This is a genomic window from Polaribacter haliotis (genome assembly GCF_014784055.1).
GTDB classification, from domain to species: Bacteria; Bacteroidota; Bacteroidia; order Flavobacteriales; family Flavobacteriaceae; genus Polaribacter; species Polaribacter haliotis.
In genome coordinates, this window is sequence record NZ_CP061813.1 from 3174803 (window position 1) to 3290145 (window position 115343).

General features: G+C 30.4%; 90 protein-coding genes and 1 pseudogene (2 of these 91 running past the window's edge). 47 read left to right on the plus strand and 44 right to left on the minus strand.

The features are described 5' to 3' along the window. The 5 genes from H9I45_RS13655 to H9I45_RS13675 all read right to left on the minus strand — a co-directional run. Positions 1-765: the 5' portion of a cellulose synthase family protein gene (locus tag H9I45_RS13655; protein WP_088354012.1), read on the minus strand. It extends 735 nt beyond the left edge of the window; 765 of the gene's 1500 nt are visible here — the first part of the coding sequence; it begins with the start codon at positions 763-765; its stop codon lies beyond the left edge, outside the window. Next, positions 765-1457, minus strand: coding sequence for a glycosyltransferase family 2 protein (locus H9I45_RS13660; protein WP_088354013.1), 693 nt, complete (start codon positions 1455-1457; stop codon positions 765-767). The genes H9I45_RS13655 and H9I45_RS13660 overlap by 1 nt, the downstream gene beginning before the upstream one ends. Then, entirely contained in the window at positions 1454-1996 is a 543-nt protein-coding gene (locus tag H9I45_RS13665) for a toxin-antitoxin system YwqK family antitoxin (protein ID WP_228454922.1), read from the minus strand. The genes H9I45_RS13660 and H9I45_RS13665 overlap by 4 nt, the downstream gene beginning before the upstream one ends. Before the next feature lie 80 nt (positions 1997-2076). After that, positions 2077-3699 carry a 4Fe-4S binding protein gene (locus H9I45_RS13670; protein WP_088354014.1) on the minus strand — a complete coding sequence of 541 codons (1623 nt, stop codon included), beginning with the start codon at positions 3697-3699 and terminating at the stop codon, positions 2077-2079. 56 nt (positions 3700-3755) lie between these two features. After that, on the minus strand, positions 3756-5099 hold the full coding sequence (locus tag H9I45_RS13675; RefSeq protein WP_088354015.1) for an NAD(P)/FAD-dependent oxidoreductase: 1344 nt from the start codon (positions 5097-5099) through the stop codon (positions 3756-3758). 167 nt (positions 5100-5266) lie between these two features. Between H9I45_RS13675 and H9I45_RS13680 the strand changes: the two genes are divergently transcribed. The 5 genes from H9I45_RS13680 to H9I45_RS13700 all read left to right on the plus strand — a co-directional run bounded on the left by H9I45_RS13680 (position 5267) and on the right by H9I45_RS13700 (position 10752). Then, positions 5267-6139, plus strand: coding sequence for a transporter family protein (locus H9I45_RS13680; RefSeq protein WP_088354016.1), 873 nt, complete (start codon positions 5267-5269; stop codon positions 6137-6139). 27 nt (positions 6140-6166) lie between these two features. Beyond that, positions 6167-7168, plus strand: a complete 1002-nt coding sequence (locus H9I45_RS13685; RefSeq protein WP_088354017.1) for a glycoside hydrolase family 113 — start codon at positions 6167-6169, stop codon at positions 7166-7168. 68 nt (positions 7169-7236) lie between these two features. After that, a complete protein-coding gene (locus H9I45_RS13690) occupies positions 7237-8070 on the plus strand; it encodes a universal stress protein (protein ID WP_088354018.1) in 834 nt (277 codons plus the stop codon). Positions 8071-8077: 7 nt separating this feature from the next. Beyond that, positions 8078-9475 (plus strand): hypothetical protein, encoded by a 1398-nt coding sequence (locus H9I45_RS13695; RefSeq protein ID WP_088354019.1) that lies wholly within the window; start codon positions 8078-8080, stop codon positions 9473-9475. Continuing rightward, the gene (locus H9I45_RS13700; RefSeq protein WP_088354048.1) at positions 9475-10752 is read left to right on the plus strand and encodes a POTRA domain-containing protein; all 1278 of its coding nucleotides are present in this window, start codon (positions 9475-9477) and stop codon (positions 10750-10752) included. The genes H9I45_RS13695 and H9I45_RS13700 overlap by 1 nt, the downstream gene beginning before the upstream one ends. 7 nt (positions 10753-10759) lie before the next feature. Here the strand turns inward: H9I45_RS13700 and H9I45_RS13705 are convergent, their stop codons facing one another. After that, on the minus strand, positions 10760-14212 hold the full coding sequence (locus H9I45_RS13705; RefSeq protein ID WP_088354020.1) for a pyruvate carboxylase: 3453 nt from the start codon (positions 14210-14212) through the stop codon (positions 10760-10762). Positions 14213-14359: 147 nt separating this feature from the next. Here H9I45_RS13705 and H9I45_RS13710 point away from each other — a divergent pair, with 147 nt between their 5' ends. Then, positions 14360-15085 (plus strand): metallophosphoesterase family protein, encoded by a 726-nt coding sequence (locus H9I45_RS13710; RefSeq protein ID WP_088354021.1) that lies wholly within the window; start codon positions 14360-14362, stop codon positions 15083-15085. A gap of 134 nt (positions 15086-15219) precedes the next feature. Here H9I45_RS13710 and H9I45_RS13715 read toward each other — a convergent pair whose 3' ends face one another. From H9I45_RS13715 to H9I45_RS13775, 13 genes are all read right to left on the minus strand, one after another. Further along, the gene (locus tag H9I45_RS13715) at positions 15220-16104 is read right to left on the minus strand and encodes a sterol desaturase family protein (protein WP_088354022.1); all 885 of its coding nucleotides are present in this window, start codon (positions 16102-16104) and stop codon (positions 15220-15222) included. Continuing rightward, positions 16105-16920, minus strand: a complete 816-nt coding sequence (locus H9I45_RS13720; RefSeq protein WP_088354023.1) for a purine-nucleoside phosphorylase — start codon at positions 16918-16920, stop codon at positions 16105-16107. It abuts the gene before it with no gap. Between the two features lie 42 nt (positions 16921-16962). Beyond that, a complete protein-coding gene (locus tag H9I45_RS13725; protein WP_088354024.1) occupies positions 16963-17664 on the minus strand; it encodes a DM13 domain-containing protein in 702 nt (233 codons plus the stop codon). 6 nt (positions 17665-17670) lie between these two features. Then, the gene (locus H9I45_RS13730) at positions 17671-18285 is read right to left on the minus strand and encodes a TIGR04282 family arsenosugar biosynthesis glycosyltransferase (protein WP_088354025.1); all 615 of its coding nucleotides are present in this window, start codon (positions 18283-18285) and stop codon (positions 17671-17673) included. Further along, positions 18278-18772 carry a rhodanese-like domain-containing protein gene (locus H9I45_RS13735; protein ID WP_088354026.1) on the minus strand — a complete coding sequence of 165 codons (495 nt, stop codon included), beginning with the start codon at positions 18770-18772 and terminating at the stop codon, positions 18278-18280. Before H9I45_RS13735 ends, H9I45_RS13730 begins: the two co-directional genes overlap by 8 nt. 10 nt (positions 18773-18782) lie before the next feature. Continuing rightward, positions 18783-19610 carry a metallophosphoesterase family protein gene (locus H9I45_RS13740; protein ID WP_088354027.1) on the minus strand — a complete coding sequence of 276 codons (828 nt, stop codon included), beginning with the start codon at positions 19608-19610 and terminating at the stop codon, positions 18783-18785. Then, positions 19595-20962, minus strand: a complete 1368-nt coding sequence (locus tag H9I45_RS13745; protein ID WP_088354028.1) for a sodium:solute symporter family transporter — start codon at positions 20960-20962, stop codon at positions 19595-19597. The genes H9I45_RS13740 and H9I45_RS13745 overlap by 16 nt, the downstream gene beginning before the upstream one ends. Positions 20963-21055: 93 nt before the next feature. Continuing rightward, on the minus strand, positions 21056-22495 hold the full coding sequence (locus H9I45_RS13750; RefSeq protein ID WP_088354029.1) for a SusD/RagB family nutrient-binding outer membrane lipoprotein: 1440 nt from the start codon (positions 22493-22495) through the stop codon (positions 21056-21058). Between the two features lie 89 nt (positions 22496-22584). Then, entirely contained in the window at positions 22585-25779 is a 3195-nt protein-coding gene (locus H9I45_RS13755; protein ID WP_088354030.1) for a SusC/RagA family TonB-linked outer membrane protein, read from the minus strand. 65 nt (positions 25780-25844) lie between these two features. Next, entirely contained in the window at positions 25845-26522 is a 678-nt protein-coding gene (locus H9I45_RS13760) for a DUF2064 domain-containing protein (protein ID WP_088354031.1), read from the minus strand. Between the two features lie 10 nt (positions 26523-26532). Beyond that, complete coding sequence (gene arsS / locus H9I45_RS13765) at positions 26533-27588, minus strand: arsenosugar biosynthesis radical SAM (seleno)protein ArsS (RefSeq protein ID WP_088354032.1); 1056 nt, start codon at positions 27586-27588, stop codon at positions 26533-26535. A 167-nt stretch (positions 27589-27755) separates the two neighbouring features. Further along, the gene (locus H9I45_RS13770) at positions 27756-28091 is read right to left on the minus strand and encodes an arsenosugar biosynthesis-associated peroxidase-like protein (protein ID WP_088354033.1); all 336 of its coding nucleotides are present in this window, start codon (positions 28089-28091) and stop codon (positions 27756-27758) included. A gap of 39 nt (positions 28092-28130) precedes the next feature. Beyond that, positions 28131-28841: a DUF547 domain-containing protein gene (locus H9I45_RS13775; RefSeq protein WP_088354034.1), complete on the minus strand. Its 711-nt coding sequence runs from the start codon at positions 28839-28841 to the stop codon at positions 28131-28133. A 255-nt stretch (positions 28842-29096) separates the two neighbouring features. Here H9I45_RS13775 and fabD point away from each other — a divergent pair, with 255 nt between their 5' ends. The 5 genes from fabD (at position 29097) to H9I45_RS13800 (ending at position 43351) form a co-directional block, all read left to right on the plus strand. Beyond that, positions 29097-29984 carry an ACP S-malonyltransferase gene (gene fabD / locus H9I45_RS13780; protein ID WP_088354035.1) on the plus strand — a complete coding sequence of 296 codons (888 nt, stop codon included), beginning with the start codon at positions 29097-29099 and terminating at the stop codon, positions 29982-29984. A 258-nt stretch (positions 29985-30242) separates the two neighbouring features. Then, entirely contained in the window at positions 30243-33239 is a 2997-nt protein-coding gene (locus H9I45_RS13785; protein WP_191141230.1) for a T9SS type A sorting domain-containing protein, read from the plus strand. A gap of 237 nt (positions 33240-33476) precedes the next feature. Beyond that, positions 33477-36344 carry a sensor histidine kinase gene (locus H9I45_RS13790; RefSeq protein WP_088355497.1) on the plus strand — a complete coding sequence of 956 codons (2868 nt, stop codon included), beginning with the start codon at positions 33477-33479 and terminating at the stop codon, positions 36342-36344. After that, a complete protein-coding gene (locus H9I45_RS13795; RefSeq protein WP_088355498.1) occupies positions 36335-37078 on the plus strand; it encodes a LytR/AlgR family response regulator transcription factor in 744 nt (247 codons plus the stop codon). Before H9I45_RS13790 ends, H9I45_RS13795 begins: the two co-directional genes overlap by 10 nt. 300 nt (positions 37079-37378) lie before the next feature. Then, positions 37379-43351, plus strand: coding sequence for a DUF7619 domain-containing protein (locus H9I45_RS13800; protein ID WP_191141231.1), 5973 nt, complete (start codon positions 37379-37381; stop codon positions 43349-43351). Positions 43352-43431: 80 nt separating this feature from the next. On the opposite strand, the gene H9I45_RS13805 is transcribed toward H9I45_RS13800, so the two are convergent. The 4 genes from H9I45_RS13805 to H9I45_RS13820 all read right to left on the minus strand — a co-directional run bounded on the left by H9I45_RS13805 (position 43432) and on the right by H9I45_RS13820 (position 49140). Then, positions 43432-46275 carry a M16 family metallopeptidase gene (locus H9I45_RS13805; RefSeq protein ID WP_088354542.1) on the minus strand — a complete coding sequence of 948 codons (2844 nt, stop codon included), beginning with the start codon at positions 46273-46275 and terminating at the stop codon, positions 43432-43434. A 117-nt stretch (positions 46276-46392) separates the two neighbouring features. Continuing rightward, entirely contained in the window at positions 46393-46587 is a 195-nt protein-coding gene (locus H9I45_RS13810) for a hypothetical protein (protein WP_088354541.1), read from the minus strand. Between the two features lie 380 nt (positions 46588-46967). After that, a complete protein-coding gene (gene galE / locus H9I45_RS13815) occupies positions 46968-47975 on the minus strand; it encodes a UDP-glucose 4-epimerase GalE (protein WP_088354540.1) in 1008 nt (335 codons plus the stop codon). A gap of 1 nt (position 47976) precedes the next feature. Beyond that, a complete protein-coding gene (locus H9I45_RS13820; protein ID WP_088354539.1) occupies positions 47977-49140 on the minus strand; it encodes a DegT/DnrJ/EryC1/StrS family aminotransferase in 1164 nt (387 codons plus the stop codon). Positions 49141-49239: 99 nt separating this feature from the next. On the opposite strand from H9I45_RS13820, the gene H9I45_RS13825 reads away from it, so the two are divergent. Then, positions 49240-51627 carry a penicillin acylase family protein gene (locus tag H9I45_RS13825; protein WP_088354538.1) on the plus strand — a complete coding sequence of 796 codons (2388 nt, stop codon included), beginning with the start codon at positions 49240-49242 and terminating at the stop codon, positions 51625-51627. Here H9I45_RS13825 and H9I45_RS13830 read toward each other — a convergent pair. From H9I45_RS13830 to H9I45_RS13855, 6 genes are read right to left on the minus strand one after another with little or no spacing between them, the layout of a single operon-like run. After that, on the minus strand, positions 51614-51853 hold the full coding sequence (locus tag H9I45_RS13830) for a hypothetical protein (protein WP_088354537.1): 240 nt from the start codon (positions 51851-51853) through the stop codon (positions 51614-51616). The two genes, H9I45_RS13825 and H9I45_RS13830, sit on opposite strands and share 14 nt — an antisense overlap. A gap of 2 nt (positions 51854-51855) precedes the next feature. After that, positions 51856-52593 (minus strand): nitroreductase family protein, encoded by a 738-nt coding sequence (locus H9I45_RS13835; RefSeq protein ID WP_088354536.1) that lies wholly within the window; start codon positions 52591-52593, stop codon positions 51856-51858. A 7-nt stretch (positions 52594-52600) separates the two neighbouring features. Next, the gene (locus H9I45_RS13840; RefSeq protein WP_088354535.1) at positions 52601-53635 is read right to left on the minus strand and encodes an alkane 1-monooxygenase; all 1035 of its coding nucleotides are present in this window, start codon (positions 53633-53635) and stop codon (positions 52601-52603) included. A gap of 31 nt (positions 53636-53666) precedes the next feature. Further along, a complete protein-coding gene (locus H9I45_RS13845; RefSeq protein ID WP_088354534.1) occupies positions 53667-54353 on the minus strand; it encodes an RluA family pseudouridine synthase in 687 nt (228 codons plus the stop codon). Positions 54354-54358: 5 nt separating this feature from the next. Next, positions 54359-54970, minus strand: a complete 612-nt coding sequence (gene yihA, locus H9I45_RS13850; protein WP_088354533.1) for a ribosome biogenesis GTP-binding protein YihA/YsxC — start codon at positions 54968-54970, stop codon at positions 54359-54361. Between the two features lie 43 nt (positions 54971-55013). Further along, a complete protein-coding gene (locus H9I45_RS13855; RefSeq protein WP_088354532.1) occupies positions 55014-55778 on the minus strand; it encodes an alpha/beta fold hydrolase in 765 nt (254 codons plus the stop codon). 209 nt (positions 55779-55987) lie between these two features. Here H9I45_RS13855 and H9I45_RS13860 point away from each other — a divergent pair, with 209 nt between their 5' ends. The 14 genes from H9I45_RS13860 to H9I45_RS13925 all read left to right on the plus strand — a co-directional run bounded on the left by H9I45_RS13860 (position 55988) and on the right by H9I45_RS13925 (position 72166). After that, positions 55988-56455 (plus strand): division/cell wall cluster transcriptional repressor MraZ, encoded by a 468-nt coding sequence (locus H9I45_RS13860; protein WP_088354531.1) that lies wholly within the window; start codon positions 55988-55990, stop codon positions 56453-56455. After that, on the plus strand, positions 56442-57347 hold the full coding sequence (gene rsmH / locus H9I45_RS13865) for a 16S rRNA (cytosine(1402)-N(4))-methyltransferase RsmH (protein ID WP_088354530.1): 906 nt from the start codon (positions 56442-56444) through the stop codon (positions 57345-57347). Before H9I45_RS13860 ends, rsmH begins: the two co-directional genes overlap by 14 nt. A gap of 11 nt (positions 57348-57358) precedes the next feature. Next, the gene (locus H9I45_RS13870) at positions 57359-57685 is read left to right on the plus strand and encodes an FtsL-like putative cell division protein (protein WP_088354529.1); all 327 of its coding nucleotides are present in this window, start codon (positions 57359-57361) and stop codon (positions 57683-57685) included. 59 nt (positions 57686-57744) lie between these two features. Further along, positions 57745-59706, plus strand: coding sequence for a penicillin-binding protein (locus H9I45_RS13875; RefSeq protein ID WP_088354528.1), 1962 nt, complete (start codon positions 57745-57747; stop codon positions 59704-59706). Between the two features lies 1 nt (position 59707). Beyond that, entirely contained in the window at positions 59708-61174 is a 1467-nt protein-coding gene (locus H9I45_RS13880; protein WP_088354527.1) for a UDP-N-acetylmuramoyl-L-alanyl-D-glutamate--2,6-diaminopimelate ligase, read from the plus strand. A gap of 1 nt (position 61175) precedes the next feature. Next, positions 61176-62402, plus strand: a complete 1227-nt coding sequence (gene mraY, locus H9I45_RS13885) for a phospho-N-acetylmuramoyl-pentapeptide-transferase (protein ID WP_088354526.1) — start codon at positions 61176-61178, stop codon at positions 62400-62402. Beyond that, positions 62403-63737, plus strand: coding sequence for a UDP-N-acetylmuramoyl-L-alanine--D-glutamate ligase (murD, locus tag H9I45_RS13890; protein WP_088354525.1), 1335 nt, complete (start codon positions 62403-62405; stop codon positions 63735-63737). Positions 63738-63860: 123 nt separating this feature from the next. Then, on the plus strand, positions 63861-65045 hold the full coding sequence (locus H9I45_RS13895) for an FtsW/RodA/SpoVE family cell cycle protein (protein WP_088354524.1): 1185 nt from the start codon (positions 63861-63863) through the stop codon (positions 65043-65045). Between the two features lie 72 nt (positions 65046-65117). Continuing rightward, positions 65118-66215 carry an undecaprenyldiphospho-muramoylpentapeptide beta-N-acetylglucosaminyltransferase gene (gene murG / locus H9I45_RS13900; protein WP_088354523.1) on the plus strand — a complete coding sequence of 366 codons (1098 nt, stop codon included), beginning with the start codon at positions 65118-65120 and terminating at the stop codon, positions 66213-66215. A 165-nt stretch (positions 66216-66380) separates the two neighbouring features. Next, positions 66381-67679: a UDP-N-acetylmuramate--L-alanine ligase gene (gene murC / locus H9I45_RS13905; protein ID WP_254712596.1), complete on the plus strand. Its 1299-nt coding sequence runs from the start codon at positions 66381-66383 to the stop codon at positions 67677-67679. Next, positions 67669-68394 (plus strand): cell division protein FtsQ/DivIB, encoded by a 726-nt coding sequence (locus tag H9I45_RS13910; RefSeq protein WP_088354521.1) that lies wholly within the window; start codon positions 67669-67671, stop codon positions 68392-68394. Before murC ends, H9I45_RS13910 begins: the two co-directional genes overlap by 11 nt. Before the next feature lie 6 nt (positions 68395-68400). Then, positions 68401-69747 (plus strand): cell division protein FtsA, encoded by a 1347-nt coding sequence (gene ftsA, locus H9I45_RS13915; protein WP_088354520.1) that lies wholly within the window; start codon positions 68401-68403, stop codon positions 69745-69747. 69 nt (positions 69748-69816) lie between these two features. Then, the gene (gene ftsZ / locus H9I45_RS13920; protein WP_088354519.1) at positions 69817-71727 is read left to right on the plus strand and encodes a cell division protein FtsZ; all 1911 of its coding nucleotides are present in this window, start codon (positions 69817-69819) and stop codon (positions 71725-71727) included. A 226-nt stretch (positions 71728-71953) separates the two neighbouring features. Continuing rightward, complete coding sequence (locus H9I45_RS13925; RefSeq protein WP_088354518.1) at positions 71954-72166, plus strand: hypothetical protein; 213 nt, start codon at positions 71954-71956, stop codon at positions 72164-72166. 328 nt (positions 72167-72494) lie between these two features. On the opposite strand, the gene H9I45_RS13930 is transcribed toward H9I45_RS13925, so the two are convergent. Both H9I45_RS13930 and H9I45_RS13935 read right to left on the minus strand, forming a co-directional pair. Continuing rightward, the gene (locus H9I45_RS13930) at positions 72495-73682 is read right to left on the minus strand and encodes a pyridoxal phosphate-dependent aminotransferase (protein WP_176397577.1); all 1188 of its coding nucleotides are present in this window, start codon (positions 73680-73682) and stop codon (positions 72495-72497) included. Positions 73683-73721: 39 nt separating this feature from the next. Beyond that, positions 73722-74813, minus strand: coding sequence for a fatty acid desaturase family protein (locus H9I45_RS13935; protein WP_088354517.1), 1092 nt, complete (start codon positions 74811-74813; stop codon positions 73722-73724). Positions 74814-74936: 123 nt separating this feature from the next. Between H9I45_RS13935 and rsmG the strand changes: the two genes are divergently transcribed. Together rsmG and H9I45_RS13945 are read left to right on the plus strand one after the other, a co-directional pair. Next, complete coding sequence (gene rsmG / locus H9I45_RS13940; protein ID WP_088354516.1) at positions 74937-75566, plus strand: 16S rRNA (guanine(527)-N(7))-methyltransferase RsmG; 630 nt, start codon at positions 74937-74939, stop codon at positions 75564-75566. A gap of 120 nt (positions 75567-75686) precedes the next feature. Further along, positions 75687-75872: a hypothetical protein gene (locus H9I45_RS13945; RefSeq protein ID WP_088354515.1), complete on the plus strand. Its 186-nt coding sequence runs from the start codon at positions 75687-75689 to the stop codon at positions 75870-75872. Between the two features lie 178 nt (positions 75873-76050). Here H9I45_RS13945 and H9I45_RS13950 read toward each other — a convergent pair whose 3' ends face one another. From H9I45_RS13950 to H9I45_RS13975, 6 genes are all read right to left on the minus strand, one after another. Next, positions 76051-77202 (minus strand): glycoside hydrolase family protein, encoded by a 1152-nt coding sequence (locus H9I45_RS13950; RefSeq protein ID WP_140422761.1) that lies wholly within the window; start codon positions 77200-77202, stop codon positions 76051-76053. 139 nt (positions 77203-77341) lie between these two features. Continuing rightward, positions 77342-79330, minus strand: coding sequence for a type I pullulanase (gene pulA, locus H9I45_RS13955; RefSeq protein ID WP_088354513.1), 1989 nt, complete (start codon positions 79328-79330; stop codon positions 77342-77344). A gap of 67 nt (positions 79331-79397) precedes the next feature. Next, complete coding sequence (locus H9I45_RS13960) at positions 79398-80243, minus strand: DUF3667 domain-containing protein (RefSeq protein WP_088354512.1); 846 nt, start codon at positions 80241-80243, stop codon at positions 79398-79400. 13 nt (positions 80244-80256) lie between these two features. Next, complete coding sequence (locus H9I45_RS13965) at positions 80257-81180, minus strand: glutaminase (RefSeq protein WP_176397576.1); 924 nt, start codon at positions 81178-81180, stop codon at positions 80257-80259. A gap of 95 nt (positions 81181-81275) precedes the next feature. Beyond that, entirely contained in the window at positions 81276-82970 is a 1695-nt protein-coding gene (gene lysS / locus H9I45_RS13970) for a lysine--tRNA ligase (protein WP_088354511.1), read from the minus strand. 513 nt (positions 82971-83483) lie between these two features. Then, positions 83484-83984: a DUF456 domain-containing protein gene (locus tag H9I45_RS13975; RefSeq protein WP_088354510.1), complete on the minus strand. Its 501-nt coding sequence runs from the start codon at positions 83982-83984 to the stop codon at positions 83484-83486. A gap of 123 nt (positions 83985-84107) precedes the next feature. Between H9I45_RS13975 and H9I45_RS13980 the strand changes: the two genes are divergently transcribed. The 5 genes from H9I45_RS13980 (at position 84108) to H9I45_RS14000 (ending at position 88631) form a co-directional block, all read left to right on the plus strand. After that, entirely contained in the window at positions 84108-84476 is a 369-nt protein-coding gene (locus tag H9I45_RS13980) for a BlaI/MecI/CopY family transcriptional regulator (protein ID WP_088354509.1), read from the plus strand. Further along, positions 84473-85807, plus strand: a complete 1335-nt coding sequence (locus tag H9I45_RS13985; protein ID WP_088354508.1) for a M56 family metallopeptidase — start codon at positions 84473-84475, stop codon at positions 85805-85807. Before H9I45_RS13980 ends, H9I45_RS13985 begins: the two co-directional genes overlap by 4 nt. After that, the gene (locus H9I45_RS13990; RefSeq protein WP_088354507.1) at positions 85807-87063 is read left to right on the plus strand and encodes a tetratricopeptide repeat protein; all 1257 of its coding nucleotides are present in this window, start codon (positions 85807-85809) and stop codon (positions 87061-87063) included. The genes H9I45_RS13985 and H9I45_RS13990 overlap by 1 nt, the downstream gene beginning before the upstream one ends. Before the next feature lie 69 nt (positions 87064-87132). Further along, on the plus strand, positions 87133-88113 hold the full coding sequence (locus H9I45_RS13995) for an energy transducer TonB (protein ID WP_088354506.1): 981 nt from the start codon (positions 87133-87135) through the stop codon (positions 88111-88113). 38 nt (positions 88114-88151) lie between these two features. Continuing rightward, positions 88152-88631, plus strand: coding sequence for an energy transducer TonB (locus H9I45_RS14000; protein ID WP_228454926.1), 480 nt, complete (start codon positions 88152-88154; stop codon positions 88629-88631). A 67-nt stretch (positions 88632-88698) separates the two neighbouring features. On the opposite strand, the gene obgE is transcribed toward H9I45_RS14000, so the two are convergent. From obgE to H9I45_RS14020, 4 genes are all read right to left on the minus strand, one after another. Then, entirely contained in the window at positions 88699-89691 is a 993-nt protein-coding gene (gene obgE, locus H9I45_RS14005) for a GTPase ObgE (protein ID WP_088354504.1), read from the minus strand. Between the two features lie 84 nt (positions 89692-89775). Further along, positions 89776-90894, minus strand: coding sequence for an adenylate kinase (locus H9I45_RS14010; protein WP_088354503.1), 1119 nt, complete (start codon positions 90892-90894; stop codon positions 89776-89778). Positions 90895-91000: 106 nt separating this feature from the next. Then, positions 91001-94006 (minus strand): protein translocase subunit SecDF, encoded by a 3006-nt coding sequence (gene secDF / locus H9I45_RS14015; RefSeq protein ID WP_088354502.1) that lies wholly within the window; start codon positions 94004-94006, stop codon positions 91001-91003. Between the two features lie 149 nt (positions 94007-94155). Next, positions 94156-94755 carry a hypothetical protein gene (locus H9I45_RS14020; protein ID WP_088354501.1) on the minus strand — a complete coding sequence of 200 codons (600 nt, stop codon included), beginning with the start codon at positions 94753-94755 and terminating at the stop codon, positions 94156-94158. Positions 94756-94921: 166 nt separating this feature from the next. Here H9I45_RS14020 and H9I45_RS14025 point away from each other — a divergent pair, with 166 nt between their 5' ends. Then, the gene (locus tag H9I45_RS14025; RefSeq protein ID WP_088354550.1) at positions 94922-96598 is read left to right on the plus strand and encodes a formate--tetrahydrofolate ligase; all 1677 of its coding nucleotides are present in this window, start codon (positions 94922-94924) and stop codon (positions 96596-96598) included. A gap of 77 nt (positions 96599-96675) precedes the next feature. On the opposite strand, the gene mdh is transcribed toward H9I45_RS14025, so the two are convergent. Together mdh and H9I45_RS14035 are read right to left on the minus strand one after the other, a co-directional pair. Next, positions 96676-97602: a malate dehydrogenase gene (mdh, locus tag H9I45_RS14030; RefSeq protein ID WP_088354500.1), complete on the minus strand. Its 927-nt coding sequence runs from the start codon at positions 97600-97602 to the stop codon at positions 96676-96678. 128 nt (positions 97603-97730) lie between these two features. Beyond that, positions 97731-98771, minus strand: coding sequence for a DUF6588 family protein (locus H9I45_RS14035; RefSeq protein WP_088354499.1), 1041 nt, complete (start codon positions 98769-98771; stop codon positions 97731-97733). Positions 98772-99067: 296 nt separating this feature from the next. Here H9I45_RS14035 and H9I45_RS14040 point away from each other — a divergent pair, with 296 nt between their 5' ends. After that, positions 99068-99565, plus strand: coding sequence for a hypothetical protein (locus H9I45_RS14040; RefSeq protein WP_088354498.1), 498 nt, complete (start codon positions 99068-99070; stop codon positions 99563-99565). Between the two features lie 28 nt (positions 99566-99593). Beyond that, positions 99594-100604 (plus strand): DUF6588 family protein, encoded by a 1011-nt coding sequence (locus H9I45_RS14045; protein WP_088354497.1) that lies wholly within the window; start codon positions 99594-99596, stop codon positions 100602-100604. Between the two features lie 79 nt (positions 100605-100683). Here H9I45_RS14045 and gyrB read toward each other — a convergent pair whose 3' ends face one another. After that, positions 100684-102621 (minus strand): DNA topoisomerase (ATP-hydrolyzing) subunit B, encoded by a 1938-nt coding sequence (gene gyrB, locus H9I45_RS14050; protein ID WP_088354496.1) that lies wholly within the window; start codon positions 102619-102621, stop codon positions 100684-100686. Between the two features lie 700 nt (positions 102622-103321). On the opposite strand from gyrB, the gene H9I45_RS14055 reads away from it, so the two are divergent. From H9I45_RS14055 to trpA, 11 genes and pseudogenes are all read left to right on the plus strand, one after another. Beyond that, entirely contained in the window at positions 103322-103588 is a 267-nt protein-coding gene (locus H9I45_RS14055) for a hypothetical protein (RefSeq protein WP_176397575.1), read from the plus strand. Between the two features lies 1 nt (position 103589). Next, a complete protein-coding gene (locus tag H9I45_RS14060) occupies positions 103590-104990 on the plus strand; it encodes an amidase family protein (protein ID WP_088354494.1) in 1401 nt (466 codons plus the stop codon). Beyond that, positions 104990-108343, plus strand: a complete 3354-nt coding sequence (gene gatB/aspS, locus H9I45_RS14065) for a bifunctional amidotransferase subunit GatB/aspartate--tRNA ligase AspS (RefSeq protein ID WP_088354493.1) — start codon at positions 104990-104992, stop codon at positions 108341-108343. Before H9I45_RS14060 ends, gatB/aspS begins: the two co-directional genes overlap by 1 nt. Positions 108344-108566: 223 nt before the next feature. After that, positions 108567-110021: an anthranilate synthase component I family protein gene (locus tag H9I45_RS14070; RefSeq protein WP_228454929.1), complete on the plus strand. Its 1455-nt coding sequence runs from the start codon at positions 108567-108569 to the stop codon at positions 110019-110021. Positions 110022-110153: 132 nt separating this feature from the next. Then, the gene (locus H9I45_RS14075; RefSeq protein WP_088354492.1) at positions 110154-110741 is read left to right on the plus strand and encodes an anthranilate synthase component II; all 588 of its coding nucleotides are present in this window, start codon (positions 110154-110156) and stop codon (positions 110739-110741) included. A gap of 141 nt (positions 110742-110882) precedes the next feature. Further along, complete coding sequence (gene trpD / locus H9I45_RS14080) at positions 110883-111872, plus strand: anthranilate phosphoribosyltransferase (protein ID WP_088354491.1); 990 nt, start codon at positions 110883-110885, stop codon at positions 111870-111872. Positions 111873-112070: 198 nt separating this feature from the next. Further along, positions 112071-112430 (plus strand): annotated as a pseudogene (locus H9I45_RS14085) (four helix bundle protein). A gap of 29 nt (positions 112431-112459) precedes the next feature. Next, positions 112460-113248: an indole-3-glycerol phosphate synthase TrpC gene (gene trpC, locus H9I45_RS14090; protein WP_088354490.1), complete on the plus strand. Its 789-nt coding sequence runs from the start codon at positions 112460-112462 to the stop codon at positions 113246-113248. 2 nt (positions 113249-113250) lie between these two features. Beyond that, positions 113251-113949 (plus strand): phosphoribosylanthranilate isomerase, encoded by a 699-nt coding sequence (locus tag H9I45_RS14095; protein ID WP_088354489.1) that lies wholly within the window; start codon positions 113251-113253, stop codon positions 113947-113949. Beyond that, positions 113930-115108 carry a tryptophan synthase subunit beta gene (gene trpB / locus H9I45_RS14100; RefSeq protein ID WP_088354488.1) on the plus strand — a complete coding sequence of 393 codons (1179 nt, stop codon included), beginning with the start codon at positions 113930-113932 and terminating at the stop codon, positions 115106-115108. The genes H9I45_RS14095 and trpB overlap by 20 nt, the downstream gene beginning before the upstream one ends. A gap of 3 nt (positions 115109-115111) precedes the next feature. Next, on the plus strand, positions 115112-115343 hold the beginning of the coding sequence (trpA, locus tag H9I45_RS14105; protein ID WP_088354487.1) for a tryptophan synthase subunit alpha. It continues 536 nt past the right edge of the window; 232 of the gene's 768 nt are visible here — the first part of the coding sequence; the start codon lies at positions 115112-115114; its stop codon lies off the right edge, out of view.

The following is a 115343-nucleotide window of genomic DNA, read 5'->3' on the forward strand; positions in this document are numbered from 1 at the left end:
CTTTTTTAATTGCGCTCTGTAACTTAAATCTAAATCTTCTGTAAGTGTGTCTCCTTCCCAATTTCCTGCGTCGTAAATACATTCTTTACGCCAAACACCAGCAGTTCCATTAAAATTTATAAAATGTCCTTGGCTATTTCTACCCACTTGTTCTAAAGTAAAATGTGCGTCTAAAGCAAAAGCCTGAATTTTAGTTAACGTAGAATAATTTCTATTGATATGTCCCCAACGTGTTTGAACAACACCAATTTTTTCATTTTTAAAATAAGGAACAGTTTCGTACAACCACGTTTTTTGTGGTAAAAAATCGGCATCGAAAATGGCAATAAATTCTCCTTTTGCAATTTTTAAACCTTCTTTTAATGCCCCAGCTTTAAAACCTTGTCTGTTACTTCTTCTAATATGCTGAATATCGATTCCTTTTTCTTGAATTTTTTTGATATGTTTTGCAGTCGTTTCAATAGATTCGTCTGTAGAATCGTCTAAAACCTGAATCTCCAATTTATCTAAAGGATATTCTAATTTTGCGATATTTTTTAGCAAACGTTTCATTACATACAATTCATTATAAACAGGTAATTGTATGGTTACAAAAGGAATTTCGTTAGGATTTGAAAAATCGTATTTTTCTGAGGTATCTATTTTTTTTCTTGCTTTTAAATAATTAAAAAGCAAGTTTAATTGTGCCAAAGCATACATGAAAATAAGCAATAGCGAGATTGAATAAATTACAATTATTATTACGATGATAATATCTAATATCATTATTTGAAACTATATTTAAAAATCCAACCTAAAATTTTAACACCAGCCATAATACTTCCTTTTACGGTTCCAGATACTTTAGAAACACCAATTCTGTTTCTGTATTTTACAGGAATTTCTTCGTAAGACATTTTCTGTTTTAATACTTTTAGTTGCATTTCTACAGTCCAACCATAGGTTTTGTCTTCCATTTTTAAAGCCAATAACTTATCGTATTTAATGGCTCTAAAAGGCCCTAAGTCTGTAAATTTTGCTCCAAAAAATAACTTCATTAAAAATGTTGCTAACCAATTTCCAAAAACTTGTTGTGGCGTCATAGAACCATTTTCACGTAGTCGTTTTACACGAGCGCCTATTACAAAATCGATATTTTTATTAATAATTGGATAAATAATTTCAGTCAATTGTTCTGGATAATCGGAATAATCGCCATCTAAAAAAACAACAATATCTGGTTTTATTTCTTGGTCTGCAATGTATTCCATTCCTTTTAAACAAGCATAACCATACCCTTTTCTCGTTTCAGATAAAACAGTTGCACCAGCTTTGTAAGCATTTTCTTCAGTATTATCTGTAGAATTATTGCTAATAACAATAACTTCTTGTACATTTTTAGGAATGTCTTTAATAACATTTCCAATGGAATCTTGCTCATTATAGGCAGGAATAATAACTTTTATAATTGGTGTCATTGTCTTAAATCATTTAGATTGTTTTCATCTTTAAAGGATGAAAAATCTGTCCATTCTTTTAATTTGTTTCCGTTTTTGAACTTGCTCGCTTTTATTAACTTTTTCTTGTTATACATTAAGCAATATCCATTCTTTTTGTTATTTTTAAGCTGACATTTATGGTCTACATTTCCTTCTTTGTCATAAAATAACCACCAGTTATTTTTTTTACCTTCTTTAAAATGACCTTCTTGTTTTATACTAGAATTTTGGCGGTAAAAATACCAATATTTTATTTCAAAATTGTTTTTGAAACTGCCTTCTTTTTGTAAACTACCGTTTTTGTAATAATATTTCCAATAATCTACTTTTATATCATTTAAAAGCCAACCTTCTTGTTTTAATTGTCCGTTTTTGTAATATTCTTTATAATATTTCTTTTGAGCAAAAACGTTTGTAGACCATAAAATTATTAATAAAAGAACTATGCATATTCGCAAAGATGCAAAGTTTTTTTTCTTTGAATAAGAATTACAAATAGATGTATTGTTTTTAATCATTCTATGTTAATTTCCATCGTAAGCAAACTAACTGAAAATTGCAACTGTCACTTAATACTGAGACTGCTACTGAAAACTCTTTATTTATCATTTATCAATTCCATTAAATCTACATCATTTCCAAGTAAAATTTCAGTCGGATTTATTCTACCATTTTCAGGGCCATTTTCTAATTTTAAAACGCCTCTTGGACAAACTGCAGAACAAACTCCACAACCCACACAACTAGATCTAACAATGTTTTCTCCTTTTTGTGCGTAAGCTCTTACGTCAATTCCTTGTTCGCAATATGTAGAACAATTTCCACAAGAAATACATTGGCCACCATTTGTGGTAATTCTAAATCTCGATTTAAAACGTTGTACCAAGCCTAAATAAGCAGCTAAAGGACATCCAAAACGACACCAAACTCTGTTTCCGAAAATCGGATAAAACCCAGTTCCTATTACACCAGCAAACCAAGCACCAATTAAGAAACTATAACTGTCTTTAATCCATTGAGAATTAATTCCTAAGAACGATTGTGCTCCTGTAAAATAACAGTAAAGAGTTACTAAAGTCATCACTAAAGAGAAAACTAAAACAGAGTGAATTAACCATCTTTCCAACTTCCACGCATTTAAACTTTTGTTAGAATGTTGTCTGTAAGGATCGCCCAAAGTTTCTGCCAAACCACCACAACCACAAACCCAGCTACAGTACCAACGTTTTCCAAAGAAATACACCATTACTGGTACAATAACTAAGGTTAAAACGATTCCCCAAACTAAGATGAAAATTCCAATTCCGCCAGTTTCCGCTAAACTTTTTAAGTTCCATTCAAAGAAAAAATCATAATCTAATGGAAATGCATTTTTAAAATCATATTCTGGCATTTGTAGGCTTGCCATTATTTCTGGAATTAAAAAAGCAAACACAATTTGGAAGAATAAAACAGAAATTGTTCTTACAATTTGATATTTATTATGTCTGTATTTTATAAACATTCTAACACCCATGGTTAGCATTACTGTACAATATAAAAACCCATAAACAAACCATTGGCTTGCAGGTCGTCCACCTAAAGTTTCGCTAATTGGATCTAAAATAAAAGTCCAGTTCACTACATAATCTGCAAAGAAATATAACACCAAATAAAAGGAAACTAAAAAGATAAGTACCATCCACGCAATAAAACCTCTATTTGTTGCAGAATCATGATAAATACCATCGTTTTTAATACCAGGTTTTCCTAATAATATAAGATTCGGAAGAATAAATAATAAGGCACCAATAATTCCTAAACCAAACGTTAAAAACCAAGCCAAACTAGGGTTTTCAGTTACAAAACCTTTTCCTGCTTTTTTTGCTAAATTAAAACTTAGTGTGTGTGGTTTTCCGTTTATTTTATATTGATATTGTTCTCCTTTTTTATCCCAATTTTTTTCTGCTTCGTATTTTGCAATCTGTTGATCGTAATAATCATTAGATTTTTGATATGCTTTTCGTACACGACTCGAAAACTCGAAGATATTCAAATCTTCATTTGTAACTGCAGCTTCTTGTAGTGCACTTTTAATAAGTGTATTTTTATAGTTTTGTTCCTGTAAAAAAGAATCTAATTCAGCTTGCTTTAAGTTGAATGTACCAGAAAAAATAGTTCCTATAAATATAGCCAATCCTACTAAAAAGATAATTAGACCTGAATTTTTTATTATTTTCAAAATAATTGTTTTTTGTGAAAATTAAGTGTTATTTGAAATAGAATTTCTTAGTGACTTTAACTGAAAATTCGTTTCCAACTTTTCTTTTTTAGTTGAATATTTGTGTTGTTCTCTATATTGAATTTATTTACAATTTCTTTTTCATGTAAACTGTAAAACTCAGGATCGAAATTAGCATCTGCCAAATATTCTAACACATGTTCAATAGATTTGTTTTCGGTTAACCATTGATCGAAAATTTCGTGACGCATCCGAATCCCAAAAGTATTTATCCCTAAAAATTTATTGGAATTTTTATCAAAAGAAATGGTAATACATTTATGTTGTTTTGGGTGTTTCCATTGAAAATAAGCTTCGTTTTCTTGCTTGTTTTTTTCGCTAAAAACCCAACCATATGTTTGGTACTCAATATCTAAAAATTTTGCTGAATTAAACCAATGTCCTGGTTTGTATTCAGTTTTATTTCCACAAATAGTTTGTGCGAGTGCTTCTCCCATCATTCTTCCTGTGTACCAAACAGCTTCAATATTTCTTCTTTGTCCAATTGCTTCATGTTGTTCTGCACAATCGCCAATTGCATATATGTCTTTAATGTTTGTTTCTAAAAAACGGTTCACTAAAACACCTTTTTTAGTTTCAATATTAGTATCTTTTAAAAAATCGATATTTGGGGTAACTCCAGCAGTTAAACCAACTACGTTACAAAATATTTCTTCGCCAGTTTCTTCAATAATTATAGAGCTCACTTTACCTAATTCATCAGATTTAATTTCTTTTAAATTTGTATTTAAACGTAAATCTATATGATGTTCTTTTATATGATTGTTAATCATTTTGGACTCTTGTGCTGGTAAAACTCCGTTCCAAAAACTATCTTCACGAACTAAAAAAGTAACAGGAATATCTCTACTTCTTAACATTTCTGCTAATTCAATTCCAATTAAACCACCACCAACAATTACGGCTCTTTTACAAGTCTTGTTATCTGGTGCGTGTTTTTCTAGTTTCTCTAAATCTTTTTTGTGATACATTCCCATAACACCTTCTAAATCTTGTCCAGGCCAACCAAATTTATTCGGTTTAGAACCAGTTGCAATAATTAGTTTAGAATACGTTAAAGATGTTCCGTTCGAAAATTCTAAATTTTTATTTTCAGTATCTACTTTTGCAACATATCCTTTTTTTAGTTCGATGTTGTTTTTCTCCCAAAACCAGTTTTCGTAAGGTTGTGTATGCTCAAACTTCATGTGGCCCATATAAACATACATAAGTGCAGTTCTAGAGAAAAAGTATTTGTGTTCTGCAGAGACAATGGTAATTTTTTTATCAGAATTTTTTCTGATATGTCTTGCTACAGTTACACCAGAAATTCCATTACCAATAATAACGATATGTTCCATATTTAATTGATTGTTGCTTTTATGTCGAAGCTAAAGTTAAGAACTTAAAAATTAAATATAGTTTAGAATTGTTTTAAATAACTAATTATTTTTTTTTGTAAGTTGTTCAAAGAAGTAAAGACTGATGTAGAAATTTTTAATATCCAATTAAAATAAAATCAACCAAAATGAACAAAACAATTTTTAAATTACTGTTTACAGCAGTATTAGTAGTAAGTTTTCAATCTTTTGCACAAGAAGATGATAATAATAGTAAAAGCAACATTCAGACCTACACACCTTCAAAATTACTAAATAAAGGTCAGTGGGATGTTAAGTTTTTTAATAATTTATATACCGAAACAAAAGGTACATTTAATGGAGTAAAGTCAGATAAAGTTAGAGAAAATTATTTTACTTCAACCGTAGATATTTTTACAGGAGTATCTAATAATAATAGAATTAATGTTGGTTTATTATTAGAATATCGTTCAAATACAAGAAATGGAAAAAGTGCATTGTCTGTTTTTAATCTTGGAAACGATGTGAATTCAAGGAAAGGATTGTCTTCTTTTGCGCCAGCAATTAAAATTCAACCGATAGAAAATGTAGGTAATTTCTCTATTCAAAGTGCTTTCCACATTCCGTTATTTAAAGATGAAAAAAATGCAGATGATGTTTTCTTAGATCAAACAGCTTATACATTTCAGAATAGATTTTTTTACGATTATACATTGCCAAGTGGAGATTGGCAATTATTTACAGAGTTAAACACAGAGTATAATTTCGGAGAAGAAACAAGTTTTTCAAACAATACATTTGTGTTAGCTCCTGGTGTTTTTATGAGTTATTTTCCTTCAGATAAATCTACTATTTTAGGTTTTGTACAACATTACCAACGTTTTGGAGATTTTACACAAGATTTTACTGCACTTGGTTTTGGTGGAAAATACCAATTAAACGAAAATTTAAATTTAGAAGTTTTATACAGCAAATTTGTAAGAGGAGAGGATACTGGCCTAGGACAAAGTTTTAACATTGGTTTAAGAGCATTGTTTTAGGAAAAAGAACTATTTTTAGGGAGAAATATGAAAACAAAAAACTTCCTTTTATTCCTCTTAATTCCATTATGTTTTTCTTGTGAAAGTCAAACCAAAAAAATTAACGGAGTAAGTTTTGTAGCATCTAGAGATACTATAAAACAAACACATATAGAACCTGTATTAAAGGCGCATAGTAATTATGTTGCTTTAATGCCTTTTGGTTTTATTAGAGAATTGTCTACACCAAAAATAATCCATAATACCAATAGACAATGGTTTGGAGAAACTAAGAATGGTTTGTTGCAATATGCAAAGAAATTCCAAAAAGAAGGTGTAAAAATAATGGTAAAACCACACATTTGGGTAAGTCGTGGTGAATTTACTGGGAATATAAAAATGACTTCCGAAGAAAATTGGACAATTTTAGAAAACTCTTATTTAGATTTTATTTTAACCTATGCAAAAGCTGCTGAAAAGTTAAACGCGGACATTTTATGTATTGGAACTGAATTAGAACAATTTGTAATAAATAGACCTGATTATTGGCAGAAAGTAATCAAAGAAATTAGAAAAGTTTACAAAGGAAAACTCACTTATGCAGCAAATTGGGACGAATTTAAAAGAGTTCCTTTTTGGGGAGAATTAGATTTTATTGGAGTAGATGCATATTTTCCGTTAACAGATAAAAAATCGCCAACAGTTGCAGATTTCGAGAAAGGTTGGAAATCGCATAAAGATGAAATCAAAAGAGTACAAAAGCAATTTAATAAACCTGTTTTATTTACGGAGTTTGGGTATAGAAGTGTCGATTTTTCTGGGAAAGAACCTTGGGATTCCAATAGAGTAGTGGAAAATATAAATATGCAGGCTCAAGTAAATGGTTTGCAGGCAATACACAATCAATTTTGGAAAGAAGATTGGTTTGCTGGTGGTTTTGTTTGGAAATGGTTTCATAGTCACGATCGAGTTGGAGGAGAAAAAAACAATCGTTTTACACCACAAAATAAACCAGCCGAAGAATTGTTAAGAAAATTATATTCCCAATAAAATATGATAATTATCGTTTTCTTACTAAAGAGTTGATTGTAAATTTGAGAAGTTTAAAAACAATAATTATGAAAAAAATAGTTGTACCAGTAGATTTTTCAAATTACTCAGAAAACGCTTTAAAAACTGCAGCGCAATTAGCGAAAAAAACAAATGCATCTATAATTGCATTACACATGTTAGATTTGCAGGAGATTAATTTAGCAGAAAGTCCAAATTATCAACAAGAAAAAGCAGTTTTCCTTTTAAAATTAGCAGAAAAAAGATTTAAAGAATTTTTAAGAAAAGACTATTTAGAAGAGGTAAATGTAGTTCCAATTATAAAACACTATAAAGTTTTTAGCGAGATAAGCGTTGTTGCTAAAGAGGTAAATGCCGATTTAATTATTATGGGATCTCATGGTGTTAGTGGATTAAAAGAGTTTTTTATGGGCTCAAATTCAGAAAAAGTAGTTCGTTATTCCGAAATTCCTGTTTTGGTTATTAAAAATGAATTATATGATGTAAGCTTTAAAGATATTGTATTTGCGACAGATTTTTCAGAAGAATCGATTCCTGCATTCAAAAAAATGCTAAAAACTTTAGATTTATTTAATGCAAAAAAGCATATTTTGTACGTAAATTTACCGAACGAAAATTTTAAAACAACACCAGAAATGGATGCTCTAGCTTATCATTTTTTAATGAAAGCAGAAGGGAATGTAGATCGCTTAATAAATGTTAATTTTGTTTGTGCAAGATCTATAGAAGATGGGATTTTAAATTTTTCGAATGCGATTGGTGCAGATTTAATTACGACTGTAACTCATGGTAGAAAAGGGTTGTCGCATATTTTTTCTGGAAGTATTTCCGAGGATTTAAGCAATCATGCAACCTTACCAATAATGACTTTTAAAATTTAAATTTTTAATGAATTGTAAGCGTTTTTTATTTTTTATAATTTTTATTACAACTTTTTTTTCGTGTTCGGAAGATAGCGATTTTAGTGTTCCTAGAAATTTACAACAATATATAGATGAGAATTCTAATCTAGAAATGGACGATTTAATTGCTTTTGCTTCAAACGCAAAGGCAAATACAAGCCTAAATTACATTTTTTATTATCCTGAAGAAGGTGCAACAGATATTCGTTATTACGAAACGCTTGATATTAATGTAGACGAAAAGGATTTTTCTAATTATAGAAGAGAAACTTTAACACAAGAAGATGTGTTTGGTGGAAAATTAGAAAAATTTTCTAGATCTGGAGATACAGAAGCATGGTGTTTGGTTACTTATTTAAGAGAAGGAAAATTGCATATTTCAGATCCTATTCTATTAAAGAATGCTTCGAAAGCTACAGAATATAGTTCGGATGTAGATATCGATTATACAACAACTTTAGAGCCGAGATTTACTTGGGAAGATGGAACTATCGACGAAAACGTAATTTATTTTCAAGTAATTTCAGACGAAGAAAACGATTTTATTTCTGGAACCTATACAGAAGAAAAAACCTTTAAATATTACGACACTTCTAACGTGGTTTTAAATATAAATACTGCAGAACCAGAAGAATTGGTGGAAGACGAGATTTACAATTTTACATTAATGGGTGTAAGTGAAGATAATTGGGTGAATTTAATTATCGAAAAGCAGTTTATTCCAAGAAATTTGGAAGAATATATTGCAGTAAATAATGATAAGACTACTGAAACTGCAAGAGCTTTTGCTGGAAACGCAAATGGGAATAAAGAAACTACTTATATTTATTATTATCCAGTTGCAGATGCATTCGATTTTAGATATTACGAAACTGAAGATACGACTGTAGATAAAACAGATTTTTCTAATTATAGAAGAAAAAACCTTACATCTACAGCAGCTTTAGGAAACCAGTTTAGGCGATTTTCGAACGATAGTTCAAAGGAAGTTTGGTGTATTGTTACATTTATTTCTGGGGATAAATTATATGTTTCAGATCCTATAAAAACAAAAAATCAAACAAGAACTACTGAGTGGAAAAGCGAAGTTACCATCGACGATTCCGAAACTTTAAAACCACGTTTTACTTGGACAGATGGTGTTTTTGTAGAGAATGATAGATATCTTCAAATTTTTACCAAAGAAGACGATAGTTTTTTATCTGGTACCTACACAACAGAGAAAACATTTAAATATTACGATACTTCTAATGTTGTCGAAAATTTGAATATAAGTACACCTCCAGCTTTAGTTTTAGATGACGAAAATACTTTTACTTTATTCGGAATTAGTAATGATAATTGGGTAAATTTAGTAATTCAGAAAACTTTTATTGTACAGTAATGAAGTGTAAGAAATACTTTTTTCTTACATTTTTTCTGCTTTTAGTAAGCTTTATATACTCACAAGAAAACATAATTAAAGTTCTTAATATTGAAGGAAATAATAAATTAAAAACTTCTTATATTCAGAGTATTCTTTCGACAAAAAAGAATGAATCTTTAGATTCTTTAAATATTGAAGAAGATATCGTTTTTTTGAAAAGACTACCAGCAATTAGTAATGCTTCCTATAAAGTCAATAAAATTAAAGGAAATAATTATGAAGTACAATTTAATATTGAAGAAAATTTTACAATAATTCCTGATGTTAATTTTTGGACAACCACAAACAAACAATTTGCTTTTAAATTAGGTTTATACGATTACAATTTTTTAGGTAGAAATATTGCATTTGGAGGGTTTTATCAAAATAATGGATATAATTCTTATGGTATAAATTTTAGAGCTCCAAATCTGTTTTCTAAAAATTGGGGTTTAGCCGTAAATCATCAAAATTGGAAAAGTGAAGAACCTTTATTTTTTAATAATTCTTCTGCCAATTATCTATATAATAATGTTTCTTTTGAAGTTTTGGGTTTGCATCAATTCAATTTAAAAAACCGAATAGATTTTGGAGTCAATTTATTTAAGGAAGAGTATACTTATTTGTTTGGAGCAACAGACGCCTCAGTTCCGCAAAAATTAAATTTGAATAAAGCATTGTTTAAACTCACCTATATTTTTGATGGATTGGATTATTCGTATCAATATGTTAGTGGATTTAAAAATGTTTTAAACACACAATATGTAGTAACAGAAAGCGATTTTCAAAATAAATTTTTAATATTTTGGAACGATTTATTCTATTTTAGAAGAATGTGGGCAAAAGGAAATTTGGCAAACAGACTACGTTTTGGACTTTCTACTAACGAAAATTCACCATTTGCACCATTTGCTTTAGACAATAATGTAAACATTAGAGGCGTTGGTTTTTTGGTAGATAGAGGTACAGGAGTTGCGACTTTAAATTCGGAATATAGACATACGATTTACGACAAAGGTTGGTTGGCAATACAAACAAATGTTTTCGTAGATGCTGGTTCTTGGAGAAATCCAGGTGGAGAATTAAACGACTTTATTAAAGACGAAAATTTAAGAATTTACAGTGGTTTAGGACTTCGTTTTATTAGTAAAAAAATTTATAATGCCACCTTTAGAATTGATTACGGTTTTAAAATTTACGATGGTAAAAGCAATTCTAAAGGCGGTTTAGTTTTTGGAATAGGACAGTATTTTTAAAGTTGATTTATTCAGTAATTAAAATTAAATCTTCAGAATTTACCATTACTCCAGCTTTTAAAACAATTTTATTAATAGTTGTGTTTTCTGTTGCTGTAATTGTGGTTTCCATTTTCATCGCTTCAATAATAAACAAAGGTTGATTTTTCTTGATTTCCTCTCCTTTTTTCACCAAAATTGTTGATAACAAGCCTTGTAAAGGCGCACCAATTTCTTTAGAATTTGTTTTATCTGCTTTTAAATTTTCTACTTTTTCTACTTTAATAGATTCATCTTTTATTTTTACAGACCTACTTTGTCCATTTACTCTAAAATAAACATTTACAAGACCGTCTTCATTTGTTTTAGATACCGATTCTAAAGTAATTAAAAGTGTTTTTCCTTTGTCTAATTCTACAATAATTTCTTCACCTCTTTCCATTCCGTAAAAGAAATTTTTGGTAGGCAAGTTCATTAAATTATCATATTTCGTGTGCTTATTAAAAGCATCTGTAAATACTTTTGGGTATAATTTATAAGATAGGAAATCTGTAAAATCGATGGCTCTTCCTAAATCATTCTCAAAAATCTTTCTGAATTCTTTGTACTCTTTATCAAAATCTATTGGCTCTAAATGTGCATTTGGTCTGTCTGAATAAGGTTTCTCATCTTTTAAAATCAATTTTTGAAGATCTTTTGGGAAACCACCAACAGGTTGTCCTAAATCTCCTCTAAAAAAACTAACCACAGATTGTGGAAAAGAAATGGTATCTCCTCTTTCTAAAACATCTTGCACCGTTAAATTATTACTTACTAAATATTGTGCCATATCTCCAACAACTTTGGAGCTTGGTGTTACTTTTACGATATCTCCAAAAAGTAAATTTACATCTCTGTACATTTTAGTAATTTCATAAAAACGATCTTCCAATCCTAACGCTTGTGCTTGTGGTTTTAAGTTTGAATATTGTCCACCAGGAATTTCATGTTTAAACACTTCACCAGAACCAGCTTTTAAACCAGATTCAAACGGATAATAATACTCTCTTACAGTTTCCCAATAGTTAGAATATTCGTTCAGAGAATCTGTATTCATTGGGTTTTCTCTTTCGTGAAACTTCAACATTTCTACCATCGAATTAAAGTTTGGTTGCGATGTTAAACCAGACAAACCACCCAAAGCAACATCTAAAACATCTACACCAGCTTCAATTGCTTTTAAATACGTTGCAGATTGAATTGATGAGGTGTCATGCGTATGTAAATGAATAGGAATATTAATTTCTTGTTTTAATGCGCTAATTAATTCGAAAGCGGCATAAGGTTTTAACAAACCAGCCATGTCTTTTATTGCCAAAATATGAGCACCCGCGTTTTCGATATCTTTAGCTAAAGTTGTATAATATTTTAGGTTGTATTTTGTGTTTTTTGGGTCTAATAAATCGCCTGTATAACAAATAGAACCTTCTGCCAAACCTTGGGTTTTAGTTCTTACATGTTCTATACAAGGAGCCAAAGATTTCATCCAATTTAAAGAATCGAAAATTCTAAAAATATCCACTCCATTTTCCCAAGAAGAAACCACAAATTTTTCAATTAAATTATCTGGGTAAGCTGTGTAACCAACGCCATTAGAACCTCTTATTAACATTTGTAACAAAACGTTTGGCATTGCTTTTCGTAATAATCGCAAACGTTCCCAAGGATTTTCTTGTAAAAAACGCATACATACATCAAAAGTGGCACCACCCCAAACTTCCATACTAAAAATTTCAGGATTGTTTTTTGTGTAACCTTCTGCAACCTTTAACATATCATAAGTTCGCATTCTTGTTGCTAGTAAACTTTGGTGCGCATCACGCATTGTTGTATCTGTAAAATGTACTTTTTTCTCACCTTTTAACCATTCAGAAAATTTATCTGGACCTAATTTAGTTAGTAAATCTTTTGTGCCTTCAGGATGTTGAATATTGGTAATTATTTTCGGAACTTTTGGTTTAATAAATGTTTTAGTAGCATCAATTTTTTTAACATCGCTATTTCCGTTTACAATAATATCACCCAAATAGGTAACCAATTTTGTAGCTCTATTTCTTGGCGCTTTAAAAATGAATAAATCAGGATTATTTTTAATGAAATTAACAGTTACTTCTCCTTTTCTAAAAGTTTCATGTTTCAGAATATTGTCTAAAAACAACATATTTGTCTTTACACCTCTAATTCTAAACTCTGCTAAAGCTCTTCTAATTTTTCTACAAGCTCCATCTAAAGTCCTACTATTTGCAGTAACTTTTACCAACATAGAATCGAAAAACGGAGAAATAGTAACACCTTGATACACACTTCCTGCGTCTAAACGAATTCCAAAACCAGAAGCACTTCTGTAGGTTGTAATGGTACCATAATCTGGTTTAAAATCGTTTTGTGGATCTTCTGTAGTAACTCTACACTGCAAAGCATATCCATTAATTTTTACACTTTCTTGATTCGCAATTTTTATTTGCTGATCTTCTAATTTATAACCACCTGCAATAAATAATTGTGTTTTTACTAAATCTATATTTGTAATAACCTCAGTAACTGTATGTTCTACTTGGATTCTGGGATTTACTTCAATAAAATAAATACTGTCATCATCATCTACCAAAAATTCTACAGTACCAATATTATTATAATTTACTGCTTTACAAATTTTAATTGCGTAGTTGTAAAGTGCATTTTTTGTTTCTTGCTTTAATCCAAAAGAAGGTGCAAATTCTATTACTTTTTGATAACGTCTTTGTACAGAACAATCACGTTCAAATAAATGCACAATATTGCCAAAATTATCTGCAACAATCTGAATTTCTATATGTTTAGGATTTTCTACAAACTTTTCTAAAAAAACAGTATCATCACCAAAAGCATTTAACGCTTCTCGTTTACTTTCGTTAAAAGCACTCTGCAATTCTTCTGGTCTTCTAATAACTCTCATTCCTCTTCCACCACCACCTGAAGCCGCTTTTAGCATAATAGGATAGCCAATTATTTCTGCTTCACTTAATGCTGTTTCAATAGAATCTAAAGCTTTTTTATTACTCTGAATAATAGGAATATTGTTATCTAAAGCAACTTTTTTAGCGGTAATTTTATCTCCTAAAGATTTTAAAACTGATACTTTAGGTCCCACAAAAATGATGTTATTCTCATCACATTTTCTGGCAAATTCTGCATTTTCAGAAAGAAAACCATAACCAGGATGAATTGCATCTGCACCACATTCTAAAGCGACTCTTATAATTTCATCACTATCTAAATAAGGTTTTAAGGGTTCGTTATCTTCTCCAATTTGGTAAGATTCATCTGCTTTATATCTATGTAAAGAATATCGGTCTTCAAAGGTGTAAATACCTACAGTTTTTAAACTAATTTCTGTACATGCTCTAAAAATTCTTATGGCAATTTCACCTCTGTTAGCAACAAGTACTTTTTTAATTTTCATCTGTAAAATATTTTGGTTTGAATTAATTTTCTCTAAAGATAAGTTACGAAATCGATATAGTAAAAAGAAATTTGAAAGAATTTAGAAACTTTTGAATTTTATTCGGGAATTATCAATAAGTTAGATTTTTGATTAAAGAATTTAGAGATGAGAACATTTGCAATAGGAGATATTCATGGAGGTTTAAAAGCCTTGCTTCAAGTTTTAAATAAAATTGAAGTAACAGAAAAAGACAACTTAATTTTTGTAGGAGATTATGTAGATGGTTGGAGTGAATCTGCACAAGTCATTGAGTTTTTAATTAATTTATCAGAAAAAATAAACTGTATTTTTATAAAAGGAAACCATGATATTTGGTGTGAGAATTGGTTGAAAAAAGATGAGGTAAATCCAACTTGGTATATACATGGAGGAAAAGAAACTATGGAAAGTTACGATGGTTTTTCTGCGGAAGATAAAAAGCAACATTTAACTTTTTTCGAAAATTTACCATTATATCATTTAGATGATAAAAATCGATTGTTTTTACACGCTGGTTTTACATCTATGCATGGAGTAGAAAAAGAAATTTTTAAAGAGAATTTTTATTTTGATAGAACTCTTTGGGAAATGGCTTTAGCTGTAAACCATAAAATGGATAAAGATTCTATTTTTTACCCGAAAAGAATTCAGCATTATAAAGAGATTTATATTGGGCACACACCAACAACTAATTTTGGAGAATCTGAACCAATGAATGCTTTAAATATTTGGAATATTGATACTGGAGCCGCTTTTAAAGGAAAGGTTTCTGCAATGAATATCGATACAAAGGAATTTGTGCAAAGTGATAATTTGCCAGATTTATATCCTGATGAAAAAGGTAGAAATTAATAACTTCATTGTGAGTTTAGAAGCAATTTGTTAATTAAATGTCATTTCGACCTTGTGGAGAAACCTTCAGTAAAGGTTTTAAATTATTTAAAAAGATTTCTCAACGTCACTACGTTTCACTCGAAATGACAAGTCTATTTCTTACCAAAAGGATACAATTCCTGCTGAATAAAACCCTTTGGAAAATCTTCATCACCAGAAAAACCAATTTCGATATCTTTTCCAGAATGAGGAATGTAATTCGTTTTAAATATATAATCCCAAATACTTAAAGTTAGTCCGAAATTTACACCATATTTTCTTTCTTCTGGCAACTCTTTAGAATGATGCCAAATATGCATTTTGGGGTTGTTCAAAATATATTTTAACCAACCATAATCCCAATTGATATTTGCGTGATTTAGATGCCCAATGGTTATATTAAAAAAGTGGACAAAAGCTACATCTTGTGCAGAAAATCCTCCAATAATTGCCAAAGGAATATATCTTAAAGAATTGTAAACTACAGGTTCCATCCAATGATAACGCAAATGTGCAGCAAATCCCATTTCTTTTACAGAGTGATGCACTTTGTGGAAATTCCAAAGAAATTCAGATCTGTGTAATAATCTGTGTGTCCACCATTGTACAAAATCTACCACAATAAAAAAGATAAAAATTCTTGCGAAAAAAGGTAATTTATTAATCTCTAATAATTGAAAATCAGCAATTGATAAACCAATAAAACCTAAAACATCATTAAAAAATACAGCTGCAGAATTAGACAAAGCAACCAACACAATTAAGTTCAATAAAAAGAAATTAAAGAACATGTAAAAAGTGTCTAACCAAAAGTCTTTTCGGAACAAAGATTGGTTTTTACGCCAAGGGAAAATTGCTTCTAAGCCCCAAACAATTAAAGAAATAATTATTAAACCATAAAAATAATTCTCCCAATTCAATTCCATTAAAACAGAATTTTTAAGATAATTCCAATAATCGGAATAAGAGTTTTTTATGAGATCAATGTATTTGTTCATTTATAAAACCTTAACCACTTCTTTAAAAAGCGTAATCATTTTTGGTTCTGCTTCACCAGCGATTGCAATAATTTCAGCAATATCTACAGGTTGTAAATTTTTAGGATCACATTCGTCTGTTAAAACTGAAATTGCAGCACAAGGCAAATTTAATTGTTTGGCAACAATAACTTCAGGAACTGTACTCATTCCAACAGCATCTGCCTCTAAAATTTGTAGCATTCTGTATTCTGCTCTGGTTTCCAATTGAGGGCCTAAAACACTTGCATAAACACCTTCATGCAATTGAATTTTTTGTTCTGTAGCAATTAATTTTAATTTTATATTGATTTCTTTAGAATATGGCTCTAGTAGATCTGCGAAAATATTTCCAAAATCGTTGGCGCCTTTAAAGGCCAAAGGAGAAGTTCCTTGCAAATTAATATGGTCTTCAATGAGCATTAAATCGCCTTTTTTATAATTTAGATTTATTGCACCTGCCGCATTTGAAATTAAAAGATTTTTAATACCTAAACCATGCATTGTTCTTATTCCATAAGTAACTTCCCAAGCATTATATCCTTCATATAAATGAAAACGACCAGACATTACCAGTACCTTTTTGCCTGATAATTCTCCATAAATCAACTTTCCAGAATGAAACTCTACTGTAGCTTGTGGAAAATGTGGAATATCTGCATAGGTAATTTCTAATTCAATGGAAATTTCATTAACTAATTTACCCAAACCTGTTCCTAAAACAATACCTGTTTCGGGCTTTGTAATTCCGTTTGATTTTAAAAAATCGATTGTTTCTTGTAGTTGTTGTTTTTTCATTAATACTGAATTTATGTTATGATAATTCAGTATTAAAATGAATTACTGAATCACTAATTTTTGAGTTTTAGATGCATTTTCAACAGAAATTTTAACCATGTAAACTCCTGGTTGTAAGTAAGAAACATCCAATGCTTTTCCTGTATTTTTTTGCTGATAAAATACTTTTTTCCCTAAAACATTAAAAATACGAATTTCTGCAGTATTTGCCTTCATATTTCCAATTCGAATTTCGTTTTTTGCGGGATTTGGATAAACTTTTATTTTCTGAATATCAAAATTATTTACAGACAAAATACTACAACTTGAAGAAGTAAAATTATTGAATGTTCCTAAATCCCAAAAATGATTGTATTGTAAGCAGTAAAAGAAAATTTTATCGAATTTTGTAATGTCTTTTCCATCTGGAATCGCAATAGTATAGGTTTGTGCACCATTTGGTTGTGTTAAGCCAATTTCAAAATGATTCAAATCAGCAATTAAGGTTTGTGCCAAAACTGCGTCCGATTTTCCACCAGATTCTACTAAAAAAGCTCGAACATCTGGTCCTGAGGCTGTACTAAAATTACTTGCTAAATTTAAAGTAATAGTATTATTTGTGTTTAAAGTTAGCGAAACATCACCAGTAACATTGTAGGAGTTGTCATCAGGGTTGTTACCAAAACCACTAACAATTTCTGAACATTGCCCATAACTTTGCGAGAAAATAAGTGCAAAAAATAGCGAAAGTAACGTTGTTTTCATATAAAATTATTTAGAGTTGATAAACATATTCATGATTTCTGGGATATTTTCAATATCCTCATATACATCTATGTCGTTTTTAAACTCCAATAATTTCACTTTTTTATCAATTAAATCTGTTAAAGTATCTTTTCTAACAGTTTCTGTTCCCCATTCTTTATTTTTGAAGACATTTTCTTCCAAAGAATTCATCCCTAATAAATAATAACCACCATCTTCAGCAGGACCAATAACCACATCATTAGTATCTAATTCATTAAATGCCTTTTCTATGTTTTTTGATGACAAATCATATAAATCACTTCCAATAATTAGCACTTTTTTATAACCTGCATCAAATCCGTTTTTGAAAGCATTTTTCATTCGAATGCCTAAATCTTCGCCAAATTGCTGGTGTTTTTGATAAATATCTGGATTCCAAATATCGTTTTCTCGAATTTTCACGGAATAATAAACAGCTTTATCCGCAGTTTTTACTTCCGAAGAAATATCTCTGGTTCTTTCTAATAAAAATTTATAGATTTCTAGTGCAGTTTCGTCTCCAACACTTTTTGCTAAACGTGTTTTTGCTTTCCCTAATTCCGGGTTTCTTGTGAAGATTAATAATAGGTTTTTATTCATAAACTTTCTCTCCTTTTTTTAGCCATTTACTCCAACCCTTACTAAAAGTATGTACTTTTTCAGTTTTGTTTCCTAAAGTGTCCACTACTTGAAAGTCTGCATTTTTCCATTCGAAAATACCTCCATATAAATTGTAAACATTTGTGTAACCTTCTTCAATTAATTTATGAGCAACAGTTTCCGAGCGAATTCCTAAAGAACAATACACAACTATTTTGGCGTTCTTGTCTTCTGGTAATTTTGATAAGGTTTCTTTTAGTTTAAAATGATCATATCCAACACGAATTGCATCTTTTAAGTGACTGACTTTAAACTCTTTTTCTTCTCTTGCATCTAACAAAATCGCTTTTGTTTTTGGTAAAGCCAAAGTTTCTACAGACATGTAAGGAACATTTCTTTTGTTCCATTTATTCAATAATTTATCTAATTTCTTTTGTGCAGAAACAGTTGAGGTAACTACTAATAAAAGGATGAGTATTTTTTTCATTTTATCTATATTAAAGTTGAATACCAAAACCTTGCAAACCAGTTTCTATTGCTGGTAAAATTTCTGTATTATCCCAAATTCCTGTAACAATTGTTCTTGAATATTCTTCAGGAAGCAAACCATTTTGCATTAGTTTACTGGTTAATTTGTAATTATAATCTAATGTTTTATGTGTAAAGTTAAAACTATTATCGGAATCGTCTAAAATTGCATACCAAACAGTTGGGTTTCCATCATTTGCTGGCATTCCAATAACTCCAGGATTTAACCAAAGTTTCTTTTTTTCTTGATGATGAAAAGGCAAACCACAATGTCCACCGATAATTACATCTGCATTTGTGGCTTTAAAATTCGGTTCTTTTATTGCCCAATCTGTAGATTTAAAAATAAATTCTGATACATTAAAATAAGAACCATGCACAACAGTTACGTTCTTTTTTGCATATTCAAATGAAATATGATTAGGAATCGTTTTTAAAAATTCTAACGAATTTTCAGACAATTTACTTTGTGCATAAGGATACCAAAGTTGAGAAAACCCATCACATCTAGAACCTTCTCTAAAATCGCAACCACAATCTTCCGCATTTTCTCCTAATTGAATTTCTACATTTCCAGCAATACTATTTACTCCCCATAATTTTAATAATTGGACAGTTTCTTCAGGTTGCGCACAATAACCTACAATATCGCCAGTACAAATACAATTTTCTGGTGGAATATTTTCTTTTTCAGCAATTTGTTTTAAAGCTTCTAACGCTTGTAAATTGCTGTAAACTCCTCCGAAAACAAGTGTTTTACCAGATATTTTACCTAAATGCTTTATTTCTTGATCCATTTTGGAATAAAATATAAAATGATACAACTTAAAATTCCCCAAAGATTTATCCAAAGTAAATCTGCATATTTTCCTTCTGTAAAAATAAGTGATTCAGGGAATAATTTAAACACTAACAATAGTCCAAAAATCAAACCACAAATTACACTCAAATAAAAGCTGATTCTTGGCACTTTTATATTCCAAAATATAAAAACGGGAGTTAATCCAATAACCATTGTTCCAGAAATGGTAGTTGCAGATAAAATTTCTGCGCCAAAAAATACGGGTAACGTTCCTAAAACAGCAACAATTATCATAGAAATTCTTCCGAAAGAAACTGTTTTACCTAAACCTAAATCCACAGATAATAATTTTGAAAACGAAGAAAAAGTAGAATCTAAAGTAGATGCTGCAGAGGTTATCATAATAAAATTAATAACTAATAAAATTACGACACCTAAAGCTTTACCAACTTCTACAGCTGCTTGTCCTTTCATTCCTTGTGATTGTGCATACACACCAATTACACTAAATAAAATAATACAAATGGCACCTAAAATACTTGCCCATAAAAAACTTCTACGCGTTACTTTTGGCGAACTTATAAAACCTCTGTCTGTTAAAACAGGATCGTGAAATGGATAACTAAAAGATTGAATAAGAGCCGCAAAAAAGAGATTTAAACCGAGTTCAAAACTCCATGTTCCTGAGGTAATTATTTCTTTCGTCGTAAATTCATCCGCAGAAAAAATAGTTGCTAAAATAATAATTAACAAAACAGAAAATAAAACCATTTGAATTACATCTGTAAAAATAGAACTACTTAAACCACCTTTTAAAGCGTAGCCTAAAGTTAAGATTGTAAACACCAAAATAGACCAATAATAGGAAGCACTATCTTGTTCTCCAAAATAACTTCCAATAACCATAGTGTTACTCCAAACCTCATTAAAAAGCCTAAAAGCAATCAAAATTGAGAAAACTGCCATCGCTTTTTTTCCAAATCTGGATGTTAAAAATTGATGAATACTTGTAAAACCACCTTTAACTCTTAATTGATAAATAACAATACCAGCAACCGCAAATGAAAGATAATAACCTGCATAAGCAACTCCACCAACAATTCCAAAAGACAAACCTAAATTTGCAGCATTTGTAATGCTTTTTGCAAAAATCCAAGAAATGATTAAACTCCCAGTTAACACCAAAGTATTAGGCGCTTTTTTCTTGTTCACAGCTTTAAAAAACTGATCTGTTGTTTTTGCAAGCGGAGATAAAAAGAACATAGCCAAACTGGATACTATTATTAGAGCCCACTGAACCCAAGAAGCCCACCCTAACCCTCCCAAAGGGAGGGAGCTCTCACTCATATAAATAAAGGATGTTAGCATGATATTTTTAAATTTTTATTTCACAACAATTTCCATAACAGTTTTTCCCTCCTTTGGAGGGATTAAGGGAGGCTATTCGTTCCACCAAACTTTTACGTCCAAACTATTTCCATTTGTTGCAGCTTCTGCTACTTTATAATTTTCTGCATTTAATGCACCTGCATCTGCAGGATAAGGCATTCTTACAGGAATTAAATTGTTATTTAAACTAGCAGCAACATTTTTTAAAGCAGGAAATCCTGTTCTTCTAAACTCAATCCAACTTTCGTAACCATTAATTGTATTTGCAATCCATTTTTGCGTAATAATTTGTTCTAAAGGCGTTTTTCCTGCTGCGTTTAAATTGGCATTTCCAGCCAAATAAGTGGCAGGTAAATTTGTGTTCCAATATTCAAAAGCCAAAGTAACTCCATTGTTATATAAAGTTTCCATATTTGTGGTAATCAATCCTTTTTGAGCAGCTTCTGCTAATAGAAAACTCGTTTCCCAAGCTGTCATAAAATTAGCATCTAAAGAAGACGTGTCTTCTCTAAAAATTGTACCAACTAAAGAATAATCATCTGGAGATGGAGTAGTGGTAGAGGCATTAATTCCGTTAATTAAACCATTAAATTCATTTGAAGTTGAATTTGCAAATGGCTGATAAAAATTACCAACTCTATTATCATTTAAATCAGCAAAAATCTCTTCAGCAGTTTCCGACATTATAAAGTTTGTAAAATCTCCATTTCTTAATTGTGCAAATCTAAAACTATTTGGAGCCGTATTTGTAAAATCGAAAGTGGCGTTTTCGCTATTATTTTTGATGTAATTTCCACTCGTAAAAATAGTTTGTAATTGATTCGAAACATCAACTTTATTGGAAATACGAACTAAATATTTAATTTTTAAAGAATTTGCAAAACGTACCCAAGCATCTAAATCTCCGTTAAATAAAATATCTCCTTCCAGAGAAATTGCTGCGGAATAAGCATTTATAGCAGCGATTCCTTTGTCTAAATTATCTAAAATTCCTTTTTCATTTTGATAAATGTCTTCTTGTAAATCGTATTTCGGAGTTACAGTTCCATCCACACCATTAAAAGCTTCAAAATAAGGGACATCACCAAAAATATCTGTCAATGCTGCAGCCATATATGCTTTTAAAATTAATGCAGGCCCTTCATAAACAGCGAAAGATGGCGTTTCACGAGATTGTTTTAGCAGAATTTCATTATCACGTAAATTCGTAAAAAATATCGGCCAAGGATTTCCACCCAATTGCGGACTTTTTAAATCGTGTCTGTCAAATAAATTGAAATCTAAAAGCGCATAATGCTGTGATAATAAATTTCCCGCAGCAAAACCCTCATAACTCATTTGTTCCCCATAATCGTAAATAACTTGTCTTAAAAGAAGACTTGGTTGTACAGAAACTGGTGAATTTTGGTTTGTATTAATTTCTTCAAAATCTTTGGTGCAACTTGCAAATGTAATTGCAAAAATTGCGATGGTATATATAATTTTTTTCATTTTTTATGTTTTCTGTCATTTCGACTTTATGGAGAAATCTAATCGTATATAAAAGATTTCTCCATAAAGTCGAAATAATAAATTTGTTTTTAGAAATTAAACCCTAATTTAAATCCTAAACTTCTACTGGTAGCGTAACTCATATCTTCTACACCACTTACAAAACCATTTCCTTGAACTGCTAATTGTTCTGGATCGAAATGAGGATTTTCTGTAATTACAAATAAATTATTTCCTATGAAAGAAAGGTTTAAAGTAGAGGTGTCTTTCAATCCTAAAAAGCCTTCTTTTAAGTCTAATTTATAACCTATTGAAAATTGACGTAATTTTAAAAAAGAAGCATCATACACATTGTTTTCTTCGTGATTTCTGTCGTAAAATTGTCTGTAATAACTTTCTGCACCAACTGCAACTGTATTTGGTTGGCCAGAATTTACATTTATTCCTTGTGCAACAATTCCTGCATCTGGTCTAAAAGCAGTCTCTGCTAATTGGCCACCAACATTTCCTAAAGCACTTGTTCTTGAAACAATTTCTCCACCTTGTCTCCAGTCAAATAAGAAACTTGCATTCCAATTTTTATAGCTGAAACTATTGTTCCATCCTAAAGTAAAATCAGGATTATAATTTCCAATTTTCTTCAATGTATTATCTGCAATATAAGTTCCATCATCATTAATTAAAAATTCTCCATTTTCGTTTTTTCGATAACCAGTTCCATACATGTCACCAACGCTACCACCTTCTTCTACTTGAAAATATACTGTCTGATTTGCACTGTCGTAAATTCTACTGTAAGCCAATGTTAAACGTCCATCTTCTTGTGGTAAATCTTTAATTATAGATTTGTTTGTTGCGAAATTGAAAGTAGTATTCCATCTAAAGTTTTCATTTCTAATTGGAGTTCCTCCTAAAATAACTTCCACACCTTGCGTATTTACACGACCACCATTTACAACTTGCTGATTATATCCTGATGAAATTGCAATTGGCAAAGAAATAATTTGATCTTTTGTTGTTGAATTGTAATACGTGAAATCTACATTCAAACGATCTTTAAAGAAACGTAAATCTGCTCCAAATTCATAAGAAGTGGTTACTTCTGGTTTTAAATTTGCATTCGGAATAAAATCTTGATTGCTAAAAGTTGGTTGTCCATTAAAGGCAGTTTGTGAAACAAAAGCACCAGAAGTTTGATACGGATTTGTATCATTACCAACCTGTGCAATACTTGCTCTTAACTTCGCAAAAGAAATACTTTCAGGCAATTCTGTAGCATTTGACAAAATAAAACTTGTAGAAACTGATGGGTAAAAGAAAGAAACACCATCCACAGAAAAAGGAGTTGCCAATGCACTTGACCAATCATTTCTTCCAGTAATATCTACATATAAATAATCTTTGTAACCAAATTTTGCAATTCCGTATAAAGAGTTAATTCGTTTTTTAGAATTAAATTGAAAAAATTCAACAGGCGAAGCAGCATTATTTAAACTAAAAATTCCTGGTTGCGCTAAATTAGTTGTTTGTGCTTGTTTTGTAGATGAAGTTTGGTCTAATCTATTTCCTCCAAAAGAAGCATCGAAAGAAAAATCACCAAAATTATCTGTATAATTTATTAAGAAATCTGTATTTATTTCTCTGTAAAAAACATCGTGTTCTGCATAGGCTCCATTTGCGAATCGGTTTGAACTAAAATTACGATTAAATTGTCTTTTTTCTGAAGAATAATCCATTCCAGATCGAAAAGAAACACTTAATTTATCGGTAAATTTATGATTTATAGCAATGTTTCCAAAAACACGATCTCTATTAAAAGAGTTGGTGTTTTCATTTAAAATGAAAAAAGGATTGTCGAAATACCTATAATTAAAATTGTATTGTTGTACGCCTTCCAAACCAGGTTGCCAATAATCTCTTAAACTATCGATGTTTAAAGATCTTGGTCCCCAAGCCACTAAAGAATAATTTACATTTTCACTTCCATAACCGTTTGAAGGCCTATTATCGCTACTTGAATTTACATAATTAATAGTAGAAGTAATTCGTGTTCTTTCTGTAGGATTAAAATTCGTTTTTAAAGCCACAGTTTTACGTTCTAAATTTACCCCAGGAATAATAGATTCACTATCTAAATTAGTAAAAGACAATCTGTAAGAACCTCTTTCAAAACTATCATTTATAGAAATATTATTGATGGTTGTAACTCCAGTTTGATAAAAGTCTTTTAAATTATTTGGGTTCGATTTGAATAATGTTGGTGTAATTGCATTGCCACTATATAAAGAAGTATCTCCACCACGAACTACAGTTCCATCTGCTAAAGTTACAGGAGAATCGAATTGAGGAATTAAATTTCCAGCATCTAACCTTGGTCCCCAAGAATAAGAAATTACATCATTAACTCCACCTCCAAGTCCATTTCCATAAGCAAAGTTACCACCATTTCCTTGACCATATTCATTTTGAAATTCTGGCAAACGAAAAGCACTATCAAAAGTTACAGAAGAATTAATGCTAATTCCCAAACCTTTTTTCTTGCTTCCGTCTTTTGTATTAATTACAATAACTCCATTAGAAGCTCTTGTTCCATACAAAGCAGCAGCACTGGGTCCTTTTAAAACAGTTACAGATTCTATATCATCTGGATTTACTTCCATGGCTCCATTTCCAAAATCAATTTCTTGAAAACCGGTTGCAGATTCATCTGTAAAGTTGAAAACTGTATTGTTGTTTATTGGTGTTCCATCTACAATAAAAAGTGGATTGTTATTAGAGAAAGAAGCTTCACCACGAATGGTTATTTTTGATGAAGAACCAACACCAGTTGCACCTTGTGAAATTGTTACACCTGCTAATTTTCCTGATAAATTATCTAAAAAATTGGCGGTTTTAACTTCTGTTAATTCTGCAGATTTTAATTCTTGTACAACATAACCTAATTCTTTGGTTTTTCTATTTAAACCCAAAGCTGTCACTACAATTTCATTCAAACTTGTTTCATCTTCTTCTAAAGAAATGTTGATGTTAATCCGATTGCCAACCGTAATTTTTTGAGTTTTATAACCTAAATAAGAAAAGGTTAAAATATCTGAAGTTGAAGCTACATTTATAGAATAATTTCCATTTTCATCTGTAGTTGTTCCATTTCCTTGTTCATTGGAAACACTAACGACTGGTAATTTTTCTCCAGAATTTTTATCGGTAACTGTTCCTGTAATTTTAGTTTGTGCAAAATTTATGCTCACGAATAGCATAAAAATCCACATAAAAATATGTTTCATTTAGTAATTTTTGTGTAAAATAATTTGTTGATTTTTAGTATTGATACTAACAATACAATAGATAATTACGCAAAAATAATAGGTGAACCTTTATTGAAGTTTGGAGAATAAAATACTTTTTTTATGTTGAAAAAAGTAGAAAAAACAAACGTCTTTTTAGAGATGATATATCTTTTTAAAAGATTTAAAATTGACGTTGAAATCCTTTTAAAACTATCAAGTATAAACTGAATATCTTCTAATTTATCAATATCATTTAAGATTTCTAAAAAGGAAATTTCTAAATTTTTAGATTTTGAAATTGATGTAATACATTTTTGTAAACGATTGGTTTGCCAAGGTAATTTTAAGAACGTTTTTTTATTAAAATGTTCTTTTCTAATTCCCATTAAATAAAAACCACCATCTTTAGATGGTCCTAAAACCAAATCGTTAGAAGATAAATTGGTTTCGGTTTCTAATAAATGACGCACTTTTAAATGTGGTGTATCATTCCCAATAGTAATTACATTGTCGAAACCTTTGTTAAAAAGTGTTTCTACTGCATTAGAAAAACGCTCTCCAAAATTGTTTCCAACTTGCTCTTTTTCAGAAAAAAGAAAGTGTTTAATTCCAGATTTTTCTACCGTTTTTAAAGTTTGATTATTTAATGCAGAAAAAATTTCAGTAGAAAGAAATGATTTTCTTTCCGTTTCTTTTTCAGCAGAATTTGCAAAAATTAATATGGCAGTTTTGTTATTCAAATACTTGTTTTTATGCTACAACACCTTGACAGCTACTTCCTGCACCAGCAGTACAACCATAACAATGTTGATTGATAATAATATTTCTGTCTTGTAATAATTCTTCGTTGTAATCTTTAATGTGTTTTACTTTACTTGCTACTTTTAAATTTAGCATTTGATTAAAATCGCAATCAAACAACCAACCATCCCAACTTATAGAAAGTGTATTTGTACACATTACGTTTTCCACAGCTGAAGGATTGTATGCGTCTAACAAAGAATGCATATAATCTTCATAATTATCTGAAGCGATTAAATAATCTAAAAAACGACTAATTGGTAAATTTGTAATTGCAAAAAGACTATGGAAATCGATATCAAAATCTTCTTTCAACGCTTTTTTGAAATCATTTTGTAGTGCCATTTGATCTCCAGGTAAAAATGCTCCTGAAGGGTTATACACCAAATCTAATTTTAAATCAGATCCAGGCATTCCATAACCCACTGCATTTAATTCTTGCAATGCTTTTATAGATAAATCGAAAACGCCTTCTCCACGCTGTTTGTCTGTTTTTCCACGAGTCCAATGTGGCATTGACGAAACTACGTGTACATTATGTTTTTTGAAGAATTCTGGTAAGTCGTAATATTTTTTATTTGCTCTAATAATTGTTAAGTTAGAACGTACAATAAAATCTTTAATTCCTGCTTTTGATGCTTCTTCTACAAACCATCTAAAATTAGGATTCATTTCTGGAGCTCCACCAGTTAAATCTAACGTGTGTGCTTCCGTTTTTTGAATGACTTCTAAACACTGTTTCATCGTGTCTACAGTCATAATTTCTTTTCTATCTGGACCAGCATCTACATGACAATGTTCACAAACCTGGTTACACATATATCCCAAATTTATTTGTAGAATTTCTAGTTTTTTAGGACGCAAAGGAAAGTGACCAGTTTCTTTAATTTTTGCCGCAAATGTTGGTAATTCTCCGTTTGCGAAAATTCCGTTTGAAAGAATTTCCATTTGACGTGAGGTATTTGCAATATCGTTATTTCTTGCTTTAAGTGATTTTGTAGCCATATATGCTGAACTTGTTTCAGTATCTTTTTAAAGATGGTTTATAGTATTTACGAAGAAAATTGTGTTTTGGTTTTTAGTAGGAATGAATATAGTTGGCTTTAGATTTCTGCCTGCGCAGAAATAAGCGACCTCTAAAATTTTTGCGAAGAGCAAAAATTAGAGTCTGCTTACATTTCTAGCTTATTTACTTTATTCATCATTTGAACTCCATGCACTAAAGTTGCACCACTTTTAATTGCGGCACCCACATGAATTGCTTCCATCATTTCTTCTTTGGTAACGCCTCTTTGTAAAGTGTCTTTTGTGTACGCATCTATACAATATGGACATTGTTCTGTGTGTGCAACTGCCAAAGCAATTAAAGATTTTTCACGAGCAGTTAAGGCACCTTCTTCAAAAACTTTTCCATAATAATCGAAGAATTTGTTTCCAAGTTCTTCGTTCCATTCTGTAATTTTTCCGAATTTTCTTAAATCTGCGGAATCGTAATATGTTTTAGACATTTATTTTTTTTTGAAAATTAAAAAACGAAAGATAATAATTTATTTTCCGTTTAAACTCCAATCGTATTTTAAATAAGATGTTCTTGCGTTATTCTTAATTTCTATATTAGAATATTTATTTAAATAATCGATAACAGATCCATTTTTAGTGAAGTCTTCTTTAAACCAATCGAAAATTGAAGAAATTTGAACTTTCTTATTCGATATTTTATTTCTTGATGAATCGTTTACAAATTCTTTCATTAATTTTTCTAATGAAGCGTCTACATTTTCTTCTGTAAAAGCCATGTTTAATAATTTAGGACAAGAACCAGAGGCGCAATTTACACCAACATGAATTCTTGGGTCGAACAAGTTTTTACGTAAAATTTCGTGTTCTATATGGTCTAAAGTATACGTTTTTCCACCAACTTTAGCGAAAGGAATTTTCCAAGCGGTTTTTCCTTTTTCTTTGATATCCATAATACTTTTTAATGGATAGTTTTCTAATATTTTTTTGATTGTATAAGCGTTATAAGCATTAATCCAAAATGCTTTTTGTTTGTTTTCTGACCAAGAATTTTCTGGCGAAGTTTTTTCTAAATAAGAAATGTAAATGTCTAATTTTGCTTTGTCTTCTTTAAATGATTTGTAATCTACAATTCCGTCTTTGGTAACGTGCTTTTGAAGTAAATCGTTAAAAATAGCTGTTTGAGCATTTGCTTGACTAAATGTAAAAAGGGTTATAAGTGCTAAAAGTATTTTTTTCATTGTATGTTTTGTTTGTTGTTTTTTTAGACGAAGATTTTTTTAATTGATTACAAGTATACCTTCAAAGTTATTAAATAATGTGTTTAGTTTTAGACTTGCTATTATTTAATTGATTGGTTTAGCCCTGATTGAACGGTTTGTTTGAGCTCTTTTTTATTCTTTTTTGAATAAAAAAAGCGAGTAGTGAAAGCAGGAAATAGCTTCAAATAAAAATGATTATTTTTGCCGACAACTAAACGAATAAAAATAGTAAAAATGAAAGCATATATATTTCCTGGTCAAGGAGCACAATTTACAGGAATGGGATTGGATTTGTACGAAAAGTCGCCTTTAGCACAAGAATATTTCGAGAAAGCGAACGATATTTTAGGGTTCTCTATTACAGATATTATGTTCGAAGGAACTGCAGAACAATTAAAAGAAACGAAAGTTACACAACCTGCAATTTTCTTACATTCAGTAATTTTGGCGAAGGTTTTAGGAGACGATTTTAAACCAGAAATGGTTGCTGGACATTCTTTAGGAGAATTATCTGCATTGGTTGCAAACGGAGTTTTGTCTTTTGAAGACGGATTAACATTGGTTTCTAAACGTGCTTTGGCAATGCAAAAAGCGTGTGAAGCTGCACCTTCTACAATGGCTGCAGTTTTAGGTTTGGACGACCATATTGTTGAAGAAACTTGCGCAGAAATAGATGGAGTAGTAGTGGCTGCAAATTACAATTGTCCTGGACAATTGGTAATTTCTGGAGAAATTGAAGCGGTTGAAAAAGCGTGTAAAGTATTAACTGAAAAAGGAGCAAAAAGAGCAATTTTATTGCCTGTTGGTGGAGCATTTCACTCACCAATGATGGAACCTGCAAGAGAGGAATTAGCTGCTGCAATTGAGGCAACTGAATTTAGCGAACCAACTTGTCCAGTTTACCAGAATGTAACTGCAAGTGCTGTTACAAGTGCAGATGAGATTAAGAAAAATTTAATGATTCAGTTAACTGCGCCTGTAAAATGGACACAATCTATAAAAGCAATGATTGCTGATGGTGGAACCGAATTTATAGAAGTTGGACCAGGGAAAGTTTTACAAGGTTTAATGCGTAAAATAGATAGAAGTGTTGCTGCGAGTGGAGCTTCTTTGGCAGAATAAGCAATCGTATTTAATATAATGAAATTTAAAGATCATAGGAAACTATGGTCTTTTTTTTGTTTAGAAATTATCTGTTACCAATTGTCGAATGAAATGAACCTTTAAAGAATTGGTTATATGATTTTATGTTTTAATAAATGATTTTTGAGTTTAATAAATAAATTTTAGAGAGTTAAAAAACTGTTTAAGTTAGGTGTTTTTCCTTACTGTGAAAATTATTTTTCTCTAATATTTGTAACAACTTTTAAAAATTAAATTATGAAAACAAAATTACTATTAATTTTAACATTGTTAAGTTTAACAATCTATTCTCAAACTTCTGTGCCAGATGATGCTTTTGAAACTTACTTAGAAACACACGACGCTTCTGGTAATGTTGTTACAGTTGGAGATGCTAATAGTTTAGGAGATGGAACAGATGGTAATAATTTGGTAACTACTTCAAAAATTGATACTCTTAAAACTTTATCCTTATCTTTTTTAGGAATTGAAAAGTTAGATGGTATCGAAGATTTTGCAGCTTTAGAAAGTTTTACTTTTGATGGAAATAATGTAGCTTTAACAGATGTAGATTTATCGGAGAATTTAAATTTAAAATCTATAATTATTAGAAGTTTTCCAAACCTCACAAATTTAAATATTACTGGTTTAACGAGTTTGGAAGATTTGACTTTAAGAGGTTCTACAATAATAACATTTTTAGATTTTACTGCTTTATTAGGGTTGAAAAAAATACACATTGGAGATTTCTCTTCTTTAACTTCTTTTAATATTTCTAATTTAACAAGTTTAGAAGAGTTTATATTCCAAAAATCAAATGCGATGAATTCTTTAGATTTATCGACATTAACTGGGCTAAAAAGAGTTTATATTTCTAATAATACTTTATTATCATCTGTAACATTAAAAACAGGAACTACAGCAAATATAGATATTGTACAGCTTTTGGGAAATACAATGTTAACTTGTGTAGAGGTAGATGCTGGTATTCCAATTAATGGATTAACAACTTGGTATCAACAACATGGACCAATATTTAATGAAGATTGTGCAAATCCAGCAACTTATATACCAGATGATAATTTTGAAGCATATTTAGAGGCCAATAGTATGGGTAATGGAATTGCTAATGATGATTTGGTAACAACATCTAATATAAATACAATTACTGCATTAGATGTTTCTAATCAATCCATATCCGATTTAACAGGGATTGAAGATTTTATAGCATTAACAGAATTAAAAGCAAATACAAATACAATCTCGACAGTAAACCTTACTGAGAATATAAGCTTAGAAAAAATTTACTTAAATAATAATACTCTAACTGAAATAAATGTATCAAAAAATATCGGTTTAAAGCAATTATGGGTTAGAAGTAATACTATAAAAAACTTAGATGTAAGTAGTAATGTCGCTTTAGAATGGTTGGTTTGTAGTAGAAATAATATAGAAAATTTAGATTTAAGTGTAAATACAGCTGCTGGTTTTTTGGAATTGCACACCAATAATTTAAAAACATTGAATTTAAAGAATATTTCGAATACAACTATTTCTTATTTTGATGCTAAATTGAACCCAAATTTATCATGTATCCAGGTAGATGATTCAGCTTATTGGACAACAAATTTTGCTACTCAAATTGATGCAACTTCTTCTTTTAGTGTAAACTGCAATTACCCAACCACAAATGTGCTAGATGCCGCTTTTGAAAATTATTTAGAAACCCATGATAGAAATGGAAATGTAGTTGCCTTGGGTCATATAAATAGTATGGGGAATGCAATTGCAAACGATGGGAAAGTTTTTACCCACAGAATAGAAACTGTAATAAAATTAGATATTCAAAGTCCAAATACAATCGCAGATTTTACAGGTTTAAAAGATTTTAGAGATTTAGAAATTTTTGGCTACTTGTTTGGGAATGTTTTTTCTACAATAGATTTTTCTTCAAACCTAAAAATGAAAAGAATTACACTAGGCTTAAATGCAGCTTTAACCAATGTAACTTTTGGTAATTTACCAGATGTAGAATACATACAATTGGGTAGTGATTTAGTTGCAAATGTAGATTTAAGTGGTTTACCTAAATTAGAAGAATTTAAAAGTTTAAATGGCAAACTTACTTCTTTAAATACTGCTGCTAACTCAAATTTAAAGAGACTTACTTTAGCGAATAACTTAATAACTTCTTTAGATTTATCTACTAATATTTTATTAGAAAGACTTAATGCTACAAACAATAAATTAACGAGTTTAAATTTAAAAAACAATGCAAATAATTTAATTCAAACAGGTTTTTTTAATATTAGAAATAACCCTGGTTTAACTTGTATTGAAGTAAGTGATGTAGCATATGCAAATGCTAATTGGACAGCTAAAGATACACAACACAGTTTTAATACAGATTGTTCTGCAGTTTGGTCTGTTATGACATCTTCTGCAACCACAACTGTATTATTAACAATTACAGGTTTAGATGCAAATAATGATGGAGCTATTACTGTTGCAGAAGCAGCAGCTTTTACTGGAGATGCAAATGGAGAGTTAAATTTAAGTGGAACAGGAATTACAGATGTAGAAGGCTTACAAGCATTTACTAGTATTTTACAATTAGACGTTTCTGGAAATGGAATTACAGATTTAAGTCCACTTACCAATTCTACTTTTGGATTAATCGCAAAATCTACAGGAAAAACAAAAACAATACGAAAAACAACAGCAATGGCTTTGGAAACGATTGTTTTAAATGATAATAGTTTCGAAGTTTTAGATTTTAATACCTTAACAAACTTAAAAAATGTAGATATTAGTAACAACCCTAATTTGGTAACTGTAAGTTTTCAAAATGGAAACAATGCAAATATCATTTCTTTCAATTCTAAAAACACACCAAAACTTACTTGTATTTTAGTTGATGATGTAAATGCTAGTAATTTATCTACTTGGCAAAAAGATGCTAAAAATACATTTGTTGCAAGTGAAGCAGAGTGTAGAGCAAAAGTGCTTTCTACAAATACTTACGATTTAAATTCTTCCATAGAAATGTTTCCAAATCCAGTAACAGATATGTTAACTTTAAAATTGAATAATTCAAATTCAATTAAAAAAGTAAAAACTTATACAGTGTTAGGTAAATTAGTGTCAGAAACCACTTCTAAAAATATTAATTTCTCAGAATTTTCTGACGGAATATATATTGTTAAAGTAATTACAGAAAAAGGAATAATTACAAGAAAGGTTATTAAAAAATAAAATTTTAAACTTTATTTGATTGTAAAAGTTATTTTTTACTCAAGCACTTTTACTATAATTAGAATACTTCTTTATAGTATCAAAGAAGCACTTTATAGAATAGCCATAGTAAATCTTTTAACAAGAAATTATATTTACAGAACTATAGAAAAAGAAAAAGAGGGAAACACAGTTTCATTATTTGAAAAAAGCCACGAGATTATTTTCGTGGCTTTTCTATAAAAACTATCTTTAAACGTGTTAAAAAAAATATCCATACTATTTTTCTTTTGCTCTTGTCTAAATTTATTTGCACAAGAACCTCTTCATTTAACCGTAAAAGATGGTTTACCAAGCAATCATATTTACGATGTTTTAGAAGATAAAGATGGCTTTATGTGGTTTGCTACAAATAGAGGTCTTGCAAAATACGATGGAGCATCTTTTAAAACTTTTACCATAAAAGACGGTCTGCCAAATAACGATATTTGGTTATTAGATAGAGATTATAAAGATCGTTTGTGGTATTTTTCTAAAAGTAAATACCAAGGTTTTATTAAAAGCGATAGTGTTTATAAATTTAAGACTAATAACAATACTGTTATTTCTCCAATTGTATATTTTGGTAACAATAATATTTATTTAGCTGAAGATGATTTTTATGAGTTTGACGAACAACAAATAATAGCATTAAATATAAAAAGTGATTGGGTGAATTTACAGCACAAATTAGATGAAAAATCTAAAGAAAGTCGAGCTTTTTATAATCCTGTAAATAAAATTTTTATAGGATTGCTAAAAGATAAAATTATTTTTTTTGATAGCAATTTTAAAAAAATTAAACAAGTAAATATTAACTTTTCTACTAGAGAATTACGTTACAAGGATTTTCGAAGAAGTATTCTTACATCTAACAATTTATTACTATTTTATTTTAAAGATTTTTATTTGTGTATCGATTCTAAAAAGCTTTCAATTAAAGTTATTAGATATAGAGATTTAGAGCTTGGTAACACTTCTTCAATTTCTCTTTTAAAAGCAACTAAAAAAACGATTCAAAGCACTTTAGATAATAATTTATTAATTTTTGATAAAGAGTTTAATTTCATTCAAAAGTATAAGTTTTCTGAAGATTTAAACTTTAAACGTGCGTTTTTAGATAGCAAAGGTTCAGTTTGGTTAGTTGGTAAAAATGGAGTTTATTATTATTCAAAACAACAATTAATAAGTAACTATTATCTTGAAAAAAAAGCTACAAAAAAAATAGGCGTATTTAATAAAAAATTAATTGCGGGTGTAGAAAAAGAAGGCTTCTATGATGTTAAAAACGAATACATAAGAAAAGATTTATCAACTAAAGGAACTTCAATTTATCAAATTAAAGATAATTTAGTAGTTTCTGGGTTTGAAAGTTATTTTTGTAATAAAAATAAACTTGAACTTTTAACTTTTAAAAGTTTGTCTGAAACATATTATAGTGGATTTAAAGATTTTATAAAAAAGGATGATGTTTTTTTATCATTGACTTCAATGGATATTTCAAAATTTTCTAACATAACAAAACTTGGTAAATCTTTACAAAGAAAATCTGGATTAGTAGAAATAGAACTTTTTAAAAATGAAGTTTATGCAGGTGGAAGTGATGGTTTATGGTTGCTAAAAAATGATTCTTTGGTAAAACCAAACAACACAAATCCAATTGTAAATGCAAGTATTAATCATATTGAAAAAACGAATGATTTTTTAGTTATTTCTACGGATGGTTTGGGTGTTTATTTGCATAATAAAGAGCAAACAATTTTATTAAAAAACACAGAAGATTTAATCATACAAAAAACTCAAAAAGTTGGTAATAAATTATGGTTAGCAACTCAAAAAGGAGTTGTGGAAGTTACTTTAAACCAACAAGATTTGGCAAACTCTAAAATAACCAATAATTTTTATGATGCAGATGGATTATTGCAGAATAACACAAACGATATTTATGTAGAAAAGGATACTTTGTATGTAGCTTCAGATATAGGAATCGCAAAAATAAACACAAAAAATCCTATTTATTATCAAAAACCAAAATTATATTTTAAAACTAAAAAAGATACTTTAAGTTTTAGTAAAAAGGCAAGAGATAATATTTCTATAACGTTTGGTTTGCAAGATTATACAAATCAAGAGTATGTGAAGTATGAATATAGATTGTTACCTTCTCAAGAAAAATGGACAACTACACAAACCAAAATTTTAAATTTTTCTAATCTTTCTCCAAATAATTATCAATTAGAAGTAAAAGCAACAGACCAACATTTTAATGAAGTTATAAAAGCGCAACACATAAATGTTTTACCAAATTGGTGGCAAACAATTATTGCAAAAATTGGTTTTGGTTTATTCGGTGTTTTATGTTTTATTGCTTTTGTACAATTCACGAAAAAACAAATTAGAAAAAAGGAACGTTCTAAAGCGCAGTTAGATAAAAAAATAGCTGGTTTAGAACTTCAGGCTTTACGTAGCCAGATGAATCCTCATTTTGTGCATAATTCTTTAAATGCAATTCAATATTTTATTCAACGAAATGAAGTGGAATTATCAGAAAATTATTTAGTGAAATTTTCGAAGTTAATTCGTATGTTTTTTGAGTATTCCAGAAAGCAAAACATTTCTATAAAAGAAGAAATAAACTTGTTAGATAATTATCTTCAAATAGAAAAATTACGTTTCGAAGAAAAATTAAATTACGCTATAAATGTTGATAAAAATATAGATATTGATGAGCAAATGATACCTTCCATGATGTTACAGCCCATTGTAGAAAATGCTGTAAACCATGGTTTGTTTCACAAAAAAGAAAATGGTTTCGTGAAAATTTTAATCAATAAAATTAAAGAAAATTCATTTCAAGTAATTGTAGAAGATGATGGGATTGGAATTTTAAAATCGAAATTAATGCACAACAATTCCTCAAAAAATTACGAATCTAAATCTACTATGGTTTTAGAGGAGCGACTAGAATTATTAAAACAAAGTAACGATTGGGAAATTGTGTATAAGATTCAAGATGTATCAGAAATAGAAAACGCTACAGGAACAAGAGTTACTTTAACATTCAACCAACCAAAACTATGGAAATAACTGCTATTTTAATTGATGATGAGCGAAAAGCACTAGCGATTCTAAAAAATAAGTTAGAGCGATTGTGCCCAAATGTTACTATAATTGGCGAAACTCAAGATCCAGAAGAAGGTTTAGAACTTATAAATACATTACAACCACAATTGGTTTTTTTAGATGTTGCAATGCCAATAATGAGTGGTTTCGATATTCTATCTAAAATTGCTTCACCAAAATTCGAGATTATTTTCGCAACTGCTTTCGACGATTATGCAATTGAAGCTATTAAACATTGTGCAATTGGGTATCTAGTAAAACCAATAGATAACGAAGATTTGGTAATAACTGTAAACAAAGCAATTAAAAATATTGAAGAAAAAACTGCCTTAGAAAAAAATAAATTACTAATAGAAAATTTAGGGATTCACACTTTTCAAAAGAAGAAAATTGTAATTCCTTCTCAACAAGGATTGGAGTTTGTAGAAATTAATAAGATTATTTTTTGTGAAGGTACAGATGGTTATACGAAAATTCATTTTATAGATGACAAACCAATATTAAGCTCTTACAGTATTGGACATTTTTTTAAGTTATTAGAAAATCAAGATTTTTATTTAATTCATAAATCGTATTTAATAAATGTAGATTGTATCGAAAAATATTTGAATGAAGGATATGTTGTATTAAACCAAAACCATAAACTTCCAGTATCAAGAAATCGAAGATCTGACTTTTTAAGCAGTTTAAAAAAGTAGAAAATGTAAGTAAACTAGGATTTTAAGTAATTTATAAAAAAATGAGCTCAATATTTTAATTGAGCTCATTTTTTTATATAATAATCAGGGTAAAAACACAAGATAAAGGGTTTTTTACCTTGCTTTTTCTCGCAAAAAATAATTCAATTTTGTAGCATATAAACAGCATCAATTTGGTTTTGTAAAAGAATAATTGATTTATTATTAAAAATACCTTTCATAGAATGAATTAAACTGATAAAAGATTCAGACTATGAAATTTCTTATACAAACCTCATTTTTGTGAAAAATTCTATCAAAATGAAAACAAAATTACTTTTATTATCGATTCTTACTTCTTTATTTTTTACTTCAAAATTAATGAGTGAAAACCTAAAACCAAACATTTACAATTCATTTATTATCAATAATATAGTAAACAATCCACCAGTTGCAGTAGATGATCTAAATAATACAACATTAGAAGATACTTCAATTACGATTTCAACTATTTCCGCAAACGATACAGATGATGTTTCTATAGATCCCACAGCAATACTTTTAATAGATCCAAGTAATTCTAGTAATACAGGTAATTCTACAACTCCATTAATAATTTCTGGTATTGGAAATTATACTGTAGATAATTTGGGGAATGTTACTTTTAATCCAGAAACTAATTTCCATGGAACAGCAAATGTTAAGTATTCGATAAAAGACAATCAAGGTTTGCTATCTAATATTGCAACAGTATTTATTGCTGTATCACCAGTAAATGATGCTCCAGTAGCTGTACCAGATACAAATGTAACATCAGAAGATACTATTTTAACAGTTACAGGAGCAAATGGATTGTTAAATAATGATTCAGATATAGATGGAGATAATATTGTTGTAACACTTTTTACAGTAAGTGGAACAAGTTATGTTGTTGGTACTACTGCTAATTTACAAGAAGGAGATATTATAATAAATGCAGATGGAAGCTACACTTTTACTCCAACTGCCAATTTTAACGGAACTTTTCCACAAATAACCTATACAGTTTCAGATGGTACAAGTTCTGTAACAAGTACTTTAGATCTTACAGTTACACCAGTTAACGATGTTCCTATTGCTGTGCCAGATACAAATACAACTACAGAAAATACATCTTTAACAGTAACTACAGCAAATGGATTGTTATCTAATGATACAGATATAGATGGAGATTTTTTATCTGTTTTAGATATTATAATTAATGGAACTTCTTATACAGTTGGAGCTCCAATAGTATTACAAGAAGGAACCATAACTATTAGTACAGATGGTAGTTACGTTTTTGCACCAGCGAATAATTTTAGTGGAGCATTTCCTCAAATATTATATACAATTTCAGATGGTTTTAGTAATGCATCAAGTACTTTAAATATAACTGTAATACCTAGTGGTAATACTAATGTTGTGCAACAAATTACCGGAAATATAAATTTAGATTTAGGAAACAATAATTGTGTTTCTGGCTCAAGTCCCATGCCAAATATTCAGTTAAAAACTACGGGTGTAAATGGAACTTATTTTGCAACAACAAATGCAAATGGAGATTATACATTTTCAATTAACGAAAGTGGAGCAGTAACTACAGAAGTAATCGCAAACGGATTTACTGCAAATCCAATAAATTATTCAAACACATTTGTAAGTGGAACTTCACAAACAGTTTCAAATCAAGACTTTTGTATGGCTTCCTCTATAATAGGAGATGATGTTAGTGTTTTAATAATTCCTATTACAGATGCAAGGCCCGGTTTTATAAGTACATACAGAGTTCAGTACTCAAATTCAGGAAACACTACAGTAAGTGGAAATGTTGTTTTAAATTTCGAAGACAATAAGACGTTTTTTGTTTCTGCGAATCAACTAACAAGTAGTGTAACATCAAATTCGTTAACTTGGAATTATAGTAATTTATTACCCTTTGAAACAAGAGATATAGATGTAACGTTTACAAATAATACACCAACACAAGCCATAAATCCTTTAAATAGCGGAGATTTATTGAATTTTCTGGCGTCAATCACTCCATTAACTTCAGATATAAGCCAAAATGATAATAATTTCACCTTGGTACAACCTGTTGTAAATGCTTACGACCCAAATGATGCTACAATTTTAGAAGGGCCACACATAACAGCATTGCAAGCCACACAAGATTTAAATTTTAGAATCCGTTTTCAAAATACAGGAAGTGCATCTGCAATTAATGTAAACGTAAAAACTCTTTTAGATGTAGATTTAGATTGGGCGACTTTTATACCTATTAGTGCTTCACATTCTTACAGTACAACTTTAAACCCAACAACAGGAGAAGTTAATTTTAATTTTTCGAATATTAATTTACCAGATAATACTACAGATCCTGCTGGAAGTAATGGTTGGATACTTTTTAAAGCAAAACCAAAGAGTACTTTTGCAATTGGAGATATTGTAGATTGTGGAGCAGATATTGTTTTCGATTTTAATTCACCAATAATTACCAATGTTGCACAAACTCAAATTCCAATACCAAACGCTACTTACGTGCCAGATGATGCTTTTGAGCAAGCTTTAATTGATTTAGGTTATGATTCGGGTGTTTTAGATAATTATGTATTAACTGCAAATATTAATACAATTACAAGTTTAAATATTTCAGACCCTACAAATAACCCAAATTTACCAAATGTAAATGCTAAAATTTCTGATTTAACTGGTATTGAAGATTTTGTAAGTTTAAAAACATTAAATGCTTCTGATAATCAAATTGTAAATTTAAACATTAGCAAAAATATCTTATTAGAAGATATAAGGCTAACACGAAATTTGTTAACTAATTTAGATGTGTCAAAAAACACAAAACTTAAAGTTTTATATACTGATGAAAATAATTTAACAACATTAAACGTAAATTTTAATTTAGATTTAGAATTACTTTATTGTGGTAAAAATCAAATATTAAGCTTAGATGTTTCAAAAAATTTAAAATTACATTCTTTAGCAGCAGATAATAATAATTTAACTCATATAGATGTTTGTAATAACAAAGCATTAGTAACTTTAGTATTAGATTACAATAATTTAAAAGCAATAGATGTTCGTAGAAATAATTTACTTACTTCTTTAAGTGCCATCAATAATAATTTATCTAGCTTAAATATTGCAAATGGAAATAATATAAATATATACACACTTTTTATTATTAACAATCCAAATTTAACCTGTATTACTGCAGATATAGCAACACCTGCAATAGGTCTAGCTGCATGGACATTAGATGCTCAAAATAATTTTTCTGCAACATTATGTGCAAATAGTTTAACATACGTACCAGATGATAATTTAGAAAATTATTTGGAAACACACGATGCAAATGGTAACATGGTAGCTAAAGCAGCTACAACAAGTATGGGTAATGCATTAACAGCTTCAGATCCTTTAGATAATTACGTATTTACCAGCAGAATACAAAATGTTACAAAATTAGCAGTGCCAAATTTATCTATTGCAAGCATGACTGGGATTCAAGATTTTGCAAGTTTAAAATATTTAGATTGTAGTACAAATTTATTAACATCCATAAATATTTCTAAAAATTTAGATCTAGAAGATTTTAGATGTGATGATAATAAACTATCAGCTTTAGATGTTACTAATAATGTGAAATTATTTAATATTGCTGCATCTAAAAATTTAATAAATACTTTAGATGTAAGTTCTAATATAGATTTAAAAACATTAGAATTATATGATAATAAATTATCTACATTAGATGTTTCTAAGAATTTAAAATTAGAACAATTAGGTTATGGAGACAATTTATTTACAACAAGTGTAAATACAGACCTTAACCTTTCTTTGGAGTTTTTAAGATGCGACTTAAATGCAATTTCTAATCTTAATGTTACTAAAAATACTAAGTTAATAAGCCTAATTGCAGGAGATAGCAATATTGCTACAATAGATTTTAGTAAAAATACCAAGCTAAGAACAGTATCTTTTTTAAGAAGTCCATTAACAAGTTTAGACTTTAGTAACAACCCAATTTTAAAGGAATTATTTTTAGATACAACCCAGCTAACAGGTTTAGATGTTTCTGCAAATCCTATATTAGAAATCGTATTTGTTAAAAATAATCCATTATTAGCAAATTTGAATATCGCCAATGGAAACAATGCTAATTTTTTAAGTTTAGATATTAAAAATAATCCGAATTTAACTTGTATTACAGCAGATGCAGCAACACCAAATGTTGGTTTAACAGGTTGGCTTAAAGATGCTGCTCATAATTTTAACGCAACTTGTGCATCACAACAGATTACCTTAATACCAGATGCAAATTTTGAGCAAAGATTAATCGCTTTAAATATTGATACTGATGGGGTTATAAATGGGCAGGTTTTTACTGCTGATATTAATACGATTACAACACTAAATGTTAATTCTTCTAATATCTCAGATTTAAAGGGAATTGAAGATTTTGTAGATTTAAATACACTGTTTATTTCAAACAACCAATTGAGTAATTTAGATTTTTCAAATAATATGTCTTTATCAGTTCTTTATTGTAATGGTAATAACTTAACAAATTTAAATGTCTCCCAGAATACTGCTTTAACTCAATTATACACCAATGGTAATAATCTAACAAATTTAAATCTTACACAGAATACAGCACTTATTTATCTACAATGTAATGATAATCAATTAACAAGTTTAGATGTATCCAAAAACACAAGTTTAATAAGGCTTAAATGTCAAGATAATCAAATAGCAGGCGTTTTTGATGTATCCCAAAACATAGCTTTAAACATCTTTGAATGTAAAAATAACTTAATATCAGATTTGGATATATCTAATAATACAGGTTTATCCACTTTAAGATGTCAGAATAATAAATTAACAACCTTGATTTTAAATGCTAATTTGAAAACTTTAGAGGCTCAAGATAACTTATTATCAAATGTGAACTTTACTGTAAGCCCATTATTAGAGTTTCTAACCATAAATAATAATTTATTACAATCGTTAGATTTTAGCCAAAACCAAAATCTTAAAGGAATTACAGCTTCAAATAATTTGATAAATGAATTAGATTTGAGTAATAATCTATTGTTAACAAACGTATATGCTGATAATAATTTAATTGATAAAGTAATGGGATTAGACAAAATAAGTGGTTTAATACAATTTCATGTGACAAATAATAAAATAACAAAATTAGATTTCTCTAATAATCCTTCTTTAAGTACACTTCAATGTTCAGGTAATAAATTAACCTCATTAAACCTTAAGAATAGTAGAGTCAACTCTTTTTCTGCTAAAAATAATCTAACTTTAACTTGTATAGAGGTTGATTTTTATCAATATAGTAATTGGAGTTATTATACCAATGCTGGCTTGGTAGATTCTCAATCTATTTTTAACACAGATTGTTCTGCAGTTTGGTCTGTTATGACATCTTCTGCAACCACAACTGTATTATTAACAATTCCAAATTTAGATGCAGATAATGATGGAGCTATTACTGTTGCAGAAGCAGCAGCTTTTACTGGAGATGCAAATGGAGAATTAAACTTAAGTGGAACAGGAATTACAGATGTAGAAGGCTTACAAGCATTTACTAGTATTTTACAATTAGACGTTTCTGGAAATGGAATTACAGATTTAAGTCCACTTACCAATTCTACTTTTGGATTAATCGCAAAATCTACAGGAAAAACAAAAACAATCCGAAAAACAACAGCAATGGCTTTGGAAACGATTGTTTTAAATGATAATAGTTTCGAAGTTTTAGATTTTAATACCTTAACAAACTTAAAAAATGTAGATATTAGTAACAACCCTAATTTGGTAACTGTAAGTTTTCAAAATGGAAACAATGCAAATATCATTTCTTTCAATTCTAAAAACACACCAAAACTTACTTGTATTTTAGTTGATGATGTAAATGCTAGTAATTTATCTACTTGGCAAAAAGATGCTAAAAATACATTTGTTGCAAGTGAAGCAGAGTGTAGATCAAAAGTATTGTCTGTAGATAATATAAATATTTCTGAAGATATTTATATGTTTCCAAACCCTGTAGAGAATAGATTAACCATAGAATTAGAAAATAATCTTACTCTAAAAATGGTTGAGGTATTTACAATAACAGGAAAAATTGTTACAAAAACTACAAATAAAAATATAAATTTCTCCAAATTCTCAAACGGAATTTATTTGGTAAGAATTATAACAGATAAAGGAATAAGTACAAAAAGAGTACTAAAAAAGTAATTGTAATTTGTTTTTGATTTGAATTTAAAAGTCCCAATCTTTAATAAGAAATTGGGACTTTTTTATGAGATTTATTTCTCTTAATTCTTAATCGGTTTCTGTGTTTTATTCAATAAAATTGGTTCTCCATAACCTAATTGTTTCATTCTTTTTAATTGTGTCTCTGCATCACCAACAACCAACCAAATCATTTTATCTGGGTTTATGTATTTGTTTGCTAATTCTTTAATTTGCTCTTTGGTCATGTTGTTTACAACAGCTTCTCTGTCTTTTACATAATCTGCTTTTAAACCATAGTCGCTTATGTTAGATAACATTCTTAATTTTGCGCCAGCAGTTTCAAAAGCTCTTGCGTTACTTTTAATTAAGAAGCTTTTTGTGGTTTCTAAATCTTTATCTGAAAATGTATTTGGATACTCTTCTAAAATTTTCTTCACTAATTGAGCAGATTCTAAAGTAACATTAGTTCTTACACCACTTGAAATCGTAAAAGCACCTTTTGCTTTTGAACCAGAAAATCCAGAACGAATTCCATAAGTATATCCCTTTCCTTCACGTAATTCTTGCGTTAAACGAGAAGCAAAACCTCCACCACCAAGAATATAATTCATTACAGAAGCAGCATAAAAATCTTTATCTGTTGCAGCCAAAGCTGGTGTACCAAATTGTAAAACAGATTGTTTTGCATTTGGAATATCATAAAAATAAACAGCAGGTTTTGTTGGAGCATCTGGAGTTTTATATTCAGGAATGGTTACTTCTTTTGAAGCCCATTTCGTGTTTAAATTATCTAAAGATGCAATTATTTCTTTTTCTGAAATATCTCCAACAACTAATATTTTAGCAACAGATGGCGAAATATAATTGTTGTAAAAAGCTTTTACATCATCTAAATTAATAGCTTCTACAGAAGAAACGGTTCCTAAAGTGTTCTTAGAACGAATGTTGTCTTTTCCGTAAATTAATTCATTATAAGCATTTCTTGCTACAGAATTTGGGTTTGCTTCTTGTTGATTTAAACTTGCAATTGTAGCTTTTTTCAATAACTCAAATTCTTCAGCATCAAACCTTGGTTCTAATAACATTTCTTCAACTAAGGCTAATGTTTTGTCGTAGTTTTTAGACAATGTTGTTCCACTTATTGTTATTTCTTCTTTTCCAGAATATACATAAATGGAAGCTCCCAATTCTTGAATAGCTTCTTCTAATTCTTTAACAGTCTTATTTTTTGTTCCTTTATTTAATAAATCCGCAGTTAAATTTGCAACACCTAATTTGTCCATCGATTCTAACAATTGTCCTCCATCAATAGAAATATTGAATCTTACCAAAGGAACTTCGTTACTTTCTATTCCGTAAATTTTTAAACCATTATCTAAACTATTTTCATACACTCTAGGAACCGCTAAAGAAGGTGTTTTTCCATAAGGTGGTTCTATACTTCTATCGAAAGAAGAAGGTGTTTTCTCATAAGTTGCAGTAATTTTTGGATCGAATTTTTCTTCTGCACCTTGTACAATTTTCTCTTCTACAACTTCAGCTAATTCAGAACCTGTTAAAGCTAATTCTGCAGAATTTCTTGGTACAAAACTAGTGGCAACATAATTTTTACCCTTAATGTATTTATTATAGACACGCATTACATCTTCTGCTGTAACTGCTAAAGTTCTTTTAATATCTTCTGTTACAAAACCGGGATTTCCTGTGTAGGTATTGTAAGAAGCTAGGTTTGTGCCTTTTCCTAATACGCTTGACAAACTTCTATAAAAATCTGTTTCTTGTCCTGCTTTTATTCTATTTAAATCTTTTTCTGATATACCTTCTTCTTCAAATTTTGCAAAACCTTTTTTAATTCCTGCTTTTACTTCATCTAAACTTTTATCATTAAAGGCTCTTACCGAAAGTTGTGTTTGTCCTGCTAATTCAGAAATATAATTAAACATAGATGTATAAGAAGTCAATTTTAAATCGTCTATTAAAACTTGATTTAAAGGAGCCGATTTTCCGTCAGTTAAATATTGGGTCAATACTTCTAAAGCATAAGAGTCTGGATGATAAGATTCTACAGTTGGCCAAACCATAGTTAATTGTGGTACTCTAGCGAAGTTATCTTCATAGTATAAAAACTTTGTTTCTGCTACATTTCCTGGTCTTTTGTCTAAAGCAGGAATTTCTTCACCTTTAGGAATCTCATCGAAATATTTATGAACCCATTCTTTTGCCTGAGCAACATCTATATCTCCAGATAAAACCAAAGTAGCATTATTAGGTACATACCATTTTTTAAAAAATGTTTTTACATCATCTAAAGTAGCATTTTGTAAATCTTCTAAAGAACCTATTACTTGCCAATTATAAGGATGGTCTTTTGGATACAAGTTTTTACCAATTACATATTGGTTGTGTCCATAAGGTCTATTATCTACACTTTGTCTTTTTTCATTTTTAACTACTTGCTTTTCTTTTGCTAAAACAGGATCTGTAACAGTATTTATAAACCAGCCTAATTTGTCTGCTTCAGCCCAAATCATTTTTTCCAAAGCATCTTTTGGCACAGTTTGTAAATAATTTGTTCTGTCTCTAGAAGTAGAACCATTTGCTCCAGAACCACCTATTCTTGCACTCATTTTATCTAAACCTCCTTTTCCTAAATTCTCCGATTCTAAGAAAAGTAAATGTTCAAATAAATGTGCAAAACCAGTTCTACCTTCAATTTCTCTGGCAGAACCTACATGAACCATTAATTCTACAGCTACAACTGGGTCAGATTTGTCGACATGAAAAATAACATCAAGTCCATTATCTAACTCGATTTTTTCATAGTTGATACTTAGTTCTTTTTCTTCGGAAGCAATTTCTTTGGTTGAATTGTCACAAGCAATAAATAATAAAATGCTGGCAAATAGGAAGGTTATTTTTTTCATTTTTAGATTGATTTTAAAGAAATAAATTTACTAAAATGATATGGATAATAGATTGATATATTGTTAAATAAAGCCAAAAAAAAATCCTGAACTTTTAAATTCAGGATTTTCTTTAAACTATTTTGCTAAAACGCATTCTTCGCAATCTTTTATTTCTCCATAATACGTTTCTCTGTATTTGTACAAAGTTGCTACAGGAATTAAGTTGAAGAGCATTTTTTTAATGTAAGTTACATTGGTTGTTAGAACGCCCATTTCTCTTGTATGACGTTGTTCTAATTGTGTTTTTCTTTTAATGTTAATCAGTTTCATTGGTTATCTTTTATCATTAATAATATCAGCTACAAAGTTAAGGTTGATATCTGTTGTTGTCAATTTAGAACTGTTAAAACCTTAGGAATGAGTTGAGAAATGTAAGACCGAAAAATATATTGATGAATGTTTGTTGATATGACAATTGAAAGCAGTTATGATTGTCATTCTAAAAATGAAAAAATGTTGTTTTTTGATTAAAAATGACAAAAATCACTCAATTTTAACTAAAAATTAGCTAAAATTGAGTGATTTCTGCGTAAAAATTGTAAAAACGACTTATGGTTTAATATGACATAAGACAAAAGTTGAATTATGATTAAATGTATTTCGGCTAAAAACTGAGACTGCCATGAGAATACTAAACACTGCCAACTAAATTACTGTTGCAACTGCCATTTCCAAGCAGAGGCTAAAGCTTCATCTAAATTTTTTTCTGTTTTCCAGTTTAATTCTTTATTCGCAATTGTTGTATCTGCATAAGCAGCAGTAATGTCGCCTTCACGTCTTCCAACGATTTTATAATTTAATGGTTTTCCTGACGCCTTTTCAAAAGCTTTTATAACTTCTAAAACAGAACTTCCTGTTCCTGTACCAACATTAAAAAACTCAAAATTTTGTTTATTATTTTTATTGATTAATCTTTTTAACGCAGCAATATGTGCTTTTGCTAAATCTACAACATGAATGTAATCTCTTACTGCAGTTCCATCTGAAGTAGGATAATCATCACCAAAAACCGATAATTCTTTTCTGATTCCTGCTGCAGTTTGTGTAACAAAAGGAATTAAGTTTTGAGGAACTCCTAAAGGTAATTCTCCAATTTTTATACTTTCATGAGCACCAATTGGGTTAAAATAACGCAATGCAATTGCATTTAAATTGTGTGCTTTACAGCTTTCAAAAATAATTTCTTCTCCAATTTGTTTAGAATTTCCATATGGAGATTCCGCTTTTTTAACTGGTGCGTTTTCTGTAATTGGCAATTCATCTGCTTGTCCGTAAACAGTACAAGAAGAAGAAAAAATAAAATTATCTAATTTTCTATTTCTCATTTCTTGTAAGATGTAAACTAAACTTCCAATATTATTTTCATAATAATCTAAAGGATTTGCGACACTTTCTCCAACTGCTTTAAAAGCAGCAAAATGTATAATTCCATCTACATTATTATTGTGAAAGAAATTTACAACATCTTTTTTTACTCTTAAATCGATGTTATGATATGCTGGTTTTTTACCTGTAATTTCTGTAATTTTATCTAAAACACTAATAGTTGTGTTCGATAAATCATCAATAATTACTACTTCAAACCCTTCGTTTTGTAGCTCTACAACTGTGTGAGAGCCAATAAAACCTAAACCTCCTGTGACTAATATTTTTTTCATGCTACTTTATAAATTGGTTGATTGTTTCTGTAATAAACTCTAATTGCTCTTTTTCTAATTCTGTATGCATTGGAAGAGAAATTACAGTTTTAATCAATTCATTAGTTACTGGGAAATCACTTTCTTTATAACGAGAGTCTTGATATGCTTTTTGAGCATGTAAAGCAACTGGGTAGTAAATCGCATTCGGAATTCCTTTGTCTAACAAATGTTTGTGTAATTCGTCTCTTTTTCCATTGGTTATTTGTAATGTATATTGATGAAAAACATGACAATCGCAAACATCACAAATTTCGCCACAACTATTTGTTGCATTCGATTTTGTAGTTGGTGTAATTATATTAGGATTGTTTGAAAAAGCATTATTGTAAAAACGAGCTGCATTTCTTCGAGCATTACAATAAGAATCTAAAAGTGGTAATTTTGCTTTTAAAACTCCTGCTTGTATAGAATCTAAACGTGAATTTACTCCTACAACATCATGGTAATAACGTGTGTACATTCCATGATTTACAATTCCTCTTAAAGTATGAGCCAATTCATCATCATTTGTAAAAATTGCACCTCCATCTCCATAACAACCTAAGTTTTTCGAAGGAAAAAAAGATGTTGTTCCTACATTTCCAATTGTTCCAGCTTTTTGTTTTTTACCATTTTTAAAAGTGTAATTTGCGCCAATTGCTTGTGCATTGTCTTCAATTACAAATAAATTATATTGTTTTGCAATTCCCATAACAGCATCCATATTTGCTACTTGTCCAAATAAATGAACAGGCACAATTGCTTTTGTTTTTGGTGTAATTGCTTTTTTTAGTGCTTCAATATCTATATTAAAAGTATTTTTATCAACATCTACTAAAACAGGTGTTAATTTTAAAAGAGCAATTACTTCTACAGTTGCAGCGAATGTAAAATCTGCAGTAATTACTTCATCACCTTGTTCTAAACCCAAACCCATCATTGCAATTTGCAAAGCATCTGTTCCATTTGCACAAGGAATTACGTGTTTTACGTCTAAATATTTCTCTAAATCTGCTTGAAATTCGTGAACTAAAGGTCCATTTATGTAGGAAGAAGTATTTAAAACTTCTTGAATTGAAGTGTTTACGGTTTCTTTTATTTGTTCATATTGACCTTGCAAGTCAACCATTTGAATTTTTTTCATAAAAAGAATTTTGAACCTCAAAAATACGAACAAACTTTCATTGTTTCTATATGAATAAGGAAATAATAAATGGTTTATCTTTGATAAAAATCAATATTTATGAAGATTTTAAGAAATTCACTAAAAATACTTGTAGTTCTAATTATTCTTTTTGCAGCTTTTGGATGGTATTATAAAATAACTTTAGAGCCAAAATATGCTGGAGAATTAGTAATTGAAAATTTAAAAGAAGAAGTAACTATTTATTTTGATGATATTGGAGTACCTCACATAAATGCGAACAATCAACAAGATGCCTATGTGGCTTTAGGTTACGTGCATGCACAAGATAGATTGTGGCAAATGGAATTGATTCGTAGAATTGCTGCAGGAAGATTATCGGAAATATTTGGTAAAGATTTGCAGAGAGTAGATCAATTTTTTGGAGGTTTGGGAATCGAAGAAGCTGCTAATAAAACAATTGCTAATTTAGATAAAACATCTCCATCTTATATTTTATCTCAATCTTATTTAAATGGAATAAACCAATATATAGAAAATGGAAAAACACCTTTAGAATTTAATTTGTTAGGGATAGAAAAGGAAAAATATACACTAAAAGATATGTATAATGTATTTGGTTATATGTCTTTTAGTTTTGCAGTTGCTCATAAAACGGATCCACTGTTAACAGAGGTTAAAGAGAAGTTAGGTGCTTCGTATTTAGAAGAATTATTAAGTGTAGAAAGTAAATACCTAACAATTAATAAAAAAAGTGTTCCTAAAGAAATAAATGCAACAATTTCTAATGCAGTAAATGCAATTATGAACGATTTACCAGTTTCTCCTTTTATAGGAAGCAATTCTTGGGTTATTGCACCAGAAAAAACAAAAAATGGAAAAGTAATCTTTGCAAACGATCCACATATTGGATTTTCTCAACCTTCTGTTTGGTATCAAAACCATATAAAAACTCCAGATTTCGAAATCTACGGTTTTAATATTGCGTTAATGCCTTTTCCTTTATTGGGTCATAATAAAGAATATGCATATGGATTAACGATGTTAGCAAACGACGATTTAAATTTTTATATCGAAGAAAATAATCCAGATAATTCTTTAGAGTACAAAACAGTAAATGGTTTTCAAAAATATAAGTTCAGAGAGAAAACAATTCATATTAAAAATGAACCAGACACCACTTTTCAAATAAAGGTGAGTAAACATGGGCCAATTATGAATGGTTTAATTGAACATGTTGTAGATGAAAGACCAATAGCTATGCATTGGATTTATACACAGTTGCCAAACGAAATGTTAGAGGTTTCTTACGGAATCTCTCACTCGAAATCTTTGAGTGATTTTAAAAAAGCTGTTTCCAAAATTCACGCTCCTGGTTTAAATGTAATGTATGGAGATGCTAAAGATAATATTGCTTGGTTTTCTTCTGCGAAATTATATCAATTAAGAGATAGTTTGTCTTCTAAAACCTATTTAAATGGTGCTTCTGGAGAAGACGAGATATTAGGATTTTTACCTTTTAGCGAAAATCCACAGGCAATAAATCCTGATAAGAATTATGTGTATTCTGCCAATAATCAAATAGATACTGTTAGAGGGAAATTGTATGCAGGATACTATCAACCACAAGATAGGGCTAAAAGAATTGTTGAAATGTTAGAGCAAAAAAATAATTTTACGAAGAAAGATGTAGAGGAAATGATTTACGATGTAAAATCTTCTACAGTTTCAGAAATTAGTAATAATTTACTGAAGTATGTAGATAAATCTAAGTTAAGTCCGTCAGAAAAAATGGCGTTTTCTATTCTCGAAAAATGGGAAGGAACCTATTTAAAAAGTGCTGTTGCACCAACAATTTACAACCGATTTTTATATGAATTTTTAGCTGCAACTTATAAAGATGAATTAGGGGAAAGCTTCGATTTATATATAAATTCTCAATTGCAAGACCAAGCTTTACCTATTCAAATTGATAGGGAGAAATCTGTTTGGTGGGATAATGTTTCTACAAAAGATAAAATTGAAAAAAAAGAGGAAATCATTCATGAATCTTATGTAAATGCCATTTTATTTTTACAAAATCAATTAGGAGAAAATGTAGAAGGTTGGACCTGGAATAAAGTTATTTCTGTAGAGTATGAGCATGCAATTGGTAAAGCAGGTGGTGTTTTAAGAGCTTTATTTAATGTAGGGCCATTTGAAACCATTGGTGGAAATGAAGTGATTAATAATCAAATTTTTAAATTAGATAGTTCAGGAATTTACAAAGTAAATGCAGGACCTTCCACAAGAAGAATTATCGATTTTTCTGATGTAGATAATAGTTTAGCAATTGTTCCAACAGGACAATCAGGACGTGTTTTTAGCAAGCATTATAAAGATCAAGCCGAAAAATATTTGAATGGAGAATTTGTAAAAATGAGCATCAATGATGCTGATGTTAAAAAAGGTAAGAATGTGTTGATTTTGAAGCCTAAGAAAGAATAGTTATAATTATTGCTACAAATACAATAGTAATAATTAAATTATTGAATTGATGTCCATGGATATCAAAGTGGTTTTTGGAATTCTCAATTCCAAAAACGTACTCTTTGTATTTGTATTTTGGTTTTTTGAAAATGGTTCTCCAAATGGATCCGTAAATGTGTCTTATTGTACCTCCAATAAAGTTACAAACTAACCATAAAACACCTAATCCAAAGAATTCTTCCACTTTTAAATTTCTCTATAAACTTCCTCAAAAGGAATTCTAAAACGTTCTCCATAAATACCTTTTTCGGTTCTTATTCCGCAAGAAACTATCATATTTATTTCAGATCCATAAGGTAAATTCAGTAATTTTTTAACTCGTAAAGTATCAGAGCCTTCCATTGGACAAGTATCATAACCTTCTGCAGCCATGGAAATCATAAAGTTTTGCGCAGCCAAACCACAGGTTTTATGAGCGACAATTCTCATGTCACTTTTTCTAACTTGTCTGTAGATTGGTTTAAAAATTCCAATAACAGCAACCAATAAATATTTTAGAAAACCAAGAATTCCTAGAAAATCTGCATACGCAAAAGGAATAATTTTTCCATAGTAATTTCTTGCTGCTTTTTCTCTGCTACTTTGCTCTTCTTTTGAATTGTTTTCACCAAATACACTATCCATAAATTTTAAATTCGCTTTTGCTCGTTTTTTCCATAAATCTTTACGAGTTACAAAAACAACCAATTGTTGTGCTGTTTTTGCTGCATTCTGATTAAAACAAAAAGGCGCAATTTTATCGATGGTTTCTTTAGAAGTAATATGATAAAACTCCCATAATTGCATATTACTACTATTTGGAGCCAAAGCAGATCGTTCTAAACACTTCTTTACGATGTTTTTATCAATTGATTTTTCAGCATCATAAATTCTAACAGAACGTCTATATGTAATAGCTTCTGAAACCGTTTTTTCTGTTGGCATAAACTAATTATGATATTTCTTTTATTTTTTTATTCATCACTAAAAACCATAATGGAGGAAATAGTGCAAGTAGCATCATTCCTGGGTAACCAGTTGGCATTTGTGGACTTTCTGGCAGTGTTTTTAATAATTGATAATGTTTAGAGCCATTGTAATGATGGTCTGAATGTCGAGATAAATTAAACATTAAAACTTGCCCAATTTGGTGGTCTGAATTCCAAGAATGATTTCTTTTCACCTTTTCATATCGTCCATTTTCGTTTTGTTTTCTCAGCAATCCATAATGTTCTATGTAGTTTACGGTTTCAAGTAAAATAATGCCAGCAATAGCAGCTAAAATAAATGCAACTGTTACAAATATTCCGAAGAAAAAATAAATACCACTTATTAAAAGAATATTACAAAGTGTGTATATAATCATTCTATTTTGATGATGAAGCCAACTTCTACCACTGTTTTTTAAACGATTATTTTCAACGACCCAAGCTTGGTAATAACTTGTAAAATGCGAACGAATCCAAAAAGTAAAAATAATTTCATTTTTTCTAGCAGTTGCAGCATCTTTTGGTGTTGCAACATTTAAATGATGTCCACCATTATGATAAGGCAAAAAGTGAGTGTCTAAAGAAGTTAGTAATAATATTTCACCAATAAGTTCATCAAACCTGTTATTTCTGTGTCCTAATTCGTGGCCAACGTTTATACCAATTACGCCACACATAATTCCCATTCCAAATATTCTTCCAGCAATTTCATAATATGTTAAACCAATTTCTTGAATTACAATAAAAAAGAAGCCTAAAAAAAATAATTGAATTGGTAAAGTTGCATATAAGATATAGGTGTAAATTTTATTTTCCTTCTCAATCTTTTCTTCCTCTTTGGTAAAATTTTCTTTGTTAGGTTTTATAAAAAACTCTAATAAAGGAACGAAACCAAAAAATACAATTGCAGGTAAATGAGCGAGCCATCCTCTGTTTGTAAAAGAAATGTAAACAACTATTGGTAATATTACAACTAAAAAGTATTTAATGGCTTTCATTAGAAATTGGTATAATTTCTAAAGATAATGATTAGTTGCAAGCGTTCCAAATAGCATCAATTGGAGTAGGTGCAGAAACGTTAATTTCTTCTTTTGTAACTGGATGAATAAAGTTAATTTTTCTAGCATGTAAAGAAATACTACCATCTTTATTGCTTCTATCAAAACCATATTTTAAATCTCCTTTTATTGGACTTCCAATATGAGATAGCTGTGTTCTAATTTGGTGATGTCTCCCAGTTTCTAAGTCAATCTCTAACAAAGAATAATTGTCTAACTTTTTAAGAATTTTATAATGCAGTATTGCTTTTTTACAGCCTTCAGATTCTTTTTTATGAACAAAAGATTTATTATTTTTAGGATTCTTTTTTAAAAAGTTGATAAGTGTATCAGATTCTTTTTTAGGCATATTTTTTACAATTGCCCAATATGTTTTTTTTATAGTTTTCTCGCGCAACATTTTGTTTAAACGCTCGAGAGCTTTCGAGGTTCTTGCAAAAATTATAATTCCAGAAGTAGGTCTGTCTAATCTGTGTACAGTTCCTAAAAAAACATTTCCAGGTTTGTTAAACTTGTCTTTTACGTATTCTTTAACAACATCACTTAAAGGTTTATCGCCAGTTTTATCTCCTTGCGTAATATCTCCAGCTTTCTTATTTATAATTATAAGATGATTGTCTTCAAATAAAACCTGTAAATTCTCTTTCGTAGAATGCATTTCGATTATTTAAAATCTTTGGCAACATCTTCATTTACACCATCAATAAATTCTAAAAATTCTTTTCTACCAAGTCCAGTAGAAGAAGAAGTTAAAAATGTTGTTGGCAAAGTCTCCCAAGTATTAAGTAATTTCTTTTTGTAAGAAGTAATCTGTTTGTTTAATTTAGAGCTCCCTAATTTATCTGCTTTTGTGAAAACAATACAAAACGGAATTTGGTTTTCACCCAAAAATTGCATAAATTCTAGATCAATTTTTTGAGGATCGTGCCTAGAATCAATTAGTACAAATGTACAAACCAATTGTTCTCTTTCCTTGAAGTAGTTTTCTATAAAGTATTGAAAAATAACTCTTTTCTTTTTTGAAACTTGTGCATATCCATAGCCAGGTAAATCTACCAAAAACCATTCATCATTAATTAAAAAATGATTTATAAGTTGCGTTTTCCCAGGTTTTCCAGAGATTTTTGCCAAATCCTTTCGCTCCATTAACATATTAATAAGAGAAGATTTACCTACATTAGAACGCCCAATAAAAGCGTATTCTGGTTTTCTGTCTTTTGGCGCTTTCGTAACATTACTGTTACTCATTACAAAGTCTGCAGATCTAATTTTCATCTTACTATGTTCAATTTTTTTTGAAAATTTCTCGTTGAGAGAATTATATTTTTCTTGAAGTAAACCAGTCAGAAAGAATCTTATTAAATTCTTCTGGCCTTTCCATCATTGCAGCATGTCCACATTTATCAATCCAAAATAGATCTGAATCTGGTAATAATTTATCGAAATCTACAGCAACTTCAGGAGGGGTAACTGTGTCTTGTTTTCCCCAAATAAGGCAAGTTGGTTGTTTCATATCTGGCAAATCGTTCGCCATATTATGTCTAATTGCACTTTTTGCAATCGATAAAGTTCTAATAACAGCACTTCTATCATTTACAATTTTAAAAACATCGTCTACCAATTCTTTGGTTGCAATTGCAGGATCGTAAAAAACAGCTTTAGTTTTTTCTTCAATATATTCGTAGTTTCCTCTCTTAGGAAAACTATCTCCCATTGCTTTTTCATACAAGCCAGAACTTCCTGTTAATACCAAAGCACCAACTTTTTCTGGGTAATGTTTTGTAAAATATAAGCCAATGTGACCACCTAAGGAATTTCCTAGAAGGATAACATTTTTTAAATTTTTATATTCAATAAAGTCATATAGAAATTTGGCCATGTGTTTAACATTGGTCTTTAATAAAGGTAAAGAATATAATGGTAATTCAGGAATTAGAACGTTATATCCATTGTTAGAAAAATGATCGAAAGTTGCTCCAAAATTACTTAAAGCACCCATTAACCCATGTAAAACAATGATTGCAGGTCCCTCTCCAGCCTCTGCATATGTAAATTTCCCTTCGGTTTTTAACTGGTCAGTCATTGATTTTTTTTTCATTTCACTTAAACGCAAATGTAATTCTTTTTTATTACATAGTTAACGTTTTCGTAAATCGCTGACATTCATTTTTTAAGCTGTTAAATATGTCAATTTAATCAAAAATAGAAATATTTATTAACAATGTGGTAAAAAGTGGTAAAAAGTGGTAAATTTTATATATTTTTGATTCTTATTAAAACCTAAGTTTTTACGTGATTAATTTAATTGGTACATACGAATGTAAGGCAGATGCTAAAGGTAGAGTGATGTTCTCATCAGCTCTAAAGAAGCAGTTGCAACCAGTTTTAAATGAGGGTTTTGTAATTAAGAGAGCTGTTTTTCAGCCATGTTTAGAGTTGTATTCCATGAAAGAGTGGAATTTGATGATGGAGAAAATAAATAAGCTAAACCGTTTCGTAAAAAAGAACAACGATTTTATTAGAAGGTTTACAGCTGGTGTAAAAATGGTGGAATTCGATGCAACTGGAAGAATTTTAATTCCGAAAGATTTGTGTGAGTTTGCGTCAATTAAAAAACAAGTGGTATTGTCTTCTGCAGTAAATATTATTGAGATTTGGGATAAAGACAAGTACGAAAAAGCGATTGACGATGCTGCAGTAGATTTTGCAGATTTAGCAGAAGAAGTAATGGGAAATACAGATTTCGATGAATTATCATAATCCAGTTTTATTGCAAGAAAGCGTAGATGCATTGGCTATCAAAGAAGATGGTGTGTATGTAGATGTCACTTTTGGTGGTGGAGGTCATTCAAGAGAAATTTTGAAAAGATTAGGAGAGAAAGGAAGATTGTTTGGTTTCGATCAGGATCCAGATGCTTTAGGTAATGTAATTGATGATGAGCGTTTTACTTTGATTCCAGAAAATTTTAGATTCATATCTAGATTTTTAAGGTTTCATAGAATAAAAAAAGTTGATGGAATTTTAGCGGATTTAGGAGTTTCTTCTCATCAATTTGATGAAGCAGAAAGAGGGTTTTCGACTCGTTTTGATGGTGATTTGGATATGAGAATGAATCAGAAGTCGAAAGTTTCTGCACAAGAAATAATAAATACTTATTCAGAAGAAAAACTTGCGGAGATATTGTTTATGTATGGAGAATTGAGAAATTCCAGAAACCTAGCAAAAACAATAGTAGAGGAAAGAGAGAAAGAGAAAATTGAAACTAGTTTTCAGTTAAAGACAGTTTTAAAACGCTATTTACCAAATGCAAAAGAGCATAAAATATTGGCTCAGATTTTTCAAGCAATAAGAATTGAAGTAAATGAAGAGTTAGATGTTTTAAAAGAATTTTTAGAGCAAACACCAAATTTGTTAAAAGAAGAAGGGAGATTGAGTGTTATCTCTTACCATTCTTTGGAAGATAGATTGGTAAAAAGATTTATAAGAACAGGAATGTTTAGTGGCGAGCCTGAAAAAGATTTTTTTGGAAACACAAGTGAACCGTTACAGAAAGTTGGAAAGTTAATAGTGCCTACCCCACAGGAAGTTAACACAAACAACAGGGCTCGCAGCGCTAAATTAAGAATTGCAACTTTAAGAGTAAAAAAGTAATTTAATAGAAAATGTCTAAAGTTAGAAAAGGTATTTACAGTTTTTTGCGAGGCAGTTTTCTTACAGATGAATCTGCTTTTAAAAATTGGCGAATTATCATTTTCGTTGTTGCACTTCTGTTAATTATGATTTCAATGGGGCACAGTGCAGAAAAAAAAGTATATAAAATTTCCGAACTGAATAAGTTGAAAAGAGAGTTAAGAGCAGAGCATGTAGATATAGGAACCATTTTAATGAGAATGAAAATGGAATCTAATATCAGAGAAAAAGCAAAAGCTAGAGGGTTGAAACCTTCGGAAACCCCACCAAAAAAAATAAAAGTAACCTATAAAAAATAAGCAAATTGGCAACTCATAAAAAAAGCATACTTACAAAATTCTACTTGGTAGCTGCTTTTATGACGCTTTTATTGTTGGCTGTTATATTTCGTGTTTTTAATCTGCAATATGCTCATGGAGATAAATACAGAAAGTTAGCAACTGAGCTTACGAGTAGAGCAGATACTATTTACGCAAATAAGGGAAATGTTTACGCTTCAGACGGAAACCTGTTGGCAACTTCGATGTCTAAATTTAATATTTATATGGATTTGGTAACTGTGGATAGTAAAGTTTTTGAGGAAAATATAGCTGGTTTGTCTAAGGAGCTTTCGAAAATGATGGGGAATTCTGTAAAATATCATCAATCGAGATTACGAAATGCTAAAAACAGAAAAAGACGCTATTTTTTAATAGCAAGAGATATTGGTTACACAGATTATTTAAAGATGAAGAAATTTCCAATTTTTAAATTGGGAGTTTACAAAGGTGGCTTTATAGCAAAACATAGAACAGAGCGTGCGCATCCAATTGGTAAAATTGCAGAGAGAACAATTGGTTACGACGATTTTAGAGGAGAGGCTGGTATTGAAGGAGCTTTTGCGGATTATATGCAAGGAGAAAATGGACTAAGATGGGTTCAGAAGATTGCAAAAAACCAATGGAAACCAATTAGCGATTACAACGAAAAAGAGCCAATTGATGGTCATGACATTATTACTACAATAGATGTTAATGTTCAAGATATTACACACCATGCTTTGTTGGCTCAGTTAGAGTATTACGAAGCAGATCATGGTTGTGCAGTAGTTATGGAAACTAAAACTGGCGAAATAAAAGCAATTTCTAACTTAGGAAGAACCTCGAAAGGGAAGTATTTCGAAAAAAGAAATTATGCGGTTTGGGAAAGTCACGAACCAGGTTCTACATTTAAGTTAGCGAGTTTAATGGCTGCTTTGGATGATAAAAAAATAGATACTTCCACAGTTGTAGATACTGAAAAAGGAAGAATTTTTATTCATGGTTCTAAAGTAGAAGATTCTCATAGAGGAGGTTATGGTAAAATTTCTGCAGCGAGAGTTTTTGAAGTTTCTTCGAATGTTGGTATTGTTAAATTAATTCAGAAACATTATGATCATCAGCCAGAAAAATTTATCGAAAAAGTAGCTTCTTACGGTTTTACAAAACCAATTGGTTTTCAAATTAAAGGGGAAGGGATGCCTGTTGTGCCAAAACCATCAGATAAAAGATGGAATAAAATTTCCCTAGAATGGATGTCTTGGGGTTATGGAATTTCAGTAACGCCAATGCAAACTTTAATGTTTTACAATGCAGTCGCCAATAATGGAGTAATGGTAAAGCCACGTTTTATAAAAGAATTAAGAAGGCAAGAAAAAACGGAGAAAGTTTTTGAAACAGAAATTGTAAATCCTCAAATCGCTTCAGAAGAAACGTTGAAGAAAATTCGAAAAGTAATGGAAAATGTGGTTATTAAGGGAACTGCAGATAATATTTATTCCCCAAATTTTTCAATGGCTGGAAAAACTGGAACTGCTAAAAAATATTTGCCAAAACATATAGATGAAAATGGTAAAACTGTTAATGCAGGGTATTCTAACAAACATTATGTGGCTTCATTTGCGGGCTTTTTTCCTGCGGATAAACCTAAGTATTCTTGTATTGTGGTAATCCATGATCCGAAAAAGGAAAAGGGATATTATGGAGCAACAGTTGCTGGACCTGTTTTTAAAGAAATTGCTCAGAAAATTTATACAACAACTCCAATTGACAATCAGTCTGTGGACGATAAAGTTCAGTTTGCAGAGATAGAAAAGGAGTTTACAGCATACAATACTAAGTTAAATAAAAATTATACAGAAGTTCCAAATGTAAAAGGAATGTCTGGAATGGATGCAGTTTCACTTTTAGAAAATATGGGATTAAAAGTGAAAATCTCTGGAGTTGGAAAAGTACAATCTCAATCTTTAAACAAAGGAGAGAAATTAGAAAAAGGAAAAACAATTACTTTAAAATTATCATAGTCTGAAGAATTTAAAAGACATATTATATAAGGTTTCTATAAATCAAGTATTTGGTGATACAAATATTGCGATAAAAAGTCTTGTTTTCGATTCAAGAAAAGTTGAAGAAAATGATGTTTTTATTGCTCAAAAAGGAGTTTCTGTAGATGGGCATTTATTCATCGACAAAGCAATTTCTTTAGGTGCAATTGTAATTATTTGTGAAGATTTTCCTGCTGATAAAAAAGAGAGAATTACTTACATTCAAGTTGCAGATGCAAATGAAGCTTTGGCAATTATGTCTTCTAATTTTTATGATAATCCTTCAGCAAATATCCAATTAGTTGGAGTTACAGGCACAAATGGAAAAACAACAGTAGCATCACTTTTATATCAATTATTTAAAAAAGCGGGTTACAAAGTTGGTTTGCTTTCTACAGTAAAAGTTTTAGTAGATGAAGTTGAATTTAAGGCAACACATACTACTCCAGATTCTGTTACGATAAATAGTTATCTAGATCAAATGATTGATGCTGGTGTAGAATTCTGTTTTATGGAAGTAAGTTCTCATGGAATTCATCAAAAAAGAACAGCTGGCTTAACTTTTTCAGGAGGAATTTTTACAAATCTTTCACACGATCATTTAGATTATCACGAAACTTTTGTGGAATACAGAGATGTAAAAAAATTATTTTTTGATGCTTTACCAAAATCAGCTTTTGCATTAACAAATATCGATGATAAAAATGGTGATTTTATGTTGCAAAACACCAAAGCAAAAAAAGTAACCTATGCTTTAAAAACTTTGGCAGATTTTAAATCGAAAGTTTTAGAAAAGCAACTTTCCGGAACTTTAATATCTGTAGATAATACAGAAGTTTGGACAAAGTTAATAGGTGTTTTTAACATCTACAACCTAACTGCAATTATTGCAACTGCAGAATTATTAGGCTTAGAGAAATTAGAAGTATTAACGATAATTAGTGAGCTAGAAAGCGTAAGTGGACGTTTTCAATACATTATTTCTGAAGATGGAATTACTGCAATTGTAGATTATGCACATACTCCAGATGCATTAAAAAATGTATTAGAAACCATTAACGATATTAGAACTGGAAACGAAAAATTATATACAGTTGTAGGTTGTGGAGGAGATAGAGATAAAACGAAGAGACCAAAAATGGCACACATTGCTTCGCAATTAAGCAATCAGGCAATTTTTACTTCGGATAATCCAAGAACAGAAAACCCACAAACGATTTTAGATGAGATGGAAGCTGGGGTTTCGCCAGAAAACTATAAAAAAACAATTACGGTTTTAGATAGAAAACAAGCCATAAAAACAGCTTGTAAGTTTTCTGAAACTGGAGATATTATTTTGATTGCAGGAAAAGGACATGAAAATTATCAAGAAATAGATGGTATTCGAACTCATTTTGATGATTTAGAGGAAATAGAAAAATGTTTCAATCAACTAAAAAAGAAATAGAATGCTGTATAATTTATTCGAATATTTAGAAAGTCAATTTAATTTTCCTGGAGCAAGTTTGTTTCAGTTTATAACATTTAGGGCTACAGCTGCTTTTCTATTATCGCTATTAATTAGTGCGATTTATGGAAAAAGAATAATCAATTATTTAAGCAAGCAACAAGTTGGAGAATCTATTAGAGATTTAGGTTTAGAAGGTCAGGTGCAAAAAGCTGGAACACCAACAATGGGTGGTTTAATTATCATTTTTGCAACTTTAATACCAGCGCTTTTATTGGCGAAACTCGATAATATTTATGTAAATATCTTAATAATTACCACAGTTTGGATGGGGTTAATCGGTTTTTTAGACGATTATATAAAAGTATTCAAAAAAGACAAAGGAGGTTTAAGTGGTAAGTTTAAGGTTTTAGGGCAAGTTGGTTTGGGAATTATAGTGGGTTCTATGCTTTATTTTAATGATGATGTAGTTATAAAAGAGCAATTACCAGTAGAGCAACAAATTGTTCAAAAAAATGGAAGAGTAAAAGTTTTTGGAGAAGCACATAAATCAACAAAAACAACAGTTCCTTTTTTCAAAAATAACGAATTAGATTATTCAAAAGCATTAAGTTTTTTAGGAGAAGGTTACGAAAAATATGGGTGGATTGTTTTCATATTCATCGTAGTTTTTATTGTAACAGGAATTTCTAACGGAGCAAATTTAACTGACGGAATAGATGGTTTGGCAGCAGGTTCATCTGCAATTATGGTGGTTACACTCGCTGTTTTTGCTTGGGTTTCTGGAAATATTGTTTTTGCAGATTATTTAGATGTCATGTACATTCCGAATTCTGGAGAAATGACGGTTTTTATTCTTGCTTTTGCAGGAGCATTAATTGGTTTTCTTTGGTATAATACCTATCCAGCACAAGTTTTTATGGGAGATACTGGAAGTTTAACCATTGGTGGAATTATTGCTGTAATTGCGATATCCATTCGTAAAGAATTATTGCTTCCAATTTTAGCAGGAATTTTCGTGGTTGAAAACTTATCAGTAATCATGCAAGTTTCATGGTTTAAATACACTCGAAAGAAATTCGGCGAAGGAAGAAGAATTTTCAGAATGTCTCCATTGCATCATCATTATCAGAAATTAAGTTATCACGAAAGTAAAATTGTTGTTCGTTTTTGGATTGTAGGAATTATGCTTGCGGCACTAACAATAGTTACGTTGAAATTAAGATAAATGAAAAGATTGGTAATTCTTGGTGGAGGAGAAAGTGGCGTTGGAACCGCAATCTTAGGGAAGCAAAAAGGATTTGATGTTTTTGTATCTGATAAAGGTGAAATATCAAAAAAATATAAAGAAGTTCTTTTACATCATAAAATAGATTTTGAAGAAAAAAATCATACAGAAAGCAAGATTTTAAATGCGGCTGTTGTGATGAAAAGTCCTGGGATTCCAGATAAAGTTGAATTGATTTTAAAATTGAAAGAAAAATCAATTCCAGTAATTTCTGAAATTGAATTTGCAACTGAATTTACAGATGCTACAATTATTGGAATTACTGGTTCAAATGGAAAAACAACAACAACATTGTTAACGCATCATATTTTAAAAAATGGAGGTTTAAATGTTGGAGTAGCAGGAAATATTGGAGATAGTTTTGCGCAGCAAGTTGCAGAAAAGTCTTACGAAAACTACGTTTTAGAGTTAAGTAGTTTTCAGTTAGATGGAATTGAGGAATTCCGTCCACATATTGCCATAATTACGAACATTACACCAGATCATTTAGACAGGTATGAGTACGATTTTAATAAATATATCAATTCAAAATTTAGAATAACTAAAAATCAAAAAGCAACCGATTATTTAATTTACGATGCAGATGACGAAGCAATAAATAATTGGTTATCAAAAAATAAAACAGAAGCAATATTAGTTCCGTTTTCACTCGAAAAGGAGTTGGAATATGGGGCGTTTATAAAAAACAACAATATAATTATCAACCTTAACAAAGATAAAATTAACATGCCAACATCAGCTTTAACACTCAAAGGGAAACACAATACAAAAAATGCTATGGCTGCTGCTATGGCTGCACAATTATTAAAAGTAAGAAAGCAAACCATTAAGGAAAGCTTAGAAGATTTTGAGGGCGCAGAACATCGTTTAGAAAACGTTGCAAAAGTCTATGGAGTAGAATATATAAACGATTCTAAAGCAACAAATATTAACGCAACTTTTTATGCGTTAGAATGTATGGATAAGCAAACAGTTTGGATTGTTGGAGGTGTAGATAAAGGAAATGATTATAATGATTTATTGCCATTAGTAAGAGAAAAAGTAAAGGCAATTGTGTGTTTAGGATTGGATAATGAGAAAATAATTCAAACGTTTGGCAACGTGGTTGATATTGTTGTAGAAACTGCAGGTGCAGAGGAAGCAGTTAAGGTGGCTCATAAATTATCAGAAAAAGGAGATGCAGTTTTATTATCTCCAGCATGTGCAAGTTTCGATTTATTCGAAAATTATGAAGATAGAGGTCGTCAATTTAAAAAGGCGGTTAGAAGTCTTTAGGAAAAGCCCATCCTAACCTTCATAAAGGGAAGGAGTTAGTGGATTTGAGGTTAATTAAAAAGAGATAAAAATACAATAAAACACAAGAGTGTTTCTCTCCTTTGGAGAGATTAAGAGAGGCTAATGAAAACTATTTTTCAACATATAAAAGGAGATAAAACCATTTGGGCTATTGTAGCTGCTCTGGCTATATTTTCATTTATGCCTGTGTATAGCGCAAGTACAAACTTGGTGTATGTAGTTGGTAATGGATCTACTTTGGGTCATTTGGCAAAACACGCAGCTCTTTTAATTTTTGGTTTTTTAATTATTTATGGAGTTCATAAAATTCCTTATCGATATTTTTCAGGTGGTTCTGTGTTAATGTTACCAGTTGTATTTGTATTGCTGATTTTTACATTATCTCAAGGAACTACAATTGGAGGTGCTAATGCTAGTAGATGGATTCGTATTGGAGGAATTGGCTTTCAAACATCCACTTTAGCAGGATTGGTTTTAATGGTGTATGTAGCAAGATATTTAGCTAAAAATAAAGAAAAAGAAATAAAATTTAAAGAAAGTTTATTGCAATTATGGTTGCCAGTAAGTTTGTTGTTAATTTTAATATTACCAGCTAACTTTTCTACAACCGCAATTATCTTTTTTATGATATTGGTAGTCGCTTTTATTGGAGGTTATCCATTAAAATATATTGGAATTATTGTTGGAGCAGGAATTTTAGCACTTGCTTTTTTTGTGTTAATAGCCAAAGCGTTTCCAGATGCAATGCCAAATAGAGTGCAGACATGGCAAAATAGAATCGAAAATTTTTCACAAGAAGGAGGTAAAGATGCTTATCAAGTTGAAAAAGCCAAAATTGCGATTGTAACAGGAGGTACAATTGGTGTTGGTCCAGGTAAAAGTGTTCAGAAAAACTTTTTACCACAATCTTCATCCGATTTTATTTATGCAATAATTGTTGAAGAATATGGTTTGGTTGGAGCTATTTTATTAGTAGGAGTTTATTTTTTATTACTCTTCAGAATATTTATAGTTTTAAAAAAAACAACTACCATTTTTGGAACTTTATTAGTAATTGGAGTGGGTTGTCCTATTGTTTTTCAAGCGGCAATTAATATGGCAGTTGCCACAAATATATTTCCAGTTACAGGACAAACTTTACCACTAATTAGTAGTGGAGGAACTTCTATTTGGATGACGTGTTTTGCGTTAGGAATGATTTTAAGTGTAAGCGCTTCCAAAGAGGAAACAGAAGAAGATATTTTAGATGATAATCCTTTAGATATTTTACATGAAACACTGGACTAAAATGGAAATATCAAATAGAAAAAATACAATGAGTGTTACATACCTCCAAAATATAAAAATAGAAAAGTGGGTATGAAACAATCGATTAACATATTAATTTCTGGAGGTGGAACAGGTGGGCATATTTATCCTGCAATTGCGATTGCAAATGAGATAAAGTTACGTTATCCAGAGGCAAATATTTTATTTGTAGGAGCTAAAGATAAGATGGAAATGGAGAAAGTTCCACAAGCGGGTTATGAAATAGAAGGATTATGGATTTCTGGAATACAACGAAAATTAACAAGAAAAAATGCAAGTTTTCCTTTTAAACTGATTGATAGTTTGTGGAAAGCAAGAAGAATTATTAGAAGATTTAAACCAGATATTGCAATTGGAACTGGTGGTTTTGCAAGTGGGCCAACATTAATTATGGCAAACAGAAGAAAAATACCAACATTAATTCAAGAGCAAAACTCTTTTCCAGGAATTACAAATAGGTTATTGGGAAAAAGAGTTCAGAAAATATGTGTCGCATACGATAATTTAGAACGATTTTTTCCAGGAAATAAAATTATAAAAACAGGAAATCCAGTTAGACAAGATTTATTAACGATTCATTCCAAGTTACAAGCTGCAACCGATTTTTATCAATTGGATAAAAGTAAAAAAACATTATTGGTTTTAGGAGGAAGTTTAGGGGCACGTAAAATAAATCAGTTAGTAGAAGATAATTTAACTTTTTTTGAAAAGCAAAATATTGAAGTCATTTGGCAATGTGGAAAACTGTATTTCGATGAGTATAAAAAATACAACAATCATAAAAATGTACAAGTGCATGCTTTTTTAAACAAGATGGATTTAGCGTATGCAACTGCAGATTTTATAGTTTCAAGAGCTGGTGCAAGTTCTGTTTCGGAGTTGTGTATCGTTGGAAAACCTGTAATTTTTATTCCATCGCCAAATGTGGCTGAAGATCATCAAACAAAAAATGCAAAGTTTATTGTTGATAAACATGCTGCTTTAATGGTTAAAGAAAGTGAGTTAGAAACGTTTTCTGTAGTTTTCGAAAGCTTATTAAAAGACATTGGTAAACAACAAAGTTTATCAGAAAATATAAATGAATTGGCATTACCAAGTGCCACAAAAGATATTGTAGACGAGGTTGAAAAACTCATAAACCCATCTTAATCTTCCCAAAGGGAAGAAACACGGTTGTGGAAAAAGTAGTTTGGATAATTAGAAAGAAGTATGAATAACAGTAATAAAAATATTAGCAAGAGTGCGAAAGTCCTTCCCTTTGGGAAGGATTTAGGATGGGCTTGTATATATTTCATCGGAATTGGTGGCATAGGAATGAGTGCAATTGCACGTTTCTTCGCTATGAATGGAAAGCAAGTTGCTGGTTACGATAAAACGCCTTCTCAAATCACGAAAGATTTGGGAGATTTGGGTGTGGAAATTCATTTTGAAGATGCTGTAAAAAATATTCCTATTTCGTTTATAGATAAAAAGAAAACATTGGTTGTTTACACGCCAGCAGTTCCTAAAAATCATAGTGAATTAAATTATTTTAAGAATAATAATTTTACAATTTTAAAAAGAGCAGAAGTTTTAGGTTTAATAACTGAAACTACATTTTGCTTGGCAGCTGCAGGTACACATGGAAAAACAACTACTTCTTGTATTTTAGGACATATCATGGAGGAAGTAAAAGCAACTTCTTTTTTAGGTGGAATTTCAGAAAATTACAATTCGAATTTAATCTTAGGAGAAGATAAAATAAGTGTTGTAGAGGCAGATGAATTTGATAGGTCTTTCTTGAAATTGAGTCCCAATATTGCTTGCGTAACTTCTATGGATGCAGATCATTTAGATATTTACGAAAAACCAGAAGCCTTAACAGAATCGTTTATAGAGTTTGCAAATAAAGTTTCAGATACTTTAATTGTTGCAAAAGGATTGCCTTTAAACGGTTTGACTTATGCAATTGAAGAAAATGCAGATTACAAAGCCTTCAATTTAAAAATTGAAGAAGGAAAATATGTATTTGATGTACAAACACCATCAGAAATTATAAATAATATTGAATTCCATTTACCAGGAAATCATAATGTTATGAATGCTTTAGCTGCTTTTGCAATGGCAGATGTTTATGGAGTATCATCAACAATAATAAAACAACGATTAGGAAGTTTTAAAGGAGTAAAACGTAGGTTTTCGTATAAAATTAAATCAGCAAATTTTGTGTTGATAGACGATTATGCACACCATCCAACAGAGATAAATGCAGTAGAAAATGCTGTGAGAGAAATGTATCCGAAAGAAAAAATTTTGGTCGTTTTTCAACCACATTTATTTTCAAGAACGAGAGATTTTGTGGACGATTTTGCTGTTGCTTTATCAAAATTTGATGAAGTATTGCTGTTAGATATTTATCCAGCAAGAGAAGAACCAATTTCGGGAGTTACTTCCAATTGGCTGTTAGAAAAAATTGAAGGCGCGCATAAAAAAATGACTCAAAAAAATAATTTAGTAAAAGATATTAAAAATTCATTTGCAAATGTAGTGGTTATGTTAGGTGCAGGCGATATTGGAGTGTTGGTAAATGAAGTAACAAACGAACTTTTAAAACCCCAAGAAAATGAAGTTTAAAAGGTTACTGAAATATCTATTATTTGTAGTGTTAACAATATGTTTAACTTTTTTATATAGTTTTTCTTCAGAGAGAAATGAGCGAAAAAAAGTATCTAAAATTGAAGTTGAATTTGAGGCTGGAGACAATAATTTTCTAACACATGCCATGGTTAATAAATTGTTAATACAAAATGACACGACTGTGAAAAACCAAGCAAAATCTGTAATAGATTTATACAAATTAGAGAATAACGTATCCAAAAATCCTTATGTGGAAAAAGCAGCAGTTTTTTTAAGCATAAATGGAGTGTTAAAGTCTACCATAAAACAACGTACACCAATTGTAAGAATTATTACAGATAATGATTCTTATTATGTTGATAAACAAGGGGTAAAAGTACCTTTGTCTAGTAATTATTCTGCAAGAGTATTACTTGTTTCTGGTGTTAAAGGCGAAGAAGATGTAAAAGAGATTTTGCCTTTGGTTCGCTATATTTTAGCAGATAATTTTCTGCAAAAAGAAATAGTCGGAATTCAAAAATCTGACATGAATGAGTACGAATTTTCCGTAAGAAGCGGCAATTATAAAATCGATTTTGGAAAATTAAGTGATGTTGAAGTGAAATTTAAGAAGTTAAAAGCATTTTACAACACGACATTTAAAGACAAAACGATTCAAGATTATAAAAGCATTAATGTAAAATATCACAACCAAGTTGTGTGCACAAAATAAGTCAAAATGGAAAACAATAAAATAGCTGTTGGTTTAGACATTGGTACAACCAAAATTGTTGCCATGATTGGTCGTAAAAACGAATATGACAAAATTGAAGTTGTTGGTATTGGTAAAGCGAAAAGTTTAGGTGTAAAACGTGGAGTTGTAAGTAATATTACACAAACGATTCAATCGATACAACAAGCTGTAGACGAAGCAGAAAGTGTGTCTGGAGTTAAAATTGAAGATGTTGTGGTTGGTATTGCTGGGCAGCATATAAGAAGTTTACATCATTCAGATTATATCACGAGAAACAATGCAGACGAGGTTATAGACGAGACAGATATCGAGAATTTGGTGAATCAAGTTCATAAATTGGTGATGTTGCCTGGAGAAGAAATTATCCATGTATTGCCACAAGAATTTAAGGTAGATTCTCAAGCAGATATTAAAGAGCCAATAGGTATGTATGGAGGTCGTTTAGAAGCGAATTTTCATGTAGTTGTTGGGCAAGTTTCTTCCATTAGAAATATTGGACGTTGTGTAAAAAGTTCTGGTTTGGGTTTAAGTGATATCACTTTAGAACCTTTGGCTTCTGCAGATGCAGTTTTAAGTCAAGAAGAAAAAGAAGCTGGAGTTGCATTAATAGATATTGGAGGTGGAACTACAGATTTAGCAATTTTTAAAGACGGTATTATTCGTCATACAGCAGTAATTCCTTTCGGAGGAAATGTAATTACAGACGATATTAAAGAAGGTTGTTCAATTATAGAAAAACAAGCTGAATTATTGAAAATTAAGTTTGGTTCTGCTTGGCCAGGAGAAAACAAAGAAACAGAAATCGTTTCTATTCCAGGTTTAAGAGGAAGAGAACCAAAGGAAATTACGCTTAAAAATTTATCAAAAATTATACATGCTAGAGTTCAAGAAATAATTGAGCATGTGTATTTAGAAATAAAAAATTACGGACACGAAACCCAAAAAGGAAAATTAATTGCAGGAATCGTGTTAACTGGTGGAGGTTCTCAAGTAAAGCATTTACGTCAGTTAGTAGAATATATTACTGGAATGGATGCAAGAATTGGTTTTCCAAACGAACATTTGGCAGGAGATTCAGATGATTTATTGTCAAGCCCAGCTTATGCAACAGCAGTTGGTTTGTTAATGGAAGGTTTAAACAGACACACCAAAGAAGAGGAAGAAATAGAAGAAGCGATTGAACAAATTATGGAGGTTGAAAATGTTGAAACTTCGGAAGAAGAAAAACCACCAATTGTTGAAGAAGCACCAAAACCAAAAAAGAAAAAGAAGAAATCGTTTTTCGAAAAATTTACAGAAGGATTAAAAGATTTTTTGGATAACGCTGAATAAGTTCAAAATTCAGTATTTAAAGTTCAAGATTAAAAAGAAAAAAATATTAAAATATAAAGTTACGTTATTATGAGCGCAGAATTCGATAACATTTCATTTGACATGCCTAAAACGCAATCGAACACCATTAAGGTAATTGGTGTTGGTGGTGGAGGAAGCAACGCAGTAAACCACATGTACACACAACAAATTAGAGGTGTAGACTTCGTAATTTGTAATACAGATTCCCAAGCTTTGGAGAACAGTCCAGTTCCTAACAAAATTCAGTTAGGTGCCAACTTAACTTCAGGTTTAGGAGCAGGAGCAAACCCAGAAATTGGAGCACAAGCTGCCAAAGAAAGTATGCAAGAAATTCAGCAAATGTTAAATACCCAAACAAAAATGGTATTTATTACTGCAGGAATGGGAGGTGGAACTGGAACTGGAGCAGCACCAATAATTGCGAAAATCGCAAAAGATATGGATATTCTTACGGTTGGAATCGTAACAATGCCATTTGCTTTCGAAGGTAGAAGACGTTCAAAACAAGCACAATTAGGAATCGATCAACTGCGACAAAATGTAGATTCTTTAATTGTAATTAACAATAATAAATTACGTGAAGTTTACGGAAACCTTGGTTTTAAAGCTGGTTTCTCGAAAGCAGATGAGGTTTTATCTACTGCTTCTCGTGGAATTGCGGAAGTAATTACACATCACTACAAGCAAAATATTGACTTGCATGATGCAAAAACGGTACTTTCTAACAGTGGAACTGCAATTATGGGTTCTGCAAAAGAAGAAGGTAAAGACAGAGCAAAAACTGCAATTGTAAAAGCGTTAGATTCTCCATTATTAAACGATAATAAAATTACTGGCGCTAAAAACGTATTGTTATTAATTGTTTCTGGAACTAACGAAGTTACTTTAGATGAAATAGGAGAAATAAACGACTTTATACAAGATGAAGCTGGTTACGATGCCAACATTATTATGGGTATTGGAGAAGATGAAGAGTTGGGAGATGCAATTGCTGTAACGATTGTTGCAACTGGTTTTGCAGCCGATCAACAAAGTACAATTACAAATACAGAAGTTAAGAAAATTGTGCACACTTTAGAGGACGAGCAAAAAGCGACTTACGATTTTAGTGAGAAAACAATTACAAAATCTCCGACTTTAGATCAGCCAATTTCTAACACACCAGAGCAGAAAATTGTACATACCTTAGAAGATGATGTAGATACAGTTACAAAGCCAAATTCTCCTCAAATGGAATTGATTCCAACTTCGGAAATTATTGCGAATATGCCTGTTTCTTATGATGAAATTTCTTTAGAAAGTGTTTCTGATGACGATTTTATTATTACAGATGTTACTCCAGTTATAGAGGAAGAAGTGGAGGAAGAGCCTCTACAAATGCAAGCAGATTTATTATTTGATTTGCCTTTAAATTCTTATACTGAAGTAAATGAAGATGAAGAAATTAAATTCGATTTGAATGAAGAAGAAAAAATTGTAAATGAAATTGAAGTTTCGCAACCAGAAGAAATAAAGGTTGAAGCTGAAGTTGAAAAAAGATACGTTTTAGAAGATTTTGATGCAAAACCAACCATTGGAAAAAGTTCTCATATTATGGAGAATAAAGCAGTTGTTGAAGAGGAAGAAATTCGTTTTGAATTAAAAACGGCAACTCCACAAGCGGAAATAAACCAAATTGAAACTAGAAGTGAAGAAGTTTCTCCTTTAGATTTAACAATTACGGAACTTCAGCAGAGAGCTGAAGAAAGACGAAACAAAATGAAAGGTTTCAACTATAAATTTAACGATCAGTTAAATAAAAATATAGATGAAATTGAGCGTCAGCCAGCATATAAAAGACAAGGTGTAGATTTGAATGTAAATGCGCCAATTAGCCAATCTAAAACAGCTATTAAAAAAGAAGACGACCAAATAGATTTTAAATCTAATAACTCTTTTTTACATGATAATGTAGATTAATTTCTCAATAAAATTACTTAAAAAAGCAAAACCACATCTTAAAACGATGTGGTTTTGTTGTTTTTATAAAATTATTTTTACTTTTTTTTCCAATTGTCGTAAACCATGAACCCTACAAAAACCAAGTTTTGGTAATTTATTTAGAATTTTAAAGTGTAACGTTTTGTTTTTTCTATCGTCTTCTAAGTATAATAAACAAACCAAAAATATTTTAATATATACTATTATGAAAGCATCAACTACACCAACACAATTAGAAAGAGGAATTTTAACATCTGCTTATAAACAAGATATTAAAGGCGGATTTGCAACAGCAAAATCGGAATCTTTATCGAATGTAAAATATTCTATTTTTAATCAGGAAAGTATTGAAAGTCCAATAGGCGTTGTTTTAAGAGTTTCTCTTTTTGCAATTGCTATTATTATGATTTCTTTCTAAGGAGTACACAATCAACCCAAAAACCACTCCATATGCTAGAAAGAGTTTATTCTCTTTCTATAGATTAGAGAAATTGTAATTTAGACCTCACAGGTTTTTAAAACTTGTGAGGTCTTTTTTATTAGCTTTTAGAAAAGAATTAAATATCCTCGATTAAATAATTGTTTGGCAAACAAGCTTGCGTGAAGGATTGTAGCAATTGTTTGAGCTCTTTTTTCTTTTTAGAAAAAAAGCGAGTGCGAAAAGCCTGACCTGAAAGGACACGCCCAAAACAAAAAAAATCCACCTTAAAAAAGATGGATTTTTATATAGATTTAAGTTTGAGGTTTTAACTCAACGCTTTTTTAATTCTTTTAATTGCTTCACGAATTTGTAATTCGGATGCTGCATAAGAAATTCTGATACAGTTTGGTGTACCAAAGGCATCTCCTGTTACTGTTGCAACATTGGCATTTTCTAGGATAAACAAAGAAAAATCGCTTGCATTATTAATTTTTGTCCCATTGATTGTTTTACCAAAGAATGCAGAAATATCTGGAAAAACGTAAAAAGCTCCTTCAGGAACATTTACTTTAAAACCATCGATTTCTCTAAGCAAACCAATTACAATATCTCTACGAGTTTTAAACTCGTCTACCATATATTGAATTTTTTCAACTGGCGCTAAAACAGCTGTAATGGCAGCTCTTTGAGCGATACAGTTTGTACCAGATGTAATTTGCCCTTGCATTTTTGTACACGCCTTTGCAATCCATTCTGGTGCTCCAATAAAACCAATTCTCCAACCAGTCATCGCAAAACCTTTTGCCAAACCGTTTACAGTAATTGTTCTGTCATACATACTTTCGATTGCAGCAAAACTAAATGGTTTTGAATCGTAATTTACGTGTTCGTAAATCTCGTCCGACAAAACATAAATCTGTGGATGTTTTTCTAAAACAGCTGCTAAAGCTCTGTATTCTTCTTCAGAATAAATAGTTCCACTTGGGTTATTTGGCGAATTGAAAAACACCATTTTTGTTTTTGGTGTAATTGCTGCCTCTAATTGTTCTGGTGTAATTTTAAAATCGTTCTCTATTGATGAAGGAATTTCTACATACTTTGCTTCACACAAAATAGCAATAGCAGAGTAACTTACCCAATAAGGTGCTGGTAATAAAACTTCGTCTCCTGGGTTTAATAAAACCTGTGCAATGTTTGCAATAGATTGTTTTGCTCCTGTAGAAACCACAACCTGACTTGGTTTATAGTCTAAATTATTATCGCGTTTAAATTTTACGCAAATCGCCTCTTTTAATTCTGCATAACCATCTACTGGAGAATACGAATTGTAATTTTGATTGATTGCTTCAATTGCAGCATCTTTAATAAAATCTGGCGTATTAAAATCTGGTTCTCCCAAACTTAAACCAATAATATCTTTTCCTTCTGCTCTTAATTCTCTCGCTTTTGCAGCCATTGCTAAAGTTTGAGAAACTGGTAAACTGTTAATTCTGTCCGATAATGGATGTTTCATTGTGTAATCGTGTAATTGTTTACTATTTAATTGTAAAAGTTATGCCAATTCTGGCTTTTGACCTAAAACGCCTAAGTGTCTAAAGTGCTCCACAACTGCTTTACGCATTGTTTTATATTCGTTATAAGGCAAATTAAATTCTTGTGCTGTTTCTTTTACAATTTTAGCTAAATTATTATAATGTACATGAGAAATGTGTGGAAAAATATGATGTTCAACTTGATGATTTAAACCTCCTGTATAGAAGTTTACCAACCAATTCGTAGGCGCAAAGTTAGAGGTGGTGTATAATTGGTGGACTGCCCAAGTGTGTTCTAAATTTCCGTCTTTGTCTGGAAGTGGCATTTCTGTGTTTGGTACAATGTGTGCCAATTGAAAAACCAAACTTAAAATCATACCTGCTGTATAATGCATTACAAAGAAACCTACTAAAACTTTCCACCAAGCAACGTCTAAAACTAATAAAGGTAAAACAATCCAAAGTGCGTAATACACAATTTTAGAAATTACCAATTTTGTCCATTCTACTTTTGGGTTTGGAAATTTACCATAAGATAATTTTCTTTTTAAATAACTGTGCATTTGCTTAATATCTGTAGTAATTGCCCAGTTTATGGTTAATAAACCATATAAAAATATCGAATAATATTTTTGAATTTTATGAATTGGTAACCAAGAAGAATGTTGGGAAAAACGGATAATTCTACCTGCATCTATATCTTCATCATGGCCTTCTACATTTGTAAATGTGTGGTGTAAAACATTGTGTTGTACTTTCCAATTATAAACGTTTCCTGCAAGGATGTAAATACTACTTCCCATTAATTTATTTACCCATTTTCTTTTAGAAAAAGACTCGTGGTTTGCATCGTGCATTACATTCATACCAACACCAGCCATTCCAATTCCTGTAACGACCATCAACAAAATCATAACCCATTGTGGCATAGAAACCGTTAATATTAAAATAAAAGGAATTAAGAAAAGAGAAAACATAATAATTGCTTTGGTGTACAATTTCCAGTTTCCTGTTCTTTTTAGGTTATTATCTTTAAAATAATTATTTACTCTTTTATTTAGAGTTCTAAAGAATTTGGCTTTATCTACTCTGGAAAAATTTATTGTTTTCATTTATTGTTTTAATAATAAGTTGCAAAAATAATCTTTTTGAATTTGCTTTGTATGATAAACGTCAGCTTTTGTTGCTAATTGTTTGTTAAGTATAACTATTTTTGCATTTCAAACCTTATATAGATGGATATTATTCACAAATATTTTAAAAATTTATCAGAAACGCAAATTCAACAGTTTAGTAAGTTACAAGAGTTGTACCAAGATTGGAATTTGAAAATAAATGTTGTTTCGAGAAAAGATATCGACGAGTTATACTTGCGTCATGTTTTACATTCTTTAGGAATCGCTAAAATTGTAAATTTTAAACCGGGTTCTAAAGTTATGGATGTTGGTACTGGAGGAGGTTTTCCTGGAATTCCATTGGCAATTTTATTTCCTGAAACTCAGTTTCATTTGGTAGATTCTATCGGAAAAAAGATAAAAGTGGTGGATGAAGTTGTGGCTGGTTTGGGTTTAGAAAATGTTAAAACCACCAATGGAAGAGTAGAGGAAGTAAAAGATACCTACGATTTTATTGTAAGTAGAGCAGTAGCACAAATGGAAACTTTTGTAGGTTGGACAAGAGGAAAAATCAATAAAAAACAGAATCACGATATTAAAAACGGAATTCTATATTTAAAAGGTGGCGATTTAACGGAAGAATTAAAAATCTATACTTCTGCCACGATTTACGATTTACCTGATTATTTTGATGAAGAGTTTTTTGAGACTAAAAAAGTAGTGCATTTGGGAATGAAGTTTAAGGGGTAGTTACTCAAAAACCTTAAATTTAGACTCATATACTATAATTTGTTGTTCATACGATGTTGATATTTAGTTGTTTCCTTTCTTTTTTATAGTTTTACTTTTCAACTAATAAAAAAGAAGAAAATGAATTTAAAAAGAACATTTGGAGCAGTATTAACCACATTAGGAATTATAGGATTAATTTACACAGGGTACATGGTTTTACAGGGTGGTGGAGAAATTACATCTATGATTGTATTTGGTATTTTAGGTTTTATCTTTTTTGCTTATGGAATTAGCTTGGTGAGAACTACTAAAGATGAGGCTTAAGATTTAGCTTTTTGAAAAAATATTTATAAATAAAAAACAGAAATCCTATTTAGATTTCTGTTTTTTATTTTTGCTAACTGTTGGAATAAGAATAGTAGCCGATTTCGGAACTCATTTTTTTCAATTTACAAATATTTTTTTCCTTACTACAATGTTCATATTTGATATTTTGAGGCTATTATTTTTGTTTTTTCTTGTGTATTTTAAATCCATGAAGTACTGTCCAAGGATTACCTTTTGCATTAAAGCCGCTAGGCAAAAACATGTAAGATGGAACTCCATCAACTTTAATAATTTTTGGTCGCTCAAATTTGTTTGCACCATAAACTGTCTTTCCTTTAGAAAAATCTTGATTTGGAAACAATTTTGGACGAGTTTCCCATGCAATGGATTTTGGAACCATTAAAACCTCTCCTGTTCTTTCAAAATGTCCTAAATCCATTTCCATATATATACCTCCATCTGCAGAATACATACCAAAATTATCGCACATAGTAGCTGAGACAATACCATCTGCATTTACAAATGCACAGAGGTCTTCCACTTTTTTTCCAGCTGGAGAAGCAAATGCAGATCCAACTTGTTCAATGTATGGGCCTTCAAGATTATTAGCAACTGCGACTCCTAATGAAGTATTATCATGATTACTACCTATATTTTTTTTCATTGGTACATTTCGTGGGTTGTACATAAAAAACAAATAATATTTATCATGATATTTAATAAGTGAATTATTGTCAGTTCCTCGCAAACTTTTGTAGGATGGGTAACCAGGTTCTGAAGACTTCTGCATAATCATCCCAACATCTTGCCATGAGCCTTCTGGATTCTTAGCAATTTTCATTCCAATTTTCCCATCCGAAATAGCTCCTTTTTCAGGGTATGAAATATAAGTTAAAACATATTTTCCATCTATAATTTTTACCTCAGGATTATGAGCTGTGTATTGATTCCATTCACCTTCTTTATTTCCACCAGGTCTTGCGCTTAAAATTGTCTTTACAAATTGGTAGGGACCTTCTGGCTTATCAGCTTTGAAATAATTTACTTCAGACTCAACACTCCATGCCGAAAAACCATGTTTTGTATTCCATTGACAAGCAAACATGTGAAACTTGCCATCTTCACCTTGAACAACAGAAGTTCCCCAAGTGTAATAATCTGGTCTGTCGAGAACTACTCCTAAATATTCAAGATTATTAACAAACTCCCGCGAAACTGAAGGAAGTGATTCTTCAGTAGATTGATACATCTTCACTTCTTTTTCCGAACATGCAAAAAAAAGGATTATACTAACAATAACTAGAATTCTATGTGTAACAAATCTCATACTTTATTATGTTTTAAATTTTAACAATTCTTTTACGATTACATTTTAATTAGTTATTGAAACAAGTTCAGCACAAGTAGCGAATTTAGATTTTTTTAAGCATAAAATCAACAAGGAAAAAATTTGTTTTACCTGTTTATTATTTTTCAAACAAAATAACCATAGAAGTCTCAGGAACATTAAAACTCCCAAAAACACTTTCTTTCCCATCAAAATCAAAAGAATCTCCAAGAACTGCAACTTTCCAAGATTTCTCTAATTTATAATTTACAACATTTTTTTGTGCATTAAAAATGACCAAAATAGTTTTCCAAGAATCGTTGTTTGCGCTGTTATTCAGCTGATATGAAACCAATCCATTTTCAATTTCTTTAAACTCTAAATTTTCTTGTACTTCTTTTGCAGTTGGCATTCTAAAGGCAGGATGCTCTTTTCGCAAGCGAATTAAATTTTTGTAATAAGTTACAACATTCGCATTTTTTACTTTTAAATTCCAATCTATTTGATTTACGGAATCTGGAGATTTATACGAATTATGTTCTCCGTTTTTGGTACGCATCATTTCTGAACCTGCATGTAAAAAAGGCGTTCCTTGAGAAGTTAAAATAATAGCAGTTGCCAATTTGTGCATCGCTTTTATTTCCTGTTCAGAAGCGTTTGGTTGAGAGATTTTTAGTTTATCGAACAATGTGTGATTATCATGACAAGAAACATAGTTTATGGCTTGCCAAGGTTGGTATGCCCAAGGTTTATCAGAATAATTTACAGCTTTATAATTGATTTGAGGATGATTTATGGAGCCTACAATTCCGAATTTTATAGATTCTTCTTTGTTTTCTGCACCACTTACAAAACCGGTGCTTTTATCATCAAAAACAGAACCTTTAATTCCATCTCGAATATCATCCGAAAAAGCAGCAATTTGTGGCATTTGTTGTATGTGTTTTTTCAAAGCTCTTTTTTCTTCAGGAAGAGGAGAGTCGTTTGCAGTCCAACCTTCGCCATAAATAAGTGCATTTTTATTTATTTTTTTTACTTCAGAAGCAATTAAATTCATGGTTTCAATATCATGGATTCCCATTAAATCGAATCGAAATCCATCTAAATGATATTCGGTTGCCCAATATTTTACAGACTCTAAAATAAATTTACGCATCATTTTTCTTTCTGAAGCTGTTTCGTTTCCACAAGCTGCAGCATCAGAAAAAGAACCATCTTTATTAAATCTGTAATAATAATTCGGGTTTTCTAAATTGAAATTTGAGTTTTCTGTTCTTCCTGTATGATTGTAAACTACATCTAAAATAACACCAATATTTGCATCGTGAAATGCTTTTACCATCGTTTTGAATTCTTTAATTCGAATTTCGGCATCAAAAGGATTCGTTGCAAAAGAACCTTCAGGAACATTGTAGTTCTGTGGATCATAACCCCAATTGAATTGTGGTTTGTCTAAATTGGTTTCATCAATCGAATAATTATCAAAAGTGGGTAATAAATGGACGTGCGTTATTCCTAATTCTTTAATATGGTCAATTGCAGTCGCTACATTTTGGTTGCTTTTTGTACCTAGTTCTACCAAACCTACATACTTTCCAGCAAAAGAAGAATTTGCTCCCTTTTGAATGGTAATATCTCTAATATGCAGTTCGTAAATAATGGCATCATTTGGCGATTTTAAATTGACATATTTATCAGTTTTCCAATTTGTTGGATTTGTAGTTTCAAAATCTAAAATCATGGCTCTGTTTCCATTTACGCCAACTGCTTTTGCATAAATCCCAGGAGTTTCTGCTAACCATTTATTATTTACAAATACTTGATAGGTATAATAGGTTCCATGTAAATCTCCTTTAATTGTTTTCGACCAAACACCATTTTCATCATCTTTTAAAGAATGAGTTTCAAAAACATCAGAATTATTTCCTGTTTTGTAAAAATTGAGCTTTACAGCAGTTGCAGCTGGAGACCAAATTTTAAAAGTAGTTGCTTCTTTAGAATACGCTAACCAAAGATTTTTTTCTGAAGTTGGATATGCATCAAAATTAGCGAAAATAGTTTGTCTTTGTTTACAAGAAGAAATAAGCGTCATAAAAAGTAAGAAAGTGAATAGTTGAGGTACTTTCATATCGTAAAATTAGATTGAAAGTAGAAAGTTCTTCAATTTTATTGAAATAAGCAACAGAATTATAATATTAAATTATAGCAAACTGTTTTAAAAAAAATCCAATAATAATTGAAAGAATTACAAATACAATGGTTAGTAGAACTAGACCAATTATAAAACGTAAAAGTTTAAGCAACGCTTTTCCAAAAGAATGGCTGTATAACTTGGAAGTAGCATATAAGTAATAAGCAATGTATGCAAACATACTGTACATATAAATGGATGGGTGAATTAACATCGCAGCAAAAAAAGCAATGATTGTAAAGTACGTAGCAAAACCATAAATGTATGCGTTTATTACTATGTGCTCCCCAAAATTATGAGGTTTTCGATACGTCCATTTGCTTAGTAAAGCATAAAGAGGTAGAAATAAAAAGGTAAGTAAATTAAAATAACGAAGCATAAACTGCATCATGTTATCCAGTAATTTTATTTGAAACTGAGCTGATTGTTTCTCAATTTTTATAGTAGCCATTTCTTCTTTAGAGATACCTTTTAACGAAGATAAATCTATGTCTGCAGCTTTCTTAACCTCAATCATTCGCTCGGAATTGTAGGACCCATGAATTGCAATAAAATCATCTGCAAAATAATTGTAAATAACCAAAGACAAAGCAGCAGCAATTGCTAAAAAAGCAAAAGGATTTACATACTTTTTACGAACACCAGAAATATATTCACCAATAACTTCTTCTGGATTTGTAACCATTTTTCTTAAGGTTAAGAAAAATTTACTATCAACACCAAATACTTCCTTAACCAATTCTGAAATTAGATGCTTAAAAGTAATTCTATAGGTAACTACTTTAGCGCCACAATTGTCACAAAATTGAGCATTTTCTTCTAAAGAATCTTGACAGTTTTTACAATTCATATATCAAATATAACTAAAAAATAGAGCAAGCTGTTTTTGTAGTAAAATTCTCTAAAAACAACATTCCTTTGTAAGAATTTCCTTTTTTATTCAGTTTTGGACTCCATACTGCAATGCAAAACTCATCTGGATGAATTGCTACAATTCCTCCACCAACTCCACTTTTACCAGGCAAACCAACTCTAAAAGCAAATTCCCCAGACTCATCATAAAAACCACAAGTAAGCATAATTGCATTTATTCTTTTTGCTTGACTTTCTGTAAGAACGCTGTTTTCTTTATGAGTTCTAAATTTATCATCTGCTAAATACAAAAATATTTCAGATAATTCTTTGCAACTCATTTCTAAAGAACAAATATGAAAATAAAAGTCTAAAACTTCATCTACATTATTTTTAATGTTTTTAAAAGACTTTATAAAATTACACAAAGCCACATTTCTAAAACCAGTATTTTTTTCTGATGTTGCTACTTTTTCAGAATAATTTAAAGTGAAATTATTAGATAATTCTCTGCAAAAGTTTAAAAATTCTTCTTTTGGATTTTGTAAATGAGAAATTAAAACATCGCAAACAACAATTGCACCCGAGTTTATAAAAGGGTTTCTCGGAATTCCGTAATCAGATTCTAATTGTTGTAAAGAATTAAACGGATTTCCAGAAGGCTCTACATCTACTCTTTGCCATAATTTTTCTCCTTCCAATTTGTAAGCCAACGTAAGTGTTAGAATTTTGGAAATACTTTGTATAGAGAATTTCCCTTCGAAATTACCTATTCCAAAACTTTCGTTATTTATTTTAGTGATGTTTATGCCAAAATTATCTGCAGAAACATTGCCCAATTCAGGAATATAATTGGCTACTTTACCAAGATCTTCTACGTCTTTTATATCAGAATAAATCTCTGTAATTATTTTTTGGTATTTTTTTATTTGCATACTGAAAACTTTAAAAGCGAAGTTAACTTTTTAAGAACAAAAAAGGAACTACATTTCTGTAATTCCTTTTATAAAATTTTATGAAAATTACTCCTTTACAAAGCTTCTACAAACAAACCTTCGTCTGTTTTAGAAACCTTGGCAACATCTTTTTTTGTTAAACCTTTAATAGTTTTATCCCATTTTTTGTTAGATAAACCAGACTGCGTTTTTAAATCGTTTAAATCTATTTTTCCAGCTTTTTCAATCGTTGCTAAAACTGCTTTTTCTTCGTCATTTAATTCAATAGAAGGCGCTTTTTTCTCAGGTCTCATTTGAGGGAAAAATAAAACTTCTTGTATAGATTGGTTGTTTGTTAAAAACATAATTAATCTGTCCATTCCAATTCCCATTCCAGAAGTTGGAGGCATTCCATATTCTAACGCACGTAAGAAATCTTCATCTATAAATTCAGTTGCTTCATCATCACCTTTTTGCGCTAGTTTCAATTGATGCTCAAAACGTTCACGTTGGTCAATTGGGTCGTTTAATTCGGAATATGCATTTGCAATTTCTTTACCACAAACCATTAATTCAAAACGTTCTGTTAATTCTGGGTTGTCTCTATGTTCTTTACAAAGTGGCGACATTTCTTTCGGATAATCTGTAATAAAAGTAGGCTGAATGTAGTTTCCTTCACATTTTTCACCGAAAATTTCATCAATTAATTTTCCTTTACCCATGGTTTCATCAACCTCGATGTTCATCGATTTTGCTGCAGTTCTAATTTCATCTTCTGTTTTACCATTGATATCGAAACCAGTAAAATGTTTAATAGAATCTGCCATAGTTACTCTTGCATATGGCGCTTTAAAATCTATTTTATGTTCCCCAAAAGTAGCTTCAGAAGTTCCATTTACAGCAATTGCACAATGTTCTAAAAGTTGCTCACAGAAATCCATCATCCAATTGTAATCTTTGTAAGAAACATAGATTTCCATCGCTGTAAACTCAGGATTATGCGTTCTGTCCATTCCTTCATTTCTAAAGTTTTTCGAGAATTCATAAACACCATCAAAACCACCAACAATTAATCTTTTTAAATATAATTCGTTAGCAATTCTCATATATAATGGAATATCCAAAGAATTATGATGCGTTATAAAAGGCCTTGCTGCAGCACCACCAGGAATTGGTTGTAAAACTGGAGTTTCCACTTCAAAATAACCAGCATCATTAAAGAAAGAACGCATTGCATTAAACAATTTTGTTCTTTTAACAAATACTTCTTTTACATGTGGGTTTACCACTAAATCTGCATAACGTTGTCTGTAACGCATTTCTGGATCTGTAAAAGCATCATAGGTTACACCATCTTTCACTTTAGGTATTGGTAAAGGTTTCAACGCTTTAGAAAGCATTTTAAAATTCTTAACCATTACAGTTTTTTCACCAACTTTGGTAGTAAAAAGTACACCTTCAATACCAACAAAATCTCCTAAATCTAATAATTTTTTAAAGACATTATTGTAAAGTTCTTTATCTTCTCCAGTACAAATTTCGTCACGATTAAAATACAGTTGTATTCTACCTTCACCATCTTGTAATTGTCCGAAAGAAGCCTTTCCTTGAATGTTAATTACCATTAAACGTCCAGCAATAATTACCTCTTTACCTTCCTCGTAATTTTCTTTAATTTCTTTCGAATTAGAATTTACGGGAAACAAATCTGCAGGATAAGGGTTTATGCCCAAATCTCTTAATTTTGCAAGCTTTTCTCTACGTACAACTTCTTGTTCTGATAATTGCATTCTGTATTTTATTAGGTTCTATTTTTATAAAGACAGCAAAGATACAATCAATAAAAGAATTAGACAATTAGCGGAATTAATAAAATGCGGATTATTATTTGCGGAAATACGAAATCGTTGTATATTTGCCTGCTACTTTTTGTTGAAGTAGCATTTAGTTGTGTTGTTTGGCACTTTAGTAAAAGTGTCTTGGTTTTGTTAACCAATGGAAAGCTTCCCTTAAATGGGACGCTTTTTTTTATTTAAAAGAGTTTCATTTCTTTTTTTTGGAGCTATTTCCTGCTTTTCGCACTCGCTTTTTTTATTCTAAAAAGAATAAAAAAGAGCTCAAACAATTGCTACAATCAGGGCTAGACTAGTTTGCAAACTTTCAGTATTCAGTATTCAGTTTTCAGAAAACAATAAGCCTATGTTTTCTATGTTTCTATGTGGTAAAAAAGTTTTCATTTAGAATCAACTGTCAGTAAAATAAATTTAACTCAGCGTCTTTGCGAGAAAATGTATAATTATTATTTAAAAGAAATCTTCTTTAAACTCCCAAAACTTCATTAAAAACAGCACAACAAAAACAACAGCAACAGAAAACTTTATAGTAGCAGAAGCCAACAAACCAATAAAAGAACCAAAAGAAGCTTTAATTGCTCTATTTGTGTCTTTACTATCATATAAAAGTTCTCCAATTAAAGCTCCGAAAAAAGCGCCAATTAAAATCCCAAAAGGAATAGGAGTGAGCAAACCAACAATTAAACCAATTGTAGTTCCATAAACCCCATATTTACTACCACCAAAACGTTTAGTTCCAATTGCAGGAATTATATAATCTAGCACCCAAATAAGAATTGAAACTCCTAAAGTAATTCCTAAAAAATTCCAATTCATTGGAATTACTGAAGTAAAATGTAATACCAGCAGGCCAATCCAACCTGTTAAAGGTCCAGGTAAAATTGGTAAAAAAGAACCAACGATTCCTAATAATACCAATAGGAAACCAATAATTAATAAAAATATATCCATAGTCAATTTTAAATGTTAAGACGAAAATACAAAACCTTTGTTACATTTTTTTAACTAAATAATTAGTTTAAACTAATTATTTAGTTATATTTGTCATGTTGAACTAAAAGTTTAGTTAAAATTATGAACAAACAATTAACAAAAGCAGAGGAGCAGATAATGCAAGTTTTATGGGATTTACAAGAAGCTTCTGTAAAAGAAGTAATTGATAAATTACCAGAACCAAAGCCAGCATATAATACAGTCTCTACAATTATAAGAATTTTAGAAACCAAAGAATTTGTAGACCATAAACCAGTTGGTAGAGGTTTTATTTATTACCCAATTATTGAAAAAGAGACTTATAGTAACCAAAGTTTACACAAATTAATGAATGGTTATTTCGATGGTTCTTTTAAAAGCATGGTTTCCTTTTTTGTAAAAGAAAATAAAATGGATGTTAAAGAACTTGAATCTATTTTAAAAGAAGTAAATAAAAATAAAAAATCATGATAAATTATATAATTCAAGTTGTTTTATGTCAAGTGTTCTTTTTGGTTTTTTACGACCTCTTTTTAAGTAAAGAAACTTTTTTTAAGAAAAATAGAGGGTATCTATTAAGTACTCCAATATTGTCTTTTATTTTACCTTTTATTAAAATACAAACGTTTCAAAAAGTATTACCAGAAAAGTTTTTTGTTTACTTGCCAGAGATCGTTATAGCTCCCAACAAAATAATCGAGAAAACTACATTTTATCAATCTATAAATTATGTAAATATTATATTTTGGATTGGCGTAAGTGTTTTTACAATTTTATTTTTATCTAAATTAATTAAGATTTTTATTTTAATAAAAAAATATCAAATTGAAAAAAAGGAGGGATTTACTTTAGTTCACCTTTCAAAACAAACAACTGCTTTTTCATTTTTTAATTACATTTTTTTAGGGAAAGAAATTCCAGAATCTCAAAAATCACAAATTATTGAACACGAATTAGTACACAGTAAACAAAGACATTCTCTTGATTTATTATTCTTCGAGTTTCTAAAAATTGTAATGTGGTTTAATCCCATGATTTTTATTTATCAGAAAAGAATAACCCTAGTTCATGAATATATTTCAGATGAAATTGCTACAAAGTTAACACCCAAAGAAAATTATATTAACAACTTATTATCCAACTTTTTTCAGGTTGAAAACATAGCGTTTGTCAATCAATTTTATAAACAAACATTAATAAAAAAAAGAATTATTATGATGACGAAAAACAAATCTAAAAAAATGAATCAGCTAAAATATCTAGTATTGATTCCTGTTTTGGCAAGTCTGCTTTTTTACATTTCATGTACAAAAACAAGTAAAAATGAAGAAATAGAACCTCTTGTAGAGGTTGAGGAAATTATAGAGGTTGTTGAACAGTCACCACGAATTGAAAATACAAATGATATAGATAATGGTGAAATTATTGAGGTGGAAGAAAGTGTTTCTTTTATGACAATAGAAAAAACGCCAAATTTTCCTGGTTGTAATTCTGGAGATAAAGATTGTTTCAATAGAAAGGTTCAAAAACATTTTATTCAAAAATTTGATTCTAGCTTAATGAAAACCTTAGGTTTATCACCTGGAAGAAAGCGAGTTTCTATTATGTTTAAGATAGATAAAACCGGAATTGTTGATGAAATTAAAGTAAGAGCACCACACCCAAAGATTAAAGAAGAAGTTATAAGAGTTATGAGTTTGCTACCACAAATGATTCCTGGAGAGCAAGATGGTGAAAAAGTCGCAGTAAAATACTCCATTCCGTTTACACTTTTTGTAGAAGACACTAAGAAAAAAGAATAATGAAAAAGAAAATTTTAATAATACTATTATTTATTACCATTTTAAAAGTTGAAGCTCAGTCTTCAACTTTTTCTGTGGTAGATAGTTTGTTCGAAAAAGGAAGGTACCAATTGGCTTTAAAAGAATTGGCAAATATGGATGCTTCTTTTAGTTCCAATTATAAAACTGCAACAATTTACGAATCGATAGATAATTACAAGAAAACTGCCGAATTTTTAGAAAAAGCTTTGGAGTTTCAAAACGATGAGCAAGCCAAATTAAAGTTGGCAAAAGCGTACCAAAGACTTAAAAAACCAAATAAATCTATTAAAATTTACGAGGAAATTACTTCCAAAGATTCGTTAAACTTGGTGTTAAAATACCAATTAGGGAAATTGTATTTAATTACGAATAATGCTACAAAAGCCAAGAAATTATTTAAAAAATTAATTAAAAAAGATCCAACGAATGCCCATTATTCTTATCAATTAGCTTTAGCATATGCAAAAGGAAACGATAGAGATCGAATGATAAATAGTTTTATAGATACCTTCGAAAAAGATACGACTCATTTAAAAGCAATCGCACATTTAGCATCTAGTTTTCAAAAATTGAAAGAAATAGATTCTACCAAGTTGTTTGTAGAAAAAGGATTGGAATTGGATAAAAACCACATCAATTTAAATAAATTAAAAATTAACCAATTATATCGCGAAAAGAAATACAAAGAAAGTATTCCACTACTTTTAAATTTAGATACAATCGATAAAAAAGATACATACAGTACTTCTATGTTAGGCAGAACTTATTACAATTTAGATAGTTTAGAAAAGTCCAAGAAATATTTTAAAAAACTATCTATTTTAGATCGAGAAAATTATAAAGCTTTTACCTATTTAGGGCATATTGCTATGAAAGAAAAAAAATATACAGGCGCTCAATTTTATTATAGAATTGCAACTACTAGAGGAAAAGAAAAAAGAGACGAAGAATATTTCGGATTGGCAACCATGTTCTACGAGACTAAAAAACCAAAGGATGCATTAATTAATTTCGAAAAAGCATACAAAGAGAATACAAGAAATTACAGGGCATTATATCAATTAGCAAAAATTTCTGACGATTATTATAAGGAGAAGAAAATAGCTTATAGACATTATATAAAATACATGGATAATTTCCAAGATAAAGATGCAGACATGACGAATTTTATAAAAAGAAGAATCGCAGAAATTAAAAACGATTATTTTATGAGAGGCGAAAAGTTAGATAGATAATATCATTAAAATTTAGTAGTTTTACGCTCTTGTTATAATTAACAAGAGCGTTTTATTTTACTAAAGATTATGAAATACTTAATCCCTTTTTTACTTTGCCTTACTTTTACTCTTCAGATAAAATCTCAAGATAAAAAAGCCATCGCAAATGTGTATTTCGAGAGAGCACAACAGAGCTACGAACAAAAAGATTTCGAGAAAACAACCGATTATTTAGAGAAAACAAAAAAATACTACGAAGGTATTATTAAAGAAGATGTGGCAATCTTTGGTGCCAAATATTACCATGAGCAAAATAATTACGAGAAATCGCAAGAGTATTTAAAAGCTTTTTTTTTACTTCAAAATAATAAAGGTTCTAATATCTATAAAGAAATGCTGTTGCTCTATACAGCAAATTTAGATGCTTTAGAAAATCCAGAAAATAATAAAAAACTTCGTTTAGAAAACCAAAGAAAAGATTCTTTAAAAGTTGCTTATAACGCTGCAATTAAAAATTATAAATCGAAGAATTATGCCAAGGCAATAAATAATATTACCAAGTTTGTAGCTTTAAAACCAAATTTAAATTCTAAGGAACTTAAAGAGTTAACAGAGATTTTAGAAATTATTAATGGAGAATTAAATCCGCAAGAAGAGGATGCAATTATTATAGAAGATCAAGATACTATAACAAATGAACCAACTTCTTTTTTAATTATTGAAGAAGTTCCTATTTATCCTGGTTGCGAAGGAAGCAAAAGAAATCTTAAAGATTGTTTTTCTAAGAAAGTTCAAGAACATTTTATAGAACATTTCGATGCAGATTTACCTAATAAATTAGGTTTGTCTTCTGGGAGAAAAAAAGTTTTAATTACATTTAAAATAGATAAATTAGGAGATATTGTAAATATTGGTGCAAGAGCGCCTCATGTAAAAATTAAAGAGGAGGCAATAAGAGTTTTAAAGTTAATGCCAAAAATGTTGCCTGGTAAACAAGAAGGAAAACCTGTTAGTGTTAGTTACTCTATTCCCTTTTCAATAATAGTAGAAGGCGCAAAAAAGGAGTAAATGTCGATAATATTTAGTAATTTCACCTAATATATAAAATGATGTTGTTACGTTTTTTTTCTTTTTTGATTTTAATTCTTTTTTGCATTTCTTGCGATAAGTTTTCGTTCAAAAAAAATACGAACAATAACGTTTTAGATACACTCGTAAATTTTTCTTCTGTAGATACGTATCCGTCTTTTAAAGTTTGTGATTCTTTAATTGAAAAATCTCAACAAGAAGATTGTTTTAGACATACCATTCATCAAAAAATAGGAGAGGAGTTACAAAAGCACGAGTTTACAATAAAAGATTCCATTGCTGAAGTTGTAATTGTAAATTTACTGATAAACTCTAAAGGAAATATCGAGTTAGAAACAATTGAATCTTCAGAAATTATAAAACAAGAATTACCAGAATTGGATAGTATTCTAAAAGTAAGCATTCAGCAAATTCCAACGATTTACCCTGCTATTAAAAGAGGTATTCCTGTAACCACCAAGTATAGGTTACCAATACAAATTCAACTAAAAGAATAATTCCAATACTTTCCTAAAATAAATTCAGAATACTATTGGAATTAGAAGTTTGTGAAATGTAAATACTCTAAGAGTTCAACATTTTCCAAAGCTTATCTTTTAATTCTTGTAAGCCAATTTCTGCAACCGAAGAAATAAAGATAGTTTCTATACCTTTTGGTAAGTCTTGTTTTATTTCAGCTATAAGCTCCTCATCTAACATGTCTGTTTTAGAAATTGCTAACAACCTATCTTTATCTAACAATTCTGGATTGTGCTGTTTCAGCTCATTTAGAAGAATGTCGTATTCTTTATTAATATCATTACTATCTGCAGGAATTAAGAATAACAAAGCAGAATTTCGCTCTATATGACGTAAAAAACGGTGTCCTAATCCTTTTCCTTCTGCAGCACCTTCTATAATTCCAGGAATGTCTGCAATTACAAATGTTTGATGATCTCTATGTTCTACAATTCCTAAATTGGGTTTAAGAGTTGTAAAGGCATAATCTGCAATTTTAGGTTTTGCGGAAGTTAAAACAGATAATAAAGTCGATTTTCCAGCATTTGGGAAACCAACCAAACCAACATCTGCTAATAATTTTAATTCAATTCTAAACCAACCATCTTGCCCGTCAATTCCAGGTTGTGCATATCTTGGTGTTTGGTTTGTAGAAGATTTAAAATGCCAGTTTCCAAGTCCGCCTTTTCCTCCAGGTAATAAAATTACTTCTTTTTCGTGGTCGGTAATTTCGTGTAAAATCTCGTCTGTATCTGCATCTCTAACAATGGTACCTAAAGGAACATCTATATAAATATCTTTGGCATCATGTCCAGTACTTCTGCTTGCACTTCCAGCACCACCACCTTCTGCTCTAAAATGACGTTTAAATTTCAGGTGAAATAATGTCCACATATTTTTGTCTCCACGTAAAATAATATGTCCTCCACGTCCTCCATCTCCACCATCAGGACCACCTTTGGTAATGTACTTTTCTCGATGTAAATGCACAGAACCTTGCCCTCCTTTTCCAGAAGATGCGTATATTTTTATGTAGTCAACAAAATTTCCTTCAGTCATAGTTTTTGTGTAATTGTGTAATTGTTGAAACGTGTAATCGTACTCGTTGCTTAAACAATTAAACGTTTAAACATTTACACATTTTTATAATGTATCAAATACTTTTGCGATACGTTGTGTAATTTCTTCGATAGAACCTACACCATTAATTCCGTAATATTTATTTTGAGCTTCGAAATAGTCTTTTAGAATCGCCGTTTTTGTGTTGTATTCGTTAAAACGATTTCTAATCTTAGTCTCATCTGTATCATCTGTTCTTCCGCTAGTTTTTCCTCTCTCTAACAAACGTTCTACCAATAAATCTTCTGGTACTTCTAATGCTACCATTCCATTTATTTGTTCTCCTTTATCGGCTAAAAAAGCGTCTAAAGCTTCTGCTTGCGATTGTGTTCTTGGAAAACCATCAAAAATAAACCCATTGGCATCTGCATTTTTTTCTACTTCTGCTTTTAGCATATTTATGGTCACTTCATCTGGTACTAAATCGCCTTCATCCATATATTTTTTGGCTAGTAAACCTAATTCTGTTTCATTTTTAATATTAAAACGGAATACATCTCCAGTAGAAATATGTACTAAATTGTACATGTCTTTTAAAAATGTTGCTTGTGTTCCTTTTCCTGCTCCTGGAGGGCCAAATAATACGATGTTTTTCATTGTTGGTGGTGTTGATAGTTGATATATTTCTGAATAATTTCTGCCTAAACCATTGTAGTCTAATCCATAACCTACAATAAATTTATCTTCGATACTTTTTCCGATATAATTTATAGGTAGCTCTTTTCTAAAAACGTCTGGTTTAAAGAATAAAGACGCTACTTTTAGTTGTTTTACATTCTTGTTTCTAAAGATATTGTAAATTTCTTGGAGTGTTGTTCCAGTATCTATAATATCTTCTAAAATGATAACTGTTCTTCCTGTTAAATCTTCATTAATACCTACCAATTCTTTTACATTTTCGGTAGAAGAAGTTCCTTGGTAAGAAGCTAATTTTACAAAAGAGACTTCGCAATTTCCTTCAAATTCTCTTATAAAATCGGCAGCAAATAAAAAACATCCATTTAAAATTCCCACAAAAATAGGAACTTCATCTTTAGGAAGGTCTCTTTTTACTTTATTTGCTAAATATTTTACGATACTTTTAATTTCGTTTTCAGAAATAAAAGGTTTAAAATATAAATCGTGAAGTTTTATAATACTCATAGAATGCAAATATAACTGCAATTGGTTAAATAGAAAAACCGTTTTCTTTTTGAAACTAAAACAAGTTCAGCCTAAAGAAAACGGTTTTTATTTATTTTAATTAGAACTATTTGTTCTTTTCTTCTTTTTTAGAAGCGTCATACATAATTGGTGTTGCTACAAATAAAGATGAATATGTACCAACAATAACACCTACAATTAAGGCGAACATAAATCCTTTAATAGAATCTCCTCCAAATAAGAAGATTGCTAACATTACCAATAATGTTGTTAAAGAAGTATTTATGGTTCTTCCTAAAGTAGAGCTTACAGCTTTATCTACGTTTTCTCCTAATGGTCTGTTTTTGTAATCTCCTACAAATTCTCTAATTCTATCGAAAATTACCACAGTATCATTTAAGGAGTAACCTACCACCGTTAAAATTGCGGCGATAAAAGATTGGCCAATTTCCATATCGAAAGGCATAAAATTGTAAGTGATTGAGAATACACCTAATACAATTAATACATCATGAAAAACGGCAACTACAGCTCCAATAGAGTAAGAAATTTTTCTAAAACGTAACAAAATGTATAAGAAAACCACTAATAACGATCCAAAAACTGCATATAAAGCATCTGTTTTAATATCATCTGCAATTGTCGGTTCTACTTTCATATAGCTCATTACACCTGCACCTGCTTTCTCGAATCCAGGTTTAAAAGTTTCGTAATCTATATTCCCTAAATAAGGTTTTAATCCAGTATATAAAGTATTTTGTACAGCTTCATCTACCTCTTGTCCTTCTTCATCAATTTTATAAACCGTAGTTATTTTTAATTGATTTGCTGTTCCATATGTTTTTACTTCTGGAGCCGTTCCAAAAGCATCTTTTAATGTTCCAGCAACTTCAGTAGCACTCATGTCTTGGTCGAAACGAACCACATAAGAACGCCCTCCTTTAAAATCTACACCTTGTTTTAAACCAATAGAGAAAATAGAAACGATTCCCGCTAAAATAATTGCTCCAGAAATGATGTATGCAACTTTACGTTTCTTTAAGAATTCTACATTTATATTTTGGAACCATCCTTTAGATACAGAAGTATTAAAAGTTAAGTTTGTTCCTTTATTTATAGCTCCATCAATTAAAATACGTGTAATAAATACAGCAGTAAATAAAGAAGTTGCAATACCAATCATTAATGTTAAGGCAAAACCTTTAATTGGGCCAGATCCAAAAACATATAAAATAATACCTGTTAATAAAGTTGTAATGTTAGCATCTATAATTGCAGATAATGCTCCTTTTATAGAGAAACCTTCTTCTACAGATTGTTTTAAGCCTTTTTTACCAAATAAACCTTCTTTAATTCTTTCGAAGATAATTACGTTTGCATCTACAGACATACCAATTGTTAAGATAATACCAGCAATACCAGGTAATGTTAACACAGCATTAAAAGAGGCTAAAATTCCAAAGATGAATAAAATGTTTACAATTAAGGCAACATCTGCAAATAAACCAGCTTTACCATAGTATAAAATCATCCAAATTAAAACTAAGAAAATAGCCAAACCAAATGATAGAAAACTTGCATCAATTGCTTCTTGACCTAAAGATGGTCCAACAACTTCTATTTGAATAATTCTTGCAGCTGCAGGTAGTTTACCAGCTTTTAAAACTGTAGAAATATCTTTTGCTTCTTCGACTGTCATGCTTCCACCAGAAATAGAAGTTCTACCAGAAGTAATTGCAATACTTACTGTTGGTGCAGTATAAACATAGTCGTCTAATACTACAGCAATAAATTTATCTGGTTGAGAAGATAATTTAGTTGTTAATTTCCCCCATTCTTTAGTTCCATAACTATTCATAGTCATGCTAACCTCTGGTTTGTTTAATTGATCAAAAACCTGACCAGCATCTAAAATAACATCTCCTTCTATTGCAGGAGTGTCGTTTCTGTTTGATTTTATAGCATATAGGAAAATAAATTCTTCTACTTCAAAATCATCATCAGCATTTTCTGGTTTTTCAGTTTTTACAGTTTTATAGTCCCACAAGAATTTTACATGCCTTAACTCGTTTGGTAATAAATTTCTAACTTCTTTGTTTTTTAATAAACTATTTACTGTAGCAGTATCTGCAACTCTTGCTTCTGCAACAACAGAGCTTAATTGGTTTTGAGACTGAGCAATTCTTGGTCTTAAATAAGTAAATAAATTTTTCTGAACTTTCGTAGAATCTACTGTTTCTCCTAAAAGATCGTCAATATCGTCGTTTTTTACAGAATCTTTTACTTGTTCAACCTCAGTATCGTCTTTTAATAATTCAGCAACTTTTGCATTTGCTGTAAAGAAAAAGTTTTGTACTTCTGCATTTGTATATACTTCCCAAAACTGTAATTCAGCTTTGCTTGTAATTAATTTTGTAACACGCTCTATATCTTTAGCTCCTGGTAATTCAATTTGAATTCTACCAGAGTTTCCAATTCTTTGAATGTTTGGAGAGGCAACTCCAAATTTATCGATTCTACTTCTTAATACTTCAAAAGCAGTACTAATAGAACTGTTAATTTCTTCTTGTAAAGTTTCTCTTACAGAAAAATTATCTTCGTTAAATTTAATTTTATCGCTTAATGCTTTTGTTCCAAAAATAGAAGGGTCACTTAATTTAGTATCACCTGCAACTTTTTCGAATTCTTCGAAAAACAAATCTAAATAAGTAGCATTACTAGTTTTTTGTCTTTCGTATGCATTATCTAAAGCTGTATTAAAAGCTTCGTTTTTAGAGTCGTTAGATAAACTCTTTAAAACTTCTTTTACAGAAACTTGTAAAATGGCATTAATACCACCTTTTAAGTCAAGACCAAGATTCATTTCTTTGTCTCTTACATCGTCGTAAGTATATTGTGCTACACCTAAATCGATAACCTCTTTGTTTGCTACACTGTCTAAATATCTGTTTTCGAAAGTAGCTTTTAGTCTTGCATCATCTGGTGCATTTTGTTCGGCATACACTTTTGCATCATCTTCTACTTTGTTCGCTAGAAATGTAAACGATAATTGGTATAAACTCACTAATCCAAAAAGAATAGCGAATAATTTAATTAGTCCTTTGTTTTGCATTTTATATTTATTTAGTCAAATTTTTTAAAAAACGAGCAAATATATACCTTCTCGTAAAATCTGACAATTATTTTAATGGTTTGTTTTTTTGTGATGTAATTGATATACATCCACTTAAATAGTTTGATTATAATGTAAAAAATTACAATTTAAATGAAGTAATTTTGTGGGCCAGCTCTAACTTCTGGCTCTTGGTAAGAAGTGTAATCCTTTATATAAAGATTGTTTTTGTTCGCTTTATAAGCAGTTTTAAAAAGCGTATTTTCTTTACTTTCTATTATTTTAGATAATCCTAAGCTATAATTTATAGTAAACCTGTCTGAACGATGTTCGATTTCAAATATAAACTTATCATCTAAATTAGAGATATCTTCCTTATCTGTTAGTTCGTAAACATCAATACTATAATTAGAAGATTCTTCGTCTTCTTTATGATTATCAGGGTTTTTATTTAAAACTAATTGGTGCTTTTTTGAAAGCGCTTTTTTAATCACATCAACATTTACAGCACTGTAATAAGAGATTTTTAAAGTCCCTTTTTTTGTTTTGTGAATAGCGATGTTTGCAACACCAATTTCTAGCAGTTTTTCTTGAACTTCGTTTATGGTGTTTTTGATACTATTATTATGTGAAGAAGTATCTATGAATTCAAGAACAATTTCTTGATTAGGTTCATACACCTGCTCCTGGAATACTCCAAAGCAGATAAATAACAAAAGAAAAGTACCAATGTACCATTTAGAATTCATGCCCCAAATATATAAAAAAAGATGCGTTTTAGTCTCTAAAAATTAGAATCTTAATCAACTTGTAAATTAGCGTTTTAAATATCTTAAATTAAACAATAGTTGAGTTTTAAAATTGATTATATTTATGCCTCTTAATCAGAAAAAAATAACAGATATAATAAAAGATATGGCACATTTATCAGATATTGAAATTGCACAAGCAAAAAAGCTCGAACATATTATAGAAATCGCAAAAAAAATAAATATTGTTGAAGACGATTTGGAAATGTATGGAAAGTACAAAGCAAAACTCCCTTTGTCTTTAATTGATGATGAAAAAATAGCTAAAAACAACTTGGTTTTAGTAACTGCATTAACTCCAACTCCAGCAGGAGAAGGAAAAACAACAGTTTCAATTGGTTTAACAGAAGGATTGAATAAAATAGGAAAACAAGCAACAGTCGTTTTAAGAGAACCTTCCTTAGGACCCGTTTTTGGAATAAAAGGTGGAGCAGCAGGTGGAGGCTATTCGCAAGTTGTGCCAATGGAAGACATTAATTTACATTTTACAGGAGATTTTAACGCAGTTGAAAAGGCGAATAATTTATTATCTGCTTTAATTGATAATAACATACAAAGTAAATCGAACAATTTAAATATAGATCCAAGAACTGTGCTTTGGAAACGTGTTATTGATATGAACGATCGCGCTTTGCGTGATATTACCATTGGTTTAGGAGGAACTGCAAATGGTGTTCCAAGGCAAGATGGTTTTAATATTACTCCAGCTTCAGAAGTAATGGCGATTCTTTGTATGGCATCTGATATCGAGAATTTGAAAAAACGTTTGGGCGATATTTTTATTGGTTTTACTTATAAAAATGAACCTGTTTTTGCACGTGATTTAAAAGCAGAAAATGCAATGGCGATTTTGCTGAAAGATGCTATTAAACCAAATTTAGTGCAAACTTTGGAAGAAAATCCTGCAATTATTCATGGAGGTCCTTTCGCAAATATTGCACAAGGTACCAATACAATTATTGCCACAAAAATGGGACTTTCCTTATCTAATTACGTAGTTACAGAAGCAGGTTTTGGTGCTGATTTAGGTGCAGAAAAATTCCTGAATATAAAATCTCAATTCGCAAAACTGAATCCTAAATGTGTGGTTTTAGTTGCTACAATTAGGGCTTTACGTCATCATGGAGGCGCAAAAAAAGAGGTTTACAATACACCTGACTTAGAGAAAGTAACAGAAGGTTTTAGTAATCTTGAAAAGCATATAGAAAATATCCGAAAATATAATATTGAGCCAGTTGTTGCCATAAATTCTTTTGTTTCAGATTCTAAAGAAGAAGTAAATTTTGTAATTGAAAAATGTGCAAGTTTAGGAGTGCAAGCTGTATTGTCTGAAGGTTGGGCAAAAGGAGGTGAGGGTACTAAGAAATTGGCAGAAGCAGTTGTAGATATTGTGGAAAATAAAGCAACTCAATACAAACCTTTGTATGATTGGAACTCTCCAGTAAAAGAAAAAATAGAAAAAATAGCCAAAGAAATTTACGGAGCAGAAAATGTTGCATACGATAACAAAGCGCTTTTAAATCTAAGAAGAATTGAGCGATTAGGTTTCGGTAATTTTGCTATTTGTATGGCGAAAACACAAAAATCTTTTTCGGATGACGAACGTTTAATAGGAAGACCTAAAGGATTTACAGTTACAGTTCGTGAAATAGAAATTGCAGCTGGTGCACAATTCTTAATTCCTATTTTAGGGAAAATGATGCGAATGCCAGGTTTGCCAGCAATTCCTGCATCAGAAAATATGACAATTGATAATGATGGTGTTATTTCTGGATTATCTTAAAACAGAATTGTAAACTCTATAAAACAGAAAAATCCAGCTAAAAGCTGGATTTTTTAAATATATATAATAATGTCGTTTTATAATTCTAACAATCCGTTAGTTTTAGAAACACCTTCTGCAGATGCTTGTAAATTAGCTTTTTCAGCATCAGATAAATCGATTTCTACAATTTTTTCAATTCCGTCTTTTCCTAAAACAACAGGAACTCCAATACATAAATCATTTAAACCAAATTCTCCTTCTAATAAAGAAGAACATGGGAATATCTTTTTAGTATCACATGCAATTGCCTGAACCATTCCAGAAACTGCAGCTCCAGGAGCATACCAAGCAGAAGTTCCTAATAAACCAGTTAATGTGGCTCCACCAACTTTGGTGTCTTGCATCACTTGTTCTAATCTTTCTTCAGAAATAAATTGGGATACTGGTACAGAATTCCTAGTTGCCAATCTAGTTAAAGGAACCATACCTTTATCTGAATGACCTCCAATTACCATTCCATCAACATCAGAGATAGGTGCACCTAAAGCTTCTGCTAATCTATATTTAAAACGAGCTGAATCTAATGCTCCACCCATACCAATAATTCTATTTTTAGGTAAACCTGTAGTTTTATGAACTAAATATGTCATAGTATCCATAGGATTAGAAACTACAATTATAATCGTATTTGGAGAATGTTCAATTAAATTAGAAGATACCGTTTTTACAATTCCTGCATTAATTCCAATTAGTTCTTCACGAGTCATTCCTGGTTTTCTTGGAATCCCAGAAGTAATTACACAAATATTAGAATCTGCAGTTTTAGAATAATCGTTTGTACTTCCTGTAATTTTGGTGTCAAAACCATTTAAAGAAGCAGTTTGCATTAAGTCCATCGCTTTTCCTTCTGCATACCCCTCTTTAATGTCTAATAAAACAACTTCCGAAGCAAAATTTTTAATAGCAATATATTCTGCACAACTTGCACCTACTGCACCTGCACCAACAACTGTAACTTTCATAATTTTAAATTTTAATTTATATTGAATAATCGAGTGCTAAAATACGATTTTTAAGGAATGTTTTCGTTAATTTAAAGCAAAAAAAGAACAACTAAACTAGATGTCTTTTTTTGTTAAATTTTTAAGGATTATTTAATACTAATTGCAACTCCTAAATTGAATGAGCTGAATTCTTGTAAAGTATAAGAGCTAAATATTTTTAAATACCTTAAGCTTAATCTTGCTCCTAATGTTGAGGAAAACCCATTCGAATTAAATTTTGATGAATTAGTAGTATCTAAATTTTTAGTTATAGAATTGGAATTTCCTTCATATTGCCCCTTAAATTCACCAAGAGTTTTATAGGAAGCATTACTATTATTGTAAGCAAACCCTCCATACAAATTAAATGAAGACCAATCATAAGATACAAGCGTTTGTAACGTAAAAGTATTTAAATTAAAAGCTGTTAAACCATTTTTAGTTTCTAAGCCAGATGCATTTCCGGAAGGTAACTCTCTATCTTTTACACCATAATTAACATTCATGGTTGTGTAAGCGGCTAATAAAGAAATGTGTAAGGGTAATTTCTTAATTGATGGAAACCAATTTGTAATTTCTTTTTTTAAGCCAACTCCTAATATATTTAAAGACTCATTATTATTGTTTGGTTTTATCTCGGGCATAAAACGCAACATAAAATCGAAATTATGAGAGAGCCCAATATTTAACTGTGCAATTGGAGTAGAAATAGTATTCGAAAAATATTTTCCACTATTTCCTTCTGGAGCATTAAAACTCGCGGATACACTTTCGTTATTTATATTTGTATTTACGTTTATAATTGATGAATTTTCTAATCCCACAGCTGAAACAGTTTTAACAGTTCCTAAAGGTTGGTTTATAGAACTCAATCCAGAAAGATTAAAACTTTTTGAATTTGAAGGTATTACAACGCTATTCAAATTAATGGAAAAATCAAAACCAAAAGGCTTATGCGTTTTTGCGGTGTGATACCAACCATTATTTAAAGCGCTTTTAAATGCATTAATTCTTGGTGAAAAGTAAGCTTTTATGAGTTGTTGACTGTCATTTTTATCAGCTAATAAGAAAGATTCAAAACCAGTTTGAGCTTTTAAATTGCAAACAAATAATAATAGAGTGAAAGAAATGAAAATATATTTTTTCATTTTTAAGGGATTTAGGGGTTAAATTATTTGATAAAAATAATAAATATTAATGAATTAATTAATAATCGATTCCTTTAATAGTATTTATTAGTTTTAAAAAATCAAATAATATAGATTAATTGGATATTATTCTTATTAAATATTGGAAAAATTAATTGTAAAATCAATAAAACGCTAGTTAATAGAGATTTACTTTTATAGTCTTTGGCTAAAAACAGGTATTTTCCCCTATTTAAACTATTATTAATTTCTTATATTTGTAATTAACAAATATTTAACTACTAAAATTATACAAAATGAAAAGAATTAAATTTTTAAAACCACTATTATTGTTTGTTGCAATAATGGCATTTAGCAACTGTGAAGAAAATGGAGAAATACAATTTATTGTTGTAGACGAGTTTGAAAGTAATGCTGTAGTCACAGGTCTAAACACTACTACATCATTTGAAACTTCAAGTTCTACAGATATCTCTCAATTATTAGACAATGCAAGTAAATTTGTTGATGCTAATATCGAGAAGGTTACACTTACTTTACAAGATGATTACTCTGGAGATGCTATTTCTGGAAATTTTGATTTAACTGTTGGTCCAATTAAAATCAATCAGACTCTTACACTTACTAAAGGAGTTGGTACAGAAATTTTAATTCCTGCAAATGCTTCAGGTATTTTGTCTCTTATAAATTCTGGAACATTTCCTTATGTGCTTAAAGCGGATTTTACTTCAACACCTGGAGATGATTCTTTTACGATTAATTTAAAATTTAAAGTAAAAGCAACAGTAGAATAAAAACTGATAAATTAACCAAACTTACAATATGAAAAAATTAATAACTTTGGCACTTGCTTTAACTAGTATGGTGTCTTTTAGTCAAATAGATTTAGAATCAATTTTAGAGGGTGGAGCTGGAGATGCACAAACACTTTTAAAAGGCTATGCAGCCCCTTTTGCTACAGGTTTTGGGAATGGAATTAATGGTGGATGGTATACCACTGCAAGGTCTCATAAATTTTTGGGAATTGATATTGCAGTAATTGCAAATGGAGCTTTTGTACCAGAAAATGCAGAAACTTTTACTTTTACTAATTCAGAGTACACAAATATTAAGTTAGATTCAGATCCTAATAACCCATCTGCTTCTGCGCAATTACCTACTTTATTTGGGTCTCAAGATTTGGCAGACAGACCATTGTTAGAATTTACGGATTCAAATAACAACTCTATTTCAACTTCTTCTTTACCAGGTTCTGGTTTAAAAGAATCTATTGGGTATAATGTTGTACCATCTGCAATGATTCAAGCTGGTGTAGGGCTGTTTAAAAAAACAGATTTAATTATTCGTTTTGTGCCAAAACAGAAAGGAGATGAGTACGAATTCTCTACATTTGGTATTGGAATTAAGCATGATATAAAACAATGGATTCCTTTTGTAAAAAGATTACCATTTGATGTTTCTATTTTAGCTGCTTGGAATGACGTGAAATCTAAATTCTTTGTAGATCCAGATAATGAGCCTACACAGGCGCTTGAGTTTAATACAAAAACATTTATGTTTCAAGTACTTGCCTCAAAGAAACTTTCTATTTTTACACTTTATGGAGGTGTTGGAACAACTTCTTATGATACTGATGTTAATATGTTGGGAACTTACGTGACTTCAAATTCTGGAAAAACGTTTGTAGATCCTATAAAATTAGCTTACGATGGTAGTTCTATGAGAGCTAATTTAGGTTTAAGTATGAAATTGTTTTTCATAAATATTGCTGCTGAATATGCTTTACAGGAATATGATGTATTTACAGTAAGAGCAGGTTTCTCAATTAGATAAACCTATTTTAATAAAATAAAAAAAAAGCGGAAGATTTTTAAATCTTCCGCTTTTTTTTGTTGATTAATTTTTGTGAAATTTAAACATCAATATTTGCATATTTTGCATTTCTTTCAATAAAATCTCTTCTTGGTGGAACATCATCTCCCATTAGCATAGAGAAAACTCTGTCTGCTTCAGTTGGGCTATCAATTACCACTTTTCTTAAAGTTCTAAATTCAGGGTTCATAGTTGTGTCCCATAATTGTTCTGCATTCATCTCTCCAAGACCTTTATAACGTTGTATAGAAACAGAACCTCCCATTTGCTGCGCAATTATATCACGTTGATTGTCATCCCAAGCATATTCTTTTTTCTGACCTTTTTTTACTAAATATAAAGGTGGTGTTGCAATGTAAATATAACCTTGCTCTACCATTTCTCTCATATATCTAAAGAAGAAAGTTAATATTAAGGTAGCAATATGCGAACCATCAACATCGGCATCACACATAATAACTACTTTATGATATCTTACTTTCGTTAAATTTAAAGCTCTTGGGTCTTCTTCTGTTCCGATAGAAACACCCAAAGCAGTAAACATGTTTTTTATTTCTTCGTTTTCGAAAACTTTATGTTGCATCGCTTTTTCAACATTTAAAATCTTTCCACGAAGTGGCAAAATTGCTTGAAAATTACGATCACGACCTTGTTTTGCTGTTCCACCTGCAGAATCTCCCTCAACTAAGAATATTTCACATTGTGCTGGGTCAGTTTCAGAACAGTCAGATAATTTACCAGGTAAACCACCAATAGACATTACAGTTTTACGTTGCACCATTTCTCTGGCTTTACGTGCTGCGTGTCTTGCAGTTGCTGCTAAAATTACTTTCTGAACAATTATCTTTGCATCATTCGGATTTTCCTCTAAATAATCCGTTAACATTTCTGAAACCGCCTGCGAAACTGCCGAAGTAACTTCTCTGTTTCCTAATTTTGTTTTTGTTTGTCCTTCGAATTGTGGCTCTTGAACTTTTACAGAAACAATTGCAGTTAAACCTTCACGAAAATCATCTCCAGCAATATCAAATTTTACGTTTTTCAATAAACCAGATTCATCTGCATACTTTTTTAAAGTACCAGTTAAACCACGTCTAAAACCAGATAAATGTGTTCCACCTTCGTGTGTGTTAATATTGTTTACATAAGAATGTAAATTCTCTGCATAAGAAGTGTTATAAACCATGGCAACTTCCACAGGAATACCATTTTTTTCACCTTCCATAGAAATTACAGAACCAATTAACTGCTCACGAGTAGAATCTAAATATTTAATAAATTCTGGTAAACCTTCATCAGAATGAAAAACTTCTGAAATAAAGTTACCTTCATCATCTGTTCTTCTTTTATCTGTTAACGTAATTGTAATTCCTTTGTTTAGGAAAGATAATTCACGCATACGAGTTGCAAGCGTGTCGTAATTATATTCTGTAGTTTGTGCGAAAATAGATTTGTCTGGTAAAAAAGTAACAATTGTACCTGTAAAATCTGTTTCTCCTATTGTTTTAACAGGATATAAAGCTTTACCTTTTTCGTATTCTTGTTCCCAAACTTTACCTTCTTTATGTACAGTTGCTCTTAAATGGTCTGAAAGTGCGTTTACACAACTTACACCAACACCATGTAAACCTCCAGAAACTTTATAAGAATCTTTGTCGAATTTACCACCAGCACCAATTTTAGTCATTACTACTTGTAAAGCAGAAACACCTTCTTTTTTGTGGATTCCAACAGGAATTCCACGTCCATTATCTTTGGTTGTAATAGAATTGTCTTCGTTTATTGTAACATCAATCGTATCACAATAACCACCCATTGCTTCATCAATAGAGTTATCTACAACTTCATACACTAAATGGTGTAAACCACGTATACCAACGTCTCCAATATACATGGATGGACGCATTCTTACGTGCTCCATTCCTTCTAATGCCTGAATGCTGGACGCGTCATAATTATTTTTGTTTTCTTCGCTCATTATAAAAGTGAATTATTTATTTTAAAGTTGATAAAACTCGTCTCGAAAAACGAATTTTGTAAACTCAAATTTACGATTTTTAGACTGTTTTTCAAATGTTTTAAGCGATTTAGTTCTAAAATTATCAACATTTGTTGATTTCTTAAAAGTCTCTTAAATCGCTTAAAAATGATTTTATTTTTGAATTTTGAATTTTTCTTTCGATGTTTAAAATTGAAATTTGATAAAATTGCTTAAACCTTTAATTTTTGATTTTATTTTTTTTACTTTTTTTATGATTTTATGCAAAATACCTCTTCCAAATCTTAATTATTTTTGAAGTAACAAACTCGCGTTAGGGATTGCAGTGGAAATCCTTTTGCCTTTTTTAAGGCAAAAGATTGTAGCGAAAAGCCCGACCTTTAGGGAACGCCCAAATAATTATTAGAAACTTTTTAATGTATTTAATACCATAATTTATGAAATTAATAATTATAGTTCGAATTTTTGATAATACTATAATGACTGTATAAAATCGTAGAAAAGAGGTTTTTGAACCATTTATTCTACATATATTTGCTCGCACAAGAATTAAAATGACAAATAATAATAACAATCGTAATTTCAATAATCCTAATTTATAGGACGGAAGGTTGTTGTTTAAAAATATTTAAAGCCTTCCTAATCGGAAGGCTTTTTTTTGAATCAAAAAACTAAAGAAATGAGTAAAATAATGACAGTCGACATTTTGTCGAGTATTAAAGGTGCAGAGCCATCGGAATCTGTGAATAAATTATTTGACGTAATTAAAAATGCGAATCAGAATAATAATGCTAATAATACTGTCAAAAATAATGTGGTTTCTTTAAATGATTTAAGAGAAGATGTTGTAATTGAAAGCTCAAAAATTGAGAAAGAAATTATAAAAGAAAACTTTCCAAGAGAGAAAAACGGATTTTTAGTGGTTGCTAAAGTGATAGAAGATTAATATGGAGTCGCAGATAAAAAAACTACATCAGCAATTGGTGTCTAAAGAAATTTCGTGTACAGATTTGGTGCAAGAAAAATTAAATTTATTAAAACAAAATACGCATAATACTGTCAATTCTTTGTTGGATTCTATGGCTTTGGAATTGGCTTCTAAAGTAGATACAAAAATTGCAAATGGCGAAGAAATCGGTCTTTTAGAAGGAATTCCATTCGGAATTAAAGATGTGTATATGGTTCAAGGAACATACACAACTGCAAGTTCGGATTTGTTGAAAAACTACAAGTCTTCTTATACAGCAACTGCAATTCAGAAATTATTAGATGCTGGTGCAATTCCTTTAGTAAAAGAAAATTGCGATAGTTTTGGACATGGTTCCTCTTCTGAAAATACGATTTTTGGCGCTGTTAAAAATGCTATAAATCCCGATTTAGTTGGTGGAGGTTCTTCTGGAGGTTCTGCTGTAAATGTGGCAAAATATTTTACAACATTTTCAATTGGTGGCGATACTGGAGGTTCTATTCGTCAGCCAGCAGGTTACAATAAAGTATATGGTTTAAAACCAACTTACGGACGAATTTCTCGTTACGGATTAATGGCATACGCATCTTCTACAGATTGTGTTGGACCGATTGCAAAATCTATTGAAGACATTAGAATTGTATTGAATATAATGAGTGGAAAAGATGTTAGAGACCAAACTACTTTTTCTTCGGAAGAAATTTTGGAGGAATCAATCTCAAATTCATCAACAATAAAAACAGTTGGTTACTTTAAAAATTTTATTGAAAGTGAAGCAATTTCACCACAAATAAAACAAGATTTTTTAGCAACAATTGATAAAATAAAAGCCAAAGGAATTGCCGTAAAAGAATTAGATTTCTTTAATGCTGATATTTTAGTTTCAACTTATTATACGTTGGCAATGGCAGAAACAGCTTCAAATTTATCACGTTTAGACGGAACAAATTATGGAGCAAGAATTGAAGGTGAAAATTTAAAAGACACCTATTCAATTACACGATCAGAGAAATTTTCTGAAGAATCTAAAAGAAGAATTGTTGGAGGAAATCAAGTTTTATCACAAGGTTTTTCTGATGAAATTTACTTAAAAGCACAGAATTTAAGAGACCAAATTTCAACGAGATTTAGTGAGGACTTTAATGAAGTTGATATTATTTTATCTCCAGTAACTCCTGCTAATCCGCCTAAAATTGGCGATAGTTTAAATGATCCTCTAGCGATGTATTTATCTGATGCTTATACTGTTGGATTTAGTTTGGGAGAATTACCAACATTAACAATACCTAAAGGAACAGAAACAGGGTTACAAATTACAGCAGACAAGAAAAAAGATGAACAAGTCTTACAATTTGCAAACTTCTTAAACGATATTTTATAATGGAATTAGATCAAATACAAGATGCTTTAAAAGCTCACGATTTAGAATTAATTATCGGTTTAGAAACACACGTTCGTTTAAATACGAACTCAAAATTATTTTGTTCTTGCCCCAATGAAGAAAAGGAAATTCCAAACACAAATATTTGTTCCGTTTGTACAGGTCAAATGGGTGTTTTGCCAGCAATTAATAAAGAAGCAATTACAAAAGCGATTTATTTTGGAAAAGCAGTAAAATCTACTTTTTCTAACGAAGTTATTTCTTGGGACAGAAAACATTATGAATATCCTGATAATCCGAAAAACATACAAATTACACAATTTCATAATCCTGTAATTCCAGATGGAGAAGTTTCTTGTTATAGAAATGATGGGTCGCAATTTACTGTAAATTTAACGCAAGTGCATATTGAAGAAGATGCCGCAAAATTGATGCACGAAAAAAAGATTTCGTTAGTCGATTTTAACAAAGCTGGAGTTCCTTTAATTGAAATTGTTACAGAACCTTGTATCAGAAATATTGAAGATGCTTCTACGTATGCACAATATATTCAGCGAATTGTTCAGAATTTAGGAATCTCTGAAGCGAATTTAGAAAAAGGGGAATTCAAATCTGATGTTTCTGTTTCACTTCGAAAAAAACACACTTATAATTTAAATCCAAGAACGGAAATCAAAAACCTGAATTCTTTCAAGTTTATGGTGGATGCTTTAAAGGAAGAAATTGAGAAACAACTTAATTATTATACAGAACATAAAGAATTTAGACCAGACCAAACTACGGTTTTGTGGGATGCAGATTTAAAGCAAACCAAAACAATGCGTAAGAAGGAATTTGAAGCAGATTATCGTTTTATTTCTGAACCAGATATTCCTTTTGTTTCGATAAAAGACGTAGTAAATTCTATAAAAATTGATGCAAGTGCTTTACCTCATGCAGTAGAATCTGTTTTAATTAAAGGTGGAGTTTTACCACAAGATGCCAAGTTTTTTACTGCGGATGCAATTCGTTCTAAAACATTTATGACGATAAATAATGCGATTCAAGATCCGTCTTTTGTGGCTAAAACTTTGGTAAATAATCTGGGTGCAGAGGAATATGAAAATATTCACGACATCAATCATTTAATTGAAATTTTTGAGCTTTTTAAGGCTGATAAAATTACGTCTGTTTTAGTTCAAAACGGAATTACATCCTATTTAAAAGACAGAACATTTGACTTTAAAAAGTATTTTGATGACAATACAATTTCGGAAGCTCAAATTTTTGAAGCTATCGAAAAAGTAATTTCAGAAAATGAAGCAATTGCAAACGATATTAAAGCAGGAAACCAAGGAAAAGCAGGAATTCTTGTTGGAAAAGTAATTGCAATTATAGGAAAGGGAGCTTCTGGAAAAGTGATTCGTACTGGAATATTGGAGCAACTTGCAGGAGAAAAAGCTGGAAGTGGGAAGATGGAAGTTGGAAGTGATAAATCTGAAGGTGGAAGTGGGAAGTTGGAAGCTGGAAGTGAATCGAAATTTGAAAAAGAAGAGGAATTACCAGAAATCCCTATTGTTATAAAAGAAGAATACAGAACACATAAAATATCTCAATTATCTGAAGAATCTATCACAGAAAAAGTGACTTTATCTGGTTGGGTTTCGAGTGTAAGAGATCATGGAGAATTGATGTTTATCGATTTAAGAGATTCAAGCAATCAAGTTTTTCAAGTTCGTTTGAGTAGAGAATCTTTTCCGAATTTAGATGAATTAGTGAAGTTAAAACCAGAATCGGTAATTTCTGTAACAGGAGTTGTCGTTCAAAGAAATGAAGACGATTATAATGCAGGTTTAAGAACAGGTAAGTTAGAATTAGAAACATCTGATTTAGAAATTTTAAACCTTTCTAAAACATTACCTTTTGAAATAAAAAGAGCCACAAAATCGAATGAAACAGTTCGTTTTCAATATAAATTTTTAGACCACAGAAATGATGAGGTTCGTAGAGCCATTGTAAATCGTCATAAAGTAATAAAATTGTTGCGAGATATTTTAGATGAAGAGGAATTTTTAGAAATTGAAACTCCTATTTTAACTGCAGGAACAGACGAAGGTGCCAGAGAATTTATTGTGCCAACAAGAAAACAATCGGGTTCTTTTTACACGTTACCACAAGCGCCTCAGCAATTTAAGCAAATGTTAATGGTGGGTGGATTTGAAAAATATTTTCAAATTGCACGTTGTTTTAGAGATGAAGATTCACGTGGAGACAGACAACCAGAATTTACACAATTAGATATCGAAATGGCGTACGCAAGTATGCAACAAATCATAGATTTAAACACCAAAATGTTTAATGAAGTGGTGCGTAAAATCTATGGTAAAAAATGGATTTTATATCCTTTTGAAGTTATTACTTATAAAGATGCCATGGATAAATATGGTTGTGATAGACCAGATTTACGTTATGGTTTGCAAATGCAAGACATTACAGATATTGTAAAAGATACTACTTTTCAGGTTTTTAGTAAACCAATTGAAGAAGGTGGAATTGTAAAATGTATTAAAGTTTCTGCAAAAGAGCAAGGAAACAAAAGAATGTCTAAAGGTCAGATTGAAAACTTGACAGCCATTGCACAACAAAATGGTTTAGGTGGTTTGGCTTACATTATTGTAAATGAAAACGATTTACAATCGCCAATTATTAAGTTTTTAGGTGAAGAAATTGCCGCAAATATCATCAAAACTACCAATGCTCAAATTGGTGATATTGTATTTTTCTCTGCTGCAGATTATGCAACTGCCAACAAAGCTTTGGATGCTGTTCGTCAAGAAATGGGACGCATTTTAAAGTTGATAAATCCGAAAGAATTAAAACCAGCTTGGGTCGTAGATTTTCCAATGTTTGAAAAAACAGACGAAGGAAGATGGACGTTTACGCACAATCCTTTTTCGATGCCAGCAGTATATGATTTAGAAAAACACATGACTGGAGAAGGAGAAGAAATCGGAACAATAATCGCTCAACAATACGATTTAATCTTAAACGGTTATGAAATTGGTGGAGGTTCAGTTCGTGCGCACAAAGCAGAAATTTTAGAAGCAACCTATAAAAACATGGGTTACGATAAAGAAGGAATGCTAAAAAGTGTAGGAACTATGTACAAAGCATTCCAATATGGAGCGCCACCACATGGAGGAATTGCTTGGGGAATAGATAGATTAATGATGATTTTAGAAAAGAAAGCGTCTATTAGAGAGGTAATGGCTTTTCCAAAAACTGGTTCTTCCGAAGATTTATTATTTAATGCACCTTCTATTTTATCAGATAAAAAGGTGGAGGAAATGAATGTTAGGATTATTAAAAAATAAAAATCATTTGAAAGGTTGTTTAATTAAGAAATCTACCTTATTTTTGTAGAACAATGAAATCAATTACAAAAAATACATGGTGGTGGAACTCTCTTAATTCATAAGTGAGAACTAAACCTATATTATAAATATAAAGAAAAGGCTTATCTCACGATAAGCCTTTTTTATTGGCCCATCTTAATCTTCTCAAAGGGAAGAAACTCGGGCTCTAAAAAAAAGTAGAATGAGTAAAATACAAGAAAACTATAATACTGTTTCAGAAGAGTTTTCCCCCTTTGGGGGAATTAAAGGGGGCTTCAAGTTTAAGACTCTTTCTAAAACAAAAATTGCAGACACAGTAACTCCTGTTGGTTTGTACTTGCGTTTTAGAGATAAATTTGCAAATACGCTTTTGTTAGAAAGCTCCGACTATCACAGTAAAGAAGAAAGTTTTTCTTTTATTGCTGTAGAGCCAATTGTTTCAATGAAAGTTGAAGATTATCAATTTTCTGTTTCTCATAAAGGAACACAAATTGATTCTCAAAAAATTGACAAAAATTTCTATGAATTATTCGATAAATTCACCAATTCTATAGATTTAGATTGTCCTGCTGAATTAAAATCTTACAATGGTTTGTATGGTTATACGACTTTCGATTCTGTTCAATATTTCGAGAATATTCAGTTTAAAAACCAAAAAGCACCTTCTGCAATTCCAGAAATGCAATACAGTTTTTATCGATTTATTATTGCTATCAATCATTTTAATGATGAAATGACTTTGATAGAAAATATCGAAGAAGGCACTGAATCTCGCATTAAAGAAATTCAGACAGTTATAGATGCACAAGCATTTAATACACAGAAATTTGAAATAGTTGGCGAAGAAACTTCAAATGTAACTGGCGATGAATTTATCGATTATGTAAGAAAAGCAAAGTCGCACTGTAAAAGAGGAGACGTTTTTCAATTGGTTTTATCACGCCAATTTCAACAAAAATTTAAAGGAGACGAATTCAATGTTTATAGAGCTTTACGTTCTATAAATCCTTCACCATATTTGTTTTATTTCGATTATGGTTCTTTTAAATTAATGGGGTCTTCACCAGAAGCACAAATTAAAATTGTTGCAGGTAAAGCTACTATTAATCCAATTGCTGGAACTTTTCGAAGAACTGGAGATATGGCAGAAGATATTAAATTGGGTAAAAAATTATCCGAAGATAAAAAGGAAACTGCTGAACACGTAATGTTGGTAGATTTGGCACGAAACGATTTAAGTAAACATGCTGATAATGTGACTGTTGAGGTTTTTAAAGAAGTGCAGTATTTTAGCCATGTAATTCATTTAGTTTCAACGGTTAGAGGAAAAATTAAAGGAAATCCAATTGAAATTGTCGGCGACACTTTCCCTGCAGGAACGTTAAGTGGTGCTCCAAAGTACAAAGCAATGGAATTAATCGACAAATATGAGAATCAAACCCGCGGATTTTACGGTGGCGCAGTTGGAATTATCGGTTTAGATGGTTCCGTAAATTTGGCGATTGCCATTCGTTCTTTCGTCAGTAAAAACAACGTTTTGTATTCGCAAGCAGGAGCAGGAATCGTAATTCATTCCGACGAAAAAAAGGAATTACAAGAAGTAAATAACAAGTTAGCAGCGTTAAAAAAAGCGTTAATTTTAGCGGAAAATATATAAAAAGAAGCCCATCCCAACCTTCCCAAAGGGAAGGAGTTATAGTGAGTTTCAAAAAAATAAATAGAATTATAAACACATAAAATATCCACAAACAGTTCCCTCCCTTTGGGAGGGTTAGGGTGGGCTTGAATTATGAAAATATTAATATTAGACAATTACGATTCGTTTACCTACAATTTGGTTCATATGGTAGAGAAAATTACAGGAAATTTCCCTGCAGTTTTCAGAAACGACGAAATCAGTATTGCAGATGTTGGAAATTTCGACATTATTATGTTGTCTCCAGGGCCAGGAATACCAGATGAAGCAGGAATTTTAAAAGAAGTAATTAAAACGTATGCAGGCATAAAACCAATATTCGGAGTTTGTTTAGGTTTACAAGCAATTACAGAAGTTTTTGGAGGAAAAATCATCAATTTAGACGAGGTTTTTCACGGAGTTGCCACAGAAATGAGGGTCACAGATAAAAACGCTACTATATTTAAAGATGTTCCTGAAACATTTTTGGCAGCACGTTATCATTCTTGGGCAGCAACAGACGAAGGTTTTCCAGAAGAAATTCAAGTAACCGCAAGAGACGAAGATGGTTTAATTCAAGCAATTGAACATAAAATATTTCCAATTTCTGCTGTTCAATTTCACCCAGAATCAATTTTAACAGATGTTGGTGAGCAATTGGTTACTAATTTTATTAATAAGCATAGCAAAAGCCCATCCTAACCTTCCCAAAGGGAAGGAACGAGTAAGTTTGTGCAAAAAAATAAAATATTATATTTCTGTGAAAACAGAAATTTTAAAAGTATAAGAAAATAAAACTAACACAAGAGTGTTTTCCCCTTTGGGGAAATTAAAAGGGGCTATATGAAAGCAATTTTAAACAGACTTTATAATCACGAAAGATTGTCTAAAGAAGAAGCAAAACAAATCTTAATAGATATTGCTTCAGAAAAATACAATGATGCACATTTAGCTTCATTTATGACCGTTTTTATGATGCGTCCAATTACTGCAGATGAACTTTCTGGTTTCAGAAATGCTTTAAAAGAATTGGCTATAAAAGTAGATTTTACTGATTATAATACGATTGATATTGTTGGAACTGGTGGCGATGGAAAAGATACATTTAACATATCTACTTTAACCTCATTTATAGTTGCAGGAACAGGTCAAAAAGTTGCAAAACACGGTAATTATTCTGTGTCTTCGCAATCTGGTTCATCAGATATGTTAGAGAGTTTTGGATATAATTTTACAAATGATGAGCATGTTTTAAAAGAGCATTTAGAGAAAGCAAATATTTGTTTTTTACATGCGCCAAAATTTCATCCAGCTATGAAAGCTGTAAGTCCAACAAGAAAAGCATTGGCGTTAAAAACGTTTTTTAATATGTTAGGACCTTTGGTAAACCCAAGTTCGCCAAAAAACCACATGTTGGGGACTTTCAATTTGGAAATTGCACGTTTGTATAATTACATTTTGCAAGAAGAAAATATCAATTACGGAATTATTCACGCGTTAGATGGTTATGACGAAATCTCATTAACAAGCGGTTTTAAACTATTTACAAAAAACGGAGAACAAATTATAAATCCAGAAGATTTAGGGCAGAAAAGAATTCAGCAATCAGAAATATTTGGAGGAAATTCTGTGGCAGATGCAGCAAAGATTTTTAAATCTATTTTAGATGGAAAAGGAACAAATGCACAAAATAATGTGGTGTTAACAAATGCTGCTTTTGCATTAACAATTGTTGATGATGCAAAGTCTTTTGAAAATGCTTTTGAAGAAGCAAAAAAATCGCTTTTTGGATTGAAAGCAAAGAACACATTAGAGAAATTAGTAAGTTTATAAGATGGCAAAAAAGAAAAACAATTTAATTCTAATTATTCCAGCTTTCCTTTTAATGGGAGCAGCTCTTGGTATTCAAACAAAAAGTGTAATTAAGCATACTGTTGTTGGTTTGATAGTTGGGATCATAGTTTACTTTTTTTTGTTATATAGAAATAAAAGATTGAATAATTAACAATTACGAATTAATAATTACGAGTGATGAAAAAGGATAACATAATTCAGACTAAAAGCTATAATTTTGCAGTTAGAATTGTGAAATTATACAAGCATTTATCACAAGAGAAGAAAGAATTTGTATTAAGTAAACAATTATTACGTTCAGGCACTTCAATAGGAGCAAATGTTGAAGAAGCAATTGGAAGGCAAAGCAGAAAAGATTTTTTCGCCAAATTAACAATAGCTTACAAGTAAGCTAGAGAATCTCATTATTGGATTCGTTTATTAAAAGATACTGATTTTTTATCAGACAAAGAATCAGAATCTTTAATCACAGATATTGAAGAAATTTTAAAAATTATCGGAAGTATTCAAAAAACAATTAGAAACACAAATTCGTAATTCTTAATTTAGAATTCATAATTATTTATATGACAATTTTAGATAAAATAATCGCATTTAAAAAGAAGGAAGTTGCAAAAATAAAAGCAGAAGTTCCTGTAAAGAAATTAGTAGAAAGTCCGAGTTTTGGAAGAACAACTTTTTCATTAAAGAAATCTTTGTTAGAAGTTGGTTCTACAGGAATTATTGCTGAATACAAAAGACAATCTCCTTCCAAAGGAATTATAAATGATAAAGCAACGATTGCAGAGGTTACAAACGGATATTTAGATGCAAATGTAGCTGCACAATCTATTTTAACGGACACTTCATTTTTTGGAGGAACAATGGCAGATTTGATGGAAGCAAGAGTTATTAATCAACAAAAACCAATCTTAAGAAAAGATTTTATTGTTGATGGATTTCAAATTGTGGAAGCAAAAGCCATTGGAGCAGATGTAATTTTATTGATTGCATCTTGTTTGACTTCAACAGAGTTAAAAAACTACGGAAATTTAGCGGTAGATTTAGGAATGGAAGTTTTGTACGAAGTGCATACGCAAGAAGATTTAGATAAAATTAATGATTTAGATAACAAGATTATCGGGATTAATAACAGAAATTTAAAAACTTTTGAAGTTGATTTAGAGCATTCTATAAAGTTATCAAATCAAATTCCTGATACGTGTTTAAAAGTTTCAGAAAGCGGTATTTCTGACCCAAAAATTATTACTGGATTAAAAGAATTTGGTTTTCACGGTTTTTTAATCGGAGAAAACTTCATGAAAGAAGAAAACCCAGGAGAAGCTTGTCAGGAATTTATAGATCAAATTAGATAAGTATGAAACTGAAAGTTTGTGGAATGAAATACACAGAAAATATCGAACAAGTTGCAGGGATTTCACCTGATTACTTGGGTTTTATTTTCTATGAGAAATCAAAAAGAAATTTTGAAGGAATTATTCCTGAACTTCCAAAATCAATTAAGAAAACAGGTGTTTTTGTAAATGAATATAAAGAAATTGTAATTTCTTTAGTTGAGGAATATGGTTTAGAGGCAATACAGTTACATGGAGACGAATCTGTGGAATATGTTGCTGAATTAAAAAATCAATTAACAGAAAGACGCGCTTTATTTATTGAAGAAAATAAGCACATCAAAAAGCAAAAAAACAAACACACTATTTCTAAAAATGAAATAGAAATTATAAAAGTATTCGGAATAAAAGATAATTTTAATTTCGATATTTTAAAACCTTATGAAGCTATTATAGATTTCTTTTTATTTGATACAAAAGGAAAAGAACGTGGTGGAAATGGAGTAACGTTTAATTGGGAAGTTCTTAAAAATTACAATTCTACAAAACCATTTTTCTTAAGTGGAGGTATAGGATTAGAGCAAATAGAAGAAGTTAAAAACATAATAAAAACAGATTTACCAATTTACGCATTAGATGTAAATAGCAAGTTTGAAACAAAAGCTGGTTTAAAATCAGTAGAAAACATAAAGAGATTTAAGTATGAAATTTCAACCAACTAAAGAAGGTTATTACGGACAATTTGGTGGCGCATTTATTCCAGAATTATTGTACCCAAATGTAAAAGAGTTAGAAGATAATTATTTAAAAATTTTAGAATCTGACGAATTTCAAAAAGAGTATAAAGATTTGTTGCAACATTATGTTGGAAGGCCAAGTCCATTGTATTTAGCAAAAAGATTGTCAGAAAAATATGGTGCAACTATATATTTAAAACGAGAAGATTTAAATCATACTGGTGCACATAAAGTAAATAATACTATTGGACAGATTTTAGTAGCAAAACATTTAGGGAAAACAAAAATTATTGCAGAAACTGGTGCAGGGCAACATGGTGTTGCAACAGCAACTGTTTGTGCTTTAATGAATTTGGAATGTACTGTTTTTATGGGCGAAGTTGACATTAAACGTCAGGCTCCAAACGTTGCAAGAATGAAAATGTTAGGCGCAAAAGTTGTGGCAGCCACAAGTGGAAGTAAAACACTAAAAGATGCTACAAATGAAGCGATAAGATATTGGATTCAGAATCCAGAAACTTATTATTTAATTGGTTCTGTAGTTGGCCCACATCCATATCCAGACATGGTTGCACGATTACAAGCTGTAATTTCAGAAGAAATGAAAGCACAGTTAAAAGAGCAAACTGGTAATGAAAACCCAGATACAATTATAGCTTGTGTTGGAGGTGGAAGTAATGCAGCTGGTGCTTTTTATCATTATTTAGAAAACGAAAAAGTAGAATTAATTGCTGTGGAAGCTGCTGGTTTAGGAGTTAATTCTGGCGAAAGTGCTGCAACATCTCAATTAGGAGAAGTTGGTGTAATTCATGGAAGTAAAACTATTTTAATGCAAGATGAATATGGACAAATAGTAGAACCATACTCTCTTTCAGCTGGTTTAGATTATCCTGGAGTTGGTCCTTTACATGCCTATTTATTCGAAACAAAACGTGCAAAATTTATGAATGCAACAGATAAAGAAGCATTAGATGCTGCTTTTGAGTTGACGAAAATAGAAGGAATAATTCCTGCTTTGGAAACTGCACATGCTTTAGCTGTTTTACCAAAGATGGATTTGAAAAAAGACCAAGTTGTGGTGATAAATTTATCAGGTAGAGGAGACAAGGATTTAGAAACTTATATTAATCATTTAGAAAAGTAAGCTATGAATTCGATACAAGAGTTATTTCAGAAAAAAGATAAGAATTTATTGTCTATCTATTTTACTTGTGGATATCCAAACTTAGAGGATACTACAAAAGTAATTTCAGAATTAGAAAAAAGTGGTGTCGATTTTATTGAAGTCGGTTTGCCATATTCAGATCCTTTGGCAGATGGACCAACAATTCAAGATAGTAGCCAAAAAGCATTAGAAAACGGAATTAATTTAGATGTTA

Coding starts and splice junctions, on each gene's coding strand:
- secDF (WP_088354502.1), bottom strand. CDS start 94,006: ATGCAAAACAAAGGACTAATTAAATTATTCGCTATTCTTTTTGGATTA.
- H9I45_RS13995 (WP_088354506.1), top strand. CDS start 87,133: ATGAAATACTTAATCCCTTTTTTACTTTGCCTTACTTTTACTCTTCAG.
- mdh (WP_088354500.1), bottom strand. CDS start 97,602: ATGAAAGTTACAGTTGTTGGTGCAGGTGCAGTAGGTGCAAGTTGTGCA.
- lysS (WP_088354511.1), bottom strand. CDS start 82,970: ATGCAATTATCAGAACAAGAAGTTGTACGTAGAGAAAAGCTTGCAAAA.
- H9I45_RS13700 (WP_088354048.1), top strand. CDS start 9,475: ATGAAGTGTAAGAAATACTTTTTTCTTACATTTTTTCTGCTTTTAGTA.
- H9I45_RS13675 (WP_088354015.1), bottom strand. CDS start 5,099: ATGGAACATATCGTTATTATTGGTAATGGAATTTCTGGTGTAACTGTA.
- H9I45_RS13730 (WP_088354025.1), bottom strand. CDS start 18,285: ATGAATAAAAACCTATTATTAATCTTCACAAGAAACCCGGAATTAGGG.
- murG (WP_088354523.1), top strand. CDS start 65,118: ATGAAACAATCGATTAACATATTAATTTCTGGAGGTGGAACAGGTGGG.
- H9I45_RS13845 (WP_088354534.1), bottom strand. CDS start 54,353: ATGCATTCTACGAAAGAGAATTTACAGGTTTTATTTGAAGACAATCAT.
- H9I45_RS13895 (WP_088354524.1), top strand. CDS start 63,861: ATGAAAACTATTTTTCAACATATAAAAGGAGATAAAACCATTTGGGCT.
- H9I45_RS14095 (WP_088354489.1), top strand. CDS start 113,251: ATGAAACTGAAAGTTTGTGGAATGAAATACACAGAAAATATCGAACAA.
- H9I45_RS13775 (WP_088354034.1), bottom strand. CDS start 28,841: ATGAAAAAAATACTTTTAGCACTTATAACCCTTTTTACATTTAGTCAA.
- H9I45_RS14020 (WP_088354501.1), bottom strand. CDS start 94,755: ATGAATTCTAAATGGTACATTGGTACTTTTCTTTTGTTATTTATCTGC.
- H9I45_RS13840 (WP_088354535.1), bottom strand. CDS start 53,635: ATGAAAGCCATTAAATACTTTTTAGTTGTAATATTACCAATAGTTGTT.
- H9I45_RS13715 (WP_088354022.1), bottom strand. CDS start 16,104: ATGAACAAATACATTGATCTCATAAAAAACTCTTATTCCGATTATTGG.
- mraY (WP_088354526.1), top strand. CDS start 61,176: ATGCTGTATAATTTATTCGAATATTTAGAAAGTCAATTTAATTTTCCT.
- H9I45_RS13665 (WP_228454922.1), bottom strand. CDS start 1,996: ATGATTAAAAACAATACATCTATTTGTAATTCTTATTCAAAGAAAAAA.
- H9I45_RS13705 (WP_088354020.1), bottom strand. CDS start 14,212: ATGAAAATTAAAAAAGTACTTGTTGCTAACAGAGGTGAAATTGCCATA.
- H9I45_RS13810 (WP_088354541.1), bottom strand. CDS start 46,587: ATGAAACTGATTAACATTAAAAGAAAAACACAATTAGAACAACGTCAT.
- obgE (WP_088354504.1), bottom strand. CDS start 89,691: ATGACTGAAGGAAATTTTGTTGACTACATAAAAATATACGCATCTTCT.
- rsmH (WP_088354530.1), top strand. CDS start 56,442: ATGAATTATCATAATCCAGTTTTATTGCAAGAAAGCGTAGATGCATTG.
- H9I45_RS13945 (WP_088354515.1), top strand. CDS start 75,687: ATGAATTTAAAAAGAACATTTGGAGCAGTATTAACCACATTAGGAATT.
- H9I45_RS13990 (WP_088354507.1), top strand. CDS start 85,807: ATGAAAAAGAAAATTTTAATAATACTATTATTTATTACCATTTTAAAA.
- H9I45_RS13720 (WP_088354023.1), bottom strand. CDS start 16,920: ATGAAAAAACAACAACTACAAGAAACAATCGATTTTTTAAAATCAAAC.
- H9I45_RS13680 (WP_088354016.1), top strand. CDS start 5,267: ATGAACAAAACAATTTTTAAATTACTGTTTACAGCAGTATTAGTAGTA.
- H9I45_RS13930 (WP_176397577.1), bottom strand. CDS start 73,682: ATGAAACATCCATTATCGGACAGAATTAACAGTTTACCAGTTTCTCAA.
- H9I45_RS14010 (WP_088354503.1), bottom strand. CDS start 90,894: ATGAGTATTATAAAACTTCACGATTTATATTTTAAACCTTTTATTTCT.
- H9I45_RS13710 (WP_088354021.1), top strand. CDS start 14,360: ATGAGAACATTTGCAATAGGAGATATTCATGGAGGTTTAAAAGCCTTG.
- H9I45_RS13745 (WP_088354028.1), bottom strand. CDS start 20,962: ATGAGTGAGAGCTCCCTCCCTTTGGGAGGGTTAGGGTGGGCTTCTTGG.
- trpB (WP_088354488.1), top strand. CDS start 113,930: ATGAAATTTCAACCAACTAAAGAAGGTTATTACGGACAATTTGGTGGC.
- H9I45_RS14070 (WP_228454929.1), top strand. CDS start 108,567: ATGAGTAAAATACAAGAAAACTATAATACTGTTTCAGAAGAGTTTTCC.
- H9I45_RS13660 (WP_088354013.1), bottom strand. CDS start 1,457: ATGACACCAATTATAAAAGTTATTATTCCTGCCTATAATGAGCAAGAT.
- H9I45_RS13820 (WP_088354539.1), bottom strand. CDS start 49,140: ATGAAAAAAATTCAAATGGTTGACTTGCAAGGTCAATATGAACAAATA.
- pulA (WP_088354513.1), bottom strand. CDS start 79,330: ATGAAAGTACCTCAACTATTCACTTTCTTACTTTTTATGACGCTTATT.
- H9I45_RS14055 (WP_176397575.1), top strand. CDS start 103,322: ATGAGTAAAATAATGACAGTCGACATTTTGTCGAGTATTAAAGGTGCA.
- H9I45_RS13825 (WP_088354538.1), top strand. CDS start 49,240: ATGAAGATTTTAAGAAATTCACTAAAAATACTTGTAGTTCTAATTATT.
- arsS (WP_088354032.1), bottom strand. CDS start 27,588: ATGGCTACAAAATCACTTAAAGCAAGAAATAACGATATTGCAAATACC.
- H9I45_RS13690 (WP_088354018.1), top strand. CDS start 7,237: ATGAAAAAAATAGTTGTACCAGTAGATTTTTCAAATTACTCAGAAAAC.
- H9I45_RS13740 (WP_088354027.1), bottom strand. CDS start 19,610: ATGGATCAAGAAATAAAGCATTTAGGTAAAATATCTGGTAAAACACTT.
- yihA (WP_088354533.1), bottom strand. CDS start 54,970: ATGAAAATTAGATCTGCAGACTTTGTAATGAGTAACAGTAATGTTACG.
- H9I45_RS13800 (WP_191141231.1), top strand. CDS start 37,379: ATGAAAACAAAATTACTTTTATTATCGATTCTTACTTCTTTATTTTTT.
- galE (WP_088354540.1), bottom strand. CDS start 47,975: ATGAAAAAAATATTAGTCACAGGAGGTTTAGGTTTTATTGGCTCTCAC.
- H9I45_RS13985 (WP_088354508.1), top strand. CDS start 84,473: ATGATAAATTATATAATTCAAGTTGTTTTATGTCAAGTGTTCTTTTTG.
- ftsA (WP_088354520.1), top strand. CDS start 68,401: ATGGAAAACAATAAAATAGCTGTTGGTTTAGACATTGGTACAACCAAA.
- H9I45_RS13960 (WP_088354512.1), bottom strand. CDS start 80,243: ATGAATTGTAAAAACTGTCAAGATTCTTTAGAAGAAAATGCTCAATTT.
- H9I45_RS13935 (WP_088354517.1), bottom strand. CDS start 74,813: ATGAAAACAATAAATTTTTCCAGAGTAGATAAAGCCAAATTCTTTAGA.
- H9I45_RS14035 (WP_088354499.1), bottom strand. CDS start 98,771: ATGAAAAAATATATTTTCATTTCTTTCACTCTATTATTATTTGTTTGC.
- H9I45_RS13965 (WP_176397576.1), bottom strand. CDS start 81,180: ATGCAAATAAAAAAATACCAAAAAATAATTACAGAGATTTATTCTGAT.
- H9I45_RS13950 (WP_140422761.1), bottom strand. CDS start 77,202: ATGAGATTTGTTACACATAGAATTCTAGTTATTGTTAGTATAATCCTT.
- murC (WP_254712596.1), top strand. CDS start 66,381: ATGAGTGCAATTGCACGTTTCTTCGCTATGAATGGAAAGCAAGTTGCT.
- H9I45_RS14000 (WP_228454926.1), top strand. CDS start 88,152: ATGATGTTGTTACGTTTTTTTTCTTTTTTGATTTTAATTCTTTTTTGC.
- H9I45_RS14040 (WP_088354498.1), top strand. CDS start 99,068: ATGAAAAGAATTAAATTTTTAAAACCACTATTATTGTTTGTTGCAATA.
- gatB/aspS (WP_088354493.1), top strand. CDS start 104,990: ATGGAATTAGATCAAATACAAGATGCTTTAAAAGCTCACGATTTAGAA.
- ftsZ (WP_088354519.1), top strand. CDS start 69,817: ATGAGCGCAGAATTCGATAACATTTCATTTGACATGCCTAAAACGCAA.
- H9I45_RS13750 (WP_088354029.1), bottom strand. CDS start 22,495: ATGAAAAAAATTATATATACCATCGCAATTTTTGCAATTACATTTGCA.
- H9I45_RS13735 (WP_088354026.1), bottom strand. CDS start 18,772: ATGAAAAAAATACTCATCCTTTTATTAGTAGTTACCTCAACTGTTTCT.
- H9I45_RS13795 (WP_088355498.1), top strand. CDS start 36,335: ATGGAAATAACTGCTATTTTAATTGATGATGAGCGAAAAGCACTAGCG.
- trpD (WP_088354491.1), top strand. CDS start 110,883: ATGAAAGCAATTTTAAACAGACTTTATAATCACGAAAGATTGTCTAAA.
- H9I45_RS13870 (WP_088354529.1), top strand. CDS start 57,359: ATGTCTAAAGTTAGAAAAGGTATTTACAGTTTTTTGCGAGGCAGTTTT.
- H9I45_RS13980 (WP_088354509.1), top strand. CDS start 84,108: ATGAACAAACAATTAACAAAAGCAGAGGAGCAGATAATGCAAGTTTTA.
- H9I45_RS13725 (WP_088354024.1), bottom strand. CDS start 17,664: ATGAAAACAACGTTACTTTCGCTATTTTTTGCACTTATTTTCTCGCAA.
- H9I45_RS13875 (WP_088354528.1), top strand. CDS start 57,745: ATGACGCTTTTATTGTTGGCTGTTATATTTCGTGTTTTTAATCTGCAA.
- H9I45_RS14045 (WP_088354497.1), top strand. CDS start 99,594: ATGAAAAAATTAATAACTTTGGCACTTGCTTTAACTAGTATGGTGTCT.
- H9I45_RS13755 (WP_088354030.1), bottom strand. CDS start 25,779: ATGAAACATATTTTTATGTGGATTTTTATGCTATTCGTGAGCATAAAT.
- gyrB (WP_088354496.1), bottom strand. CDS start 102,621: ATGAGCGAAGAAAACAAAAATAATTATGACGCGTCCAGCATTCAGGCA.
- H9I45_RS13925 (WP_088354518.1), top strand. CDS start 71,954: ATGAAAGCATCAACTACACCAACACAATTAGAAAGAGGAATTTTAACA.
- H9I45_RS13685 (WP_088354017.1), top strand. CDS start 6,167: ATGAAAACAAAAAACTTCCTTTTATTCCTCTTAATTCCATTATGTTTT.
- rsmG (WP_088354516.1), top strand. CDS start 74,937: ATGGATATTATTCACAAATATTTTAAAAATTTATCAGAAACGCAAATT.
- H9I45_RS13855 (WP_088354532.1), bottom strand. CDS start 55,778: ATGACTGACCAGTTAAAAACCGAAGGGAAATTTACATATGCAGAGGCT.
- H9I45_RS13785 (WP_191141230.1), top strand. CDS start 30,243: ATGAAAACAAAATTACTATTAATTTTAACATTGTTAAGTTTAACAATC.
- H9I45_RS14025 (WP_088354550.1), top strand. CDS start 94,922: ATGGCACATTTATCAGATATTGAAATTGCACAAGCAAAAAAGCTCGAA.
- murD (WP_088354525.1), top strand. CDS start 62,403: ATGAAAAGATTGGTAATTCTTGGTGGAGGAGAAAGTGGCGTTGGAACC.
- H9I45_RS13770 (WP_088354033.1), bottom strand. CDS start 28,091: ATGTCTAAAACATATTACGATTCCGCAGATTTAAGAAAATTCGGAAAA.
- H9I45_RS13910 (WP_088354521.1), top strand. CDS start 67,669: ATGAAGTTTAAAAGGTTACTGAAATATCTATTATTTGTAGTGTTAACA.
- H9I45_RS13975 (WP_088354510.1), bottom strand. CDS start 83,984: ATGGATATATTTTTATTAATTATTGGTTTCCTATTGGTATTATTAGGA.
- H9I45_RS14075 (WP_088354492.1), top strand. CDS start 110,154: ATGAAAATATTAATATTAGACAATTACGATTCGTTTACCTACAATTTG.
- H9I45_RS13805 (WP_088354542.1), bottom strand. CDS start 46,275: ATGAAAAAAATAACCTTCCTATTTGCCAGCATTTTATTATTTATTGCT.
- H9I45_RS13695 (WP_088354019.1), top strand. CDS start 8,078: ATGAATTGTAAGCGTTTTTTATTTTTTATAATTTTTATTACAACTTTT.
- H9I45_RS14060 (WP_088354494.1), top strand. CDS start 103,590: ATGGAGTCGCAGATAAAAAAACTACATCAGCAATTGGTGTCTAAAGAA.
- fabD (WP_088354035.1), top strand. CDS start 29,097: ATGAAAGCATATATATTTCCTGGTCAAGGAGCACAATTTACAGGAATG.
- trpC (WP_088354490.1), top strand. CDS start 112,460: ATGACAATTTTAGATAAAATAATCGCATTTAAAAAGAAGGAAGTTGCA.
- H9I45_RS13835 (WP_088354536.1), bottom strand. CDS start 52,593: ATGCCAACAGAAAAAACGGTTTCAGAAGCTATTACATATAGACGTTCT.